We start from the raw sequence: 115,343 nt of genomic DNA, 5'->3' as shown, positions 1-115,343 counted from the left end.
ATTTCCCCGAACTGCTGACTTTCCCATTCCTCTGGCAACAGACAGAATATGTGATGGGAGGAGGTTCCTCGCACTATATGTTCCTGGTACTTGCCGTCCGTCAATTATTGGAAAGCAAATAAAGGCTTACAAACAGATACCAACATATAAAAGAATACATATCATGAAGAACATATTGACAAGCATCGGCTTATTGGCTTTGATACAATTCCAGCCTCTTCAGGCGCAGGAATTCAAACTCGATCCTGCCGGTTATCTTCGTAATGAAGGTGTAGATATAATGGCTTTCAGCGATGTCTATCCGGAGGGCAAACAAACCGGCGTAACTATTATTATGAACAACAATCGTGTGGCTGCCAGTGGCGATATCCGTCTGGAGACCTCTCAGGGGCAATGGCAACCGCTTCCCGTTCTGCGGAGCCGCCAGGTGAATGAGGCGGATAACAGTATAACTGTTACGTTAAGTTATCCCGATTCGTCCAGGCACATGACAGGTTTTAACCCGACCCTTTATCCGGATTTTGTATTCCGGTACACGATCCGTGTAGCAGGAGAGGGTGACGATGTCATCGTAACAGTCGATCTGGATACCCCCGTCCCTCAGAAATATGAAGGAAAAATAGGTTTTAACCTCGAGCTTTACCCGGGTTCCCTTCTGGGAAAACCCTGGATCATGGATCATAAGGCCGGTATTTTTCCTGCACAGGCGAATGGTCCGACAATCTCCTGCGAATCGAATACCCAATGGCTCGGTAACTTTAATCCGGAAGGAAAGGTCGACCTGAAACATCTTTTGGGTGACGGCACCTACAACCCGATGATTGCCGACGATATCATAGCCGCCCCTTATGCCCGCGGTAAGAAATTCACCATGAATCCGGCTGATCCTTACAACAAAGTGACGGTCCGTTCAGAAATCGGAGACCTGATCCTCTATGACGGACGTATGAATCATAACAACGGCTGGTTCGTTCTGCGGACAGAGATACCGGCGGGCGTTTCCAAGAATGCGATCAAGTGGGTGATCACTCCGAATGTAGTAAAAGACTGGATGTATACGCCGGTAGTACAGACCTCGCAGGTCGGTTACCATCCGGATCAGCCGAAGATGGCTGTGATCGAACTGGATAGCCGTGATAAGCAGATCGGTGAACCGGCTCTTTATAAAATTACGGATGCAGGTGAAGAGCTTATCCTGGACGGACCGGTACAGGAATGGGGTAAATTCTTGCGGTACAACTATCTCCGTTTCGACTTTTCGTCTATCCGGGAAGAAGGCTTGTATCAGGTTCGTTACGGTGAATCCGTTTCTCCTGTATTCCGTATTGCCGAAGACATTTATGAACGCGGCGTCTGGCAGCCGGAACTGGAGTACTTCCTGCCGATCCAGATGTGTCATATGCGGGTAAACGAAAAATACCGTGTCTGGCATGACCTTTGTCATATGGATGATGCCCGTATGGCTCCTGTGAATCTGAGCCATATCGACGGATATTCTTCAGGGCCGTCTACACTGACACAATACCAGCCGGGTGATATTGTACCCGGTCTGACCATCGGCGGCTGGCATGATGCCGGTGACTATGACCTCCGCGTGGAATCGCAGGCAGGAGAGGCTTATATCCTGGCATTGGCGTATGAACATTTCGGTATCGATTACGACGCGACAACGATCGACCATCATAAAAGGGTTACCGAGATTCATCAGCCGGACGGCAAACCGGACTTGTTGCAGCAGGTGGAGAACGGTGCATTGACCGTTGTGGCAGGTTATCGTGCTCTCGGACGTCTTTACCGCGGGATTATCTGTAACAGTGTCCGCCAGTATGTCCATCTGGGAGATGCCAGTGCCCACACCGACAATGTGACTGGAAATGAAGACGATCGTTGGGTATTCACAGAGGATAACCCGTATCGAGAACTGACGACTGCTGCCCAGTTGTCAGCAATCTCCCGGGTTTTGAAAAACTTTAACGATACATTGAGTACACAGGCATTGGATGCAGCGAAAGAACTGTACCGGATCACCCGGACTGATGAGCGGACTAAAGGAGCTAAAATACATGCGGCAGTCGAACTGTATCTGACAACCGGCGATAATTCCTATAAGGAATATGTGCTGGCCGAACAGGATTATATCGTTCAGCACATCGATCGTCTCGGCTGGTTTATCGGTCGTTTCGATAAAGCGGTGAATGATAAGAAATTCTCGCAGTCTATCCGTAAAGCATTGGTTACCGTTCGTGATCAGTATGAGAAAATGAAGTTGCAAACTCCATACGGCGTACCCGAAGATCGTGGAAACCTGAGTTCTGGTTCCTGGGATGTGCAGACGTTAGGCTATTATTACTGCTTCCTGCAGGATGCTTATCCTGATCTGTTCACACCAGACTATATTTTCAATGCAATTAACTTTATCCTGGGCTGCCATCCGGGAAGTAACACGGTCTCTTTTGCTTCCGGTATCGGAGCGAATTCGGCAACAGTGGCTTATGGAGTGAATCGCGCCGATGGTTCTTATATACCGGGTGGAGTTACTCCGGGAACAGTCCTGATTCGTCCCGACTTGCCGGAACTGGTGCCGTATCCGTTCATCTGGCAGGAAGGTGAGTATTGTATGGGGGGCGAGGCTTCTTACTTTATGTATATGGTGTTGGCTGCCCGGAAGATACTAAATGAAAAATAGGATTGTAAAACGCATTTATTTCAATGAATATGAAACGAATATATTATCTTCTGTCAGCATTGCTGATCTCCTCTTCCATTTTTGCCGGTAATTACCGGAGCTTCAAAGTCTCGGTTTATACCCGCGCATATGAGGTAGAGAAGATGAAAGATCTTGCGTGGCTGGATTCCACCTGGAATATAATCTCTCAACAGGTAAAGGTCGATAAAATCTATTTGGAGACGCACCGTGACCTGTTGATCGTTCCCGATGAAACCCTGGAACAGGCAAAGAAGTACTTCCTCGACCGAGGAATCGAAGTGGGTGGCGGCATCACCTATACGATCAATGAAGCGAATAACTTTGAAACCTTCTGTTATTCCGATCCCGAACATCGGAAGATGGTACAGGAGATAGCTGAACATACAGCCAGACATTTCGATGACTTTATCCTGGATGATTTCTTCTTCACCAGCTGTAAATCGGATATAGAAATAAAGGCCAAAGGCAGTCAGAGCTGGAGCGATTACCGCACTAAACTGATGACTGAAGCCGGTCAGACGTTGGTTCTGCAACCGGCAAAGAAAGTTAATCCGAATGTAAAGGTGATTATCAAATATCCGAACTGGTACGATCATTTCCAGGGATTGGGATTCGATCTGAAGAACGGTCCCCGGTTGTTTGACGGTGTATGGACCGGAACGGAAACCCGTGATCCGGGTAATGCCCAGCATTTGCAAAATTACCTGAGCTATAACGTGGTTCGGTATTATGAGAATCTGCGCCCCGGTCATAACGGAGGTGGTTGGGTGGATGCCGGTGGTTCCGAACTGGGAATGGACCGTTATGCTGAACAACTTTGGCTAACCATGTTCGCCAAAGCCCCTGAAATGATCCTTTTTGCCTATAACCAACTGTTGGATGTAAAGATCAGACCGGAGCACCGTACTCCCTGGCAGGGACAAGGAACCAGTTTCAGTTACGATGACATGATGAAGCCGGTCAGATCAGCCGACGGACAACAGGTGCAGCCAACTACGATTGCCCGTCCAGCCGGTGTGACTTTCGAACAAATAGATAAGTTTGTCCATAAGCTCGGGAAGCCGGTCGGGATTAAGTCTTACAAACCTTATCATTCGCTGGGGGATGACTTTCTTCCGAATTATCTGGGAATGATCGGTCTGCCGATGGATATGTATCCCGAATTTCCGACAGATCAGCAAGTCGTTTTGCTGACTGAACAGGCTAAATATGATCCGGTACTGCTTCCAAAGATGAAGGCCCAGTTACAGAAAGGCGGAGATATAGTGATTACCAGTAACCTGTTGAAAGCTATACCGGAACAAATTGCCGAGATTGCTGAATTGCGTTGTTCAGATCTGAAAGCATTGGTGAATGATTTCGGGTCTTTGGGTAAATCCGGTCGTGACCTGTTGATTCCTCAGGTTCGTTACCAGACAAACGACGCCTGGGAGCTGGCAAGTGCCGGGCGTCCTCTCAAAGGAGGTGTCAGTGGATATCCGATGTTGCTTCGGGCTCTTTATTCGAAAGGTAGTTTGTACGTGATCACTATTCCGGATGATATGGGAAGTCTATACGATCTTCCCGAAGGCGTACTGAATATATTCCGCCGGGTGATGAGCCAGGATCTGCCTGTGCGTATCGAGGCTCCGTCCAAAGTGAGCCTGTTTCTTTATGATAACGGGACATTCATTGTGGAATCATTCAATGATGAGCCTGTCACGATCCGGGTGATCACAGATGAGGGAGTAAAGCAACTGACTGATATTGTCGACGATTCCGTTGTGGTTCCGGTGAGTGAAGAAACTTCGTTCAAAGGATTCCGCTTGACACTTATGCCTCATTCGTACCGTGTATTCAAATATTAAAACAGATAGATCATGAAAAATAAGAAATTATTTCTGTCATTAACTTTGGCTGCTTTGGGTGGATTACCTTTGCAGTCACAGGCACAGCTTCAGATTAATTCGGGTTCACAGTATCTGATGAACCAGGCGAAAGATATGAGCACCGATTTCGGTGATTTCACCAACATCTTTTTCTTTGCAGATGAATTGTCATCATTTGATGTAGCAAAAGCCAGCGGTACCGTTCGATGGAAACGGTACACGCAGGAAAGCCGCCAGGCGTTCAATACAAATACAGTATTGCCTGTACCCCTGAAAATGCAGGATTTCCCCTTTACAGCTTATGTAAATGATCCCGAATTAAGATTCTCTATCGACTTTGTCTCTCCCCGTACGGTCCGTGTTCGGATGTTAACGACACCGGTGGAACCGAAGGATGAAACCTCCCTGATGCTTGCCAAAGAACCAGGCAAAGACAGCTCCTGGAAGGGAACAGAAACGGGGAATGCCGTGACATATGCAAATGCCAACGGCAGTATAACCATTGAAAAGAACCCCTGGCGTATCGTTTTGCGTGATGCGAATGGCAAGATCATGACGCAGACCCGTACATTGCATGATAACGACTCGACCCAGGCTAAGATTGTCCCGTTCAATTTTATCAAACGCGGATCGGATAACAGCCGGAGCATTAATCCGGTATTCTCTCTGGCTCCGAACGAAAAGATTTTCGGTTGCGGTGAGTCTTTCGGTCCTCTGAATAAAGTGGGACAGAGAGTACACCTGTTTGTAACCGACCCCCAAGGACCTGAAACCGACCAGCAATATAAACCTATTCCCTTCTTTATGAGTAACCGCGGCTATGGTATGTTCATGCATACCTCCGCCCCGGTGACTTGCGACTTTGGTGCGACCAATATCAATGTCAATAAGCTATTCATGGGTGATGAGACAATGGACTTTTTCGTTTTCTTCGGAGAACCGAAAGATATTCTGAATGAATATACGGAGATTGTGGGTAAGCCGGGAATGCCGCCTCTGTGGTCGTTCGGAACCTGGATGAGCCGCATCACTTATTTCTCACAAAAAGACGGATACGACGTAGCAGAAAACCTGCGTAAACATAAGATCCCCTCTGATGTGATTCACTTTGATACCGGCTGGTTTGAAACCGACTGGCAGTGCGATTACCAGTTTGCTCCGAACCGCTTCTCCGATCCGCAACTGATGTTGGATGATCTGAAAAAGAAAGGCTTCCATACTTGTTTGTGGCAGTTGCCTTATTTCACGCCGAAGAACCGTTTCTTTAGCGAGCTGATTGAAAAGGACCTGTATGTGAAGAATGGTAAAGGAGAACTTCCTTATGAAGATGTTGTATTGGATTTCTCCAATCCGAATACGGTTAAGTGGTACCAGGACAAATTGGCCAACCTGATCAAGATGGGGGTAGGCGCTATCAAGGTCGATTTCGGTGAAGCCGCTCCGTTCAATGGCATCTATGCTTCCGGTAAAAGCGGGTTTTATGAGCATAATCTTTATCCGTTGAGATATAATAAGGCTGTTGCCGATATTATCAAGGAAGTACATGGCGAAAATATTATCTGGGCGCGTAGTGCCTGGGCAGGCTCACAGCGTTACCCGTTACATTGGGGTGGTGATGCCGAGAATACAGATATGGGTATGTTGGGAACATTGCGTGGCGGTCTGTCCTTCGGTTTGAGCGGATTCTCTTTCTGGAGCCATGATATCGGAGGCTTTGTAACATCTACTCCGGAGGAACTCTATCGCCGCTGGTTGCCGATGGGATTCCTATGCTCTCACACCCGTGCACACGGTGCACCTCCTACAGAACCCTGGTTGTATAATGAAGGATTCCTGAAAGCTTTCCGTCAGAATGCGGAATTGAAATATAAACTGATGCCGTATGTCTATGCACAGGCAAAGGAATGTACGGAGAAAGGTCTTCCGATGATGCGTGCTCTCTTTGTGGAATACCCGCATGATGCCGGTGCATGGCTGGTTGAAGATGAATACTTGTTCGGTAGCCAGATGTTGGTCGCCCCGATGATGGAAAGCGGTTCCGAACGCGATGTCTATCTGCCGGAAGGTAAATGGATCGATTACCAGACCGGAAAAACGTATGCCGGAGGTTGGCATACTATTCAGACAGGAACAATACCTGCTGTGATCCTGGTTCGTGACGGTTCCGTATTGCCACATATCAAACTGGCACAAAATACAGATGAGATGGATTGGAGCCAGCTCGAACTGAAAGTCTATGCTTCCGATGCAACCGAAGCAACCGGACTGGTTTGCCTGCCGTCAGACAATCAGCTTCATCCGTTGACAGTCTCTGTAAAAGGGCATCAGGTGAAAGCCGACGGCCTGGAAGGAAAAGTGAAATTTAAAGTGACAGACTAATAAGATAGAATATGAAACAAGCGATTGTATGTCTTACCTTCGGAACGCTGTTGTTCTCTGCCTGCCATTCGGATGCTGTCCGGCAGACAGAGAATGGAATAATCGTCCCTATTACTTCCGGCGAGACAAAAGCCGTTAAACTGGAAGTGATTACCGACGATGTAATCCGGGTGATGGCATCGCCAACAGGCATATTTGAAGAAAGTGTAAATCTGATCAAAGACACGCACCAGTTACCTGTCCCTGCTTTTGAGATCACCCGGAACGGGGATACCATCACGCTTGGAACAGCTACCTTACAGGCTCGTCTATTACAGAGAACAGGCGAAGTTTGGTTCACGGATAAGGCAGGGAACCTGATCCTCCGTGAACAGAATGGAGGTGGGAAAGAATTCACCCCGGTACGGGTGGAAGGAACCAATGGTTATTCGTTCCGTCAGGTTTTTGAAAATGACGAAGAGGAAGGATTGTATGGTCTGGGACAACATCAGAGCGATGAGTTCAATTATAAAGGAAAAAACGAAGAACTGTTCCAGTACAATACGAAAGTAAGCGTTCCTTTTATCGTTTCCACCAAAGGGTATGGAATACTCTGGCATAACTATTCCCTGAGCCGTTTCGGGGATAAACGCCCCTATGCAGAACTGGGCGATGTCTTTAAACTGTATGATAAGGAAGGGCAGGCCGGTGCATTGACCGCTACTTATTATAAGGATCGGACCTCTTCGGTACAACCTTTGATCCGAAAAGAGGACAAAATCAATTATGAAGATCTGGTAACGATCAAGAATTTCCCGGAGAAATTTCCTTCCAATGAGGCTTATGCCACCTGGGAAGGAGAGATAGAACCAACAGAAAGTGGTGTACATCATTTCAAACTACATTATGCCGGATATACGAAAGTCTTTATCGATGGGAAAGAAGTGGTCGCCGAACGCTGGCGTACTGCCTGGAACCCGAACGATTATAAAACCAAAGTTCGTCTGGAAAAAGGAAAGCGTTATCCGATCCGGGTCGAATGGCTTCCGGATGGTGGTGTCTCTTATTTGGGATTGAAGGTGCTGAGTCCGTTACCCGAGGCCGAACAGAACCGTTTGGCATTCTGGAGCGAGATGGGTGATCAGATCGACTATTACTTTATCAACGGTAAAAATATGGATGAGGTGATCAGTGGATATCGTTCCGTAACCGGAAAAAGCCAGGTGATGCCTAAATGGGCCATGGGGTATTGGTTAAGCCGTGAGCGTTATAAAACACAGGATGAATTGCTGACCGCATTGAATGAATACCGGAAACGCCAGGTCCCATTGGATGTGATCGTTCAGGACTGGAGTTATTGGCCGGTAGATGCCTGGGGAAGCCATGAATTCGACAAGGAACGTTTCCCGGACCCTGCCGGAATGATCAGGGAGATACACGAGAAGGATACCCGTTTCATGATCTCCGTATGGCCTAAATTTTATATGACGACAGAGCATTACAAGGAACTGGACCAACTGGGAGCTATGTATCAGCAAGCGATTAAAGACAGCATCCGCGACTGGATCTATCCGGGATATATCGGCTCATTCTATGACGCCTACAATCCGGAAGCACGTAAATTGTTCTGGAATCAGATGAATGAACATCTCTACAGCCTGGGTGTCGATGCCTGGTGGATGGATGCCTCCGAACCGAATGTACAGGACAATACGGATATGAATTACCGGAAGAAGTTGTGCGGACCGACTTATCTGGGCCCTTCTACCAAATATTTCAATGCCTATGCCCTGATGAATGCGGAGGCAATCTATGACGGACAGCGTGGCGTAAACCCGGATAACCGTGTTTTCCTGTTAACCCGTTCCGGTTTTGCCGGACAGCAGCGGTATTCGACAGCTACCTGGAGCGGTGATATCGGTACCCGTTGGGAAGATATGAAAGCTCAGATAAGTGCCGGTTTGAACTTTGCGATGTCGGGTGTCCCTTACTGGACGATGGATATCGGCGGATTCTGTGTGGAGAAACGTTATGAGCACGCGGAAGAAGGAAGCGAAGACCTGAACGAATGGCGCGAATTGAATACCCGTTGGTATCAGTTCGGTGCATTCTGCCCGTTGTTCCGTAGCCATGGTCAGTATCCGTGCCGGGAAATCTATAATATCGCACCGGAAGGAACGCCTACCTACAAGTCAATGAAATATTATACCGAATTACGATATCGCCTGATGCCTTATATCTATAGTCTGGCAGGTATGACCTATTTCAATGACTATACGATCATGCGTGCCCTGGTGATGGATTATGCGGAAGATAAGAAGACCTATACTATTGATGACCAGTTTATGTTCGGTCCGGCCTTTATGGCTTGTCCGGTTCATCAGTACAAGAAACGGGACCGGGAGGTCTATTTCCCTGCCGGAGTCTGGTACGATTACTATACCGGTAAAAGTATGACCGGAGGAACTTCCCGCACTGTTGCTGCTCCGTATGAACAAATGCCATTATTTGTACGCGGCGGCTCCATTATCCCTGCAGGTAAACTGATCCAGTCGACTGCCGAAGAACAAAAAGACCTGACGGTCTACGTGTATACCGGTGCCGATGCCTCTTTCTCCTTGTATGAGGATAATGGGGTGACTTATGCCTATGAAAAAGGTGAATACAGTACGATTCCGCTTTCTTATAAAGAATCAGGAAAGGAACTGACTATCGGAACCCGTTCCGGTTCTTTCCCTGAAATGGCTATGGAACGGAATATAAAAGTTATCTTTGTTACACCTGAATATCCGGCGGGAAAGGAAGTCTCTGCTGTATATAAAGGCGAACAGTTAACCATTTCGTTACCCTGATAAACTAACATGTATGAAACAATTAGCAATTGTATTCTTTAGTCTCTTGTTGGCGGCCTGTTCGGCCGACCAGCAGGGACGTGAGAGAACCTCCTTTAACAACGACTGGCTATTCTCGCTGACAGACAACCAGGCGGATCTTTCCGCTCCGGATGCCGACGATACCGGCTGGAGGCAACTGAACCTTCCGCATGATTGGAGCATCGAAGCAGATTTCTCCAAAGAGAATCCGGCGACACCCGGGGGCGGAGCCTTGCCCGGTGGTATGGGCTGGTACAGGAAGCATTTCAAGATACCGGAAAGTGACCGGGGAAAGCAGGTCTATATCGACTTCGACGGTGTTTACCGTTGCAGTAAGGTATGGCTGAACGGTCATCTGCTGGGATTCCGTCCGAACGGATATATCTCGTTCCGTTATGATATGACTCCTTATCTGAAATACGGTCAGGAGGAGAATGTACTGGTTGTACAGGCTGACAACTCGCAGCAACCTAACTCACGCTGGTATTCGGGATCAGGTATCTACCGGAATGTCTGGTTGGTTAAAACCGGTCAGGTTCATGTGGATCAGTACGGAACGAATATTACAACTCCGGATGTCGCACAGGAGAGGGCGATGGTAGTGATTGAAACGACACTGAAGAATACTTATGCAGCTGCAGTTACTGCCGAGTTGACGACAATCATTAAAGCCCCTTCCGGAAAAGTTATTGCACATACCTCTCTTCCGGTCGAACTACCGGAGAACGGTAGTGATATTATTAAACAGACTCTTGAGGTAAAAGCCCCTGAATTGTGGGGAATAAAAAATCCCGCATTATATACTGCTGTAACTGAAGTAAGATCCGGAAATCAACTGACCGACCGATATGAAACAACCTTCGGTATCCGTACTTTCCGGTGGGATGAGGCAACCGGTTTTTATCTGAACGGAGAACCGACAAAGGTGTTGGGTGTTTGTCTGCATCATGACCTGGGATGCCTGGGTACGGCCGTTAATAAACGTGCGATCGAGCGTCAGTTGCAGATAATGAAAGATATGGGTGTCAATGCGATCCGTACCAGCCATAATCCACCGGCTCCCGAATTACTGGAACTATGCGACCGGATGGGACTGCTGGTACAGGATGAATCGTTCGATATGTGGAGAAAACGAAAATCGCCTTACGATTATGCACAATACTTTGACGAATGGCATGAACGGGACCTGACCGACCAGATCAAGCGTGACCGTAACCATGCCTCCGTTTTCATGTGGAGTATCGGAAATGAGGTACTTGAACAATGGTCGCATGCGGATGCCGATACACTGAGCCTGCAGGAAGCGAACCTGATCCTGAATGCCGGTCATAAGATAGATCCGGCTTTGCTGGAGGATAGCACAATGAGTGTCCAGTCGTTGATCACGATCGCTTTGGCTGATATTGTCAGAAAGTTGGATACTACCCGTCCGGTAACTGCCGGAAATAACGGTGTAGATCCGGCCAACCATCTGTTCCGTTCCGGTGCACTCGATGTGTATGGTTTCAACTACCATGAGAAAGACTATGCCCCTTTCCCACAGGTCTATCCGGGCAAGAAGCTGATCGTCAGTGAATCTACATCGGCTTTGATGACACGCGGTTATTACCAGATGCCATCCGACGAAATGTATATCTGGCCCGAATCATGGGACAAGCCTTTCGATCGTCCTGAACACCTTTGTTCTTCTTACGACAACTGCCATGTTCCCTGGGGATCGACCCATGAAGTAACCTGGCACGAGGTAAAACGTTTGCCGTATGCTTCCGGAATGTTTATCTGGACCGGTTTTGATTATCTGGGTGAGCCGACACCTTACTGGTGGCCGAGTCGCAGCAGTTTCTTTGGTGTCGTCGACCTGGCAGGATTCCCGAAAGACGTGTATTATATGTACCTGAGTGAATGGACCGACCAGCCGACCCTGCATCTATTCCCGCATTGGAACTGGAAAGAGGGTGAAGAAGTAGATGTCTGGGCCTATTACAACCAGGCGGATGAGGTGGAACTATTCTTGAATGGTAAGAGTCTCGGCACGAAAAGTAAGAATGACAGTACCTACCATGTATCCTGGCGTGTTCCATTTACACCGGGTACGTTGAAAGCCGTATCCCGTAAAGCCGGAAAAGAAGTGCTGGCGCAGGAAATCCATACTGCAGGCGAGGCTGCCGAGCTAGCATTACTCCCTGACCGTCGGGTTATTCAGGCAGATGGTACGGATCTCTCTTTTATAACCGTTGAGGTAAAAGACAAAGCCGGTAACCTGGTCCCCCGTGCCGATAACTTGATTCGTTTCTCGGTGGAAGGAGACGGCTTTATTGCCGGAACGGACAATGGCGATCAGAATGATCCCAACAGTCTGAAGAAACCGGAACGAAATGCATTTTACGGGAAAGCCCTTGTCGTTGTTCAAAATACCGGCAAGAAAGGGATTATCCGTGTAAGAGCAACAGCCGACGGTTTGCCGGATGCTGTAACTGAAATAGAAGTTCAATAAAGAAGTAAATATGAAGAAATTAATAACTATGATTGTGCTTTCCTTTTGTATGACCGTTGCGGTATCGGTAGCACAGCCCGTAAATAAAGAGGATCAGCAAATGGAAAAACGTATTGAGACACTGATCCGTCGGATGACACTGGAAGAAAAAGTAAGTTTGTTGCATGGAAATTCCAAGTTTTATGTGTCGGAAATCAAACGTTTGGGTATTCCGGAATGGAGCTTGAGCGACGGTCCTCACGGGGTTCGTGCGGAGATCAACCGGCATGACTGGGGATATGCCAACTGGACTACCGATTCATCGACCTATTTTCCGACAGGTACGGCTTTCGCTGCAGCCTGGAATCCGGAGCTTGCCTATTACCGTGGGGAAGTACTGGGTGAAGAAGCCCGCTGGCGTAAAAAAGACGTGTTGCTGGGCCCCGGTGTGAATATTATCCGTAGCCCGTTGTGCGGACGTAACTTCGAATATATGAGTGAGGACCCTTATCTGAACTCTGTATTGGCCGTCCGGTATATTCAGGGATTGCAAAGCCGTGATGTCGCATGCAGCGTGAAGCATTTTGCTCTGAACAACCAGGAAACGAACCGTACCACCGTCGAGGTGGAATGTAGCGAACGTGCCCTCCGCGAAATCTATCTGCCCGCATTCAAAGCCGCTGTACAGGAAGGCGGTGCCCTGACCGTGATGGCTGCCTATAACAAATACAAAGGCGATTGGTGTGCAGAAAACAAATACCTGGCACGCGATATCCTTCGTGACGAATGGGGTTTTAAAGGCGTATATGTGACCGACTGGGGGGCAGCCCATAGTACGGTAAAATCTGCTATTGCCGGTCTGGATCTGGAAATGGGGACCAATATAGAAAATTATGATGACTGGTATTTTGCCAACCCTCTGATAGAGGCGGTAAAAAAGGGTGAAATCCCCGAAAGCCTGGTAGACGAAAAAGTGGGTAACGTACTCCGCGTCATGATCAAAACGAAAGTACTAGATCCCAAGAAACGCTTTAACCAGAGTTCTATCAATACGCCGGAGCATCAGCAGGCAGCTTATCAGGCAGCAGCCGAAGCGATTGTGTTATTGAAAAATAAGGAAAACCTGTTGCCGTTGGATATCTCGTCGGTGAAAAGCATTGCAGTGATCGGCGACAATGCCACCCGCCGGCATTCGGATGGTGGACTGAGTTCCGAGATCAAGTCTTTGTATGAAGTCACTCCGCTGGAAGCAATCCGTATGAAACTGGGTGACCGTGTGAAAGTCAATTTTGCACAGGGATATGAAAAACTATCCACTTTTATCGAAGGAAGTAATAACGGGCAGAATGCTGGCAGTTTTACCGATGGAAATCAGGTAAACGAGAAGTTATTGAAGGAAGCAGTCGACGCAGCCCGCAACAGCGATGTGGCGATCGTTGTCGGAGGGTTAAATCATGATTATGATACGGAATCGGCAGATCGTCAATATATGGAATTGCCTTACGGTCAGGTGCAATTGATCCAGGAAGTGATCAAAGCCAATCCCAGAACGATCGTGGTGATCGTTGCCGGTTCGCCGGTGAATATGGTTGCTTTGGATATCTGTGCCCCGGCAATCCTTTGGGGATGGTATAACGGAATGGAAGGTGGAAATGCCTTGGTGGATGCCATTACCGGGAAGGTGAATCCCAGTGGCAAAATGCCTTTTACCACCCCTGTTACACTGGAACAATCTCCGGATATGGCTTTAGGTAATTTCCCCGGAAGAGATCTGAAAGTAAAATATGAAGAAGATATCCTGGTAGGTTATCGCTGGTATGACACGAAACGGTTACCGGTGGTCTATCCGTTCGGCTATGGTCTGTCTTATACTGACTTCTCTTTTGGAAATCTGGCTACCGACAAGAAAACGTATGGCCAGGGGGAAACGATCAAAGCCACTTTCACATTGACGAATACCGGAAAAAGAGATGGTGCCGAAGTTGCCCAACTCTACGTAAGCGATCCGGAATGTTCAGTCATGCGTCCGGTAAAAGAACTGAAAGGTTTCAGGAAAGTTTTTTTGAAAGCAGGTGAAAGTAAACAGGTAGAAATAGATATCCCAGTAAGTTCTTTGGCTTTTTACAGCGAAGCACAGAAGCAATTCGTTGTAGAACCGGGTACTTTTATCTTGTATCTGGCTACTTCCGCAGAAAATATAAAGTCTGATATGTCTATCGAAATTCAGTAGTAATTTTCCCTCTCCGGAGAGGAGGGGACAGGGGTGTGTTAAAGTCTCGCCGTACAGCAGTCTTTAACACACCTCTTTTCCTTTTTAATTCTTCTTCAGCGTATAATCCGTAATCCCCAGCGCTTCATAAGCCTGAAGCAGTGCCTCGTCATTATCGGAAATCATCAGTAACTTATCATTTTCCATCAGGACCGTATTTCCTTTAGGAATGAAATAACGTCCGTCACGCATGACCATTACCGCCAGCGTATGGTCGGGCAGCGTAAGCTCCATCAGCTTGTTCCCATGTGTAAGCACTTCGGGAGTAACATCGATCTCGCTCATCGCGCTCTTAATACCTTCCGGCAATTCGATACCGAATACATCCTTCCGTTCCGGTTCATCGATCATATCCAGCCATTTGGCAGCCTGCGTCACCGTCGTACCCTGTATCAGCAGAGACAGGATTGTGATAAAGAATACCACATTGAATATCAGTCCGGCATGCTCGACCCCCGCAATCAGCGGATAAGTGGCAAAGATAATTGGTACGGCTCCGCGAAGCCCTACCCACGAAATATACAGTTTCCCTTTGAAAGAGAAGTTCTTATAGGGGAGCAGGCAGAGAAAAACACTGATCGGACGGGCGAAAATGATCATAAAGATACCGACCGTCAGACCGATGGGAGCTACCGGCAACAGTTCGTGCGGATTGACAAGTAGTCCCAACGTAAGGAACATCACGATCTGCCACAACCAGGCAAAACCGTCGAAGAAAGTACCGATACTCTTCTTGTGGACGATCTTGGCATTCCCGACTACCAATCCGGCGATATATACGGCCAGGTAGCCGTTCCCTTTGCAGAGCGAGGTCGCAGCGAAGGTAAAGAATGCAGTAGCCAGTAGCAAGATCGGATACAGCGACTCATTATCGATATCGATCTTATTGATAATGAGTACCGCCAGTTTCCCGAACAGGTAACCGGCCAGGGCACCTACCGATAACTGGATCACCAGCGACAAGATTGCATCGCCAAGATTCATCCCGGCAGTTTGGATATAAGCGATCAGCAGCAAGGTAAGCATATACGCCATCGGGTCGTTACTACCACTTTCCAGCTCCAGGGTCGGTCGGAGCCGTTCTTTCAGATACACGCCTTTACTTCGAAGGATGGAAAATACAGAAGCCGAATCGGTTGACGACATAACGGCTGCCATCAGCAGGGATTCGGGGAGCGTGAGTGTTTCATAACCGGTCACGAGCTTGGACAGATAATAAATGAATCCACCCGTAATGAACGTAGTCGCCAGTACACCGACTGTCGCCAAAATGACCCCTTGCGACGCAATGGGTTTTACCTCGGATATCTTCGTGTCCATACCGCCTGAGAACAGGATGATACTCAACGCCAGCATACCGATGAACTGCGCAATATTCGGATTACTGAACTGGATTCCCAGTCCGTCACTACCGAATAACATACCGACTCCCAGGAAAAGCAACAGCGCGGGGAGTCCGAAACGATAACCTGCCTTACCGGCAAAAATACTGAAAAAAAGAATGACGGAAGCAATCAACAAGATTCCCTCCGCATTGTGTAAGAGTTCTAAATTATGGAACATAAGCGGAAACGGTTTACTCAATTATCCTTCAAAATAACAAAAAAAAGCTGAAACTACAATGGAATGAATGTCGAAATATATGGCTCATATACTGACTAATGAATATAATACGTATCTTTGTCGACATAAAATAAACACTATGCATAAAACACATTTATTCTCACTATTGTTCATCCTCCTGATAGGGGCAGCATGCAACAAACAGCAGCATTTTATCTCTGACGATGCATTCAGAGCCGAAGTAGAGAAAGATTTCCAGGCCAAACAGGCGGCTTTGCCTGACGGAGATCTGTTCACAGTTTTCAATCAGCAAATGACGCCGGAAGAAAGAGAGGCACTTACATTCCTGTATGCCTATATGCCGATCGGCGACATTACCGATTATGATGGAAAACTTTATCTGGATAATATCCGTAGTTCTTTCAAGGCAAAAGAAGAAATGCCCTGGGGCGACAGTATTCCTGAGGAGATCTTTCGCCATTTCGTTCTGCCTATCCGCGTGAACAACGAGAACCTGGATGAAAGTCGTATGGTCTTTTTCGACGAACTGAAAGATCGTGTGAAAGGCTTGTCATTATACGATGCCGTGCTGGAAGTGAACCACTGGTGTCATGAAAAAGTAATTTATACGCCGTCCGATGCCCGCACAAGTTCTCCGCTGGCTTCTGTAAAGACTGCTTACGGACGTTGCGGTGAGGAATCTACCTTTACGGTAGCAGCACTTCGCTCGGTAGGTATCCCTGCCCGTCAGGTATATACGCCGCGTTGGGCACATACCGACGACAACCATGCCTGGGTAGAAGCCTGGGTAAACGGCAAATGGTACTTCCTGGGTGCTTGCGAACCGGAACCGGTTCTGAACCTGGGATGGTTTAACGGTCCCGCTTACCGTGGTATGCTGATGCATACGAAGGTATTCGGTAAATATCATGGTCCGGAAGAAGTCATGCTCGAAACAGACGGTTATACGGAGATCAATGTGATCGACAACTATGCACCGACAGGAAAAGCAGTTGTCACTGTAGTCGATGCGGACGGTAAGCCGGTTTCCGGAGCAGACGTGGAATTTAAGATTTATAACTATGCCGAGTTCTATACCGTAGCCAACAAGAAAACGGATGCGGAAGGAAAGACATTCCTGACAGCCGGTAAAGGCGACATGTTCGTTTGGGCAACCAAAGACGGCAAGTTCGGTTTCGATAAGGTCTCTTTCGGTAAAGGCGACGCTACCATCAAGCTGGATAAGAAACCGGGTGATGCTATCGAAGCTGTAGCCCTCGACGTTATTCCGCCGGTAGAAGGTTCTATTGCCGTGGAAGTAACTCCCGAACAGAAGGAAGCAAACGCAGCCCGCCTGTTGGAAGAAGATGCGATCCGTAACAAATACGTCGCTACTTTCTATACGGAAGAAAAAGCGGAAGCACTGGCAAAAGAATTGGGTATCGACCCGTTGAAAACATCCGACTATCTGATCGGCAGCCGTGGTAACTGGATGGAGATCGAAAAGTTCCTGCGTGAGACTCCGGCTGACAAACGTCCGGTAGCAATGGCTTTACTGGATGTGATCTCTGCTAAAGACCTTCGTGACACGCCTGCATCTGTGTTGGCTGATCACTTGAACAACTCGGAAGTGGTTAAAGGCGACTTCTTCAATGATTATGTCCTGAATCCGCGTGTAGCGAACGAGTTCCTCACTCCGTACCGCAGTTATTTCCAAAAGAACGTGGATGCCGAACTGGCAAAACAAGCAAAAGAAGACCCGATGGCTTTGGTAGACTGGGTAAAGAAGAATATCACAATCAAGAATGAACTCAACTCACAGCGTATCCCGGTTATGCCGATGGGCGTATTCAAATCGCGCGTAGCCGATACCGGATCACGTAATATTTTCTTTGTGGCTGCCTGCCGTAGCCTGGGTATCCCGGCACGTATCGAGCCGGTAGCCCGCAAGGTACAATATATGAAAGACGGCAACTGGATGGACGTGGACTTTGAAGCTGCTGTTCAGACAACCGCTAAACAGGGTAAGGTCGTTGCTTCCTATGCTCCGATCAAGGCTTTGCAGGACCCGAAATATTACAGTCATTTCACGATCGCCAAGATATTGCCGAGTGCTAAGTTGCAGACACTGAACTTTGAACGTACCGGTAATGTGGATATGGGTGTAGGCGATACCTGGAGCAGTATGTTGAAGACTCCGCTGAGCATGGACGAAGGTAACTATATGATGGTAACCGGAACCCGTATGGCTAACGGCAGTGTATTGGCAGAAGTTTCTTTCTTCAATGTAGAGCCGGGCAAGACAACCCCGACAAAACTGGAAATGCGTGAAAACACGGACGAAGTTCAGGTGATTGGTAACTTCAACTCTGAAAACAAGTTCAAACGTGCCGACAACGGCGAAGAAACCAGCGTACTGGCAACAACGGGCCGCGGTTATTATGTGGTAGCTATCCTGGGTTCTCGCCAGGAACCGACTAACCACGCTATGCGCGACATCGCTGCCGTGAAGAAGGACCTGGAAGAATGGGGCCGTAGCATGGTGCTTCTGTTCCCGGATGAAAAGGGTTATCAGAATTTCGATCCGAAAGAGTTCGGCGACCTGCCTAACACAATCACTTACGGTATCGATGCCGACAACCATATCCAGAAAGAGATCGCATCAGCCATGAAACTGGCAAATGCCAGCCAGCTCCCGATCTTCATCATCGCCGATACCTTCAACCGTATCGTATTCGTATCCCAGGGATACACGATCGGTTTGGGTGAACAGTTGATGAAAGTGATACATAAGTTGTAATATACATTACCTATTATACATAGAAACCCTCATTGCCGGTTTTCGGTAGTGAGGGTTTCTTTTATCAATATAACAACCTTTAACATGAGAATGTTATAACTTGATATCTTGTTTGCTATATTTGTATAGTGTAAACGTTATAACATTGTGTGAGTATGGAAAGAAATATAGTGCAAATAGGAAATAGTATGGGGGTTATATTACCTGCCCGTCTTTTGAAGCGGTTGAATCTATCGGCTAAAGATCCGGTAATCATCTCGCAGAAAAATAACAGTATTGTGATTAAGCCTGTACCGCGTAGGAATTGGGAAGCTGCAGCTTCACAGATGCATGCAGCCGGGGATGATAATTTGATTATACCTGATGTCCTGGAGGATGAAAAGCTGGAGGGGCTGGAATGGTAGAAAGATATGGAATTTATTGGGTAGACCTTAATCCGACCAAGGGGAGTGAGATAAATAAGATAAGACCGGCGGTTGTTGTATCACCTGACGAGTTGAACCGCCATCTGAATACTGTTATAATTATTCCTTTGACATCGACACTTACTCCTTATCCCTGGCGAGTAAGCTGTACGCTAAATGGGAAAAGCGGGATGATAGCTACCGACCAGATTCGGACTGTTGACAAACAGCGGATAGGAAAACAGGCAGGAGCATTGAATGAGGATGAAATAGATCGTTTGGTCGAAGTGCTGGAAGAGATGTTTGTTTTGTAATACTTTGTAAATACCTCTTTATAGAAATAATGAATGAAGGCTGTCGTTTTGAGCGATGGCCTTTTTTTGTTTCTGAACTTCGGATATACGATCACGAAATGATTGACTAAAACTCCCCCTTTTGGACGGCTAAAATGATCCGAAATAGCCCTTTTAACAATAGAGATGTATTAGTATTTAAATATGGGAAACTCTTTTACTTATTTCTGTGCGAAGAGATTCGGGTTGACGTCGGCAATCCCATATTAGATGTATATAGATATAATCAGTATGGGCTGTGTAAATGATTTTTGTGTTTTCTACAACCAAGGAACGATATTCTAGTGTTCCGAAATCGATAAGAAATGGGTCTATAAAACCTAGTAAAGGATGATTTTTTAGAAGACTGACATCATTCTGATACCTGTCTTTAACCTTTTTGGCAATGTGGATACCAAAATTATGCCTACAATACTGAGTGATTTGTGATAAATCATCTAATGCCAATGGATGCCATATAAGTCTCATACCCATTTATCCATTATAGCATTGGCTTCTTCTTCTGAGATACCTTTTCCTGCGATAGCGTCGGCTTCTGTAATGGTTAGACGTTGTTTTACTTCTTCAAGTGTATAAGTACAAGGACTCTTTTCGTTAACGGATAACCATTTACGAAGCTCAGAACGAACTTTATCCAATATTTCGGAATTATTTATATTTAATATTTCCTGAATGAGTTCGGTTTTACGTGCTTCTAATTCAAAAGTCGTCATATTCAGCTCCTCTCTATTTTGATATAAGAACAAAGATAGTTATTTATGTGATAAATAACAATTTCTTATTGAACTTCGGATATACGAGCACGAAATAATTGACTAAAACTCCCCCTTTTGGACGGCTAAAATGGCCCAAAATAGCCCTTTTAACATTTGCATACTGAAATCATGGAAAAAGGTATACTGATACACAGCTTATTAAGAGATGTACATGCGTACATATTTATATGAATAGTTGCTAGTAGAAAAGATGGTATAATGACTAGATATATAGGGAAGTACGAACTGCTCGGAATGACTAATTTTAACGTTCCTTTTTTCTCGCCAGCAAAGTTACTTCATTTTTTCAAATCGACAATACTTTCCCTAATAATTTCACCTTTCCTATATCCTTTCTTATCAACCGAATAGCAAAGTTTGTACGAAATAGCCACTTCAACTCACGAACCCCTAAAAAATGGCGAGAAAAAAGGAACGTTTAAACTAGTCATTCACTCTTGGAAACGTTCCTAATCTAAGGTTAAAAGGCTTTTTAAGTAACACTATTATTAATATTAAATTAAAGATTATGAACAAAAGGTTTTACACACTTATGGCCGGTCTCATGCTGGCTGGAAGCGCGTTCAGTACCGCAAGTGCGACCAAGATCACTAAGGATCAGTTCTTAGGGGCTATTAATGAGTCGACAAAAGTATTGGATGTAAATAGTTTGAAATTATCAGACAATGCAATCGAGTTGTCAGAAGACATTGAGTTGAAAGTTACAGCTGATTCTAATACTCCAGGACAGTATGTTATCATCAACACTCCTAATATTACATTGACGAGTCTAGAAGCAGGAAAACCTGTGACATTGACTGGTCGTGTTATTGTTGCAGCCAATGGTGTGACAATCAGTGGTATGAAACTGAATAACACTGTTCAGCTTGGAACAGGTGGCGGCGTACAGGGTGGTTTTTGGAATAATACTGCTCTTACTATTTTTGCTGATGATGCAACTGTTACAAATAATGAGATTACCGGTTCGATAGCAGAAGGTAATACAAACAATTGCATAAATGGTATTAAGATCTATCCTCAAACTGAAAATACATCTTATACTATCAAAGGTAATACATTGAAAGGTTTTGCTACTTTGATTGGTAACCAATGGTATTCTTCTGCTTTCCAAGTTTATGAGGGTGCTGCTGTTATTTCAGATGAATCGGGAGAATCAATTCCTGCCGCATTGGCTAATTTAAAAGGTATTGGCGACAATGTTTCTGCAACAATCAAAGGAGGATTCAATGCGGCTGCCATTCAAGGTGATAATACGTTTGTAGGTAATGACGCTGACATCGTAGTTCGTAGCGGACGTGAAACTGATACACAAAACTATAAGACTACTGCTGCTGTCATTACTATGCCGAAAGATGCAACAAAAGCCGAAGCTCAGAAAGTTGCCTTGACGGAAGCTATTACAAAAGCTACTGAAGACGCAAGTATCAGTTTTGGTGGAAGTGCGGAAGAATTGGCAAAATTGTTGGAAGGTGTGACATTGACTGGTGCCAACGTAGCCGTAGCATGTTCTGATGTAAACATTCTTTATGGTGACGCTGAAAATCCGAATAATGGCAAGGATGCTGTTATTAACGGTATTGCTCCGGCTGTTAAGGAAGTATACGGATATAATTTGATCGAAAATCCGGGTAATCCAAGTGAGTATGCTATGTTGATTTTGACTGCAGGTGAAAATCAATTTGTTGTATACCAAGAAGGTGCAGATTCTAAAATTAAACAAGTAACGAGTGCCTCTGTACTTGAGGAATATGAAACGAATCCCGCTTCTTTGTGGAAGATGACTTCTGGTAAGAATGCTGATGGTTCTCTGTGGTACAAGTTTGAAAACCAAGAAGGTAAGCTGTTGAAAGCTACAGGAGGTAATAATGCTACAGATGGTATTTTCTTTGCAAAGAATAAGGTTGCTTATAGTGAAAATGGAGTTGTATTGTCCAATATTGCAGATGATAACGAATACAGCTACGGTCTTTACAATGCTGGTTACAACAAATTATCTGTTGAAGATCTGAAATGGTTTGAAAAAGATGGTTTCTCAGTTACTATCAAATACAAGAATGACAAGGGTGAATTCAAGAAAGAAGATATCGCAGGTAATCCGTTCGCAGGTCACTTGGCGCTGATGAATTGGAACGGTAGTAAGTTTGTTGAAGCTGAATCTGAAAGTACAGATAATCTTGATTATGACTTCTATTTGATGAATGCCGATGGCAACTTTATCGTAGCTGAAAAGTATATATTTAATGGTGCAAGTAAAGATCAGGAAGCATATACATTCACTACTGTAACAGCTAAAGCATTGGCACATGATATCATTGCCAATAAAGATAAACGTGAATACTACGGAGAGTTCCAGGCTGAAGTTTCTGCTAAGTACAAACAAGATACTTACCACGGCTTGAAGGTTATCGATTTATTGAGCGTTAAAATTGGTAATGGCTGGGCACCTGTAGGTCGTCTGGATTTGGGTACAAAAGAAGTGCCTACTTTGGCTGCTTCTATCGATACAAAGTTGTTTGATATTCAGGTGAATTTGGGTAGCAACAAGGTCGTTGATCCTCAGAAATTCGTACAAGCTAAGTTCTTTACTGTAACTAAATTAGGTAAAGATGGCGGTATGCTGGCTGTTGCTGGTGACAAATATGAAGGTGCAGATTACTATGATTGTGAATTCGTTTCTGCTTGTGGTAACGACTTGGAAAAACAGTTTGCCTTGACTTACAGAAGCGGTGATGGTAAATTCGTATTTACAAACCGTGAAACCCTCAACTACCGCTGGACAATCGATGCAAACCGTTTGTATTATGGTGAAAAGGATAACGAGTATGTATACGGTGGTGATACTTACCTGATTGAAACAGTTGAAAACCATGAAGCAAAAGACGGTTATAGCCAGTTGTCTGATGTGAAGAATACGAAATTCCATATCGCTTACTCTTCAGGTATCTTTGGTAACGCTTGGTTTACAGAAAACCATCAGGGTGTAGACAATCATACTATCGGTTTGAGTACAGATAAGGAAACAGCTTTGGTATTTACTGCTACAGAATATGCAAAAGAACGTGCCATCAAACATGATGAAGATGCTCATACAAATAAGTATGTGCCGACAGACTCTATCTATGTAATTAGTAAGTTAGGTTTCTACGATAAAGATGCAAAGAAGTTTGATTCTAAAGATGATACTTTGAAAGTGGTATCTTATTCATTCGTCAACCAGTATGGTGAACCGCTGATTTGGAATGGAAACCGTTATGTTTCTTCTACAGAGAAGAGCGTTGCTGCTGACAAATTCGCTTTGCGTAAGGATAACGGCAAGTTGAATCTGCGTCCGGTAGTGGGTGAATGGGATTCTCAAGGAAAGCATTATACTAGTTGGATTTCAGCAGGTGATAATGAGTCATACTTGACACATCAGTATTTCGGTACTACGAATAAAGCTTATGCTGGTGATGCAGACGAAGAAGGCATCTTATCTCAGACATGGATGTACAACCGTACTGAAAATGATCTGTTTACAGTAGAACCTACAGAAAAACCGATGTATCGTACAGTAATCAATCCGTTGGATACAATCTCTATCTTCCGCAACGATAATCCGAAATCTATCCTGTTCGAAGACAAAGGTTTCTTAGGAATGGAAAATCTGGCTCAATATCCTTCAATTGCTCCGGCAATGGTTGCTGATACTGCTTATGTACGTGATAATACTTATCGTCCTCAGTATATGTTGGTTGTTAACCCGGATATCACTCCGGCTGGCATGTGGTGTGAAGAACATCAGTCTGCAACTTGTGAGCATGCTGTTCCGACTAAGGGTTGGGTAGAAGGTCGTTACCTGGTTAACCTGGTAGATACAGCTATCGTTTGGGATATTGCTAACAAGCATAAAGACAATAACCCGTATATCAACACTGAAAAGTTCTATCGTTTAGGTTTCGTTCAGGCTAAACATATCGAAGATTCTTTGATTATCGCTAGCACAAACGATACATTGATGGTAGGTACTGAAGATTATAACCAGGCTAAGTTTGCATTCCGTTATGTAGATACAGATGCTAAGTCATTCCGTATTGAAACAGCAAACTATAAGAGATTGCCGGGTGTAAAAGAAGCTGAAGTCAATGAAGAAAATGAGTTAGGCTATGTTAAATGGATGAATGGTGTTGTAGTTGTTGTAGATAAGATCGAAGACGGTGATGTTTTCAACATGAACGAAGACGAACAGGGTGATCCTACAGCCAACGACGCTATCGCAACTGAAGGCGTATCAGTAATAGCTACTGAAGGTGCTGTAATCGTTAAGGGTGCTGCAGGTAAGAATGTAGTAATCACTAACGTTCTTGGTCAGACAATTGCCAACACAGTAATCACTTCTTCTGAAGCTCAGATTTCTGCTCCTGCAGGTATCGTTGTAGTAGCTGTTGAAGGCGAAGCTGCTGTTAAAGCAATCGTAAAATAAGAAACTATTTATAATCAATAAATTTAAATTGACTGCGCGGTTCCGTCATGAACCAAGTATCCCGTGAGGGCGAACAAGCGGTCAGTATTAATACTAAAGTAATGAAATAAAGTTCTTCTGTTCAAGCTCTGTGAAGAGCAAAAACAGGCAAAAACAAGCCCCGGGGGATTCATCTTCCGGGGCTTCGCCGTTAGAAAAAGGTGAAACCTTTTTCAGTTGACAGTTGACAAATGACAGCGCTCGAAGATGGAAAGATTTGAATCTGTTTGTATTGATTCCAATATGGATTTAGCGACTAATAGCCCTGTAAGGGCGTGCCAGGCTAGCCCAAGGTTTTAACCTTGGGTCTAAGTAAGTTAAGTTTGTCTTTTTAAGTCCTGTAGGGACGCCACAAGAACACGTATATCCTTGTAACGCCCTTACAGGGCTAGAGAGGGGGGAGTGTGATTATCACTACCCAGGATTAAAACCCTGGGCTGATTTTGGGGTCAGGCTTACAGCCTTCAAGACAACGACACTGACAACTTCAAGACAACGATACTAATTGGCTCAATCCAGATGAAGGGATAGCTCAAATTTGACAAATACTGCACCTGTTGCTACCTCCATTGGCATATTGGTATATTATTATTAATAAACATCAAATGAAAAAAAACAACAACCCCCTGCATTCCTTTCATTGGATGCATTGCATGGCGAGATCGAACGGTTGCGCCATAAGAAAGAAAGCGACGGAAAACTGTCGCTCCGTGACGAACGAAAGCTGAAAGGCTATAAGAAACTTTTGGGTGAACGGCTCGGTGCCGCGGTGATCTATCCCGAAGACCGCCAGCCGGTACCCGTGCGCCGGCATCAGCTGGTAGCTTTCGGCATGAAGCATATCGACCGGATGCTGAAAGGAAATGACGCGGTTCATCCTGATGGCCGCCTCTATCACCTGATGCATGCCATCTTCGATTTTAAGGTCGATGCCGCTACCGTGAAGCGTTACTACTACATGTCGGAAGATGCAGAAGAATTAGGAAAATAAAATTCCCCCCTGCTCGCCTACTAATCGATCGCTTTCGGCAACCGTTTACCACCGTAAAGTCCCCTACAGGTTTTGTGGTGCAGGCAGGGTTGCCGGAAGCGATCCTTTTTGTATGCTGGTATTTGTTGAAGACTTTGATTATCTTGCGTCTAATAACCGGCTGAATAGCCATAACACAAATTATTATGAATGCAACACCCACTGTTTCCTATTTTCACAAACTGTATCTGTCCACGTCAGAGGCACGTTCACTCGAAGAAATCATTATCCTGATCCGTACCCGCCGCTGGATACATGAAATAACCGCTTATCGCCAGATACTCGTTTCCGGAGAGAAAGAAGAGGCACGTGCCCTGAAAGGCAAGCTCCCCGGATTTACTCCGTCGGGGGTATTCAAGGGAGGGCATAAGGCAAGCCAGCTGGAGACCTATTCGAAGGTAGTGGGGCTCGACTTCGATCATGTAGCCGATCTCCCTGCGCTGGTGGCTCTTTTCCGGCAGCAGGTTTTTACGCTCGCTCTCTTTGTCAGTCCCGGCGGCGAAGGACTGAAGGTCTTTGTCGCCGTCGATACCGGCCGTGAGGAGCATGCCACCGCTTTTGCAGCGGTGGCAGCCTGGTATGAACAGCTTGCCCATGTGTTTTGCGACCGTGCCTGTAAAGACATCAGCCGCTGTTGTTACGTCAGCGACGATCCCGCTGCCTGGTACAATTCCGAAGCCGAAGTCTTTTCTCCCGCCTCCGTTCCTCCCGTCCAAGTGTTTATCCATGATTGGCTCCGTGCCCATCCGCCGGTCGAGGGAAGCCGTAACCAGACCGTCTACCGCCTCGGCTGCGAGGCAAATCGGATGGGTTTCGGACGTGATGAAACCGCCTCTTTTTGCCTACCCCTGTTGCACGTCGCCGACTTTACGGATGAAGAGATTTTGCAGGCGTTATCCTCTGCCTATCAGGGAAATAAGGACGAGCATGCAGCCCGTCCAAACGGACGAAGGACACAAAAGGACAAAAAGGACACCGTCACAATTTCAGGAGAGGAACTGCGCGAACGGACTCCTTTTCTGCCTTCCGACATCACATCCGGCCTGCCTCCTTTGCTGGGGAAAGCACTCCGTTTTTATACCGATCCCCGCGAGCGCGACATGGCTTTTCTAGCTGCCTGTACAGTGCTGAGTGCCTGTCTGCCCCGAGTATGGGGTATATATAACCGGAAACGGGTATATCCCCATCTGTTCACCGTCGAAGTGGCTCCGGCAGGCAACGGGAAAAGCTGTATCAACGACATGCGCCGGCTGGCGGATCGTTATGCTTCGCTGATAGAGATAGAGACGAAGCGCAAGGAGGATGATTATCACCAGGCGCTTGAAGAATGGGAATTGAAGAAAACGGTCGCCCATCAGAAGAAGCAGGCTGTACGCGTTACCGATGCACCGGTGAAGGCATCGACCTGTTATTTCTTCATCCCGACGCAGATCACCAAGGCAAAGCTCCTGGTTCATCTGGCAGAGAACGGTGAGATAGGCGGTCTGATGGCAGACAGCGAGATAGATACGCTGATTAGTTCCGGCAGGCAGGATTACGGACAGTTCGACGACCTGCTGCGCAAGGCTTTCCATCATGAGCCGGTCGCTTCGTCGCGCAAGACCGACAACGAGATGATCCGAATCGAACGTCCGCGGCTGGCGGTGTTGCTGGCGGGTACGCCGGGACAGTTTTCGAGGCTGGTTCCGGATGCCGAGAACGGGCTTGCCAGCCGTTTGCTGTTGTATACCTGCCGCAGCGAGGCGGTATGGCAGGATGTCTCGTCAGCAGGCGAAGCCGGACAGTTTGAAAAGTATCTCGATACCCTGTCGGAGCAGGTGATGGAGGTGGCTCTGCTGTTGCGTAAGCGCCGTTTGCAGGTGCGGCTGACGACAGGGCAGTGGAGGGAGTTGAACGACCATTTCAGCGCTCTGCTGCGCGAAACGGACCTGTTCGGCAGCGAGTCGTTCCTGGGCGCTGTCAAGCGGCATGGACTGATGGCATACCGCCTGTGCATGATCTTTACCGCGCTGGAGGCGGCTTCTCTCGATTACGGGGTGGACGAGCTGTTTTGCAGTGACCTGCATTTTCATGCCGCCTTATCCGTCATCGATGTATGTCTGGCTCACAGCCGCCTGTTGATGACGCAGTTGTCTGCATCGGCGGATATCCCGGAGTTGACTTGCCCCGATTATTTCCGTAGTATTTTCGACCGGCTCCCCGAGGAGTTCACGCTGGCGGAGCTTTACGAACTCGGCGAGGCTGTCCACATAAGCGACCGCACCATCCGTCGCCATTTGTCCCGTCTCGAACCGCTGCATATCACCCGTCTTTCTCCCGGCCTTTATCGTAAAAACACGCCTCCTGCCGCCTGAGAATTTCATTCCCGTTTTGAAATTGTGACGGTGTCCTTTTTGTCCTTTTGTGTCCTTTCGATTTTTAATTTCCTGATAAACAGTCTTTTCCCTATATCCTGTCGTGCAACAGGGTATAGGGAAAAACGGGCCGGAATATAGGGCAGAAAGGTGTACGTTATAGGGTATTTTTCCATACCCCCAAGTAACTCCAGTTGTCGGTTTCAGGAATTGTATTTATGCTGTTTATTTCCTTTTCTTTCAACTCTTTCACCCTCCTTCCTCGACTTTCCGTTCGTCCGGACATGGTGGTTGTATCTTTGTTATGTGATTAATAAACAAGGTGTTTAACAAAAAAGTAAAAAATTATGCCAGCAAAGTACACATTAGTATTACGTAAGGATCTGCGCAAAGGTGCCGTGGAGGGGAGTAAATTGTATTATGCCAACGCGAAGGCGGCGGGTGAGTGTGGAATGTATGAGTTGTGCGACCTGATCTCGCTCTCGTCTACTGCTTCACCGGGGGATGTGCGGCTGATCCTCGACGAATTGATTGAGGTGATGAAACGCAGCCTGGGAAAAGGGGAAGTGGTGAAGGTGGGTGAACTGGGAAATTTCCAGTTGCAGTTCGGAAGTAGCGGGACGGCAACGAAAAAGGAATTTAACCAGTCGCTGATCAAGAGCAGACGCATTGTGTTTCGTCCCGGCAAGATGCTGCGCGAGGCGGTCAACAACTACTCCTTCGAGAAGATACCGGATCCCTCGGATAAGGAAGAAGGATCCGGAGGCGACGGAGAAGACGACCGTCCGGTGATCGAGTAGGCATCGTTGTCCTGCCGTTTCAAGGCTCGCCGAGGTGCTGTACGATATAATCCTTCTGCCTGGGTGTGAGGTATTTCTTTCCGGGGTGCCAGCCTGACTGTTCCAGCTGGTCGACGAGCTTGTCGCTGACGCGGACCCATTTTAATAGTTGCATCGTGGCACTTTTCTGTGAAATGGCAGGGAAGTATTGCAGGGCAAGCTCGCCCCAACCCCATACTCTGTTCTGATTGAGTGAATTTTCCATACGGCATGTTATTGAAGGTTTATATGCAATAAATATACGAATTATTATCCTGATTATCAAGTAAAAAAACAATTTAATATCATTGAAAATGAACAAGGAGATACAGTTTTTAAAGACCTGTCGTCCGGCAGCCGAAAAGGCGGGGCAGGTGTTTCATATGAATCCGGTGATGATCCTGGCGCAAGCGGCTCTTGAGAGCGGGTGGGGGACTTCCAATCTGGCGGTTAATCATCGGAATTACTTCGGTATCATGGGGTATGGCGTTTCCAATGCCTATTGGCATGGTGCCAGGGTGGAGATAGAAGGGGTACATCGGAAGCATGTCTTCCGGCATTATGGATCCGTGGAGCTTTCCTTCCTCGATTTTGCCCGTTTGATCTATACCGGCTACCATCGTGCCTGGAGTTTCAGCTGTAGCCCGGAGGCTTATGCCAAAGAGATTGCCTACAGTCCCTATATCAGTGAACAGAATGGGGATAATCGTGAACAGTATCGCCGCAACCTGATCTCCATAGAAGAGAAGATCGTTAGGCTGATGGATATGTATGATTGGGTAGGCGGGGAAGCGGCGTGAATATAGAACTCATATAAATCAACAAGATCATGAACAAACTAAGACAAATCCTGCAATTTATTAAAGTCCTGCTGGGCTTTTTGTTGAACTTCAAAAAGAAGCATGAAAAGAATGAGAAACAAGAGGAAGTGGCTACACCGGGCAATCAGCCCGAGGTGGCTCGTGTGTTACCTGGTGATACTGGGGATGACGGCTTTGTGGGCGGACCGTACAGAAATCGTCCTGGCCTGTATCGGGGCCCTGTTGACACTCTCGGGGTACGGAAACGGTTCCAAGGAGAGCTGGCGCAACGATTCCGGGAAGAATCCGGATTGTCATTGACTGTCCTTACCGGATATGCGTTGATGGTGTATGCGGCAGGGAGAATAATATGCCAATTATAGAAAGATATGAGCTATCTATCCAGTTTGTATTAAGGAACGCAGATGACGCAGACGAGCGCAGATAAACGCAGATAATATATTGTTTTAAAGAAAATAAAAAGTCTGCGAGCATCTGCGTATTCTGTGTCATCTGCGTCCCCTAATACGATCTGAATAGGTTCAAATTTGAAAAATACTGAACCTGTCGCCGTCTCCATTGGCACATTGGCACATTATTTACCGTCTGCGGCGTACGCTTCGAACAGGAGATGATTTCTGGGCTTTCGGAGCTTTTGTCTTGACGGTCTTTTCTTTGGTTTCTTTGACAGCCTTTTCGGTGGTTGCACCCTCGCCACGTGCGGAGGCTTTCTTCGCTTTTTTAGCCTCTTTCGGGTCTACCGCCTGGGTAGTGTCGGGCTGGAACCAAAGAGCTTTCTCAAAGGCTGCCAACTGGCCTTCGATGCGATTTTGCTCGTTCTTCAATGAGTCCGGAGTCGGGCAGTAAGCGACCAACGGCTGGTTCATCAAGTTCTGTGTTTTGTATATCTCGCCTTCAAACATACGGCGGCGGAAATAGTCGTCGATGGTGAACGTCATGGCGTTGTTGACGTTAGACGTCATGATGAAGGCGGTATTGATGTACGGACGTATATTTTCGTAGGGGATCCAAAACATCGGCATGGTCAGTTCGCCGACATCACCGGAAGTGGTCATGATCGGACAGATAGCCAGTGTCTTTACATCGAATACGGAGTTGTTTTGGTCGAAATACCATGCTTCTTTCACGTAATAGGAACGGACGCTTTCGGAAGGGATGTCGCTTTCGTTGATAACGAACGTGCTGCCTTCGTTTCCTCTTCCGGCTACTTCTTCGTAATAGATACCGAAGCTGTCGAGCATCTTCTTCAACTCGATCTTGTTGCCTTCGCTGAAGTCTTCATAACCGTCTTCGTACTGGTACGCATCTATTTTACCTTCACTGATCAGACTGAAGATGATGGAGAAAAGGTTCATCTGTCCGTTCATCGGAGTGACCGGGTAATAAAGGGGAGCGTTCTTCTCTTTCATCAGGTCGATCTGACGATACATGACACGCATCCAGCGGGCGTTACCCACTTCCTGTGTCATACGCTCGTTCATATCCTGTGCCCGTACGGTCAGTTCGGGTATACCGGTATCTTTTTTATCATTTGCCCGTTCTCCGCGGGAGGCTTGCGGGGCTCTTCTTGCCCGTTGCTGGGTGTTACCTGTTTCTTCCTGTGCCTGCAGAGAGGTAGCTGTGAAGAAGAGGGCGCTTGCAATTGCCAGTATGTAATAAAAGCATTTCATATTTTATATCCTTATTGGGGACGGTTCGCGAACCGCCCCTACGTTAATTTACAATGACTTCGATCGGTGTAAGGGTACGTTCCATGCCGTCAGGACCTTTGGCTACCACGCCGCGGATGTAGAAGCGTTTGCCTCTTGTCAGGCGGCGGATACGGTCTTTCTGTCCGTCAGAGAAACGGGGACCCTGTGATACTTCAGGTATTGCATTTCCCATGGAATCGAAGAAGATCAGTTCGAAACGCAATACGTCGAATTTGATATTCAATATATCGTCGTCGATGGCAGCCTGCAGGACTTCAGTCTCAATCAGGTTCCGCTTGGTCATGTTTCCGCCACGGAATTTACGCACATTGCCATTTTGGTCTTTATATTCGATATACGGCATCGGATCGGGGAGGGCACGTACGCGGAACGTATTCTTTGCCATTTCCACGTTGCGGCCGTCTGCCATGCGGGCACTTACCGATATGACGGCATCGGTTCCCACTTTCGACGGGCGGGCTTCCCATATGTCGCCTTTGCGGGTCAGGGTTCCGTTGGTCATGCTGGCGGTGATGTTTCCGCTCGGTACGCCCGGTACGGCGATACGCATGTCGTTGGCAATACCGGCATATAATACATTCATCAGAAGCGGGGCTACGGTAGCACTCGGTTCCGTGACGAAGTATTCGCTTTCGAAGTTCTGACGCATGATGCTTCCGTCGTTGTTCGGCATCTCGATATACCCCTTGATCGGGTAGGTACCCGGGGCACCGGCAATGGCGGTGAACTGTCCGCGGCTGTCTTCCGGTAATTCTTTACCGTTGACAAATACGGTCGGACGCTTCGTTGAATCGACGGCAGACAGGACGATGTTCGCCTTGTACTGTCCTCCGCGCATAACGATCTGGCTTTCGGGGATCACCTGAGCCGTCATCTGGTTCACGCGGTAGTCGCCTATATCGACGCTGTTCAGCAGGTTGTTCAACACTTCGCCTTCTGCATAGCGGATGTCGCTCTGCAATTTGGTAAGCAGGGTCACAGCAGCTGCGACCGGCATATTTTCAAACAACGCCTCTTCCCAGGTACGGGTATTGATACCTGCCTTGTGAGGGGGAGTCGTGCTCAGGCTGGCTTCCAGGATGCGGGTCTTGGCACTGTCCTGTACCATTTCGCCCATCATCGTACGGTAAGCGTCGATGGCTTCGCGCAGCTTTTTGCCTTCACCGGTAACCGGACCGAGCATGATGCGTGAAGCGGCTTCGAGGTCGTCTTTATGTTCGATCTTATTTACGTCGGCATCTTTCCCGTCGGCAATCTCTGCGATACGTTCTTTCAGGTTCTGCACGTAGTTGTACAGGCTGTCGGAGGCATGCTTCACCTGTTTACCTTTGTCGTACCATTCCTTCACCTTTTCAGGGTTGGACTGGTAGTAGGTATCCAGTTCGCCGGCCACGATATCGTTACGATGCGTAGAGTTGTCGATAGAAGTGCGCAAACTGTCTTCCACGAGCTCGAAACCGTCGAGTACCTCCGACGACACATTCAGTGCCATCATCGCGATGAACACCAGATACATCAGGTTGATCATCTTCTGACGGGGCGAGTTGGGATTATTAGCTATTCCAGACATCTTTCTTTTGTTTCGTTTGTTTGTTATCTACCGGCTTGTTGCTGGCCTGGGTTATTTGTATACGGAGCCTGCTGCTGATATCCGTACGGTTGTTGGTACGGCTGCTGATAGGCTGTCTGCTGCTGGTAATTAGGCTGCGGTTGCTGGGGTTGTGGAGCCGGTTGCTGGTAAGCAGGGGCTGCACCCATATTGACCGTCATTGCCTGCAGTAAACGGCTGTATACCTGGTTGAGTTCGGCAAGCTGGCGGGTCATCTTTTCCGTTTCGTTGCGGAAGACCGAGCTGTCGGTAACCGAGCCGTCGTACATCTCGCGGATGCGGTTCAGGCCGCCGTTGATGTGTTCGATCGATTCGATTTGTGAGCTGATGCTCTTCAACTGTATTTCGTAGATCGTATTCAAGCCGGAGATGTTGCGGTTCAGCATTTCCATCTGCTGCACGTAGCCACGTGAGTTTTGGTTGATGCCGTCTGAATTGTCTGTAATGCTCTTATAAGAGTTAAGCAGCGTGTCGGATACGTTGGTCAGCGAGTTGGTGACATGGCTGAAACGTTCCATGTTTTCGGACATGCCTGACAGCTGTTCCAGATACTTTTGGGTTGCTTCGGTCAGCTCTGCCATCTTGGAGATCTGTTCGGCGGCACCGCTCAGTTTCTTGATGCTTTCGCTCAGGTTCTTTGTATCTTCTTCGCTGACATCGAGGTTGCCCAGTACGGACGCTCCGCCCAGGTCGCCTGTGATACCCGCTTTCTTGGCCGCACCGACATTTATCTTAATGCCTCCGCCCGCATTGTCGTCTTCGATGTTCTCGGGCGAGTTGATCAGGTTAGACATGCCTGTTCCGGCAAAGTCCGGACGGTCCATCGGGTTCTTCGATTTCAGGACGGGGAATACTTCTTCCCAATGATATTCGTTTGAAGGATGTTCGAATGCAGAGATAAAGAACACCAGCGCTTCCACCGTCATGGCGATGAACAGGATCTGATTACCATACGGCAGGTGCAGCAACTTGAACATGGCACCTATGATTACGATAGATGCTCCCCAGCTGTAACAGAAGTTCAGTACTCTCTTTCCCATGTCGCTGGAAAGGAACATTTCGATTCTGTTTTTATATCTTCTATATTTTCCCATAATGTTGTATGTTTCTTAATTTATTTTTTTCCTTTTGAGCGGGAGAAACCGATCTGTGTACGTGCGCAACGGAAGCCGATGTATGAACGGGTCTCGTTTTGGTATTCGAATGTGCGCATATCCGAACGGATGAATTGTGCCACGTCTTTCCATGAACCGCCGCGTACGACTTTCTTCTTCATCGCATACGGGTCTTCTTTCGCTGCGTTGTAGCGGAGATCCGGGTTCATGTCGCTCATCTGGCTCGGTCCTGATTCGGAGTACATGGTAGAAGTCCATTCTGCCACGTTACCTGCCATGTCATATAAACCGAACTGGTTCGGGGCAAAAGAGCCTACGCGCGACGGGATCAGATGGCCGTCTTCCGTATAATTCCCTTTTCCGGGCTTGAAGTTTGCCATGAAGCAACCTTTGGCATTCTGCAGTTCGTCGGTCGACCACGGGTATTTGTTCTCGTTTTTTCCGGCACGGGCTGCATATTCCCATTCGCCTTCCGTCGGCAGGCGGAACGGCTCGATCGCCTGTCCGGCAGGGAAGTTCAGCGATTGCTTGAACATATCGGTACGCCATACGCAGAAGGCGGTAGCCTGTTCCCAGGAGACACCTACGACTGGATAATCGTCATATCCCGGGTGCTGGAAGTACATACGCATGTATGGCTCGTTGTAAGCGTTATTGAAGTCGTTCACCCAGCAGGTTTCATCCGGGTAAATGTTTACGATACGGGTGTGAAGGAAATCCCACGGACCGCTCAGCGGGCGGGTCAGGGTTTCGTTGATGATATTGCCGTCATCGTCGATATAGGCAGTATCCTTCGAGATCGTAATCACCTCGTTCGGATTTACCTGGATATCTGTGTTGCGGACGCGTTCGCTCGGGTCCAGGCGGTTCTTGCGGAGAGCGGCACCGGTGTAGTCATACCATTCGTATTTATAGACCATCTGCTTTTCGTCCAAGCGCTTTTCGCCGGTGATCGGGTGTACGTAGTAAACGCTCTCGATGGCACGCAGCTCATCCTCGTTCGCCCGTTTCCAGGGGATCGGACGGCTCCAGTCCAAATGCGGAGTGACAGGTTCGCCATACCGGTCTTCGGTGATTTTGAACAGGTCGTTGCCACCATAAGCCGGGTCAGCCAGGCGTTCGCGGATGATAGAGTCGCGCACCCAGTAGACAAACTGACGGTATTTGGCATTGGTTATTTCCGTTTCGTCCATCCAGAAAGCGTCAAACGAAACACCTTTTGTTTCAGGATTGATTCCCCACAAGGAGTCTTTGTCTGCCGGTCCCATTTCGAACGAACCTCTTTTGATCAGAACCATGCCATAAGGCGAGGGTTCATTAAAAGCCACTGACCGTACCCCGGTAACTTCTCCTCCCGCTCCGGAAAGGGATTTACCACATGAGGTAAGCAAGGCTACTGCCATAAGTACTAATAATACTTTTTTCATATACTATAATATACGTACACTTTTATGTCTGTTCTTTCCTGTTTTCGTCTTCTTCAACTTTAACTGGTAGCGCACCAACACCTCGTGGCTACCGGAACTCCCTTTCAGCATGGCGGTGGTAGGGAAATCGTAAGCATATCCAACCTGAAATCGACCGAATGTGGCTCCCAATAATACTACTACCGACTCGTTTATACGCCAGGAAAGACCTCCGTTAAACATTTTATTATATACCATCCGTGCGGTGATATCCGCCTGGAAGCTTTGCATGTCTGTCTTCAAGAAAACAGAAGGCTGTAATTCATACAACGGGTTCCTGAGCTGAATATTGTATCCGCCTGTCAAATTTAATCCTGTAGAAAGAAAAGTATAGGCATTTTCTTCGAATTGCATTTCCGGGGCGGTGATATGGGTTGCTGCAAACCCGAGGTAGAAATGCTTGTGGGTATAGTAAATGCCGGCATTCACATCGAGAGCCATTGCCTGTACGGAGGTGCGCGGAATGGAGGGGTCCTCTTGCTGGTGGTAGTCGCTTTCGGGAATATATACTTTTGTCCCGTCGAAGCTCTTATTGAAAATACCTCCCTGCAGACCGACACTTAGCGTACCGCCGAATAATTTCTGTTTATAGGCATACTGGAAGGCTACTTTGGTGTTCTGGAACAATCCGATACTTTCCGAGTTGACCACCAGTCCGATACCGTGGTTGGTGCTGCCCAGTTTCAGGGGCATATCGGCGATCACAAAGAAAGACGTACCCGCATGGGGCATGCCGATCCATTGCTGGCGGAAGAGGCCGAGCATGTTCAGGTCTCCCGTCGTTCCTGCATAGGCGGGGTTGTAATATCCCAACCCCAGGAAGTACTGGCTTAACTGCACATCGTCCTGGGCCCGCACGTTCATCGTGCAGGTAATCAATGCGATAATAAACAGGAAGACTCTCTTCATCTAAACTATAACTAACAAGGTGAAAGAAGTTTCACCCCTACAATAACGCGGCAAAAGTACATAAATTGTATTTCCCGCAAAAAAACAAACGAGGCAGGGGACTTCGCAAGCCCACTACCTCGCCTATATTTCAATACTTTGTGTTAAAGCACATCAATATTCCTCTTCGTTGAAGAAGAAGTCTTCTTTACTTGGATAGTCAGGCCAGATATCTTCCATGCATTCGTAAATCTCACCTTCATCTTCCATTTCCTGCAAATTCTCAATTACTTCTAACGGCGCACCAGAACGTTGTGCATAGTCAATCAATTCATCCTTGGTTGCAGGCCAGGGCGCGTCTTCCAGCTTCGAAGCTAACTCTAATGTCCAATACATAGTCATCTAGTATTAACAACCACCCGAGGGCAGTCAGGTTCTCAAATTTTCCGCAAAAATAAAACAATATTTCTTAGTTGCAAGTATAATCCCAAATAATTTCTTTGCCATTATTCTTTATACATTCCTTGCGGGCCAAAACAAACAGATAATCAGAGAGTCTGTTTACAAAAATAAGTACAGGCTCTTCCACCGGATTTGTTTCGGCGAGGCGGTATATCTGACGTTCTGCGCGGCGGCAGACGGTACGGCAGACATGTGCCAGCGAAGCGGAACGGGTACCGCCGGGCAGGATGAAATTTTTCATCGGGGGCAGTTCGCTGTCCAGCCGGTCGATCTCACGTTCGATGTGTGCAATGCTTTCGGGAGTGACCTTGCTTTCTATTTTCAGTTCGGTTGTCTCCTGGTCGGTAGCCAGGTAAGAGCCGATGGTGAACAGTTTATGCTGTATAAAAGAGAGGAAATCGATGTCCGCCTGGTCATCCAGTGACGTGACAAGCAGGCCGATGAATGAATTCAGTTCGTCGATCGTTCCGTAACTCTCGATGCGCTGGTGCGCTTTCGATACCCGCTGGCCTCCCACGAGGGATGTTTTTCCCTTGTCGCCGCCACCGGTATAAATAAGGCTTTTTTTCATATACTTCTTTTTTTAATTATCAACACTCATCTATCTGTTCTCTACCGTCAGAAGTAGACTATATAGTCACGCTTGTGCAGCTTTCTGTTAAAGAAGACGATCCCCATCGAGTAGAGGTCGACCGTAACCGTCACCTCGGGATGGGCGCATACCTCTTTCCAAAACTCCCTCATCTTACGGCTTGTCTTGATTCCTTCAAAAACAAAGATCGTATCGTTATGGATATGCTTTGTACATTCATTAAACAACCAAACGTTGTTCTGTTGTTCATAGATTGTATTAAAAAATACAAAATCGACTTTCCCCATGTCTTCGAGCGCGCGGGGAAGCAGCTCTTTATAGTTTCCCGTGCGCAGGTCGATCGGGTTATGTGCCGCCTTCTCGAAGGCGATCCGGGCGATGGACGCGAACTCCGGGATGTTTTCAAGGGCGATGCATTTCAATCCGGGGGCATAGGAGGTCAGATAGAGGGTGGATAACCCCATCGACGGCCCCAGCTGAAGGATGTTTTGCGACTTGAAATAGTTCGTCAGGCGGAAAAGCAAGGCACCGTGCTTGGGCTTGATTGCCTCGCGTTCCACAATCTCTCCGATCGTACGGCGGCGGAGCTTCCCTTTCTGTTGTCTGTCCGGATAGGTTATGCTATCGTCGCGGAAAAGCAGCTGCTTCCGGATCAGTTCTATATCGTAAAAGCTATAATAGGAGCAACGTTCTTCTATCACCTTTGTTATCAGGTTGAAGACGAAAGGCGAGTGCACTCCGTAACCGCGGCGGTAACGTATGCCCCGGTATAAAAGTACACTTTTTCGTAAGGTATTAGCTTTGGGTATGATCTGCATTTCTCTTTTTGTATTTGTCACACAAAAGTAAGATATTCTTATTTATTGGCAATAATTAGCATCTACAGATTCATGCCGGAAGCAAAAATCATTTCATGGTGTATTGTACGGATGCGGCGGGAAACGAATCGTATGTAGCAAGGAATATCGTGCTGAGTAAAGACGGGGAGACTGGGGTACACTAATTGTTTGCTTGTTTTTTAAGGCAAGTAATCTGTTGCCGACAGTGTCGGCAACAACTTTCACCGGCAACCAGACAACAGGATGTCCGGTATTCCATACCGTGATACCCTGTTAGTCATCCGCAATAAAGGCAGTACCGGGGAGAACTACGCCGAATTGCTTCAAGTCTACATTGATCAATGCCATTTGTTCCGGTAACATGTTCAGAGGAGACGATGAGATTTGCTGCCATGTGTATCTTTTTCCCGTATAGGCCGATTCCCGTGCCATGACGGCGGTTAAGGCAGATGTGGCAGCCGTTTCGGCTATATTCAGTACTGTCCCTTTCCGGATATGATCGACCAGCATGATGTGTTCAAGCGTATACATGTCGTGTACTTTGAATTTCGACTTGGCTGCTTCCGCATCGTATTGCCAGATTGTTTCCCCTTTCCTGTTACGGATGGAGAAGTCGCTGCTGTGCCACGAGCCTTTTTCCCCTTGAATGACGATTCCGGCACCATTGTCACAGCCGTCTATCCTCCGGACCATTCCTTCCAGCATTACTCCGTTCTCATATTCGAAGTGCATGCTGAAATTGTCGTATACATTGCCTATATTCTTACGAATCCTGGAACCATAGGCAATGACATTAACCGGTTTGAGTTGCGTGAACCAGTTGAAAACATCTATCCAGTGGACCAGCATATTGCTGATTTGGTCGCCGTTCACCCAGTTCCAGTTGAAATGTCCGCGGATCATATATTCCATATCGGTCCATTCCGGACGGCGAACGATATATTGGTCACGTCCTGTATGATAATAGGCGTATCCCGATATAATAGAACCGATAAGTCCTTCCTGTACCTTTTGGTAAGAGGCGACAAACGGCCGGTCGAAATGGTATTGCGTACCGGGCAGGATGTTGATACCTGTATTCACCGCTTGTCTTGCCGCGGCTACGAACGTACGGTAACCTGCCGGATCGATGGCTGCCGGTTTTTCAACGAATACGTGTTTTCCCTTTTCAATCGCATATTTCATGTGCCCGGGATGGAAGCAGTTGGGGGATGCGATCAGCACAAGGTCTATCGGTAGTTCACACACTTTTCGATAGGCATCGAAACCGGTAAAGCACATCTCATCCGGGATACGGACGTTTTTCCCATCCTTCAGCCGTTGTCTCCCGGCTTCCAGTTTATCCGGAAAGAGATCGGCCAGTGCAACGATAGACAGGTCGTTTCCTGCATCGAGAAAGTTGAAAGCTGCTCCTATGCCTCTTCCGCCGCATCCGATCAAAGCTGCCTTGATTGGTTTCCCGTCGATCGCTTTGTCCGGTAGTTCGGGTATATAGAGTTCTTCGACAGGGTGTAACGGCACCTGCTTCCCCTTTTCTGAGCAAGAGGTAAATAGCAGACCGGAACCGAGCGTACTACTTAAACCGATAGTGGCTACGCCGGATAAAAAGTTGCGTCTGGTCAGTTTCTCTTCTAGTTCCATAAGAAAGGATTTAATGGGTCATTTTAATCAGCGTCTCGTACATCGTGTTCAGTTTATCGTTGCGTGTACGGTTTATCTCGGCAATTTCTTCATCATGGAGAAAGCCTTTGTTCAGGGTAAGGAAACGTTTATCCAGTTTTCGGGCCTCGATGATAAGAGGTTCGAGCTCTTTGATAAATGTTTCCGCCTGGTTCCGTTCAAACCGGCTGGATTCGTATCTGTTTTCTATCTCTTTGAATGTCAGGTATTGTACGCGCAGGTCGAACATTAAGCGCAGATGTTCAAACTCTGGTATGTTATTCTTCGGTTTTAGGGAAGCCAGTTGTTTTTGTAGGGCGATGGCTTCTGCTTTTACCTCTTTCACGGATGTACCTTTCGGGTCTTTTCCTCTGACGATCGTTTCCTGCGGACTTTTTAATATCTGCCACATTCGTTTACTTTCTTCCGGAGTGAAGCCAAAACGTTCCTGTCCATATTTCACGACGAAGGCTTGCGGGTCGATCGGTTCTTCATTTTTGAGGGACTCTCCATAGGCGGCAACTAATATGCGGAAGCCCGAAAGCGGATATACATATCTGACAGGAAACATCCCGATGACTTCCCAATTGGTGTCGTAGCTGAATCCGTAAGTGCCCGATGTGGACCAGGATGTCATAACCACTCCCTGATAACCGGCTTTACGGGCGTAAGGAATGAATGTCTTTTGGTTATTGAAATGCTTTTCCCATTGGGTCAGATAGATGTTGTCGGGGTGGCTGCGTATGGAAGGTGCTCCCCAAAAGGTGACTCCGGCATTGAACAGGTTATCCATATTTCCGAAATGGTCGCGATCCCATCCATAATTCCAGTCCACATAGATGATGTCTTTAGGCAATTCATGCAATGCTTCCGGATATTTCAGGATAATATCCGCCCATAAGACGGGTTGCTTACCCATCGATTCAACGATCTCGCACATGGCTTTCACGTAATCGACGAATAATTTCGATTTACCTTCTTTCCGGACTTTCTCTGCACAGGCTTTACAACTGCCCAGTAGATAAGTCTCATCTCCTCCGATATGGAAATAACGGGAGGGGTGCAGCTCTGCCATTTCTTTGAAGACTTCCGTGAATACTTCTTTGCATTCGTCTATCTTCATGGGACAAACCTGGGAAACTTCTTTCCTGTCCTCTTTCAAATGAGCATACCGGTCGTGGCGGAGAATGTATTCGGCATGCCCGAAGCAATTCTGCAGGGGAATGACATCGATGCCGAGCGTTGAACAATAAGAGACGAATGACCGGACCTCTTCGCGGGAATAGGCATATTTGTTGGAGATGGTGGCATGCTTATCATAAGGATAAGAACCTTCCCATTCCATAATGATCGTATTGATTCCGAATTCAGCCAGTTCCTTCGCGAAGTTCTTGAGGGCGGGCATTGTCATTACCTCGCAACGGAGGTCGATGTGAAATCCTTTGATGGCAAAATCATGTTTATTCATCGCCAAAGGCGATGAATAAACAGACGGACATAGCAGGAAGAATGCCAGGAAGAGTATACCTATGGTCTTCAAGCTGCGTATAGACTTAATGAATGTATTTTTCATATTTATATTTATTTGTTAGTCATGTGTTTACATGGTAGATAAACCGGATTCGGGAACTTCTGCCAATGGAGTTATGTTTAGTTCGGCACCTGTATATCCGGGATTCTGGTTGATACGTCCGGATGAGTTTCCGTCGATATCATTCTGTGGTACCGGCCACCAGATATGATAAGGGCTCATTTTAAATTCAGCGCCGTTCAGTGCCTTCACTCCTTTATTGTAGAAATTACCTCTGTCCATGATCCGGTCGTAAAAATAGTTATTTTGTGACAATGTAGACATACTATAGCTCCGACCTTTGTAATCTGATTTGCCGGTTCTTGCATACAACAGTGCAATACGGGTCAGTTCTATTTTCCTGTTTTCCTCATATAAAAGTTCACGTGTGCGTTCGTCCAGTAAGGTTTCCATATTTACTTCTCCCGGATTTAGCGGTGCTGCACCGGCACGGGCACGAACGATATTGATGTCACGCGCTGCTGAAGCCGGATCGTCTTTCCAAAGGTAGGCTTCGGCACGCAATAAATAAGTCTCTGCCAGGCGCATGACATACATATCCGAATAGCCGCCGTTGTACTGGGCTGCTGTGGCGGCATCGGGTTCTTCGATGTAGAGTTTATAATGTGCCCATTCTCCCCAGTTCCTCAAGGTGTCGATACATAATAATTGTCCGTCGTCGCTCCACAAGCGTATTGGCTGATGGTAGTACGGTGTACCTTTCAGGTCCGGATTGTTATAGACAAGATCTGTCATTTTCATCCAGTTTCCGGGGGTATGGCGCAGGTCGTTGCTGTCGTCCCAGACGGCATTGGAGCTGTACCATGTCAGGCGGCAACGTCCGATGCCTCGTCCGTAAATACCATTATAATCCAGTTCCGGCTCTTTCAGGCGTTTGTCGGACATACCCGGTTTGCCGTCGGGAGTTTGGATACGATTGGTCGTGTTGGCCCAGAACGGGAGAAAGTTACGCATAGCCAGTGTCTTTTGGGATGATTTTGCTGTCTGGTATTCATACCGGTCCAGTGTTGCCAGTAGGACTTCTTTGTTTTCCGTGCTGTTTTTATTCAGCGGGCGGTGCAAATCCCAAAGTACATTTTTGGTGTTGTCAGTAACGTCAACGCCGAAACGATTAGTCATTAAACTGTAACGTCCTCCGTCGATAACGGCATTGGTTGCTTTTATGGCTTCATCAAAATCTCCGAGGGTCAGGCAGATTTTGGCTAGCAGATGATAGCAGGCTCCTTTGGAGATGCGTCCTCTGCTATTATCTTCCGCAACCCATTGAACTGCAAATTCCATATCCGATTTGATCTTCTTCAGGATACCATCGCGTTCCACCGAGCATAAGTTGGTAACGGGAGTTTCCACCTCCGTGAAGATGGCGGGAATATCATTGAATAACATACAAAGCCGGTAGTAACGGAAGGCTCTGTGCCATAATGCCATACCCAGGATATTGTTTCGTTCGCTTTCGGATTCGTATGTCGCATCGTCTATTCGGGTTATTACGGTATTGGCGTAACGTATGCCGAGATAATCGTTGGTCCAGTACCAGTACATACGGTTTGTCTGGTCCCAGTTATTATTTGCTGTCGGCAGGATCTTTTCATTCAGGTTCTGGGCGGGACCGGAGATATCGGTCGTTCCCAAAACGCATTGCTCTGAAAAGATCATAGCGGTCAGTATGGGAGAATGTTGTCCTACGAACTCTTCCCGCAGTAAACGGTCGCATGCCGTAACGGAACTCAACATTCCTTCTTTATCGATCAAGGTATTTCCCGGAGAGTAGAAAGACAATGGATCCGGATCTAACCAGGATTCGCTACAACCTGTTGCCAGGAACATTGTTGTCAGGATAGCATATATTATTTTTTTCATGACTGAATAGTATTATTTAGTTAGACATTAGAATGTTACATTGACACCCAGTGTATAGGTGCGATTGGTACTGCTTACGGTATTGGGGCTGTCGGCGTTGTATGCTTCCGGGTCATAATATTCCCAGTCCGGAGCCCAGCAACCTACATTCTTGATCGTTCCGTAGATGTTCATTCCCTCTATTTTGAATTTGTTCAGGAATGATTTAGGTACGGTATAGCCTATGGATATATTATCCAGCCGGATGAATGACAGGGAACGATAGAAGTTCGCTCCGATATTCTTGTCATCCGAATATAAGCGGGCATACTCGTTGGTCGGATTTTCCGCAGTCCAGTAAGGGATCTTGAAATAGTTGGTCTTTGTCAGTGTACCGGCTTCGAAATGCTTTGCACGCTGGTAAGGCGCTTTATGTCCCCAATAAGAATAAAGCATAAAGGACAGGTTCCAGTTTTTAAACAAGGTGAATTCGTTGCGAAGGGTCCAGCGGAAACGCGGTGTTTTGTATCCGATAAACTCCTTATCGTTGTTATCATAGATTTTATTGCCGTCCACATCCTTGATCTTCATATCTCCTGGGCGAAGACCATATTCAGCAGCCTGTTCGGCTTCATTTTCCTGCCATACACCGATAACGTTGTATGTCCAGATGGAACTGATATCCTTTCCGATGAACCATTCGTTCTTGATATCGTCCATCTCTTTCCGTCCGATGACATTTCCGTTGTCGTCAAGTACATTTTCATAATCGCCGTACAGATGGTTTACTTTGTTACGGTTTAAAGAGAAATTAAATGTGGTATTCCACTGGAAGTTCTTTGCATCGATATTCAAGGTCCTCAGGGAAAGTTCAAAACCTGTATTCTGAACTTCGCCCAGGTTGGCCATAACTTCACCGAAACCGATTGTTTCCGTGAGGCTGCGGTTGATCAACAGGTCGGAAGTAACCATTTTGTACACGTCGATATTACCGGAAATGCGGCTGTCGAGGAATCCGAAATCAAGACCGAAGTTAAAGGAACTGGTTGTTTCCCATTTCAGGTCTTTGTTTGCCATTGTGCTTACGTATACGGAGTTGGAGAGGTCTATATTACCATTCAGGGTCTGATAAATGTACTGGTCCGTTTTCATTTCAGCTAAAGCTGCGTACATACCGATATCCCTGTTTCCGTTTTGTCCCCAGGATACACGCAGTTTACCGAAGTCCATTGCGGGGAATTTGAAGAACGGTTCTTCTGAAAATACCCATCCGAGAGCAACAGAAGGAAAAGTCGCATGCGGATTGGATACGCCGAATGCCGAATAACCGTCCCGTCTGACGGATGCTGTAAGCATATATTTTTTGTCGAACGAGTAGAACAAGCGTCCCATCAGGGCATCGCCGGTATTTCTGGTGTCGTTGCTGGAGATTGCCGGTACCGTACCTGCCTGCATTCTGTGATAACCCAGTATGTCGCTGGGGGCAAATTGCTGAGTAGTCTGTATTTCCTGCCAGGATTGGTTTTCTTCAGCATTCTGTAACAAGGTCACTTCTACCTGGTGTTTTTGGGCAAATGTATGTTCCCAACGGATCAGGTTATCCACCTGCCAGTTGTAGGACATTTCACTTCTTCGCTCCGCATCTCCGCCGAATGATTTCCATACAGGATGTTGTGAAGAGCGGTGGTTCCTGTAGTTGTACAGCAACAGGCGGGGAGAGAAATTTACCTGATAAGAAATACCGAACGGCAGTTTTATTTTGGCATACATGCTTCCGGTGAAGGAATTGCGTATCGCCGAACGGTCTATGAATGAATCGTTATAAGCCGAGTTAATGGAACTGGCATTGTCTATACCTGTCGGATACAGCATCGGGTTACCGTCCAGATCTGTTGGAGTGGAATAGGGAGTATTTGCCCATATCTGGTTCACACTGCGTGGGATAGCTCCCTGGTCGCGATAAGAATATTGTACATTGACACCGGCTGACAGCCAAGAGGTTACATCGAAGTCCAGTTTCAGCCGGCTTCTATAAGATTTGTATTTATCGCCGATAACAATACCTTCATTGTTCAGGTAACCCAATGACCAGTAATAACTGACTTTATCTTTCTTTCCTGAAATGTTGACATTATAATCTTGTCGGAATGCTTTCTGATATGTTTCATCATACCAGTCGAATGTTCTTCCGGCAAAATAGTTGTCAAGCTCCGGTTCGAACAGTCCCAGGCGGACGAGCCAGTCATAGGTGTAGTTGCCGGTAGTGGGACGATAGGAGATCCAGTCTTCCAGGGTTACACCTGCCGGAAGGTTGTTGGGGTCTGAAAATTCTCCCGGTTTATGATCTTCGAAGATACTTTCCTGCACATCTTCACGCCATGCAAGGTATTCCTGTGGGTTGTAAACATCCATCTTCTTCGCGAGGGTGGAGATGCCGACGCTGGCATTGAATTGGACGGTAGGTTTTTCAGCCGATCCTTTTTTCGTTGTGATCAGCACGACTCCGGCTGCAGATTTGGCACCATAAACGGCTGCCGAGCTGGCATCTTTCAATACGTCGATTTGGGCGATATCGTTCGGATTGATTTCATCGAGGCTTCCGTAGTAAATAATACCGTCTACCACCAATAAGGGTTCGTTGCTGGCTTTGATCGAACGTTTTCCGCGAATCTCCATGCTACCGCCGCCTTTCGCTGAGTTATCGAGTCCGATATTCAAGCCGGCAACGTTTGCCCTAAGGATATCCTGAACGGTAGCGGGACGTTCTTTTTCCAGTGAAGTCGCTTTTACCTGGGTCACGGCACCTGTCAGGTCTCTTTTCTTTTGTACACCGTATCCAACCACGACAACCTCTTCCAGATTCAGGATCTCTTCTGCCAGGCTGATGTTGAGTGTCTTTTGCCTTTTTACAGGGACTTCCTTCGTTACGTACCCGATAAAGGAGAATGCCAATACTGCATTTTCATTTGTAACGGTTATGGTGTAATGACCGTTAACGTCCGTTATAACTCCGTTGGTAGTCCCTTTTTCCATTACATTTACACCGGGTATCACTTCTCCTTTGTTGTCGGTGACGATACCTGTGACTGCTTGTTTTTGTTGAGTGGCAGAAGGAATGTTATTTGTCTCTGCTGCAAAAACTGGTACTATGGTCATAAGCAGGAAGGCCATAAGTAATAGATCGAATGCCAGTCTTTTTCCATTGTTGATTTTTTTCATACCATCGTACTTTTAAGATTAATAAACTTCCTAATTTTTCACCAGGGATAATGCTTTATTATAAATATCTTTTGTATTTACCGGTTTGCCGCCTTGCCGTATACTTTCATTGGCTGTTTCCATGAATGTGTATATCTCTATCGTTTCTGACGGGCTGACGGGGGCTTTGCCTGTCCGGAAAAATGTGAGGATCGATTTTAATAGTCCTTCATACCCTTCGTATCCTCCGGCAGGAACAACTTTCTTTTCACAAATGACCGTACCGCCATAGGAATGAGAACTGTTCCTTAGTCCTCGAAAAGTCCCTATGCGACCATCTTCCCAAACACCTACAGCGACATCGGAACCTTCATTGGAAGTACATGTGACGGATTGGCATCCTGCTCCCATCAGGGTGTATAATATTTCTACTCCATGGATCCCGTACCAAAAGAATCCCGCATGTGAAGGTTCGTTTGTACAGGGTGAATAGCAGTCTGCTCCGACAACCTTTCCTTCCGGGCCGTTTCCGTTTCTCAGTTCTGAATTTCGTGGAGAGAAACGTAGTGCCGAAGAGGAGAATATGGGCACTTGTTTTTCTTCCGCCAGTTTGTAGATTGCCAGAACATCGGAAAGACGGGCGGCTACAGGCTTGTCTATGAACAACGATTTACCGCTTTTTATGACTTCTGTTGCCTGTTCGGGATGTAAGGTCCCGTCGTTTGTTTCCAGTAAGACACAGTCTACCTGTTTTAGTAGTTCTGCTATGGATGAGGTTATTTGTATTCCATGACTTTTAGCTGTCTCCGTATATTTAGGTATGCGGTTGTAGCTGGATTCGATCGTTTGCGATCCGTAGGGATAAGCGGCTACTATCTTAAAACCGACGTAATCGGGTGCCTGGTTCTCTCCGTTGATCAACTTAATAAAAGCCTCGGAGTGGGAGGTGTCTAACCCGATAATGCCCAGCCTGATAGTCTCCTGTGCCTGGAGTCCGAAAGCTGTGAGCAATTGGAAAACAAGTAGTAATAGTACATTTCGTTTCATAGGATTATCTTTTAGGAGTTATTATTTATTATCCTGTATTTCTTTGGTAAAAGGGATGCGCTGTCCATATCCAGATATAGCCGGGCATTTTCTTTATTGCGTAAAATCGTAGATGGATATTTTTCACTTACCGGAGCGTACAGTGTGTTGTAGATAGCCTGTGCCTTTGTTGTAGCCGGGACTATGCAAAAAGTATATGTAGCCGACATCAGGACAGGGATGGTGAGCGTGAATGCCTGATGAGGAACTTCGTTAAGTGATGGAAAACAGCCGTCGTGCACTTGTTGTAGCCTGCATTGAGGAGCAAGGTCGACCACTTTCATCCAGGCTTTGTCGTTGAAATCGGCTACATGGGGATCGTTGAAAGCGATATGTCCGTTCTCGCCTATTCCCATGCAGATAATATCGATTGTTCTTTCGGAAAGTAACCGGGTATAGCGCTCGCATTCCTGTTCGAAATGGTCTTTTGTCATTTGTATGTAGTAGACCTGTTTGAAGTCAACTTTTCTGAATATATGTTCTCCCAGGAAATTTCCGAATCCTTGCGGGGCATCCGGCTCTAAGCCGATATATTCATCCATATGAAAGGCATTGATCCGGTTCCATTCGATCGTGCTGTCGGCAATAAGTTCTGCCAGGAAATCATTTTGGGAAGGAGCGGCTGCAAAGATCATATTGATTTCGTCTTTGTTTCGTAATAACTCACGGATCGTTTGTGCGACATCCGATGCAGCGTTCGTTCCCATAGATTGCCTGTCAGTGAATACCTGTACAGTAAGCTTGTTGTTTTTAAAGTGTATCATTTTACTTTTGTTTTTATTTATTTCTTTAATGACCAGTTCATAATGCGGTATCCGAAGACGGCGTACCAGATCAGATATATATAGCAAGGTATTAATACCCAGTAGCCGGTTTGCAGGGATGTTGTATCTGCCAGTTTGCCATAGACAAGCGGAAGGATCGCATTCCCGCAGAGGGCCATGACCAACATGGATGAACCTATTTTGGTGAAACGTCCCAGATTACGTATAGCATGAGGCCATATACCTGCATAAATCAGTGAGTTGGGGAGTCCCAGGGAAGCCAGGAACCAAATGGATAAACCAGCATTATGACCTAACAAGGAAATGTTCGTATGAGCGAAAATAACTCCAAAAGAGAGGAGCAATCCTAATACTGTACAGACTATCAATGCATTTTTTTGTGAAATATATCTGGGGATCAAAACTATTCCCAACAGGTAACCCAATATAGTTGCTCCGAGTGTGTAGGATGGGAAGAACTTGGCATCCAGCAGGCCGACTCCCATGGAACCTGCATAGCTGATGATCGTATCTATGGCTACGACTTGTGTTCCGACATGTAGGAATAATGCCAATACTCCAAGTATCAGATAAGGAAACTGGAAAACAGAGGTCTTATTGCAGTTGGCGGTCGCCAACTCTTCATTCTCTTCTTCCGGGTTGATATCGGGTAGTTTCGATTTATAGATGAATAGACCGATAAACAGGAGTAAGAGACTGAGTATGCTGTAGGGAAGTATGACTCCACGTATCAGTTCATTGAGGGCTGCCTCCTTGGCTATCCCGCTCAACAGTCCTGATTCTACGGATTCCAGGATATCCTGGCTTTTGCCTAGTACGACTGCTGCAAATATGATAGGAGAGACTATACCGGCGAATTTGTTACATACCCCCATTATGCTGATACGACGGGCAGCTGTTTCAATGGGACCTATAATAGTGATATAAGGATTGGCTGCCGCCTGAAGGACCGACAATCCGGTTCCCATAGTAAACAGACCGGTTAGAAAAATCCAGTAAGTCCTGTTCAATGCTGCCGGAATAAAAAGCAATGCGCCTGCTGCCAGGCAGAAGAATCCGTACATCATTCCTTTTTTATAACCGGTTTTTTTCAGTAAATAGGCTACTGGGACCGACATGACCAGATAGGCTATATAGAAGGCGAACGTAACAAAATACGATTGGTAGTTCGTTAATTCACAAGCTATCCTGAAATAAGGAATCAATATAGAATTGACCCATGATACAAAGCCGATAATAAAGAATACGACACCGATGATGGCGATTCCGATTATGACATTTTGCTTTTCTGTTGTGTGATTGTTCTCTGACATATAAACTGTATTTATAATTTCATTTCCCAGCCTTCCTGATAGTTTCTCGACCAGTATTTATCTGCTATCAGCTTGTTTTTGATATGCCCGTTTTCAGGATCGGTTTCCAGTCTTTCTCCTGAACGTTGGGCGATGTTTCCCAGTTGTACGAGAAGCGTGCTTATATGTCCGGATTCTATCCCGGCATTAAGTTGCTCTCCTTTTTTGATCGCATTAAAAAAGTTCTGGATATGGATGGCATCCAGTTGCTGTGCCGGATCCATTCGGTTACGTGGGTCAGTCTGTATTTTACTTTCTACTTCGCGGAGAACCTGGTTTTTATGATCCATGATTTTATAATGGTTTCCGCCTCCTATCAATAGATTGGCTTTTTCCCCGTAGAAAAGTGCACCGACTGAGTTCCCCTCTATTTTGAAAGAATTACAGGAATGCCCCTCCCATATCATTGATTTCTTTCCGCCAAAGTCCAGGTTGATAACCTGTGTATCGGGTGCTTCCCAGTCATCCTGGTAATAGTAACGTCCTCCGGTCGATTGTACGTTAGTCGGATAATCGAGTTCCATGCCCCACCGTAACAGATCGATCATGTGTGTGCCGTTATTCAGAGCTTCTCCGGTACCCCATTGCCAGAACCAGTGCCAGTTATAATGGATGACATTATCTTTGTAAGCGGTACGTGGAGCAGGTCCTTGCCATAGCTCCCAGTCAAGCCAGTCAGGGACGGAGGCTTTTTTCCCGGTTCCGATGGGTGCCCGGTTGTTCGTGTACCATGATTTTCCGAAAAAGACATTTCCTATGGTTCCTGCTTTAATCTCGTTGATAGCTTCCACAACATTAGGCCATGAACGGCGCTGGTTTCCCATTTGGACTACCTTATTGTATTTTTGTGCTGCACGAACCAGTATTTCGCCTTCTTCCGGTGAATGGCTACATGGTTTTTCAAGATAAACGTGCTTGTCTGCCTTCATCGCCAGTAAGGCTGCCGGAGCATGCCAGTGGTCGGGAGTGGCTATCACTACTGCATCCAGATCTTTCTTTTCAAGCAACAGACGTAAATCCTTATATCCTTTCGGAGTTGTATTGCTGATTTTGGAAACTTCTGCAATACATTTGTTTAAAGCTCTGGAGTCGACATCGCAAATGTGTTTTATGATGCAGTTCTCCTGTTTTGCAAAATTCCTTGCCAAAGCGGCTCCACGGGAATTCACTCCTATACATCCTATCTGAATCCGGTCGTTCGCTCCTACTATGTTCGCATAGCTTTTCGCACTGAATTTCGGCAACACGCCACCGAATGATAGCATAGCTGTTCCGGCTACTGCTCTTTTTATGAAATTGCGTCTTGTTGTCATATTGCTTAATTTTAGTAAATCTCAATATGACAAATTTAGGGAGATGAATTATTCATTTTTACCCACTTGCCGAAACAGAATCCTCAAAATACGTCAAATTTGATAAACTGTATTTCCGTTTATGAGAGTGCGTGTTATCTTTATCTGATCGTCGAACAACAGGATATCTGCCTCTTTTCCTGTCTCAAGGGAACCCATTCTGTCATCCATATGCAGGATACGGGCGGGCGTGGCTGTCATCATTTTTACAGCATCCGTTAAGGGGATTCCGGCAAGCTGCACCATCGTCCGGATAAGGCGGTCGGCTGTTGCTACACTGCCTGCGAAAGCACTCCTGTCAGGAAGTTTGGCAACGCCGTCTTCTACTATTACGGTTTGTCCTTCTTTCAGGCTTCCCAGCTTGTATTGACCTTCAGGCATTCCTGCTCCGCGCATGGAATCAGTTATCAGGGCGATCCTGTCGGTTCCTTTGAATTTGTGAATGAGTTGAAGCAGGCTTTTAGGAAGGTGGATACCGTCTGCAATGATCTCGACATCCATGTCGTCTATCAGGAATGCGGCTTCTACGGCTCCTGCATAGCGGAGGGTGTTACGACGGGTAACGGTTTGCATTCCTGAATAAAGATGGGTCATCAGGGAATACCCGGATTTATGAGCTTCCATCACTTCCTCACAGATTGCGTCTGTATGCCCGACGGAAGGAATTATTTGTTTTTCACAGAGTAATTGACCTAATTCCATAGCACCGTCCAGTTCCGGAGCTATGCTCCAGCGTACAATGTCGTCTGTGGCATTCAATATCTTGGTATAATGTTCCGGTGTTGGAGTTTTTAGGTTTGCCGGATCTTGTGCTCCCCGCTGGTTATAAGAAAAATAAGGTCCTTCCAGATGGAGACCCAGGAACTTTGCTCCGGTTTTATTCTGTTTCCGTGCTTCACGGAAGACTTCAAACGTATGAAAAAGCTCTTCATCGGGGCAAGTCAGTGTAGTGGGTAATAAAGCGGTTGTACCGTAACGTGCATGTGTGTTAGCCACAGTCAGATAAGCTTCTACTGTTCCGTCCATAAAGTCAGCGCCTCCGGCTCCGTGGGTGTGCAGATCGATAAAACCGGGGGAAACATACTGTTGTTTGGCATCGATGACTTCACTAGCCTCGTTATATGGAGGTTGACCTTGCCCTATATCGGTTATTTTACCGTTTTCGATAATGATATAACCATTATCGAGGATTCCGCTCGAAAGGATCAATTTCCCGTTAGTGATGATTGTCTTAACCTCTTTTCTACTGTTTGATGATGATATTGCATTCATAATAGTGCTGTTTTAATGTTCAAACAACACAAAGTAAGCATAAAAAATAAGCTCACATGGTACCGATTGCGAAATAAAAACCTCAAAAAACGAACGCCTCTTCATAAAGGGTCGACTTTGTTTTATTTGTTTTTAGGGGTGAATCGTTTCCGATATTGGAGAGGAGTCATTTCTTTTGCTTTGGTAAAGATACGGGAAATATTTTTGTAGTCAGTGAAGCCTGACCGGGTTGCAGCCTCGATCAGCGGCAGGTCGGTAGTGATCAGCAGGTCGGCGAATTTCTCTATGCGGAGATCCAGAAGGTATTGGTATACGGACGTTCCGGTTTCTCGTTTAAATTTCTTTTCCAACACTCGTCTTGAGAAAGGTATTATTTGAGTCAGTTCATCGACTGATAAAGGATTCTGATAATTATTGTCGATGTATTGCAGTAGTTGTTCTATATGTCTGTCGGATACGGCAAAACGTTCCGTAGAGGCACGGGGGACGATCCGTACAGGTTTTATTATAATATCGACCGGTGCAATGATCTTCTTTTCTATAAACTGATGAAGTAGTTTTCCTGCTTCATAACCGCCATTTTCTATATCCAGTTCAATGGACGATAGTTGAGGATCGGAGATATTACATAATAATTTATCATTGTCTACACCCAACACTGCGATTTCTTCGGGAATGCTGATATCATACATCTTGCAGACTTCGGTGATTTGTAAGGCATAATAGTCGTCACAGGCAAAAAGGGCTATCGGCTTAGGTAGGCTTAGTAACCATCTGCTTACTTGTTCGACATCAAAGCTCCATTTTTCACTGGGTACCCGTTTCCGGTTATTAAATTCATAAACCTCATACCCCTTGTTGTTGACGATCTTTTTGAAGCCTTCGCCACGTTCACGTCCCCACACTGTATCTGTCAGACCATAGTAAGCAAATGACTTATAGCCTTTATGCAGGAAAAAATTAGCAGCGATGACACCTGTCCCGAAATAGTCACCCGTCAGATTGGAAATACCGGAGCTTCGTTCTTTGTAATTTTGAACGATGATCGGTATATTTAACTGGTTTAAAACAGATAGGTCTATATCCGAGAACTGGGCGATGATTGCGTCCGCTCCCCATTTTTTCGCCCATTCCACAACTCCTTCGTCGCCATAAAGTTCCCGGAAATACAAGGGCATTCGATAAAAGGCCCATGGACCGACTTCCCTTGCATATCTAACGACATTTTCCAGAAGCGACCGGCTGTAGCCACTGGAAAAATCGGTTAACAGAAGTATTTTTATCATATTGTGGTGTTTTTAAAAACTAGCTTTCTCCGGTTCCGGAGCTACATAGGTCAAAATCTGGCCGCTTAGTTGCAGGAGGGATATTTCGCATAGCTTTGTCGAATATTCTGATATGGACTGCCGCTCTTCGGCTTCCAGCAGGCTTATCTGGGCTTCACGAAGCTCGATGCCGGATAACTCACCCAGTTTATAGCGGTCGATTGCGATGCGATGGTTTTCCAAAGCCACAACGACATTCTCTTTCTCTAGATTCCACAGACCCAGATTATTTTGGTAAGCCATCCACAGATTACTCATGTCGGCACGCAGGCCCAATTCCAGCTCCTGTTTCTTCAGCTGGCTGTTTTCTATCTGGATACGTGCATTACGACGTTCGCGGCGACGGTTCAGACCGTCGAACAGGTTCAGACCTACCGTCAGGCCGTAGTTCAGCCCCAGGCGTTGCTGCAAGTCGGTGGCACCCACCTCGTACCAGTTTGCGGTATAACCGTAGCCCGCATTCAGCTTGACATACGGGTAGTCGCGGCTCTTCACCTTTTTATATTCCAATTCGGTTAGCGTCTGGTTCTTTTGGGCGATCAGCAGGGAGGCATTCGAAGCCAGCGTGCTTTGCCACAGGTCCACTTCGTCGAGGAAGATGTTCGGGCGTATCACCGAATCTTTCAGGGCGATCTGCTCGTCTATATTATCGAGTGCCATCAGCTCGTTCAAGCGGATGCGGGAAGTATGTACCACCTCCAGCTGGTTCAGCACATTGGAACTGTCGGCGTTGAAGTCCACCTGTGCCTGCTGCAGGTCCATGCGCGAGCCCGAACCGATGTGATAACGCTCTTCCGCAATACGGACACGCTCGCGGGAAAGGTCGAGGGATGAACGCAAGTTCCGTAAACGGATATGCTGGCGGATCAGGTTGTAATATTCGCCCGAGAGCGTGGCTACGAAATCCTCTATCGTCAGGCGCGTGTTCAGTTCGCCCATTCGTTGAAGTTCTTTCAGCCGTGCATATTCCGCCTGGATACCGAAACCGTCGAATACCGTCCAGTTCACGTTCAGCCCGATGTCGCCGGTTTCGTTATTGACACCGTTCTGCTTCTCGGTCGTACCGTCGGCTAATTTGTTGCGGTTGTTATTGATCGAGCCGCTGAACCCGCCGCTCATATCCACTGTCGGCAGGTAACCGGCATTGCCCGGTGTCGCGTTATTGTCACTGATCAGTTGCTCGTTGCGTACGATGCGGATGGAATAGTTACGCTCCAGTCCGGTTTCGATGCATTGTTTCAGGCTGTATATCTCCTGTGCCTTTACGCCCAGGGAAGCAGAAACAGCCAGTATCATGAATAAGACCTTTTTCATATCTTTTTTGCTCTGTCTGTTGAAATAAAACTATACATGGCAGGAACGATGAACAGGGTAAGGAATGTCGATACCAACATACCGCCCACTACGGCAATACCCATGGCAACACGTCCCTGTGCTCCTTCGCCTGTCGCATATACCAGCGGCACCAGTCCGAGGATAGTAGACACACTGGTCATCAGGATCGGACGCAGGCGCTGTGTGGAGGCCGAACGGATCGCTTCCGCCATACTCAGCCCCGCCTCCTGGCGCTGGTTGGCAAACTCCACGATCAGGATACCGTTCTTTGCTACCAGACCGATCAGCATGATAATACCGATCTGACTGAATATATTCATCGTGATACCCGAATAACTCATAAAGATTAAAGCTCCCGCGATAGCCAGCGGCACGGTGAACATCACCACCAACGGGTCCTTGAAGCTCTCGAACTGGGCGGCAAGGACCAGGTAGATCATCAGCAATGCCAGGATCATGGCAAACATCAGACTGGAAGAACTTTCGCGGAACTCTTTCGATTCACCGGAAAGGGCTGTCCGGAAACTGCCGTCCAGTGTCTCTGCCGCGATACGGTCCATTTCGTCCAAACCGTCACCGATGGTATATCCTTTGTTCAGGCCGCTGGAAACCGTAGCCGAAACGAAACGGTTGTAGCGGTATAACTGAGGCGGTGCCACGTCTTCATGCAGTGTCACCAGGTTATCCAGCTGGATCATCGAACCGTTGTCGCTGCGCACATAGATCGACTTCAGGTCGAGCGGCGTGTTACGCTGCTGGCGGTTGATTTCGCCTAGTATCTGATATTGTTTACCATTCATATAGAAATAACCCATACGCTGCCCGCTCAATGCATATTGCAATGTCTGTGCGATGTTGCGCGTGCTGACCCCCAGCGAAGAAGCCTTGTCGCGATCGATCTCGATACGTGTCTCCGGCTTGGTGAACTTCAGGTTCACATCCGCCATCTGGAAGACAGGGCTTTCGTTTACTTTCAGCATGAATTCAGGCAGCTTTTCCGCCAGCTTTTCCAAACTGGGTGCCTGCAATACATACTGTACAGGCATACCGCCGCGTCGTCCGCCAAAAGTAGACTGCTGCTGAACGAAGGCGCGTGCCTGCGTTTCCTTACGTACGGCTGCCGACAGCTTCTCGGCTATCTCCATCTGCGAACGTTCACGCTCTTTAATATCCGGCAGGATCACGCTGATATTGGCGTTGCTGCTGGAAGAACGGTTTGTCAGGAACTTACGCTCCGGTGCGATGGAGTCGGCGAGTGTAGCGATCCGGTCGGAGAAATCGCGGATGAACTCGAAAGTGGCACCTTCCTGGGCACGCATATTGATGGATATGGAAGAGCGGTCCTCCAGCGGCGACAGCTCGGAACGGATCGTTTTCCAAAAGTAGCCGATCGAACCGAACATGATGACTACTATAGGAATAGCCCACCATTTATGGCTCAGGAAATAGTTGAGTGACCGGGCATAGATATTGTTCAACCCTTCGAAGAAAGGTTCGGTTTTTACATACAGCCAGTTCTTCTTTTCCCGTCTGCGAAGCAATTTGGTTGCAAGCATCGGCGTGAAGGTCAGGGCGACAAACGAAGAGATCGTCACCGAACCGGCAATCACGATACTGAACTCCTTGAACAAACGTCCCGTCATCCCCTCCATAAACACAATCGGAAGGAACACCGAAACGAGGGTTACCGTCGTCGAGATGACTGCGAAGAAGATTTCTTTCGACCCTTCTATACCAGCCTCCTTCGGATTCATGCCTTGTTCGATGCGGACATAGATATTTTCCGCCACCACGATCGCGTCGTCCACCACCAGTCCGACTGAAAGAACGACTGCCAGCATGGTCAATACGTTGATGGAGAAACCGGAGATATACATCACGAAGAAAGCACCCACCAGCGACACTGGAATTACCACGCAGGGAACCAGCGTCACGCGCCAGTCACGAAGGAACAGGAAGATGATCAATACTACCAGTGCCAATGCCACATAGATCGTCTCTTCCACTTCGGCGATAGAGGCGCGGATGAAACGGGTATTGTCGTAGATCATTTCGATCGAAACATCTTCCGGCAGGTCTTTCTTCAACTGCTCGATACGTTTGTAAGCCTCGTCGGCAATCTCGATATGGTTGGCACCCGGCTGAGGAACGATCACGCAAATCACCATCGGTTCACCGTTCTTACGCAGGATACTGCGCAGGTCTTCCGGTGCCAGTTCTGCCCGTCCGACGTCTTTGAAACGGACGATATTGTTGGCATCTTTCTTGACGATCAGGTCGTCGAACTCTTTTGCCGTATGCATCAGCCCCAGGGTACGGATAGACAGATCGATCGTATTCCCTTCGATGCTACCGGAAGGCAATTCCACGTTTTCCGCATCCACGGCATTCTTTACGTCCAGTGGGGTGACGCCATAGCCTGCCATCTTGATCGGGTCGAGCCACAGTCGCATGGAGTAACGTTTCTGTCCCCATATATCCACACCGCTCACATTCGAGATCGTCTGCAGGCGTTCTTTTACAGTCAGTTCAGCTATTTCACTCAGTTCCATCAGCGAGCGTCGGTTGCTTTGCACGCCGATCTGCATGATGGGAGTCGCATCGGCATCTGCCTTGGCTACGGTCGGAGGGTCACAGTCGCGCGGCAGATAACGCTGGGCACGCGATACCTTGTCACGCACGTCGTTGGCTGCCGTTTCCATATCCACCGACAGTTCGAACTCGACGGTGATACGGCTGCTACCCTGGCTGCTGACACTGCTCAGGGAGCGGATACCCGGGATACCGTTGATGTTCTGCTCCAGCGGCTCCGTGATCTGGTTCATGATAACCTCGGCGTTCGCTCCCGGATAGGACACGTTTACCGAGATAATAGGCTGGTCCACACTGGGGAACTCGCGAACCCCCAGGAACTTGTAGCCGATCATACCGAACAGCAGGATGATAAGCATCATTACCGTCGAAAGTACCGGCCTGTTTATACTGGTTTCCGATATATTTGCCATAGGGAAATTTAATACAGATTATCAATAGTAACATTCATGCCGGTCCGGAGCTGCATCACACCCGAAGTGATCAGCGTGTCGCCGGGTTGTAAACCTTTGAGTACCTGTACGTGACTTTCGGTACGCAGGCCGATCTCTATTTCCGTCGGGTCGGCTACTCCGTTTTTGTAGAGATAAACGACGTTCTTGCCCATTTCCGGGATCAGCGCCTCGCTCGGAATGGCAAGTGCGTTCATGATCTCGCGTTTGGTGATCTCGACGGAGGTATAGCGTCCGGGGAAAATCGTTTCGTTCGTATTCGGATAAGTGGCGCGTACCTTCAGGGTACGGGTTGTCATATCCATTTTACTTTCGACGGCATATACTTTGGCATTGTAATCGCGCATGATACCGTCCGAATCTTCCAGGCGGAAGACGATCGTCGTCCCGTTGCTCACGTCGTTTGCATATCTTTCAGGGATGGAGAACTCGATCTTCAACGGCGATATCTTAGTCAGCTTGGTAATGACGGTAGTAGGAGACACATACGCCCCTTCACTGACGGAACGCAGACCGATGATGCCATCGAAAGGCGCGCGCAGTTCGGTTTGCAGGATGTTGGCCTTTACGAGATCGATATCTGCCATCAGTTTCTCATATTCGGTAGTCACCTGCTCGTAGGCTTCCTGGCTGACCGCGTCTTTTTCCAGCAAGGTGCGCTGGCGGTATACCCGGTCTTTTGCCAACGGAATCTGGGCTTCCAGTTTCCGGAGCTGTGCTTGCAGGGGTTTGTCATTGATCTTGGCAAGCAGGTCGCCGGCTTTTACATGCGTACCTTCGGTGAAATAGATATTCACCACTTTTCCGGACGATTCGAAGGATAAGTCTACTTCTTCGTCGGGAATAATACTGCCTGTACTGATTACTTTGTCGGTCAGCGATTGAAATTTCAATACTTCGGCGTTAATGTTCAGCACCTGTTTACGTGCACTTGTTCCCGGTGCGGGTGGTACAACGGAATCCTTGCCGGATGCTGTCAACTGGTTTTTAATCTGTGGATAAGCAATCATCCCTGCAATCATCAGGAAGATCGCAGCGGTAACGCCCCACTTCACTCTCTTCGTCATATTTTCAATGGTATCTACTTTAAAACTTATCAATAGGCGTGTAAAGATACACAACAGAATCAAAATATAGACAAGAGGGAAGGAAAAAGGTTTAATGCGAAGTGATAGAAATATGCAACCAACAACGATACTTTTGCCTTAGCGAGAATAGTTTCTTCCGGGGGAAACAAAAGTTTCTCTCGAAGGAAACTATATTTTCTCTCGGAAGAAACAGTATTTTCTCTTATGGGGACGGATATGATGTAAAAGGCATATGTTTTACCAATACAGTATCACTCCGGCGATTCCTGCCAATGCGATCATCAGGATCGGGTGGATCTTGAACTTCCAGGTGAGGATAAAGGCGGCACCGAAGATCAGGAAACTTTTGTAGTCGATGAAGTTCTCCTTGTTCATCAACAGTAAGGCGGCGGCAGCTATCAGTCCGACTGTGGCAGGGCGCAGGCCGGTGAAAGCGGCTACGACGTATTTGTTGTTCTTGAATTTGGCAAAGAAGTAGGAAATGACCAATACCAGGATGAACGAAGGCAGACACACGGCAAATGTAGTCAGGCACGAACCGAGAACAGCCATGAACGGCGAGTATCCGGCATTGTGAATGGCTGTGTAACCGATATAAGTCGCACTGTTGATCCCGATCGGTCCGGGTGTCATCTGCGAGATCGCCACAATATCCGTAAACTCCTGCAGGGAAATCCATCCATAGCGGTCCACTACATCCGCCTGTATCAGCGAGAGCATGGCATATCCGCCACCAAAACCGAAGATTCCGATCTTCAGATAGACATAAAGTAACTGTAACCAGATCATATCAATTCTTCTTTATCTTTAAACCATACACCAATCCTCCGGCAATAGCGGCCAGAATGATCCATACCGGCGAAACGCCTCCTATCCAGATAAGCAACGCTGCTGCGATGGGGATCAGCATCGAAACATAATTCAGCTTGATGGAACGTGCCGTAGTAATACAGGGAACAGCGATCAACGCCACAACAGCGGGACGCAACCCCTTGAATATTTTTTCCACCCATTCATTGTCCTGCACCTGGGTAAAGAACGTAGCGATCAGCAGGATGATCACGAAAGACGGCAGAATCGTACCCAGGGCGCAGACTACACTTCCCATACTTTTTTTCAGTTTATAGCCGACAAAGATGGAGATATTTACTGCGAAGATACCCGGTAATGACTGTGCGACGGAGAAGAGGTCGATGAAATCTTCTTTGGATAACCAACCGCGGTCTACGACTTCCCGCTGAATTAGCGGCAACATGGCGTATCCGCCACCTATCGTCCCCACGCCTATTTTGAGGAACGTAAGAAAGAGCGTCCAATACATAATCTTCTTTTTAATCGGGGACAAAGATAGGAAACTTTTTTCAGTTGACAGTTGACAAGTGACAGTTGACAGTTATTATCCGCAATGAATGTAGGGGCGGTTATTTAGGTTCAATATTTTTTTTGTTCCGAATGCGAAGCCTAACTGTCAACTGTCCTCTGTCAACAGTCAACTGCTTAGTCGAGCCAGGGCGAAGGATTCAGTTTCGTTTTTTCTTTCCAAAGCTGGAAGTGGAGGATTGTGGCATTGCCGTTTTCCGTGTCGGTGAATATCTTGCCGATTGCCTGGCGGGTGCTGACCTTGTCGCCTGCCTTTACATATACCTGGCTTAGGTTACTGTAGACCGTCAGGTAGTTACCGTGGCGTATGATGACAGAGTTGTTGTAACCCGGAACCACGAATACACGGGTCACTTCGCCATTGAATACGGCGCGGGCATCTGCTCCCGGAGTAGTCTGGATGTCGATACCGCTATTGTTGGTACGTACATATTTCAATTCCTGGTGCTGTTGCTCTCCGAAAGTGCCGACGATGGTATAACGTCCGGCGACAGGGAACGGCAAACGTCCGCGATTGCCGGCAAAGTCGTCGGAAAGTTTCTTTTCCGCCCGGGTCATGGCATAACCGCCTTTTGTATCGGCTACACGCTCTTCCTGTATAGGCTCTTTGGCTGGTGCTTTGCCTTCGGCTTTCGCCTTTTCACGGGCACGGCGTTCACGCTCGCGGGCAGCCTTTGCTTCGGCTTCGGCACGGGCTATCTCTTCGGCGATCTGCTTTTCGATCTGACGGTTCAAGGCATTCGCCTGCTGTTGTTTCTTACGGAGTTGTTCTTTCAGTTCCTTTTGTTTCTTACTGAGTTGCTGTACTTCGACCTTCTGGTTGTTCTCTTCGGTCTGGAGCTTTTTACTTTCCTGTTCGCGGGTGCTCAGCAACGCATTCTTTTCGGAACGTGTTTTTTCAAGCTCTTTCTGCTTGAGTGCTATCTCGGTTTGCTTGTCGATGATCTCGGTAGCCTGCTGTTTTTGCCAGTCGGCATATTCGCGCAGGTAACGCATGCGGCGCATGGATTGTGCGAAGTTGTCGGCAGAGAGGATGAAAAGCAGTTTGTCCTGTGAGCTGCGGCGTTTAAACATACTTTGCATGGACTTGCCGTAGTTGTCACGTTTGCCGCCCAATTCTTTTTCCAGCCTGGTGATTTCCCGGCGGGAAGCAACGATCTGGTCATCCAGTTCGCCTACCTCCTGATTGAGCAGGCTGATCACTTTCTTTCGGGAAAGGATCTGCTGCGAAAGCAGGTTCAAGCGGTTGAGCGAGTTTTGTGCCGTTTGGGTAGTTTCTTTCAGCAACTGGTTTGTCATTTCGATCTCCGCCAACGCCTTTTTACGCTGTTCTTCGAGCTGTCTCACCCGGGCTGACTTCTGACCGAAGGCGGTCAGGGCAGTTAACGTGAATATGACAAACCAAGTGTATTTCATTTCTATTTCTGACTGTTACTGATTGACTTCAGGATCTGTGCAAAGGTAATACGTTTATATTTAGCCGGAATGGAAAACTCCAAATTAACCGGCACATTTGTCTGTATGCGGGAAAAACGGAAAGCGATTCCACCCTGAGAGGAGCCGTTAGCCAGCACATTTACGTCCATCAACTGCGGGAACGGTTGTCCGTCCGTTATGCGGAAGTCGGCATAATCCCATTGCAAGGCATACTGTTCGGACGGATCGGTGATGTAGGTTGAGAGCAACTTCTCTTCGCCGTCGGCAAAGAAAGTATAAAGCAGTCCGAGTGAATCCTTGATCCGGATCTCAGCCGTCGATCCTTCCTGGTTCAGCTTGAAACGTTTGAACTGTTTCGGTTCGATAAACTGCTGTCCCGGCAGGAAAATATGGTTGGTGAACAACGCCTGCAGGTTGTAGAAGTTGAACTCGATCGGAGTCTGTCCTTTCAGGTCGGCATAGCGTTCGGCTACATAGCGTTTGTTCATACGGTCTACCACCTTTATGCTGTCGACCGTAAACTCGGCACGGAACACTTCGATACCCAGGAACGGCTGGACGGATAACTGGAATGCACTGTCTTTGACCATCTTCAGGTCCACACGTGAACTCATGTTATTTTTAGTGCCTTTCAGCTCCGCATTCAGGCGGGCAGTCATCGTATTGAACTGGAACGAGTGCTCTTCCATCGCTTCAAAAAATTCATTGTGCGCCTTGGCACCGCCGGAAACAACCGTTCCGACCTTTTTCGACGATTTACAGCCCGACAGGACCAGTAAGAAGCATACGACTATCAGTGCCGGCAGTTGTACTCGCGTTAGGAACGGGATTCTCATTTGGCTTCCTCCTCTTCGATATATTTGCCTTCAATGATCTTGCGGTCGAGTGTCTCGCTCTCTTTTCCCATCTCACGGGCTTTCTTCCATTGGGCGACGGCACCGTCCTTATCTCCTGTCATGAACAGGATGTCTCCGTAATGGTCGACCAGCTCTGCGCTTTTGGTCGTGTCTTTTTCCAATGCACTTTCGATGTATATCTTGGCAAGGGTATAGTTGCCCTGTACGAAGAATATCCAGGCGTAGGTATCCAGATACGTCGCATTGTCCGGTTCGAGCTTGATGCACTGGGCACTCATGCGTTCTGCCTTTTTCAGGTCCTTTTTATCCAGCGAAAGGAAGTAGGCATAGTTATTGAGGACAACGATATTATTGTCGTTATATTTCAGTGCCTCGTCGTATGCCTTGTAGGTCTGGTCCATCTGTTTCATCTGATAGTAGATATCGCCGATCTGACCGTAGAAGTCGGACTTTAACCGGGGATTCTCTGCCGGGATGATATTGATGCCCGCATAATAGGTATTCAGGGCTTCCTGGTATTTCTCCTGCTGATAATAGGCGATACCCAGGTAGAAGTAATATTCGGGAGCGTCCGGAAAGAGTTCCTGACATTTGGTGCAGATGCGGATCACCTCCGGAATATCTTCGGCTTTCAGCGACATGTTCAGCAGTTGCTGCCAGGCTGCGGCGTTTTCCGGCTCCATCTCAGTGACAAGCTGAAACTGGAAACGGGCTTCGTCCGTCTTTCCCTGTGCGATCAGCAGACTGCCGTACATCTGTTTCAGGTCGGTATCTTCGGGATGCTGCTCCAGTAATGTCTGGAACAGGGCATTCGCACTGTCTGTCCCTTTCTGTGTCTGCTGCAGTTTCAGGATGTAACGGGAGAGGATGGCTACTTTGGTATCTACATCCAGTTTCTCGTTGATCAGGGCGTTGCGTATCTGTGTTTCGGCAGCGTCTTTGTTGCCGGTTGCTTCGTAGTAGTTCGCCATGGATACGATGTAATAGGGATTGCCCGAATCGATCTCATACGCTTTGTCGTAATACGAACGCGCTTTTACCGTATCGTTCTTCTCCAGATGCAGGTCACCGAGAATGATCTGGTAGCGCGCCTCCATCGGATATTTGGCTGCCAGTTTCTCTATTTCTTTGAAAGCGGCGTCCGACTGTTCCAACTGGTTGTAGAGCTTGTATTTCTGCATGGAAAGGGCTTCGTTCATGCCGATGGACGATTCGAGGGCATTATACGCATCGATGGCTTTGCCGATCTCGCCTTCCTGTGTCAGTGCTTCTGCCAGGTAGTAATTCAGTTCAGTCTTTCCGGGAAAGGCTTTCACCAGTTTCTCATACTCATCGGCAGCTTCTCCGTACATACCCAGGTTGCGGCTGATCGTAGCCAGTGCCATCCGGTAGGTGAAGTTGTCCGTGCTGTTGGCAACGGCACGCTGCAACATATCGACTGCCTTTTCCGGCCGGTTCATCTGCACATAAAACGAGGATAGTTCGTAGAGTACAGGCGATGCCGTCGAGTCGATGGCGAGACAATAGTTGAATGCATCGAAAGCAGCGTCGAATTTTCCGGATGTCTTCAGATTCAGCCCTTCAAGGAAGAAATAATCGAATTTTCTCCGTTCAGCCTCACTCAATCCGTTTGCCTTGGTGGGAGTTTCTTTCCGGGTTTCTTCCGCATGTAGCGGGTGGATTCCGGCGAGCAGGAAGAGTGAAAAGAGTATCCCGTATATTACTTGTTTCAGCATATGTTCGTTTTCTATATTATTCTTTACCGGTATGTCCGAAACCTCCGGCACCGCGCTGCGTATCGTCGAGCACTTCCACCGGCTTCCAGCTTACCTGGTTGTAGGTGGCGATCACCATCTGGCAGATACGTTCTCCGTCGTTTACGGTAAAGGGTTCGGATGAGAGGTTCACCAGGATGACGCCGATCTCGCCGCGGTAATCCGCATCGATCGTTCCCGGAGTGTTCAGCAGGGTAATGCCGTGTTTCAGTGCCAATCCGCTGCGAGGGCGCATCTGTGCTTCGTAACCTTCCGGGAGGGCAATGTATAATCCTGTCGGGATCAGTTTGCGTTCCAACGGTTTCAGCACTACGGGCTCTGTCAGGTTTGCACGAATGTCCATGCCGGCAGACAATGCTGTCGCATAGGCAGGGAGAGGGTGATGGGACTTGTTTATTATTTTTACTTCCATTTGTTCTTATTTGTTTGACGGACAAAGATATGGAAAAGTTGATAGTTGACAAGTGACAGTTGACAGTTGTTTTAGCTTGCTATATATTGTTAACTACTCCTTTTCTTATCTGTCATCTGTCAACTGTCAATTAATCCAGTCTCCGTTCTCTTTTATTAACTGAACTAAACGTTCTACAGCATCTTCTTCGGGTATGTTTTTCAATACGCACTCCTTGCCTTTATACAGGCTGATCTGTCCGCGTCCGGCACCGACATACCCGTAATCGGCATCTGCCATTTCGCCCGGGCCGTTTACAATACAGCCCATGATGCCGATCTTCAGCCCTTTCAAATGCGAGGTCGCTTCCTTGATGCGGGCAATGGTCGTCTGCAGGTCGTAGAGTGTACGTCCGCAACTCGGGCAGGAGATATATTCCGTCTTGCTGATGCGTGAACGGGTTGCCTGCAGGATACCGAACATATAGTTGTCGATAACAGGGGCTTCAAGCTCATGATTATGAATCATGATACCGTCGCCGAAGCCGTCGAGCAACAAGGTGCCGAAGTCTGCCCCCGCTTTAAGCTGTAAAGACTCCTTGTCTGTTTCGTGATAGTCGCGGTGCAGGATGACGGGGATATCGCAACCGGCAGCCAGCAGCTTGTGCATGGCGGCACGCTGTGAACCGACACCGTTCCGATGGTGGGTGCTCAGGACTACTACGGCAGTTTTATCTTGTTTCAGTATCTCCAGTGTCTGGTCCGTCAGGTCGTTGTAGGTCAAGCGGATGAATTTCAGCGGAGCGTTGAGTTCTTTCATCTCTTCTATCTCGGAAGCGATGAAGTAAGGATAGACGTTCGGACGTTCTTTCCAGAAATGAGCGTCTACCAGCAGACGGAATGTCTCGGGCAGATTGTCCGGATCTTCCTTTCCGATGTAGATATAATCGGGCAGGGATGAATAGTCGATTTCAAAGTCGCCGTTACTGCGGTCCGAGATAACGACGGGAGGGAAATTACCTCCGATGCCTTCCGTCACACGGCTGATGCGGCGTGAGGCTGTCACCGGATCGTATCCGGGAGCGGGCGAGGCAATGATCGGTCTGTGCTCCCGGCGTTCCTGTATATAGTCCGCCAGTTTACGGGCGACAGGTATTTCCGCTTCGGGATCTTCGCTGAGGGATACGCGGATCGTATCGCCTATCCCGTCGGTCAGCAGGGTACCAATGCCGACGGCACTTTTGATGCGCCCGTCTTCGCCGTCACCGGCTTCGGTCACACCCAGGTGGAGCGGGTAGTGCATATCTTCTGCGTCCATCGTGCGGACAAGCAGACGTACGGTGCGTACCATGACGACCGTGTTGGAGGCTTTGATGGAGATCACTACATCCGGGAAATTCTCATCCCGGCAGATGCGCAGAAACTCCATGCAGGAAGCAACCATTCCTTCCGGAGTATCACCGTACCGGCTCATGATGCGGTCGGACAGTGAACCATGATTTACGCCAATGCGGATGGCGGTGCCGTGTTTTTTACAAATATCAAGGAAAGGGACAAAACGGTCGCGTATCTTCTGCAATTCGGCGGCATATTCTTCGTCGGTATATTCCAGAAGGTCAAATGTCTTTACTTTGTCAACATAGTTACCGGGGTTGATGCGCACTTTCTCCACCTCTTCGGCGGCTGCGTCGGCGGCCCTGGGGTTGAAATGAATATCGGCGACAAGCGGAGTCGTGTATCCCTGGCTGTTCAGTTCTTTCCGGATCTCGCCCAGGTTACGGGCTTCACGTTCACCCTGTGCGGTGAAACGTACATATTCGCAGCCGGCTTCGATCATACGGATAGCCTGGCGGACAGCTGCTTCGGTATCCATCGTGGATACATTGGCCATGGATTGGATACGTATCGGATTTTCGCCTCCCAGTGGCGTGTTTCCTATATTGACAACAGATGATTTACGACGACTGTAGTTAAAAAGATGTTCCATTTCTTTCAGTTGACAGTTGACAGTTGACAGTTGACAGTTGACAGTTGACAGTTGACATATTTGCCGAGCGTGAAGCCCATCTGTCAACTGTCACTTGTCAACTGTCAACTAGTTTGTTTTGTATTTAAAAGATACCTGAGCCAGCTCTTCGTTGGCTTTTACGATCTTTTTCTTCAGATTTTCCTTGTAGTCGGCCAGCTTACCCTGGAGTTGTTCGTCTCCGACAGCAAGCATCTGAACGGCCAGGATTCCGGCATTTAATGCTCCGTTGATACCGACAGTGGCAACAGGGATTCCCGGAGGCATCTGTACGATAGCCAACAGGGCATCCATACCGTCGAGTGTGGAGTTGATGGGCACACCGATTACCGGAAGGGTAGTCATGGAGGCGATCACTCCGCACAAATGTGCTGCCATACCGGCTGCAGCAATAATAACTTTGATACCGCGGTCTTTGGCTCCTTTGGCAAAAGCTTCCACTTCAGCCGGAGTGCGGTGTGCAGACAACGCATGCATTTCGAACGGAATCTCCATCTCGTCCAGCAGTTTGGCTGCTTTTTCCATTACGGGCAGATCGGAAGTACTGCCCATGATAATGCTTACTACAGGTGTCATTTATTTAGCAATCAATTGTTCGTATTCGGCAGCCGACAACAGGTCGTCCAGTTCTGAAGGATCAGAGATGGAGATCTTGATCAACCAGCCGTTTCCGTAAACATCTTCGTTTACCAGTTCAGGTTTGTCATCCAGTTCAGAGTTACCCTGGATCACTTCACCGCTTACCGGCATGAACAGGTCGGAAACAGTCTTTACAGCTTCGATAGTTCCGAAAACTTCTTCTTTGGCAATTGTTTCACCTTCTGTCGTGATGTCTACATAAACGATTTCGCCCAATTCGCTCTGAGCGTAGTCAGTGATACCAACATAGGCAACAGCGCCGTCTACACGAATCCATTCGTGATCTTTTGTGTACTTTAAATCAGCAGGAAAGTTCATAACTTTAGTGTTTTTATTAGATGAATAAATAGATATAACTCAATAATGAGGCTACAAAGGTACATATAAAACCGAGACAAAAGCCGGCATAAACCTGCATGGGCGTATGCCTTTTCAGGAAGATACGCGAAGTACCGACCAGCCCGGCTGCCAGGAGGATGATAATGAACCCCCAGTAAGGATTGATCAGGTGGATGCGTGCCACCCCCATGATACCCCCTAAAAGTCCTCCGATGCCCAGGGTGTGGGCGCTGATCTTCCAGTAAAAGTTAATGCACAACGAGATGATCAGTGCGACGCAGGCACCCATCATCAGCGACAGGAACCAGAATGGGATCATCATTTTGTACATATAGAAGATACAGACCATGATGGAGGTGATAATAATCAGATACGGGACGACCCGTTCCTTGCGGTCCGTCAGTTCCAGGTCGCCGGCAGCCCCGTTCTTGACCATCAGGAAGATGAAAATACCCGGTACGACCGCAGTCGAAAGGAATGCTCCTCCGACCAGGAACATCTTCATGGTGGGCGGGTAGATCGCCAGGTAAGTGAACGACAATGCCAGTATGACTCCATACGTCACCATCAGCAACGGGTGGAACATTCCGGATATTATATTTGAAAACAATCTCATAACGCTTCAAATTTAGATTTCTTTTCTGAGCCTTGCAACCGGTATATCGAGTTGTTCCCGGTATTTGGCGACTGTACGGCGGGCGATTACGTACCCTTTCTCCTTCAGGATCGTGGTGAGCTCCTCGTCGGTAAGCGGTTTACGTTTATCCTCACTGTCTATATGTTCTTTCATGATCTTCTTCACCTCACGGGTGGATATTTCCTCGCCGCTGTCGGTCTGCATCGATTCGGAGAAGAAGAATTTCAGAGGGTAGATGCCGAAATTGGTCTGCACATACTTGCTGTTGCTAACCCTCGAAATGGTCGAAATGTCGTATCCGGCACGTTCGGCCACGTCTTTCAGTATCATCGGTCGCAGCGTTGCATCGTCGCCTGTCAGGAAAAAGTCCCGCTGCAGGAGGATGATCGCTTCCATGGTGCGCTGCAGGGTTTCCTGGCGTTGCCGGATGGCATCGATAAACCATTGGGCGGAGTCCAGCTTCTGCTTGACAAACTGTACCGCTTCGCGCATCTTGGATGTCTGGTTGGCCTTGTTGCCTGCGTAGTCCTGGAACATTTCCGCATACTCGCGGCTGATCCGCAGATCGGGAATGTCGCGGTTGTTCATGCTCAGGATCAGCTCACCGTTTACAGCTTCGACCAGGAAGTCCGGAATGACCTGGCTCATGGCTACTTCCATAGAACCGCCCCAGCTGCTGCAAGGTTTAGGATCGAGGGCGATTATTTCGTGAATCGCCTTTTTCAGGGTCGCTTCGCTGATGTTGAGCCCCCGCAGGATCTTATCGTAATGCTTGCGGGTGAACTCCTCGAAATAGTCGGTGAGGATATGGATCGCCAACCGGGTCCCTTCGGTCGGTTCCTTGCGACCCAGTTGCAGTAACAGGCATTCCTGCAGGTTACGGGCACCGACACCGGCGGGGTCGAAGTCCTGTATGATGGCAAGGACTTCTTCTATCTCTTTTTCGTCGACATCCTGTCCCGCCTGAAACACCAGGTCGTCGGCAATGGCGGACAGTTCACGGCGCAGATAACCGTCGTCGTCTATATTTCCGATAATGTATTCGGCTATTTTTACTTCTTTTTCCGGCAGGTCGCGCAGTCCGAGCTGCTGGAGCAGATATTCGTTCAGCGACTGGCTTACGGAAAAGGGAATATCCTCTTTGCGTTCTGTCTTTTCACTGATCTCCCGGAGCTTATAGTCCGGTATATCATCTTCGCTCATATAGTCTCCGAGCGAGAGGTCTGTCTCTGTTTCGTTTGTAGATATATCATCAACTCCCTCGTCGTCAGTCCGTTCAAAGTCGTCCGCAATGTCTTTTCCCTCCTCCAGTGCAGGGTTATCCTCCAGTTCGTGCTTGATGCGTTCTTCCAGCTCGATGGCGGGAAGTTCCAGAAGCCGGATTAACTGGATCTGCTGTGGAGAGAGCTTTTGCTGTAACTTTTGTTGTAACTGTTGCTTCAACATATTTAAAATCGTCTACATTAGAACATGCAAATATAACTTTTTACGGTGAACCCGCTTATGATTAAAAGCATAATTGTTCTAAAGAATCCGTTTACCGGGCAAATCCGGATCACTTTTAACATGTCGGCAGAAGAAATACTTTCTTGAAATGCTTTAAAAATCAAAACTATTCAATATTTTTGCGTTTATAAAGTTTCACTAGTATGATATCAACGCTAACAAAAAACAAATATAGCGAGTTATCCCGAGAAGAACTAATACGATTATTGGAAGCACAAGACGAGAGGCAGCGTGTGAATGCCGGAAATCCGGTTACGGAAGCTTCGAATATCAAGCGTATTATATCCGAGGTGCTTGTATTGTTGTTCAATGAAGAACAGCAGCCGATAGAGAAAGCCATGAGTTTGTTGCTGAACTTTTTCGATGCGGATTGGGGCTATGTCGCCATCTTCGAGAAAGACGGGCGGACCGCTTATTTTCCCTGCGAGGTGATGAGCGAATGGGTAGAAGCTCCCAAAGAAAATCATTCGGAACTGACGGACGAGACGATTCCCTGGATCATGAAGACCGTGAAGAGCGGGCGCGATATCGTCATGTGCGACCTGTGCGACCTGCCGGCGGAAGCAGAAACGGATAAACGGTTATTTGAATTGCAGAGATTGAAATCCATGCTTATAATACCGCTTTCTTTCCATAACAGGATACAAGGATTTATCGGATTTGATTCGGTGCGTGTACAGCGCTCTTGGACGGCCACGGAAATAGAAGACCTGCATATAATAGCCAATATGTTTTCCCTTATCATAGAACGCTGGGAGACGCAGGCAAGCCTGGAAGAGTCGCGGAAACATCTGGCGGAACTCAGTACCAAGTTTAAACAGTTCTTCAATAATCTGCCTATCGGTGTGGAACTGTATGACTCGGAAGGATATTTGGTGGATATTAACGAAGCCGATGCGCATATTTTCGGTTCCACGCGTAAAGACCTTTTGGGGGTCAACCTGTTTGAGAATCCGGCTGTTCCCGCCAAGATGCTGAAAGGCATCCAAAGCGGGAGGGCTTTCAGTTTTCCTCTTGTGTATGATTTCAGTATCATACAGAGTTCCAGCTATTATCCGTCTGCTTTTGTCGACCAGATCAAATATCTGCAGGTAAAAGGGATCAGCCTGAACGATCCGGAGTTCGGACGGGTGGGATATTTGCTGATCATCTCTGATAATACGGACGTGCAGCGCAAGGCGGAGCAGACCAGGAACAACCTGGCTATTCTGAAAGCCGTGCTCTTGTCCGGTCGTTCGATTGTCGGAGAGTATAATGTGGAAGAGGATGAATTGTATATCGATCCTGTGCTGAACGATCATTCCAGCTCCAATCATCTGTTCAATTACCTGAAGACGCATAATTATCTGTCTATCCAGGAATTGTGGAATTTGGGGCGCTTCGGAGATGTTCCGACCAATAATATGGAGCCGCTCTTGCAGGTCGTCCGCGGAGATATCAATAACTGTAGTTTCGTCTGTAAAATGTTTGTTCGTGAAGAACCAGCCTGGGTACGCATCAATGCACAGGCCCATAAGATCAATAAAGACGGGCATCCCAGCAAGGTCGTTTGCTACATCACGGATATAACGGCTGAAAAGCAGCTGGAAGAGAAATTACAGCAGGCACGCGACGAGTCGCGAAAGAATGAACTGGAAATGCAGAAAGCACGTGAAGCGGATATGTTGAAATCGACTTTCCTGGCGAATATGAGTCATGAGATACGTACGCCGCTGAATGCCATAGTCGGTTTTTCCGGCATCCTGGCCGAAATGGATGAGGAAGAGGAGAAAGATGAATATGTGAAGATCATCAACCAGAACTGCGACTTGCTTCTTCGCCTGATAACCGATATCCTGGATTTCTCGAAGATAGAGTCCGGCGTGATGGACTATTCGCTGACCGATGTCAATATAAAGGAAATATGCCGTGAACAATATAAGGTGCATTCGCTGAAAGTACAGGAGGGTGTCACCATGATCTGCGACCTGGATGCGTTGCCGGATAAAATACTTTATACGGACCCGAAACGAGTGACGCAGGTGATGTCCAATTTGCTCTCGAATGCCATTAAGTTTACTGAACAAGGTCATATAAGCCTTTCCTATAGCGTGAAAGAGGATCATGTGCTGTTTGAGGTTAGCGATACCGGCATCGGTGTTTCTGCGGCGCATATCGATACGATTTTCGAGCGGTTTACCAAAGTGGACTCTTTCAGGCAGGGCACAGGTCTTGGCCTGTCTATTTGTAAAACGATCGTCAAAGCCTTACAAGGCGAGATCGGTGTGGATTCAACGCCTGGGAAGGGTTCAAGGTTTTGGTTTACATTGCCTTGTGATTAAAAAATAAAGGTAATAAGCGGATATAATCAGAGACATAATCAAAAGTTTGCCTATATTTGTAGAGGACAGAAATGTCGTTTTTTTAGAATAAACGCCGGGAACTGAAGACCAAATTTGAAAAAATGATTATGTTATGAAGAATGACCTGTTGTATGAAAATCTTGTAGCGGCCATTAAAGAGAAGATCCCGGGTAGAGGAAAACTGACAAACCAATTGGCCGATCTTTTGATGCTGGAAAAAGAAGCCGTCTATCGCAGGTTGCGAGGCGATGTCCCTTTTACTATCTTCGAAATAGCGATTATTGCCGATAAGCTGGATATTTCGCTGGATCATATCATTGGGTGTGCCTCGGGTAAAAGCAGGCCGTTCCAGTTGAAGATGGTGAATTTCCTGAATCCGAGTGAAGAGGATTGCGATATGCTTGAGCATTTCGTAAACGAACTGAGATATCTCAAGGATGATCCGGATTCGGAAGTCGGCGGAGCTTTGAATATTCTTCCCCAGTCGCTGGTCTTGGACTACAGGCATATTTACCAGTTCTATCTTTTCAAATGGATGTATCAGTGCAGTAATGCGATGCCTGTTAAATTCAGCGAGATTGTCCTGCCGGACCGTTTGTTGCTGATCAACAGCGAGATCGTTATGGAGACGCGTGAGGCTGCCAACGCCTATCATATTATGGATAGCATGACTTTCCGATATCTGGTAAATGACATTAAATATTTTGCCAGTATTTACCTGATAACCCGCCAGGAGATAGAAGTGCTGAAAAAGGAGCTGCTGACATTTATAGATGATATGGAAGCGCTTGCAGCCAGGGGATTTTGGAGAGAAGGAAAGAATGTCCATTTCTTTGTCAGCAGTGTGAATTTTGAAACCAGTTACAGTTATGTGGAAACGCATCATTGCCATCTGACAATGATCAAATCTTTTACGTTGAATGATGCCACCTCTCCGGACGAGGCTATCTTCCAACGGATGAAGAAATGGATGCAGTCGCTGATCCGGACTTCCACGCTGATTTCGAGGAGCGGAGAGAAAGACCGCATTGTCTTTTTTGAAGAACAGCGCAGGATTGTGGAGTCGCTCTAGTTTCCTCACGCTGCCGTCTTTCCGAACAATTCCTTTTCTTCCTTGATCAGCCGGTCGAAAAAGCGTTTTAAAAGAATCGCCATCGCCTGCTGTTTCACCAACACCTGCCGGACGTCATCGCTGACGATCATATTTCCGGCAGGCTGGTATCCGGCTGCTTGCCGTACGGCTGCCCACTTTTCTTCCGGTGTGTTGCGGATAATGCCGCGTTCCTGCAGGGAACGATAGACACGTGCCGGATAAAGGCGGTCAAGCGGATAGCCGGCACGGTATTGCTCGAACACACGGAGCAGGTATGTCCGTTCGTGTTCTTCCTTATAGGCTTCGGAGACCGGCGGAAGAGCCGCCTGCGCCTGCCTGTCACGTTCCACAACCGCACGGTAACGCAATTCGCTTGTTTGATACGTTTTCAGCCAGCGGGTAAACGTGCGCAGGTTCAACCCCATAAAGTCGCCATATTCGCCTTTGGCACCCAGTTCGAAACAGAGCGACAGTTCCCGCAAGGTCAGAAAAGGATACGATTCCTGCAAGTCGGCAGCCAGTTTGCTGGTCAGCAGTGCCACATCCGCACTTTTGGGTGGAGTGAAACCGACAAGCACATACGCCTGAAGCAGGACCGTGTTGACCGCCGGAAGCAGTTCTTCCACGCTATAGGCTGCAATCCGGCGGTCACCGAGAGCTTGGCGTAAACGGATTTCCAGGCTCATACGGCATTTTTATAAAATTGGAGAGCCAGTTCGGTCGAACTTTTCCCCAGGTCGATGATTTCTTCTATCCGTGATTTCTGCTTCTCCTTTCCACGAACGAGCAACCCCGGCTGATTGCCGCCGGAATATTTTTTCAGCCCGTGATAAAGCCACCAAAAATAGAAACGGCGAGCATAGTCTTGTTTCGAGCAGATGGATTCTTTCTCGTTGTTGGCAATGATGAAATCCTGAAACTCCTGCATCTTGGCGGGAAGCATGGCATGGAAGTCTGTTCCCAGTCCGGATTGCCTTACGGACGAAGCGCACCATTCTTCGTCTTCGAGTAGCTCCTTCTGCCACGCAGCGCACTTTTCGTCGAAACTTTTTTCCGGAATTTCAATCGGCTCCTCGCGCGCACTCTCACTCTCTATATTTAGTTTAATATTATCTAATATAATATGTGCACTTTTTGTCGTATTTTCGATAGTTTCTGCAACAATAACCGGGGTTTCTGCTACATGAATGCAGTCCAACTCTTCGCGAACGGTATTTTTGCTCCGCTTCTGTGCTTGAATGTACCTTACTTGAATACTTTTAGACGTTATTACTTTATAGAGTTCGTATATCCGACGATTAAACAAATCGGTCTGCAAACAGAATGAGATGACCTCCTGCACTCTTTCTTCCGTTTCGCCGATACGGTCGGAAAGGTCATACACATAATCGTCCGAGAGTTGAAGGAAATAGCCTTCTTTCTTGTAAACATCGCATAGAATAGTGAAGTAAATCAAGAAGCCGGATGCTTTGTACCGGCTTTTCAGTTTACGCACTTGTATATTATCGAATATATCGGTATCGACCGGAAAATAATCCAGTCCTTTCTTTATGGGTCTTGCCATGATTGTAATAAATTAATTTTGTATCGCCCGAATAATGAGCCGCACCGTCTTAAACGTCAGCAGTTCCGACGGCAGCACGCGTATCACGCACCAGCCGGAGACTGCCGCCTCATTATATTTCTCCATGTCGCGCAGGTAACCGTCGGGGCGGATATGGCGGCCACCGTTAAAGGCGCCGCCTTCCACCTCGATAGCCACGCGGCGGGAAGGGATGGCGAAGTCGAACCGCCAGTCCCGCGAAGGATGAAAACGGTATTCCGCCACCACTTCCTCGCCCGTATGCTTACGGATCAGCTCGCTAAGCGGCGAATAAGGCTCCGTCGTCATAGAGAAAGTTTTCGGCCTCTTTCGAGGTGTTGCACTGTTCGACCAGGCAGGTGTTGTGCCGGTTGTCGAATGCCATCCATTTTTTCAGGAACGGATCGTAGAAATATCCGTATTCCTCTCCGCACGAATAACTGTAATTGCGCGAACCTTTTTCGCCTGTAATCAGTCGCATCAGGCAAGCTGCCGCCTGGTCTCCCAGGAGGCAGCCGATGGTGAGTGTACATCTTTTCATCAGGCAGCAGAATGAAGGATGGATAAATCGGTTTCGTCCAAACGGATAAACGTGTCGTGCTCCAGACGCTTGCCGGTTTCGATATACGCCAGTGCCTCGCGTTCGCAGGCAGAAAGGTCTTCCAGCAGCAAGTCGATCGAAGGGTATTCGTCACGGCCGATGTAAAAACGGCTGACGATATTGCCACAGGAGTCGTGCCGGTGGTTTTCCATGCGGGCATAGATGGTCAGCAATTGCGCGTTGCCGCAGTTCTGACGTTGGAAACCGGTGATGAGCAGGCTGTCGCTGTTTGCCGCCACTTCTACAAAATTAACCATATGATACGCCAGTCGTTGCATTGCTTCGATCTGATCATTGTGCACAGGATCCGTATTTTCATACGTGATCACGCGGTTGTCACCCGTACTTTCCGTAAAGACTTCATAGCGGGCTTTGAATTTCCCGTCCTTGACGGAAATCAGAGAAAAGGTTGTTGAAATTTTATTCATCTTATTTTTTAATGTGCTAATAAAGAACCAAATCCACGTCATCCGTGTACCTGGTTCTTGAATACCGTGAAATCTGTGCCTGAATCATGCCGCCTGGATCCCTTTCGGAACCGGGCGGTATTCTACGTAAACACTGTCGATAAGGATGTTTTTGCGGGCTTGCTTGCGGGCATACGACAACATCGGGCGGAAGATGCGCTGTAAATTGCTGTCGGGCAGATTTTTACCGATTTCCTGCCACCATAGGCGCAGCAGGTCGATATAACCTTCGGGTTCAGTCGCAACAGGCATGAGTTCGGTGGCTATGGCATTCATTTTCAGGATAGCACATCCGGATTGCAGGCGATTTTCTGCACGGCTGAGGGCTGTGGCTTTCTGAGCGTCGTTCAGGTCTTCGCGTCCGGCAAGACGCTTTTCGGTGCGTTGAAAATTAGCCATCAGACGCTGTTCCTCCTTTTCGGCTTCGCGTATCCGGGCGAGTTCCCACGCGCTGAGACGGTCTGCCAGTTCATTTGCCGGACTGTCCTTTTTCGTGGGATCGATCTCATTTTCAAGTGAAACGAATAGTTTTTGTACCTCCGTCAGTTGTTTGGTAAATGGTTTTCGGGTGTTGCCCATAGTCGATAGTATGCTACGACAATGTGAGAGATAGCTTTCGATTTCGAGAGCTAAGGTTTCGTTCACGCCTCCTTCGTGGTTGATCCGGTCGATTAATCGATGGCCTTCCGACTTACAAGCAAGGCTTTGTTTGGCATTTTCACTGAGTATGCCTACTCCTTTTTGAACAGCGACGGTCAACGTCTCCTGTTTCTTTGCTAACGCCTCTTCCTTTTTCAAAGAAATAATGTTTATGGTTATTAAATAATATGGATAAGGTAATCGATCACATAGTTGCGGATTGGTTATCTTTCCATTGCAAAGATAATTATATGTTTTGTATATACCTTATATTTCAATGGATTAAAATAGGTGTTTAACATTTGTTGGCTATCCCCTTTTTAATATAGTACCCATACGAATTTTTATATATATACGACCGATTGTTAACGAATGTGATTTTTCTTATTGTTATTTTCTATGTTTATTCCGAACCGGTCTTCCGGAGCGTGAAAAAAGGGGTTGCGGGAGAAAATAAAATTTCTTCCGAGAGAAAATGAAATTTCATTCGGAAGAAATTTAAAATGCGTTCGGATTGGGTATGGAGGTGAATGGGGGTTATTGTAAATTTTTTATGAATGCGACTGGGCGCTCCGGTTTGAAAAGAAGAACCAGGCCGAATGTTTTCCGTGTTCCGGTGTATGAGTCGGAAATCAAGAGGTCTTGGCAGCGGGGTGTCGGGGTGAAGAGAGGTTTTGAAATATAAACGATTGTCGTATAGGTGTTTACATTGAAAAAAGAAAAAACGGATGAAAGAATGGGTAATAGGCAGTATATCAAATCTTTATCCGAATATGCTGTAAATGTTAAATTTAGGGTGAAATAGGCGGCTTTATTGTGGTACAAATCTTGTTTTACAAGTGTTTGAAATGTTAAAACGGAATGACTAATTTAAACGACCCTTTTTTCTCGTCACAAAGGTACGACTAGTTTTTTAACTTGCAATTCTTTTCAAATTTATTTTTCCAAATATATAGCCTTTCTTATCAATCACATAGCATTGTTTGTATAAAAACTTCGCTTTTCTGTATAAAACTTGAATTTGACCTAAAAATGACGAGAAAAAAGGGTCGTTTAAACTAGTCATTTCACTAAACACCTTTTAACAAATACGTATTACGATACTATTTTAACACTATTATTAATATTAAATTTAAAGGTTTATGAACAAAAAGTTTTCTACGCTTATGGCCGGCTTCCTGCTGGCTGGTGGATTGTTCAGCACGGCAGATGCAGCGAAGATTGCAGAAGCAATTCAAGGTAAAACTGCAGGGCAATATTATTACATTCAGGTAAATGCTGGTTCTGCAGTAGTAGAAGGTAATTCCTTCTTGGATTTGAATGCAGACGGTTGCTCATTGGCAAAAGGAGAAGATGCCCAGTGGACAATTAAAGTTTACAAAACAGTAGTGAATGGAACTGAAACTCCGGTTGGTTATCAATTGATTAATAGAGTTAGCGGTGAACCATTGGCTATTACTGCTGATGGAAAAACTTATAATGTATTCAACGGAAATAGCGATCAGTTGATATTTCAGGATACAGAAGTAGGTTATGCTGGACCTAATGGAGGCTTAAGTTCTTCTGCTTGGTATTGTGATGTTACTGCTGTTCCTGATGTCGTATTCCCCGGAGACAACGAGAACAACCCTGCTATAGATTACGGCAACAAAAAGACATTCGAAATGTCTATCGGCGCCCAGGTTTGGAATAAGAACAAAGGTCAGTGGGAAGGCTTCAAAGCTTACAATCCTTTGAAAGGTAATGAATTTGCAGGTCAACTGAAAGCTGAATTTACAGATGGTGGCATGATGTTGAAGAATGCAGCCGGTAAATACATCGTATTGACCAAAGAAACTTGGGGTACTTTGTCTGGTGAATTGGAAACTGGCGCAAAAACTTTAGGTTACAAGTTTGCCGCTTTGACAAAGAAAGATTATGATAAAGCAAAAGCAGATGGTAAAATCTTAGCTGCTACTTATCGAATTACTCAACCTTCTACTGTAGATGGCGAACCATTGGAAGTTGTAGCATTGGGTGAAGACAAAAACTACGAATTGGAAGTAGCTGTTATTGATGGAACTGCTTATTTGACAGTCGCAGTAGAAGGAACTGAAGGTACTGCTGATTATATAGCTACGGCAGGCGATAAAGACTCAAAAGACAACACTTGGGTTCGTTTCGGTTCAAGCAACAAGATTGATTATGCTATCTTCCGCGACAAACTGTTGAACATTACATGTGTAGCAGAAGGTGCTAAGAAAGTTGCCAATCCTGCTTGTGAAGGTGAAGACTTCATCCCTGTTGCTCAGGTTGCTTTGAATCAGCCGGAAGGACAGTGGTTGTATCAGGGTGGTGCTACATTCATGAACCGTGAATCTGGTAATACTGTTGAAATTGCAGCTCTTCGCAAGACAGATAAAGCTGATGTGTATACAGACGGTTCTATTAACTATACAATCGTAGCTGTAGGTACTCCGGGTGATAACAAATTCAATGGTTACTTCGGTGGCGAATACACTGCAGACCAGTTGATCACTAAGACATTCAATATCGGTACTCCGCTGGTTGCATTGGATGATACTGCTTATATGACTTTAGGCAAAGACAACAAGATTACTTGGACTAAAGATGCTGCAGAGGCTATCGAATTCCGTTTCACTCAGGTGAAAGAAAGTGACCTGGCTGTAATAAAGCATTTCACTCCGTATGTTGGTGTAGACAAAGACGGCGAAGAAGTGACAAAAGAAGATACATTGAATATGTACCGTTACAACATCACCGATTTGGCTGGTAACGCATTGTCTTATGACGCTGTAAACAAACGTTATGAGTTGAAGGCGTTAGCAACAGGTGATGCTAAGATCAACATCGTCTTGAAAGGCAAGAACGACGAAAGCTTTAACATCTTGAGAGAAGGCGATGATTTCGCATCTAAAGAAGATGATGATAAATATCTGACAACTACTGATGGTGCATTCTGTGGTTTGGATAAATTGTACGGCGCACACAATGCTAACGAATTGACTGGTGATGTAGATGCTTATGAAAACGTTCAGAATGACCTGTTCGTAATCACTGACGCAATCTCTGACTTGTATCGTTCAGTCGGTACAACAGAAGCTTTGGATACAATCAAGATTTTCCGTAACATCGATAACAACTACGTTTTGTATGAAACAGGTTGTCTGTTGGAAGATGCTAAGGGCGATGCAATCGAAGGTTTCTTAGGTATCCAGAACTTCTTAGATCCGCAGTATGCAGAAAAGAATCCTGCTATGTATGCTGACACAGCTGCCGGATTCGGTACTTGGAGACCTCAGTTCATGTTGGCTGTAGATGCTGAAAAAGTTCCTGCCGGTAAGTATTGCCCGATCTGTGGTGAAGAAGATTGCTTACATGCAATTCCGACAGAAGGATTCATCGACGGTCGTTATTTGGTTAACTTGGTGGATTCTGTAAATGCAGGTCGTAAAGATTGCGCTTTCCAGAACTATAGTGGTGATACATACTATCGTTTAGGATTCGTTCAGGCTAAACATGTGATAGACTCTTTGTTCATCACAAGCACTGGCGATAAGATTGAATTGAACAATACTGCTGACAAAGTTTGCTCTTTCGCATTCCGTTATGTAGATACTAAGAGTGATGCATTCACTATCGAAACTCTTTATACTCCGGCTACTTATTATACAGAAGATGATGAAATACCAGCTGGTAAATACGAAGGTGAAGTAAAAGATGAAGCAGTACGTGGTTATGTTAAGTTCCACAACGGTATTCCTGTTGTAACAAAAGAAGAAGCTGAAGCAGAAATCTTCGATTTGGAAGTATTGGAAAATGTAATTCCGACAGCTAACGAAGGTATCGCAACAGAAGGTGTATCAGTTGTTGCAACTAACGGTGCCGTAATCGTTAAGGGTGCTGAAGGCAAGAACGTAGTAATCACTAACGTACTTGGCCAGCAGGTTGCTAACACAGTCGTTTCTTCTTCTGAAGCTACAATCGCTGCTCCTGCAGGTGTAGTTGTAGTAGCCGTTGAAGGCGAAGCTGCAGTAAAAGCAATCGTAAAATAACGACACAATAGAAAACATTTATAATCAATAAATTAATTGTTAATGACCGCGTATCGTAGGGGCGGTTCTCGAACCGCCCCCATGATAATTACCCTGCGACAGGCGAACAAGCGATCAGTATTAATACTAAAGTAATGAAATAAAGTTCTTCTGTTCTGACCCCTGTGAAGGGTGACGACAGGCAAAAACAAGCCCGGCGGATTATTCCGTCGGGCTTTCGTTATTTAATACACAGAAATGACATATATTTTTCCTGAAAACAACTATCAGATAAATAATAATCTTAACTTTGCCACAAACAAAATCGTATAGCTATGAAAAATAAAGGAGAGATCATTTTTTACTATCCGGAAGCTACTTTAAAGATGGAAGTCAGAGTAGAAAACGAAACTGTTTGGTTAACCCAAGTACAAATAGCCGAGCTGTTCGGTGTGAAGCAACCTGCTATATCCAAGCACTTAAAGAATATATATGATTCAGGTGAACTGAATGAAGAAAGCACATATTCCATTTTGGAATATATGGGTAATGATGGTAAACAAAAATACCAAACCGGATTTTATAATCTGGATGCCATATTGTCTGTAGGCTACCGTGTCAACTCCAAGAATGCAACTCGATTCCGTGTTTGGGAAATTCTCATGTGACCGCAACAATCTATACTGCGCAAATATCAAAGCAGCTGCTTTTAGACCTGCAGCACCATAATGCCCAATATGAGCCGATCACGATCAATCAGTTTAAACAATCGCACGATCGATTCCTGTTGATTGATGACAAAGATATTTATCATATCGGTGCTTCGCTGAAAGACCTCGGTAAAAAGTGGTTCGCCTTTTCTAAATTAAACCTGGAGATAAAGGATATTATGCAAAAGATCATTTAATGCGATCCATCTGCACACAACTCAACTCCGCCTTTCCTGCCCGTTGTACCTTTGTATTGTCAATCAGACAAAACAACAAATTATTTATAATCAATAAATTTAATTGGCTGAGCGGTTTGACATGACCCTAGAAGTATGCCTGCCAAGTACCCCGCGATGGGCGAACAAGCAGTCAGTATTAATACTAAAGTAATGAAATAAAGTTCTTCTGTTCGATCTCTGTGAAGAGATAAAGCAGACAAAAACAAAGCCCCGAAAGAGTTTTCTTCCGGGGCTTCGTTGTTTTTATTATAGAGGTAGAAGGATCATTCATCCAAAAACCTTTTCAGGTCATAATACATAGAGCGGGTCACATCTCCTTCGTCTTTTTCTGATATGAAATCGAATCCGCATTTTTGATAAAAGCTCACCGCATTTTGATAGGCATCCACAGTGATGAAACGACATCCGGTCCTATTTCCGTGAGTAAACATAAACTTGACTAAACGTATAATATCTCGTCCGAGCCCTTGTCCTGCATGCGCTTCAGAAATGGCTAATCTACCTACTTTCACTGCCGGGTAATGTTTCCTTCGTTTGGGATTGGCGATACGACGACTCAGTCTGTTCCAAATGGAGCGCTGTTCCGGATCAAAGGTTATTTTGTCGTTTAGCAGGCTGAAATAAGCGACAGTTACTCCTGTTACCCTGTCTTCAAGTAAATAAGTTACAGCCATAAGTTCTGTCAGATACCTTTTGGCATCATCCAATAAAAAACCGTTTAAGTCGCTGTCCTTGCTCTTAAACGGTTTTATATCAGTTTCTACTTTTAATGGTAGAAAGTCGTAATCATCAATTGCCATTGTTACAAAACGAATGAAGCAATGGCTTTGAACTTCTCGTAAACTTTCTTTGCAGCCTCTTTCTCTTCCTTACTTTCAGGTTCAAGATTTGCCATTTTCTCTGCAAAGCGTTTAGCGTCTTTGCCGGTTAATACCGGAGTTTCTTTAATCGGTCGAGCCATAGCATATTAATTATTAATACTTTGTAATGCAAAGATAGGAATTAATTCTTGAATATAGAAGAATACCTGTCCATATTATCACCCATCTGCACACAACTCAACTCCGCCCCGGCGCCCCGTCGTACCTTTGCATTGTCAATCAGACAAAACAACAAATTATCAACCTTAAAAACAATTTATTAAACAATGGCCCAGGGCTACAAATTAGTAACAAGAAAAGTGACCGACCTGAAAGGCGGCGCAGCACAGGAAAAAATTTACGCGATACCGGATTACAACGGTTACACCGACATGGATACACTGTGTATTATGATTGGAGCGCGATCTACCGTTTCCAGTGCGGATGTAAAAGCGGTGTTGGACAACCTTAACTTTATCCTCGACATGGAACTTCGTGCAGGGCGTATCGTGCAGTTGGGCGAGTTCGGTAATTTCCGCCTCTCACTCTCCAGCAAGGGAGCTGCCGACAAGAAGTCGTTCACCCAGGCAGATGTAAAAGGGGCGCGCGTGATCTTTACGCCCGGTGCATCCTTACGCAACACGAAGAAGCTGGTCGCCTTCACTTCGACCGAAAAGAAAGAAGAGGGCGGCGGAAGCGGAGAGGACGACAGACCGGTAATTGAATAATTGACAATTGATAATTGACAATTGACAATGAAAGAGTGAAGAAACACAGCGTACAACTTTGGATTGCCGTGCTGCTGACTGCAGCCGGCATCCTGCTTCTATTTTTCGGCTTTTGGACGGCACCGCAGGGGGAAATCCACAACAGCGTACTGGTGGCTTTCGGCGAGACAAGCACCTTTGCCGGGGCATTGTTCGGGGTCGATTATAACTATAAATCAAAAAAATAATGTGCTAATATGCCAATTTAGAAAATATGCATCTCCAACTATCAAGAAATTTCACCTTAGAAGAATTTACTTACAGTCGGATCGCCATCGAACAGGGGCTTGAAAACATCCCTAACCCGCAAGCGCTTTTGGCATTGAAAAACCTTACGGGCTATCTGTTGCAACCGCTCCGGGAGCGTTATGGCAAAACCATCGCCATCACCAGCGGCTACCGCAACGAGGCTGTCAATCTACTTGCAGGAGGCGTGAAAAATTCGCAGCATACGAAAGGCGAAGCTGCCGATTGCTATATCACCGAAGGACCGGAGGTTTTATTGGGAATCTTGCAAGCTTCCGGACTGGCTTTCGACCAGGCAATCGTTTATCGGCGGAAAAAGTTCCTGCATCTTTCCTATCGCGAAGGTTTCAACCGGCAACAGGTACTTTACAAGTGAGGCAATATGTCAAAAGTCGATATTAAGGAACGCAGATTACGCAGACAGAGCACAGAGTTTCGCAGACAATATGATTTTATCTAATGAAACACAGTTTATTTCCATTTGTAATATTACTTCTTACAAGCTGTTCGGTCGGTAAACAAACCGGCTCATACCGGCAACAGACTGATAGCTTGCGGCAAATCAGCCGCTTATCCATCCAGACAGGTAAAGTTCCCGAAAGTCGTGCAGCCCTGGCTGTCCCGGTCGGCACGCTGGAAGAACTGCCTGCCGGTTCTGCTTTTATACAAAAAAGCGGACAGGCGACAGCCGAAATCCACTTTCGGCACGACACCTTGTTTGTCACAGCTACCTGCGACAGCTTGCAGACACTTGTTTATCAATATGAAGAGCAACTCGAACGGTTATCCGCACAAACGCAGGAAAAAAAGAAAGAGACAACCTGGCAGCTCCCAACCTTATTGCTCCTCCTGATTCTTTCCGGATTGGTCCTATTAAAGATAGTACGATAAACATTCCGATTTTCAATTCTTTTAGCTATCTTTGTTGTCAAGATGAAACCAACAACATTATCTATCAAAGAGCTGAGTGCGATGTATTTTCCGCACAGCAGCATCCGCAGCGCAGGCGTACAGCTAAAACGCTGGTTCGTGTATAACAAACCGCTCATGCAGGCCCTTGTCGATGCCGGCTACTATAACGGGCAGAAGATTTTAACTCCCAAACAAGTAACGCTCGTTTTTGAATATCTTGGTGAGCCCTGAGAGTTATATCCATAAGCCTAAAAAAGCTCTTCCCGAATCCGGAAAGAGCTTTTTTAGTTATTATTATTTTACAGGCGATTATATCTTCTTCTCGATAACGGCCTGTACTACATTTAATACATAGTCACCCAATTTTTCCGATTCGCCGACAAGGTCCATATAGTATACACCGTCCTGATAGTGATACTTCTTGTTGTTGACATCTTCCATATTATGGATCTTCAACTGATTACGATAGTTGTTGATCTCGTTTTCAATGTTGTAAGACTGGTTGATATCGTCGTGTACGACTTCCGGCATGTGAAGGATTTCATTCATTCGGGTCAACGCCTTTTCCAACAGGGCGAACATCTGGTCGATGTTGTGGTTCTGTTCGTCGGTGAACTCAGATTTGCCTTCGTTGCGGCGTCTGATACCACGTGCCAGGTTGTTACAGGAGTCGGCAATACTTTCTATTTCCGTAACGGTACGGAGCATGATGCGGATCTCTTCTTTACCTTCCGAGCTCAGGCGGCCTTCAGCAACGAATGTCAGGTAATTGGCGATCTCGATTTCCATGCGGTCGCTGATGTTCTCGTATTTCTCGATACGGCTGTATACTTTCAGGAAGTTATCCTCGTTCTTTTCATAGAACAGGTCCTTGACCATGCCGAACATGCGCTGCGTACGTTCTCCGAATACGGCAATTTCCTTTTTAGCCTGCATCAATGACAACTCGGAAGTTGAAAGCATACCCGACGGAATGTATTTCAGCTGGAACTCTTCTTCGTCGCTTACATTCTTTGGCTTGATAAGGGCTGAACAAACATATACGTAGAATTTCACGAACCAGACCATGATACATACGTTTGCTATGTTGAATATGGTATGGAACAGAGACAGGCCGTATGATACGGAAACCTGCAGTGTCATTAATTGTTTTTGAAGCGCCAGCAGGTGCGGGTCTGTGATCTGTGCACTGGAAGTGATCAGTGAGATCGTCTTCGGATCGAGCGTGCTCAGAAATTGGGTCATTTCATTCGGATCACCCGGACCGTAGTTGGTTACGATCCATGAAACCATATTGGTGAACGGATAGAACAATACCATTACCCAGCATACGCCGAACACGTTGAACATTAAGTGGGCAATAGCTGCACGACGGGCGGATACGTTCGCTGAAATGGCAGCAATATTGGCTGTAATGGTTGTTCCTATATTTTCGCCCAATACCATGGCTGCAGCCATTTCGAAAGGAATCCATCCCTGTGTACACATGATCAGCGTGATGGCTACAGTGGCACTGGATGATTGGACGATGATGGTAAGAATTGTGCCTAAAAGCAGGAAAATAAGAAGGGACGGATATCCCAGTGAGGTATAATCTTGAAGGAAAGAGAGAATTTCAGGATTGCTCTGCAGGTCGGGTACCGATGATTTCAGGTAAGACAGCCCCATAAACAGAAAGGCGAAACCCATTAAAAACTCACCCCACGATTTTCGCTTACTTTTACCGGAGAATATCAACGGGATGCATAAAGCGATAAGCGGCAGGGAAAAAACACTGATATCGACCTTGAATCCGAAAAGGGAGATGATCCATGCCGTGACCGTTGTACCGACGTTGGCTCCCATGATAACACTGATGGATTGGGTTAGTGTCAGAAGGCCTGCGTTGACAAAGCTCACGACCATCACCGTTGTGGCACTGGAAGACTGGATGAGTGCTGTTATTAAAATACCGGTCAGAACACCGGTGAAACGGTTTGTCGTCATTACCGAGAGGATACTTCGAAGTTTGTCCCCCGCGACTTTCTGTAACCCTTCACTCATCACTTTCATTCCGTATAGGAACATACCTAATGCTCCTACAAGCGTAAGAAAATCAAAAAAAGAATAGTCCATTAATGTAAATTTAAGTGGATAAATATCCGATTATAATGAATGTATGCATAATTATATCTTTTTCTCTATAACGGCCTGGACAACATTTAGTACGTAATCTCCTAACTTTTCAGCTTCACTGACGATATCCATATAATATACCCCGTCCTGATACTGGTATTGCTTATTATTGATATCTTCCACATTATGTTGTTTCAGCAGGTTGCGATAATTATTTATTTCGTTCTCGATATTGTAAGACGGATTGATGTCATCGTGTGTCAATTCCGGCTTTTTCAATATAGAGTTCATTTGATGCAGTGCCATAGTGACCAGTTCGAACATCTTGTCGATGCAGTGGTTCTGCTTCTCGGTAAAGTCTGACTTCCCTTCGTTCCGATGCTTAATGGTGCGTGCCAGGTTGTTACATGAATCGGCAATACTTTCTATCTCCGATACGGCACGGAGCATGATACGGATCTCTTCCTTACTTTCCGAACTCAGGCGGCCTTCTGCCACGAGCGTCAGGTAGTTGGCTATCTCGATCTCCATATGGTCGCTGATGTTCTCGTATTTCTCGATCCGGTTATACGTTTTCATAAAGGCGTCTTCGTCCTTTTCATAAAACGCATCCTTCACCATGTTGAACATGCGTGTGGTCCGTTCTGCAAAAAGAGATATCTCTTTATTGGCTTGCAGGATCGATAATTCAGCCGTCGAAAGCAAACCTCCGGTGATGTAATGCAGGCGATATTCTTCGTCCTCCGGCTTTGATTTGATGACAAAACAAACCAGGCGTTCGATAGGTTTTATGAACCATATCAATATCAGTACATTGCAAATGTTAAATGCGGTATGGAATGCTGACAGCGTGTAAGTGATGGCAATTTCTTTCGGTGTATTGGGTGCTACGTAATTAACCAGGTCTTTTACCATATCGATAAACGGATGGAAGATACAGAGTACCCAAATGATTCCGAAGAAGTTGAATATGAAGTGGGCAAATGCCGCCCTTCGTGCCTGCGCATTACCGGTGAGTGCAGCGATATTGGAGGTCACCGTCGTTCCGATATTTTCGCCCATCACCAGTGCGATACCCAGGTACAGGTCGAGGACTCCGCTGGAACACAGGATTAACGTAATAGCCATGACAGCCGCGGACGACTGGACCGCCATTGTAATCACACTTCCGATCAGCAGGAACAGCAATACGGAGAACATGCCCCATTCCTTGCAGGAGGTAATGAATGAAATGATAGCCTGGTTGTGTTCCAGGTCCATATGCATGGCGTTCTCCCGCAAAGTCGTTAACCCTAAAAACATAAAGGCAAATCCGAAAACGAATTCACCGAATGACTTGCGTCCGCTTTTTTTAGAGAATATCAGAGGGAGAGATAATGCGAAGAGGGGATAAATGACATTTGTCATATTGAACTGGAAACCGAAGATTGACATGACCCAGGCGGTGACTGTCGTTCCTATGTTGGCTCCCATGATGACGGAGATGGCTTGTGTTAGAGTCAGGAGACCGGCGTTGACAAAACTTACGGTCATAACGGTGGTAGCGGTGGATGACTGTACGGCGGCTGTGACGAAAGCTCCTGTGAGCAGTCCGGTGAACCTATTCGTAGTCATGGCGCCTAGGATATTACGTAGTCGGTCTCCCGTAAGCTTTTGGAGGCCTTCGCTCATCACTTTCATTCCGTACATTAATAAAGCAAGCGAGCCTAGCAGTTTAAGTACGGTAAAAATTGTATTATCCATCAAAAAATAGTTATACCTGGAAGTATATCCGATTAATATTCCTAACTTTAGGCAGCAAAACTACAAATAATAACTGATATAATATGTCTGAAACAATCACAATTTATTGCAAAAATAACAATACCTATAAAGAGGTTCCCATCGGTTCTTCTTTATTGGATATTTATACGATGATCGGTGCGCCTCTGCGTTACCGTCCGATGAATGCAAAAGTGAACAATAAGGTCGAGAGCTTGAATTATCGTTGCTGGCATCCGAAAGATATTGAGTTCGTGGATTATACGCAGCTTTCCGGACTTCGTACGTATGTCCGTTCGCTGTGCCATATTTTCTCGAAAGCGGTTAACGATGTGTTGCCCTCCGCTACATTAAATTTAGAACATCCGATCTCAAAAGGTTACTACTGTGTGATCCATAACGGAAAGAAGATAGACGGGGAGACGATCGACAAGATAAAGAAGCGAATGCGTGAAATTATCGATGCCGACCTGCCTTTTCTGCATAAAACGGTCCGGACTGTGGATGCAACCGTTCTTTTCCGTGAACGGGGCATGAACGATAAGGCACGTCTGATCGAAACGGCGGGTATGCCGTATACTTCTTATTACGAATTGGATGGTTATGTGAATTTCTTTTACGGCTGTCTGACGCCTTCCACCGGTTATATCCAATTGTTCGATATCGTTCCTTATTTTGACGGTGTGCTGCTCCAGATTCCGAAAAGAAGGAATCCGCTGGAGTTGGAACCGGCCATTAAACAGGACAAGATGTTTGAAGCTTATAAACAACATCTGACTTTGCAGCGGACACTGGACCTGAATAATGTGGGCGATCTGAACCGTGCCATCGAAAACGGTCATACATCGGAACTGATCATGGTATCCGAGGCGATGCAGGAAAAGCAGGTGGCAAAAATTGCGGAAGAGATAGCGGGGCGTTACCAGGACGGGGTTCGTATTGTGCTGATCTCCGGTCCGTCTTCTTCCGGGAAAACGACTTTCTGTAAACGTCTGGAAGTACAGTTGATAACGAATCTGATTCATCCTGTCAGTATCTCGCTCGACGATTATTTCCTGAATAGGGAAGATACGCCGAAAGATGAATCCGGCGATTATGACTTTGAGTCGCTTTATGCGCTCGATCTGCCTTATTTTAACAGCGAGATGAAGAAGCTGCTGTCGGGCGAGGAGATCGAAGTGCCTAGTTTCAATTTCGAAACGGGCCTGCGGGTTTATAAAGGTAAGAAGCTGAAGATGCGTGAAAATTCGGTGTTGGTGATAGAAGGTATTCATGCACTGAATCCGGAGCTGACCTCCATGATAGATGATAAGTATAAGTACCGGGTGTATGTCTCCGTACTTACTTCCATATCATTGGATAATCACAACTGGATACCGACTACGGATAACCGTTTGCTGCGCCGTATCATCCGCGACTACCGTTTCCGGGGGTATTCTGCCAAAGATACGATTGCCCGCTGGCCGAGCGTGCGAAGGGGAGAAGATAAATGGATTTTCCCTTACCAGGAAAATGCGGATGCGATGTTTAACAGTGCCATGCTCTATGAACTGGCGGCTTTGCGTAAGTTTGCCGAGCCGATCCTGGCAGAGGTGCGTGAAGACGAGGAAGAGAATGCGGAGGCTTATCGCCTGTTGCGCTTCCTGCGTTACTTTAATTATATTCCGGATGTCGGTCTGCCCGGTACTTCACTACTGCGTGAGTTCCTGGGAGGCGGAAGTTTCCGTTATTGAGAAAATTAACGGGAGAGCTTTTGGCGTATCCGCCTGGCGAGTTCATCGACATCTTCCTTGTCGGGAATGAACTCGCTTATTCGTGTTTGGTTCTGCCGGCAGAATACTGTCATCGAAAATGCCAGCATGGCGCAGAATGCTATGCTGGAGCTGATGGCTGCCCCGACAACTCCGTGCAAAGGTATCAGTATATAGCCCGCTATCGACAGGGTGAGAAGTCCGATGCAGGAACTGACCGCGCTGTAACGTATTTTTCCGCTTCCGATAAAATAATGGCTGAGTATGCTGTTGCATCCTAAAGCTACAATCCCAACGGATAAGCCGAATATGACTTTTCGCATGCCTGTAAATTCGGGACTGAACAGATAATCCGTATAAATCCATTCCGGAATGAACAGGATGCAGATGGTGGCTGATGCGATTGCGCTGAAAGTGAGTTTGAACAGCTTCAGGGTCGTTCTCTTTTGTATTTCGGGATCCGTCGTTTGCGCCACACTGCTGTATTCGATAAAACTGACACTTCGGCTGATATGCCAGACGCTTTCCGATATTTTTGTCCCTGCATCCAGGAGACCGACACTGCCCAGACCGGCAAAGCGTTGGATAAGGAAATAGTTCAGGCGGGTGGTCAACACTTCGGCTATATTGTCGGCACTTCCCCAAAGACCATAGGAAAACATCTCTTTCAAGATGGAAAGGAATGGCTTGTTTGTCGGTTTATTCTCTTTCCGGATCAGATGGGGGAAAAGGAGAAGCAGACTGCCGGCAAAGGCAATCCCGTACGTGATGTACAATCCGTAAATATAAGATGAAACTTCCTGTTTCCCTGTTATATAATAAAAATATAGAAGGATGAAGAACAACAGTCCGCTTTGCAGCATATAAGTGATATTGAATCCGGTAATTTTATCCTTGCCCAGCAGGAAACGGGCGTTGGTCGTAATGAAAGAAGAGATCAGTGACAGTATATAGATATCCGTCAGATATGCTGGAGGAAACAGTCCGAAAAGTAGCATGAACGTACACGCCAGCGCTGATCCGATAAAGGGCCATACATAAGCCGGGAATAAAATGGTGTGCAGGGAATACCGGTTCATGAAATAGACAATCGTGTTGCCGGAAAGCACTCCGTTGAACACGACGGCTATATTGATAGATGCCAGGAGAATACCCACCAGTCCGACCCCTTCCACACCCAATGCCTTGGCATTCATGAAAATAAGCATCAGGTTCAGAAAGGCAATCAGATAGCGTGTTCCGATTGTTCCCAGTATCTTTTTCAGCATACGATTAGAGTTTCAGTCCGTCCAGTAACCGTACATAGGTGTCGATCGCTTCTCTTATTTCCAACAGCCCGATGTACTCGTCTGCCGCATGTGAGCGGGCAGAGTTGCCCGGACCGATCTTGACGGACGGAAACGGCATAAGTGCCTGGTCGCTGAGCGTAGGCGAGCCGAACGGTTCTTTTCCCATCAGGATCGCCCGCTGTACGAACGGGTGGCTGAGGTCGGTTCGCGTCGAGTTCAGGCGGAAACTACGCGCTTTTACTTCACAGCCGACCTGCTCTTTTATCAGTTCAAACAGTTTCTCGTTGGGATAGAACTCGTTGGTACGGATATCGACCGTAAATTCACAGCGGTCGGGAACGACATTATGCTGCGTTCCGGCATGAATGATCGTGACGCTCATCTTTACCGGTCCGAGGAAATCGCTTTTTTCCGGAAACTGATGGTTGTTAAACCATTCAATGTCTTTTATCGCCAGCGTGATCGCGTTGATCCCTTCATTCCGGGCGGCATGTCCAGCTTTCCCGATGGAAACACAGTCGAGGACCATCAGCCCTTTTTCGGCTACAGCCGGTTGCATTCCGGTAGGTTCGCCGACAATAGCAAAGGCAATCGGAGGCAAGTCGGGAAGAACGCTCTCCAGACCGTTTTTGCCGGATACTTCTTCTTCGCAGGAAGCCAGGAATATCAGATTGTATGCCTGTTCCTTGCCGGTCAGCAGGGAGAAAGCTGCATATAATGAGACAACGCTTGCTCCGGCATCATTACTTCCCAGGCCATATAGCTTTTCGTCTTCGCTTTCTTCCGGGTGGAAAGGATCTTTTGTCCAGCCGGAGGCCGGTTTGACGGTATCGATATGTGAGTTCAGCAACAGGGTCGGCTTATTCAGATCGAAACCGGGGGAAACAATCCACAGGTTATTTCCTTTACGGTGTACTGTGTGTCCGGCTGCCTGCCAGCTCTGTTGCAGGAAATCGGCTACAGCTGCTTCATCCCGGCTGAAAGAAGGACGACTGATCATCCCTTTTAAAGTATCTATTGCTTCGTAGTACATTTTTTATAGTCAACTAATTAATATCTTGTCCACTGTCTCCCGATCACGGCCGAGCTGCTCAATCAGTTCTTCCAGCGAGTTAAACTTGACATCGCCTCGTACATAATATATAAACGCAACGGTTATATCATTATTATAGATGTCTCCTGAGAAGTCCAGTATATTCACTTCCAATGTGATATTATCGCCGTTATCGAGCGTGGGGCGGTTGCCGATATACAACATTCCTTTATATCTTTTCCCTTTCAGATACACCCAGACGGCATATACTCCGATTCCCGGAACAATTTTAAAAGGTTCGTCCACCTGTATGTTGGCGGTCGGAAATCCCAGTTTGCGCCCGACTTTATATCCGTTTACGATCGTTCCCTGCAGCCTGTAGGGATAAGTCAGCAACCGGGCGGCTTCTTCCACATGGCAGTCGGTCAATAATTTCCGGATCTCCGAAGAACTGACTGCTGTACGCCCTTCGTCATAGGGAGAGGCTTTCAGCACTTCCATTCCGCAGGCGGCACCATAAACAACGTATTGCTCGAAACCGTCTTTGCGGTCGTGTCCGAACCGATGGTCGTAACCGATCAGTAACGCATCTGTGTGGAGTTTCTCTGCCAATATGGAAGTGATAAACTCTTGCGCCGTCAGTCGCGACAGCTCTATCGTGAAATCGAGGACGATGCAATAATCGACTCCTGTAGTTGCCAGTTGCTCTAGTTTTTCCTCGAATGAATTTAGTAATTTCGGTTGATAATCCGAATGTAATACGGCGCGTGGGTGTTCCGGGAAGGTGATAACTGCCGAGGGTTGATTTTTAGCCCTGGCAATACCTTTCAGTTCATCGATCAGGAACCGGTGGCCCAAATGGACTCCATCGAAGAACCCGATGGTGGCGACCAGTCTTTTCCCTTTTAATAAATCCGTATCTCTGATAACGATCATTTTCTTTCTATTCGTTCAATGGAATGGCAAAAGTACATAAATTAATTGTACTTTTGAGCTGATTTATTAACAGACATCTCTGAATATTAGTTATGAAAAAAGTCTTTTATCTTCTGATCTGTCAATTGTTAGCCGTATCCTCCGTGTTTGCCGATGATGTGCAGACAGAGAAAAGAACGGTACTGTTCACTCCTTCCGCGGGCGGGAAGGTCCATGTATTGATGCCGGGTAGCAGTGTTACCGAAAGCGTTTCATTTGAAAAGCAAGCGTGGCCTGTCCGGAAATTCCTTCGTGTAGTCGGCGGTGTGCAAATGCCGGCACCTTTTGAGAAAAGAGGCGAAGAAATGTTCAGACGGTCGGAGTTCTATATCGATGATAATCTGGATTCCGTTCATGTGAAGAAGGATAAGTATTCTCTTTATTTCAAAGGAGAAGATAATAACTTCGAGCGGCATGCTTATTACCGCCTGTCGGGTGACTTGCTGAAACCCGGTGAATTGACGGTGACATTGCCGGTCGTAAAGCGTCAGAATCTGTCCGTGTCATCTGGCGGAGACTTCGGGGTGGAGATCGAGCTATTCTATAAAAAGCCGGGACGCTACAAAGACGATATTTATGATCGCCCGGATTCCCTGCTTTATTTTCCGGTGCCCGAAGGTTCCGGCAAGTTTCAGTCTGTGACGCAGAAATTTATCCTGCCGGAAAATGTAGCCTGTGCCTTCCTGCGCATCGGTGGCACGCATTTTAGTGGCGAGTGCTGGGTGGAAGCTCCGAGGTTGACGCAGAACAAGAAACAGGTATGCTCCATTCCTTTTGCAAAGTTTGCCGATAAAACAGACGATTATAATTACTGGACAGGCTGTAACCTGTCTACCCGGAGCTGGCCGCGTTGGAGGCTGGATTTTAACGGCACGACCGTTTACGAAGGAAATATTTTCGACAGGGCTTCCGATATTGCCGACTTCTATATCCTTCTGCCGGATGCCGTACAGGGGAAAGGGGATTTGAAACTGACTTTATTGAAAGAAGATAACCGGGCTGCTTATCCGTATGAACTCCGTTCCCTGGAGATTATCGAGGAGAGTGCCCGCGATTTCGAAGTGGTCTCCGTTCCGGAATATGTAACGGCAGGAGCTGCTTTCGGTGTTCTGGTGGAAACCAATAAGCCGGATGTTCGTTTGAAGGTACAGGCTCCGGCTGCAGTCATTCCCTCATTTCAGGAAATAGAACTGAAAGAGACCGGTTTGCATGTAGTGGAATTTCGTGCCGGCGATTATGCGTCTGCTGTTCCGATGACCTTCGACGACGGCAGCCGGAAAGCGGAAGTCATGATTCGCCAGATCATAGAAAAAGAACCGGATGAGGTGTATATCTCTTCGGGCGATGAAATTTATATCGATAAGGAATATACGCCGTATGATTATTTCTTCAAATGGTATATTTCCAAACGTGTCGGAAACTGGTATCAGTTCCGTCCGTCTTACCAGTGGAGCGGTTTCCGTGTGGCCCGTCCGGAAGTGATTCGTCACTATACCGGTTTGCTGAATAAGTTACAGGTCCCTTATGCCTGGCAGGTGGAAGGACGTACGCTGGCAGGAAAACGTATCAACCCGGATCTGGAAACACTGGCTTCTCCCATGTTCCGCGGAAAGCAGGCGCATGAAAATGACGGCGGTTATTATTACTGGCAACATTTCCTCTATCAGGGAGTCTTTTCGGATATGGCTGCCCGCAACCGTCCTTATGGCGGTATCTTTGCCAAACATCGTCCTATCTATACCGATCATGGCGTATTTATTCACTATGACCCGCAGGGTGTGAAAGATATGGCTGACGGTGCTCGTAAACTGGTTGAGAATTTCCGTTACTCCAAGGGAGAGAGCAGTCGTCATACGGGACCGTCTACTATGTTCCGCTATTTGTATCAGGCGGGTTATAACTGGTTGGGAGCCGAACAGATGTACGGTCCGGAAGAAATTATCCTCTCTTCGCTGCGTGGTGCTTCACGTGCCTATAGCAAACAGGACTATGGAACTTTGCATGCCATGCAGTGGGGATCAGGACCTTTCACCGATCCGAAGCATTCCCTGCGTTTATATATGTCGCTGGCTGTTGCCTATATGCACGGCTCTTCCCATATGAACACCGAAGAGGCATTGTGGCTGGATGAATATGCCAACGACCGTTATTCCCAGTCCGGTAAGGAACATCTGTACGCGCAGCACCGTGTACTGGACTTTATAGAAACGCATACCCGCCGTGGCGAACTGAAAAGTAATATCGCTGTTGTTCAGGGAAGAAACGATGCCTGGAAATCATTCGGTCGCGGCAGTCTGTGGTCGCAGAAAGGAGATAAATGGGCGTTTAATAAGGCGACGGAAAGTTTTGATTTGTTGAATGTCTTTTATCCGGATAATATCGTCGACGGTTGCGGTCCGAAAGGTTGGTTTACTTCTACGCCTTATGGAACAGTAGATATCTTGCCTATTGAAGCTCCGCAGGATGTGATGAATAAATATAAGGCAATGGTTTTCCTGGGTTGGAACAGTTTTGAGGAGGGCGATTTCCTCCGTATCCGTAACTATGTATTTGGAGGTGGCACGCTTGTTTTGACTGCTGCTCATCTGAATGCAGAACTTCAACCGGACCAGCCGGTGAAATTCCCGGTAAATGATGTTGTTATTCGTGAGATGCTGGGTGATAACTATAAATCGTTGTCTGCAAAAACTGTAGTCCCGTTCGGATCGGGTAAGATCATCTATTTCCCGCAAACGGTCTATCCGGCGGAGGCTTCCCTGAGAAGCCAGTATGAAGCTACGATGCGTGAGTTGGCATCGGCAACGACCGATGAAGAGTTCTCGAAAGGTTGGATCGAGTCTGCACCGTCTGTTGGTTTTACGGTTTGGGACAGTAAGGATCGTCGTACAATTTATCTGTTGAACACGGACTGGCAAAGTAATGAGCAGAAACATGAAGCTACATTTATCTGCAACGGTAAGAAATTCCCGGTCGATGTAAGGCGCTATCATATCGAAACCGTTCATTGTGCCGATGGCCTGGCCGTATCTCCCGGCAGCAACACGACGGATATCCTGTCGATCGACCGGGAAGGCGACGGCTGGAAGGTAACCGTCCAGAATACAGAGAAGGACACGATCCGCTATTTCAATACCGAAACGGGTGCGATCGACTCCGTCACTTTCGATGAACCGTCCGTACATAGTTTTATTGTAAAGTAATGAGATGGAAAAAGGGCACAGGTCGTAATCGGCTTGTGCCCTTTTTCTGTTTTGCGACTTCGGGTGTCTTCCTGTTGCCTCTTGCCGGGATGTATTTACCATTCTGCCGGGGAAAAGATTTCCGGATGCCGTTGTATTTTCTCTTAAGTGCCGATATAATCTTTGTTTGACACAAGTCAGACAGCTGTTCGACCTGTGTGGGATAGCTGTCTGAGCCTAGTCGAACAGCTGTTCGACTCCTGTCGGACGAAAAATAAATCGGCAGGTATTCGAAAATAGATGCCGGTGTAATGAAAATATCTGCCTTACTCTCCTGAAATATCTGCCGGACTGCAGAGGTTGCCTTCGGGGAGGGCGCTCTTCCGCTTCTGAACTTTTTTGAGCGGGTAATATGCGTTAAAAGCGGGCGAAGTTGCGGAATAATACCTGATATTTTATATGTTTGCAAGATGGAAGTGAAAGATCAGACGACAAACTGCTATCAGCGCATATATCTTGAATATGCTCCGATGTTGCTTCGCTTTGCGGGGAAGTTCGTCTCGGGTTTCTTTGCGGAAGATATTGTGCACGACGTTTTTCTCAAGCTTTGGGACAAACAAGTCTTTCTCCTTCCGGATGCCGATCTGAAACGTATTCTTTACGTTGCTGTCCGCAACGCCTGTATCGATCACCTGCGCCGTTCGAATATGGAGCAGGAAATTCTGGATCACCGGGCCGTCCAGCTCAAACTGGAGGAGCTGGACTATTTTGAGTCGTCCGACGAACTGTTCATGCGGAAAGACCTATTGGATCTTTTGATGAAGAAAGTGGCGGAGCTACCCGAAAGGAACCAGGAGATTTTCCGTCTTTCCTATCTGAAAGGGATGAAAGCGGCCGAGATTGCGGATCAGTTGGGTCTCTCTGTCCGCACAGTCGAAAACCAGTTGTACAGGTCTTTGCTTTATCTCCGTAAGCATTGTTCGCATCTTTTCTTTTATCTTTTTACCTTGATTTGAGCCTAGGGCTTTACTTAAATCCTATTATATATGGAAAAAACGAAGATATTCGAAGTGAAAGAATTCGATCCGGCATATGTCGGTATCATTAATGAGCTTCTTTCTCAGCTGATTTCCTCCCCGGTCCCGTTTACCGATACCGACTTGCAAACGATGATCGTCTCCGGTAGCAGCCACCTTTTCTTGATCTCCTATGAAGATGAAATAGCTGGTATGCTGACGGTCGGTTCCTATAAAACTCCTACCGGGCAGAAGCACTGGATAGAAGATGTGGTTGTCGACCAGCGTTTTCGTGGCAAGGCGTTAGGTTATAAGTTGGTAGAACATGCCATCCGTTATGTGGAGTCGCTCGGTAATTCCATCCTGATGCTGACCTCTAGTCCCGCACGCGTTGCGGCAAACCAACTGTACCGATCCGTCGGCTTTGAACCTAAAGAGACCAACGTTTATAAAATGACGTTTAAAAAATAGCTGGAGGATGGACTTCGAACACTTTCCGAAGATAGACGCTCACTTCCATGCGACTATGCCTGGCTGCATCCGGAAATCCCTTCCTGGCAGCAGCAGATCGAAACCCGGGACCGTATCTTGCAACGTTATCCCGGCCTGACTTTCGTCGGTGCCGACCTGGGCAGCTTGGAATGGGACTACCGGGAGATAGCCCGGCGTTTGGACGCTTATCCTCAGTTTGCCGGAAGATGTGTTATTTCAGATTTATTTCGGGAATGCGGAGAGGTATTACCGGTTGTAGTATGCTCCTTTCCGTATTCACCCTCATTTTCAACCGTTCGTATTTAATTTTAAAAAAAGTTTGTTTTTGTGTGAGTACTTTTTTGCTGCCATTCGTTATAAGTTCATAAAGGACTAAGTCACCGAAAGGTAGCAATTCAAAGAAGATATCATGGAAAACGAACATACAGAGTTAATTATAGGTTATTTGCAGAATAATCTTACCCAGGAAGAAACAGACTGTTTTTACAATTGGGTGAACGAGAGTGCTTCTAATAAGGAGTTATTTTTCGAAATTAAGGCAATGTATGATGCAGGTCTGCCTTTAAGTACCCCTTTGGAAACAAGCGAAAGCTGGGGGCGTTTACTAAATAAAAAGAAAAATTCACAATCCCGCCGCTTCAATCTTTGGTATCAAATCAGTACTTATGCTGCCGTAGCCCTTCTGGCTGTGGCGATCAGTTCTATGTATTTCTTGTTCTTTCATGAAGAAGATAATAGCTTATATTCCAAATATATCGGAGGAGACGGACTGGAAGCCGATGTTGTTGAACTGCCGGACGGAACACATATCAGTTTGGGCTCTAAAACAACTTTCCATTATGACAAAGATTATGGCAAAGACAAACGTATCGTATATCTGGAAGGAGAGGCCTATTTTGATGTTGCCAAACAAAAAGACAAGCCTTTCATCGTAAAGACCAAAGAACAAGATATAGAAGCATTGGGAACAAAATTCAATGTGATGGCTTACCCGTTGGATTCATTGGTGATAACCACATTGTTGGAAGGTTCAGTACAGTTGAAAACAATGAATTTTCCGGAACGGACAATTATGCGTCCTAACCAGCAGCTCATATATAATCGAAATACGAAACAAGCTTCACTTTTTCATGTAGATGCCAGACAATTTACCTCTTGGACCACAGGGTATTATTATTTTCATGAACAAAGCCTGAAGGCAATTCTTGATCGGTTAAGTCACGTTTATGGCATGCAATTTACCGTAAACTCCGAGATTTTAAATCAACGTACATTTACAGGTACTTTTTATCGGGGACAAAGTATAAAAGATATTATGGAAATTGTAAACCTGTCTATTCCGATTAAATACAAGATAGATGATCGGCATGTAACAATTTCTGAGAAGTAAGAAGTAAAGGAATAATGTTAATCTAAAATCAAATGAAATGAGTGGATAATGTAAGAATTTAGAAAAAGGTGTAAATCTTGCCGGATTCTCCTTTTGTGTGTGATTCAATTAAATTTCCATTGCCGTGGAAAATGTGTTTAATCTTAAAACAATTAAAGTATGGATAATCAACGTATAGTTGTTTTTGTAACCTTCAAAAAGACTATAAAAATCATGAAATTAACCGTGTTAATGCTAGCCATTTGCTTGTCGCAGGTGGTAGCCGCAACTTATGCACAGACTGCGAAACTGAATGTTTCTGCAAAGAATGAAACATTGGAAAATGTGTTGAAACAAATAGAAAAACAGTCTGAATTTCTGTTTTTCTATAATCTGGAAGAGATTAACAAAAATGAAAAAATCTCTATTACGAAAAAGGATGCCAATATCCAGGATATACTGGACACTATCGCAGATAAGACCGGTTTGAGATACACTATTAAAGACCGTCACATTGTCCTGACTAACGAAAAGTCATTGCCTATCACTGCTTCAACACTGCAGACTAGGAAGGTGACCGGTACAGTCAGCGATGCCTTCGGTCCAATCACCGGAGCCAATATCATCGAAAAAGGGACAACCAATGGTACAACAACCGACATGGATGGTAATTACTCCATCGAAGTGTCGGACGGCGCTACGTTACAGGTGTCTTTTATAGGGTATATTCAGCAGGAGATTGTTGTTAAAGGCAAAAATGTGATTAATGTTTTGCTGAAGGAAGATACACAGGCACTGGAGGAAGTAGTTGTTGTAGGGTATGGTGTGCAGAAAAAGAGAGATTTGACAGGAGCTATTTCTTCTGTTAGTATGGATGACACTCCGATTAATACTTATTCGACAGTTAGTCATGCTCTAGCAGGTAAAGCCTCAGGACTGCAAGTAACTCAAAATAGTGCGCAAGTTGGTGGTGGTTCAACGTTTCGTATTCGTGGAGCCGCGTCAACAGGAGCAGGTAATGACCCACTGATTATTATTGATGGTTTTCCTGTCTCATCAGGAAGTTCTTTGGGATCTGGAACTCGTTATGACGCAGGCTCTACAGATAATGTATTGGCTTCATTGAATCCTAATGATATAGAATCTATAGAGATATTAAAAGATGCAAGTTCAACAGCTATCTATGGTTCTCGCGCTGGTCATGGAGTCATTATTGTAACAACTAAACGTGGTAAGGCTCAAAAGGCTCAGGTCAGATATTCAGGTAATGTTTCTATTCAAAATATGAAAAATGGATATAAATCATTGAGTGGAGCTGAATATATGCAACAATATAACCGTTACACTTATGAGGATTATTTAAAATCGAATGGGCTAGATGTTTATAAGGGCTATGTATCTGTAGCAGATGGTCATATAGCTCCGGAGTATGTTCCTACTTATAGCGAAGCTGATATTGCAAATGCTGGAAATACAGATTGGTTTGATGCTGTGACTCGTACTGGAATGATGCATTCTCATAATGTATCTGTAAACGGAGGTACTGAAAGTACACAATATATGGCATCATTAAGTTATATGAATCAAGCTGGTATAGTAAAAAATAATGATTTGGAACGTTTCACTGGTAAAATCAACCTGGATCAACAGATTTCAAAATATGTAAAGGCTGGAATCTCTTTGAATATCAATCGTAATACACTAGATAATGTACCCTTGGGAAAAGGAGAGTTTGAAAATGCAGGTATTCTGTCTGCTGCTGCAATGTTTAATCCTAATTTACCAATTTATGATGAAGAAGGAAATTATTCAGTGAATCCTTATTTTACACAAACTCCAAATCCAGTCTCGTTGTTAGAGATTACAGATAAAAGTGTTAAAGATCGTCTCTTAGCATCTGGATATGTACAGGTTGAACCAATAAAAGGATTATTGTTGCGGGCCAATGTGGGTATAGACCGTCAGTATGAAAAAAGAAAAGTTTATTTGCCTAAAACAACCATGTATGGTCTACAAGCCAATGGACAGGCAAATATTAATCAATCCGATCGTAATGATTATTTGATGGATTTAACTGCTACTTACTCCAAAGATTTTGGTAACCATAGTTTGACGGCTTTACTGGGATATTCTTATCAACAGTTTAATTATGAATCTGTTTCTGCCGGAAATCAGGATTTTCTGATTGATTCGTTTTTGTATAATAATTTGGGAGCCGGTAATTATGCCAAGCCTTCTGTTGGTTCAAGTGCTGAAAAATCTGCTTTAGGTTCTTATTTCGGACGTATCAATTATTCTTATTTGGGACGATATTTGCTAACTGCAACATTACGTGCAGATGGTGCTTCTAACTTCGATCCGGATCATCGTTGGGGTTATTTCCCCTCTGTTTCTGCAGGATGGCGTTTTAGCGATGAGGCATTTATGCAAAGCATGAATACTGTTTTGTCGAATGGTAAACTGAGAGTTAGTTATGGCCAGACAGGTAATTCAAATGTGGGAAACCGCACGATGGACTTGTTTTATACTGGTTTTAATAATGTATTTGGCAATGCATCCTATACCGGAGTTTATGCATCCCAGTTAGGTAATCCGTTACTGACTTGGGAAACAACAAAAGAATTTAACGTTGGTTTGGATTTAGGCTTCTTCGATAATCGTTTATCAACTACCGTTGAATATTTTAATAGAACAATTTCAGACTTATTGGTAAAAGAGAAATCGTTGCCATCTTATAATGAAGTCACAACGATTGCCTCTAATATTGGTGAAACAAAAAGTCAAGGTTTTGAATTTACTTTAAATTCTGTGAATATTTCAACACGTGATTGGAGTTGGGCAACAGATGTAACTTTATCTTTTTATCGCGATCGTTGGAAAGAACGTGATCCAAATTGGAAACCTGCCGCTTATGAAAGTGTAAACGATTGGATTCGTCCAATATTTGCGTATGAATCAAATGGATTATTGCAACCGGGGGAAAAGGCTCCAGCTCATCAGGCAGCATTGCTACCTGGACAGGTTAAATTAATTGACCGAAATAATGATGGTATCCTGAATGATGAGGACAAAATTTTATTAGGTTCTGAAGATCCTGCGCTTATTTTTGGTTTCAATAATACATTGCGTTATAAAAACTTTGATTTTAATATTTATTTCTATGGTGAAGCTAACAGAATAAAAGGAGCCAGTTATTATGATTCATGGGCAACTATGGGATATGGTTTGACACAGGGGCGTAACGCTTCTAAAGGATATATGGATACATGGACACATGATAATCAAAGAGCTATCTATCCTAATATTTTCAATGTCGGTGACAATGGTACAGGAGACTATTTCTATAAGAAGATCTCTTATATTCGTTGTCGTAATATTACTTTAGGATATACAATTCCTGTGTCCAAAAATATATTGAATAGTATTCGAGTGTATGCAGATGTAAATAATCCGTTTGTAATAACAAACTGGAATGGATTGGATCCTGAAACAGAAGGAAATCAATATTCATATCCGAATGTGACAAGTTTTAGTTTTGGAGTTGATGTAACGTTTTAATAAGAAAGTAAGATGAAGAATATAAAATATTATTTGCTTGGTGGAGTAATTACTGCTTTCTCACTTGGACTTACCAGTTGCGAGTTGGAGTCAGAAATATATGATTCTATTAATGGAGGAATATTCCCAACAACAGAAAGTGATGCAGAAGCTTTGGTGACAGGAAATGCATATAGTGTATTTATGAACAATGGCTATGATGGCATGTTTAACATAGCGACAGGAGTATTGCTAGTTTCAGATCTAATGTCAGATTATGGAGAATGTACTTGGCGCGGTTGGGAACCGATTCTTTATAATCGATGGAGTGTGGGAAACAGTTATAATGATAACCATTGGCGATGGGCAAAATATATGGGAAAAATTACCATGACTATCGATCGTATTGAAAAGATGGATTTATCGGATGATGTAAAAAATAAATATCTGGCAGAATTACACTGTGCTCGTGGTTGGCTGGCTTTTTCGATGTGGGACTTATATGGACCAATACCTATTGCTGATATTGAAACCTTGAAAAAGCCGTTGGAAGAGCAGATTATTCCACGTTTGTCTGAAGAAGAAATGCAGAATTTCATTGTAACAGAACTTACTGCTGCAGCATCAGTTCTACCTTATAGTTATGCAAAAGAAAGTTCAGAGTATGGACGTTTTACAAAAGGATTGTGTAACATGGTTTTATTAAAATTCTATATGCAAACCCAACAGTGGGCAAAGGCAGAGGAACTAGGACGTGAACTGACAAAAGCTGAATATGGGTATAAATTGGAACCTAATTATGCAAGTATTTTTAAATTGGCAAATGAGAAAAATGCGGAGACAATTTGGGCGGTTAATTGTTTGCGTGGAACGCAAGAGCATAAATGGCATCCTCATGTATTACCAAATGATTTTCCTGGGTCTGAAACTTTGACAAAGTGGAATGGATACAAAATATCTTGGGATTTCTTCGATACTTTTGAACCGGGTGACAAACGTTTGGAAACTATTATTTATGCATATACAGGAACAGATGGAACTACTCATAGCGAAGTAAATGATAAAGTTTCAAGCGATAAATTATTGTATTATGGTGCAATTCCCTGTAAATATGACTGCTATGACTTTGTAGGTACTCAAGGGGAAAATAGTGAAACTGATTATATCATATATCGTTATGCAGATGCTGTTACATTGTATGCTGAGGCAATGGTTCGTAATCAAAATATGATAACAGATGAAGCCCTTTATTGGTTGAATGAAATCAGAAAAAGAGCAGGTTTGTCTGAATATCAAAGATCAGATTTTTCGAATACACGTGACTTTTTGGATAAATTGTTATTAGAGAGAGGCCATGAATTATTCTTTGAGGGTTGCCGCCGTCAAGATTTAATTCGTGATGGATCATATGTTGATGCAATTAAACACAAGTGTCAGGTAGTAGGACAAACGACTTTAGTAAATAAAAATTATGAGCGTATACCGTTACCTCAAAGTGTAATTAATGAAGGTAAAGGACAGATAGAACAAAATCCTGGTTATTAATTCTAAACAAAAATCCGATAATTATTATTTTAATGATTATCGGATTTTACTAAAATAAAAAAACATGAAATACACAAAAACATTCCTTTTACTAGTCATCATAACGATATTATCAGCATGTAAGACAAATACAAGACGGACTGTTTATTATCAAGGTATTTATGCTGATGATTCTACCGGTCTAGAAGGGCTATACAATCCTGAACGTGGTTTCCGGTTAGAAGTTGCAGTGGATATTGCTGACAAAAATTATGTTTGGGAACCGGAGAAATATCCTGATATTACTTCCTATCTAGAAGAACAGTCTGAAATGTATGCTTCAGATAGTGTTTCTTTGGTACAAACTTATTTTTATCTGACCGGAATGGTGGGTAAAGAACTTACAGACGAAAATTTCCAGGTAATGGATACATTTTTTTATAAGCTGCGTAAATTGGGGAAAAAATCTGTTTTACGCTTTGCTTATGAAACAGATTTTATGGGACGTGTGAAAACTGGTCCAACACTAGAAGATATCATTTGTCACACAGAACAATTAAAACCATTTCTTGAAAAAAATAAAGATGTTATTCAGGTCGTACAAGCAGGAATGATTGGAGCCTGGGGAGAATGGCATAGTTCTTTTCATGGTTTGGAACAATCTGAAGAGACAAAACGGATCATACTTGAAAATATATTGTGTATGACACCTGAAAATAGAAAGCTACAAGTGAGAGTCCCCTCTTACAAAAATCTTCTGAAAAAGAATGAGAAGGCATATAGCAGGATCTCTTTTCATGATGATTTCATTATTGTCGATCCGCATAAGTGGGATGGAGGTATGCACGAAGGAACAGAATTTTTTAATCAAATTGTGAGGGAATCTCCTTATCTTCCTGTAGATGGGGAGTTACCTTGGGGAAATTGGAGTGTAAATAAAGGACCTGATAATCCGGAACCCGGTTGGATTATAGATGGAATGAAAACAGCAAGACAACTATTTTTGCAACATTACACTTCCTTGAGTGCAATACATAATTATAAAGAAAGAGGAGCTCCTGATAAATATTCAATGATGTATTGGAAAGAGACTCCTGTAGATAGGACTTTCCTTAAAGAGAATAAGATGCCAGTTTCGGATGCGTATTTTAAGAAAAAAGACGGATCCCCAGCGGAACGAAATGTATTTGACTATATCCGTGATCATTTAGGATATAGGATAGAATTACAGGAAATGACAGCTCCTTCCATTCTGTCATTTACAGATTTGAATTCTGTTGAAATATCTTTGATTAATCGGGGTTTTTCTACATTGTTTAATGAACACCCAGTTTATCTGGTTCTGATTGATGAAGCCGAAAATGTTTGTTATACAAGTCTGACTAATGCGGATGTAAATACCTGGCAACCCTATCAACCGGGGGATAGTCTGTGTAGCCCTCTTGTACATAAAGTGAAGAGCGACCTGAAAATTCCGGCTGATTTAAGTAAAGGTACGTATCGCCTTGGACTTTGGATTCCGGACGGTTCCGAGCGCTTAAAATATGATAATCGTTTTGCAATCCGTTGTGCAAACGGTAACGTCGGCTGGTGGATTTCAAAAGATAAAAAATATGGGATTAATATATTATCGGAAATTGTATTATGAAATTTTATTATATACTAATTCTCTCATCCATATTGTTTTCTTTTTCCGGTTGCAACAACCATAAGACTGTATCTATATCTTTCAAACCTGATACAGTTAGCGTATTAAGGAATCCGGCAATGGGGTGGGTTATGTATGAGGAAGGATGGTCTTTTAATGGAGGAAAGAATAATCCCTATACACCTGAAATATTTTGGGAAGAGATGGATGCTGTAAATGCTTCAGCATATTCAAATATTTTGTACATCCGCGTTTTATGGAATGTCATGGAACCAGAGGAAGGCCGGTATGCTTGGATTCACAATGAAGCTTATAAAAATTATATCAGGAAAGCTAAAGATCGTGGATTAAAACTAGCATTTCGGATTTTCTTTGATAATGGAGTTCCTGATTTTGTGTATAAAGCAGGATGTAAGTCAACGCTGGATCCCCCCATGTCTTTAGAGAATGACAAACAACCTTATTATGATGATCCGGTTTTTCTTGAAAAATTGACAAACTTTATCCGGGCATTTGCAAAAGAGTATGATAATCCGGATATTGTTGATTTTGTTGATGCTTATGGTTTAGGACGATGGGGAGAAGGGCATGGTGTGACCCTTAAAGATGAGAGGAACAGAGAATATGTTATGAGAAGAGTGACAGAAGAATATGCAAATAACTTTAAAAGGATTTTAACTGTCATGAATTTGTCTTTTGCCGATTATAAATACAGTAAACCTTTAGTATATGATAAATTGGGATTTCTTCCACGACGTGATGGCATTGGCAGTTTTTGGTTTGATGACGAAGAAAGAAAAATGCTGAATGAACTGTTCCCTGATAAAGCATTCATTGGTGAAGGATGTTATTGGTTTAACTCTCCAACTGATACAACCAATTATCATGATTATTTTAAAGAAGAAAAACGTTTTAATATAAATAATTTTAGCGAAGCGTTGACTGTCGGTGTGGAAGATGCTTTGGTATCTCACTCTAATACATATGATTTAAGAGTACCAGCTCAATGTAAGTTTTGGATTGAGAAGTTGCCTGACCCGGTTCAAAAGTTTATTACGTTGGGAGGATACAGACTTTATCCGTTAACTATAAAGATTCAGCAAGATAAAAACTCTTTAAAAATTGAACATGTATGGACTAATTTCGGTGTAGGAGTTTTGCCTAATCGTCATCCGAACTGGAATCATAAATATCAGGTAAGTTTTAGTTTGCTTGATCCTTTGACTAAAGAAGTTAAATTTGTTTATACTGATGTGAATGTTGAACCTTCTGATTGGTTGAAAGGAAAAAATTATTCTTATACTTCATCTTTTAGAGTCCCGGATGAGCTATCTTCGGGGAATTATTATTTATGTGTTGGAATAACAGATAGCACAAAAAAGAACCAACCAGGAATAATTTTGTCTTTACCGTCTGATAATATTTTGAACGGATGGGCTTCTATTACTTCTGTACAATTATAAATATTTGTTTTGTATATTATAGATAAAAAGGGACTGTCTAAAAAGTATTTCGGCTCTATTTATTTAAGATTGATTTCAAATCTCAAGAACGAAGAGTTACTTTTCGGGCAGTCCCTTTTATTTTATTTGATCTTCTCAAACCAAGGCAATCTCTCCAGCGGGGCCTCCACCTCTATTGTTTTCGGTCCACGAAATTTCTTACCTGTATCGTCTCTCCATTGCCCTTTGGGTAACATTACTTTACGAGTATGTTCTTTGGTCAGGATTGGAGCTACCAAATATTTATCTCCCAGCATAAACTGGTCTTTACAATCCACGAATCCCTGATGGGGGAACGCATATTCCATATGGCGGAGAATAGGCTCACCTGTTTGTGCGGACCTGCGGGCTTGTTCCAGGATATAACTACCCATTTTCTCATGTAAGTGGGCATATTCACGGCAAATAGCCAGATGTTTTTCATCGAGAATACGCCAGGGAGCTACAGAAAACTGCATCATAGGCATTAATGTGTGAACCTGGCAGGAACGAACGATCAAATCCTGATCCAGTTTGGTCTGATCTACCCCCAGGAAAGAACCGAACTGGCCTCCGCCAATCATATCGGGACAAGCGTATGCGTATCCTAATAATCCGGCAGCGATCATATCAGGTATAAGAAGTCCTACGGCATTCCAGGAATAATCTTTATCACCCAAGCGTTGAACCAAAGCCTGTCCACCCATTTTCCAACCGGCACGGTATTCATTGAACGGAAAATCTAACCCTATCTTTGCCCAATATTCGCACATGTCGACTGATGTTGCCTTTTTATCATAAAACTCTAGTTCCGGATCATTATAATGACCGATATCACCTGCATCGAATTTAAAACCATCGACACCGTATTGCGTCTGCATATTGCGTAACTGCTGTTTCAAATGTTCTGCTGCAGCCGGATTACTCAAGTCATAACAAGCACTGTATCCATTCCACCAGGGAATTATAGCGGCTTGCTTAGTTCCCTTCTTCTTGATCAGGTATCCTTTTTGCTGTAACTCGCGAAATTCAGGGCTATCCGGACTTACAAACGGGCAGATCCATAACATAATACGGAATCCGTCTTTGTGCAACTGGTCGATCATTCCTTTCGGATCCGGGAAACGTTCTGGCTTGAATTCAAAATTACCGTAATGTTTCTGCCAATTATCGTCTACCATGAAAACTCCTACCGGAAATTTATTCTTTAATATATTGTCTGCATATTTTAAAATATCTTTTTGATTCTGATTATACATCAGTTCAATCCATGTATTATATTGCGGCATAGAGAAAAATAGAGAGTCGGGTAACTCTCCCGAAGCGGGAAAATATTTACTTGATGCTGCCAAATAGGCATCTTTCAATGTATTACCGGCTAATACGGGTTCCAGATTTTCATAATCTGAAAATATTTGCAGGTTACCGTTCTCTACCTTGAAAGAAAATGGTTTGTCACTCCAGATATATCTTCCTTCAGAAGATAAAAGAAGAGGTACATTCTGATTGTTCAGGTTTTCAGAGGCTAGATCAAATAGACGGACGTTGTCTTTAAAAGGCATTTGAGAGCCTAAGCCAACCATACCTCCCCACCATTTTTCACCTTCCAAAGAAGTGATTTTCGATTCATATTTACTTCCGGCCCAACATGACAATGTAAAACATACAGCCAGGAAGGCTAGAAGAAGTGTCTTTCTTAAATGCATAGTGTTATTATTTAAAGTTTTTATTCGAATACTTTTGCAAAGATACGTTTTACAGTTGAAATACAGTCTCCTTCCGACTTTGCAGGATAAAAACTAGTATCTTTAGTCCAAGGTTCCTCCAATACGTAGAAATCCGGCTCTTCGGGATTATTTCCTTCCAGTTTTTGGTATTGATAATCGAACCAGTATTTCCAGCGCATGTAATAAAAATCTTTTAAGATACCATTCCATTCTTTGTGGGCATAATCTCTTAGACCTCCGTCGTCTGCGGCATTCCGGTTTCCCCATGTTGTGATCTGTACCCGCGCATTCCACTCATAGAGGTCTTTCTCTTCAGGTGTATGACCGATAGAACGTGCTTGTTGGATCCAGTTACCCACCTTGAACTCCGGACGCGTTCCTAACAATTCGTCTTGTAACAGGAGCAATGTCAGAAAGCGATCTGTGGACACTTTATAAAGAGACTTGTCTCCGGAGATATAGGCTGCTTCAACTACTTTTTCAATCCTTCGCCCTTTTTCAGCGATAGCTTGACGAACAATATCTACCAGATCATATTCAAAGTTATTATTCCCCTTAAACAGGTCAGCTACAGAAACCATCATAGCTGCAGCATGAATTACATCTTCGGGATCATAATAATCTTTCATTTCAGACCAGCTGGATACCTGATAAGGATGTTCAGAAGGACGGGCGCAGAAAATAGATTCGTGCGTTCCTTGCTGCACATTCTCGGGCGGGCAATTATAGATCGAATTACTTAGTAATATCCAAGCGTCTTCTATTGTCTTGTTTGTCTTTCCGTAGCGGGCAAATACATAATTCTTTACCCATTGATCTTTATCAAATTTCTCAGCACGCCAGGGAAGCTCTGTAAGCAATTCGAACATGACAGGATTATTCTCGCTACCTTCCATGGTCATACCCACGCCTTTCAGTGTTTTTCCGAAAGGACTTCCCTTGGCTTTATAAAATTCATCGATCACGTGGCTCATCTTTCCATGTAGTCCGACGTTACCCCCATAATTCAACAACATACAATAAATCCAGTCGTGTTGTCCGAACCCGTCTTTTCGATACCAGGTGGATTGAGGATCTCCCCATTGAGGACGGCTTTCTGCAAACAGGTCCAAAACGATCATATCACCGGCTTTCAGGTTTTCTATCATTTGAGAGCGAGGATTAGCTTGCCATGCCTGAGCTACCCAAACAGCTTTCGGATTATTCTTTTTCATGGCTTGCATGATTGCTTTCCCGGCAGCATCCAGATTTACTCCGGCAACACTACCCCCTTCATGAAACGGGTCCATGCTGTAGAAATTAGACTTACCATAGAGTTTGTTCATCTCTTTATAATAGAGTGATGCTATTTCGTGAAAACGGGGATCGGTCGGCAACAGAAAAGCCGGTCGGCGATAATCACACCATAAGCCCGGATCAGATACATTTAATCCTAGTTTTTCCTTTGCATTATGAGGAACCATACCAGAGTAACCCGGAAGTACAGGTTCAATACCATATTCACGCATTCGTTTTAAAATACGCTGTTGAAGAGCTATTTGTTGTTTATACCAACTATCCGGATTAGGACCTCCCCATCCTTCCAGGTTATTCATCAGCCACCAGGCTTGAAAGCCAGGACCGGCAACAAATTCGTTAATCTCGTCTTTACTGTATCCTAATTTACTCAGCACGTTATACCATACACCATCCGTACCTACCATTGCCAGTGGCAAATTAATGCCGTGCAATGCCATCCAGTCAATTTCTTTTTCCCAGCGTTCCCAGTCCCAAAAGGCCATGGTGTACGAATAAGTACAGTAGTTGAAATCATAGCGATATTTCATTTCTGTCTCATGGCGTTCTTTTTTAGAGACTGCCGGTAAAACTTCCGGTAGTTTAGCCTGCATGCCATTCCATGAGAGATGAATCCCTACATAATATTTCAGATACCAGTTTATACCGGTTGCAATACTGACATAATTGTTTCCTCGTATAACAATTTTATTGTCTTTTTGATCGAGTTCAAAAAAATCGACAGGCGATTTTATCTGCTCAATGATGAATTTGCGTGAAGCCCCTTTATCAATGCGTTCCAGTAGTCCATCGATAGGGGAAACTGCCTTCATAATGAAAGAAAGAAATAACAAACAAAAAATATATATACCTTTCATAGATGGAAAATTATATGTTAGATTTTAGGAAAATTAAAAAATCCAGTCACAGAAGTCTGCCTGTATCGTTTTTTCCAGGTTCTTCCCTTTAAATGGCTTAAACTTTACCTGACAGGCTTGTTTTAAATTGCAGTGTAAATGTACGATTTGTTTTTCAAAGGAAGATACCTCTAAAGCGTTTCCTTTTCGTTTTACATCGCAATTGTATCCTTTTACAGAACCGTCCGGACGTTCTATGATAAAGGCGTTGGTAAGGACTGTCTCTCCTATGCACTTAAATAACTCATGCACATCATTATCCTGTGTGTTGACCGTTTGCCAATCGCTAATCATATTCACGTACTGTTCTCCTATCACAAATTGACGGGTTTCATATAAACGCGGATGCGGATTACCGAAGCTCAGGGAATCTGCCGTATAATGCGTATCTGCGCTACAAGCCTGTTCTACCTTAAGATGTGGATCGACAACAAAAGCCCAGCGTAAATCTCCGGTTTTGTAATCAAGCAAATTGGAAAAGGCTCCCATTGCATTAAATGTCTGCATCAACCATTTCTCTTCACCGGTTAGGAGATATGCATAGTAAGTTGCATAAGCACGCCATGCGCTCCAGCCATGAGGGGAATTAAACATATTCGGTAACATTTGTACATCGTACTGGGCTTCCCAATAACGCATGGTTCCCTGTCTTCTCCGGGCATCCGGAACCCGTAGTTGCGTCAGGCAATCATGACTGTTCAGAATTTTCAGCATGGCATCCGTATAGTGTTTATGTAGTCCGCCATCTTTTTCGAGAACGGCAAGCATCCCTATTTGAAGGGCTGAACAAGATATCATGCCATCTTCAAAAGTCAACTCTCCTTCTGTCTGGAAATCTCCCTGGGAAGCGACTAGCTGATCAATTGCCCGCTTGGCTGAAGTATAATGACGGTTGTACGCATCTTTCCACACTGGGTCCTTTTCAGCTAACTCTTTTTCTGCCAAAGCCAGTTCCAGGATACTTTTTGCCACATAAATAACACTGGTATAGATAGTCCCATGATTATAATAAGCTCCGTCCTCGCGTTGAGAAAAGCGGATCATCCAATCTGCCAGTAAGGCTGCTTTATTCAGGTCATTAATATCTTTTTGAGCCTCATATTTATCTACCAGCATTCCGATTGTCGTGGATGTATTCTGAATCCGGGATGCATAATGTTTAGGTTCCATTTTTACAGAATCGTGTAATAGGTCAAACAGGTAGTTGAAACGTAGAGAGACTTGTTTATCCAACTTTTGATCGGGAAAATAACGTGCTGCAAGAAATGCCGAATAGAAACCATACCAGCTTTCTGCATGCGTTGTGGCTTTCTGATGATATTTAAGAGTGGCTAAACGCGCCTGTTCCATAACCCATTGCCAGGAATGACGTGCAAAGAGAATGGCTTCGGATTGTTTCTCGCCATCTGTAACAGTAACAGTGTATAATCCCGTTTCCGGCAATATGGAAGTAACCTCAGATTTCCCTTTACCTGATTGTCTTACTGAAACCGGCAATATTTTACCTTTATCGTCGATGATTTGAATCTCAGGAGATGTTGCGTAGACCTCGAAACTGGCTTTATCACCGGGTTGATAGGTGGTTTGTTCTATTTTCAGAAGAGGAAGAGCATATGTACGTGTGATTTCAGACTCCAGGTTATCCAAAGTACCGATATTTATGAATGAAATCAACCATGTTTTTGTTTCACCTTGTTTCAGTTCATATAAGTTTTGGGGATTTCGGTCTGGTAGCGGAAGTTCGTTCATTAAATCCAGGTTTAAGGATTCAATACGGTGTCCCATAAACCAATGGGGAGGCGGATCCATATAGCCAAGATTGTAATCGACACTCCAGGAAGCTATCGGTTGTTCCGAGACAATTCCGAGCGTATGTTCGGAGGGAGTTTGTAAATAACCATAAAAATGCGTTTTCTCACAACGCATTAGCGTCGGAAAATATTTGCCGAACCAATCCGGGTATTTATCCATATAGGTATCGACACCCAGTTTTAGTCCGGCTTTTTCAGGTTGAAAAGGAACGGCAGAGGAATTATGAAGCTTCACTTCTATCGTGGGAACCGACTTATATTCCCGATAGGTTAATTCACATTTTACACCAAAAAGTGAAGTCCGGAAAGAAGCATATCCGTTAGGTATCCATTCCGCTTTATATTCTTTTCCATCCATCCGGACATAAAAAGAAGGACCATCATTCTTTTTACCTGAAAAAAATGGTATTGTGTCGTTACTTTGTTTTCCTTTAAAAATCAATTGTCGGGACAATCCATCCTGGGAAATATTCCATTCCCAATTCGCTTTTTTCAGATTCGTCTGGGCTGATAGAACAGTCGACAAAATAAAAAAACAAATAAATAACAGTTGTGTTTTTCGCATGTGAACAATGTTTATCATAGTAAAATAAAAAGATCTTTATGCAGCATTATTATTTCTGACAATACTGCACAAAGATCTTACAAAATTAATTAGTTATCGATAATACTACTATCAATAACCCGGATTTTGAATCACAGTACCCTTACTTTCATTAATAACGGACTGAGGCAGCGGCATCAGGTTCATATAATCCTGAGCTGTCACAGATCCTCTGTATTTGCGGGCGTATTCGATATATTTACCGTAACGGATCAAATCTGTGCGACGTGCCCCTTCAAACCAAAGTTCATGACCACGTTCTTCCAGAACTTTTTCCAGAAAATCGTCGACACCTTTGATATCGGAAAGAGTATAAGTAGAAATGCCAGCACGTGAACGAACCATATTCAATAAGTCGACAGCCTCTTGTGTGACAGCATTACCTTTGCGGACAATTGCTTCAGATAATAAAGTAATGACATCCGCATAACGATATACAATCCAGTCAATCTGACTCTCCTCACCTGTTGCTGCAGGATCTTCCCCGTATTTAACCGGCATAGCGCCTGTTTGTAATACTGTACCCGGATTTTCTTTGTTATAAAGCTTTCCGTCTGTTCCTACAAATTCACCGACCAGAACTTCCAATCGTTTATCATTCTTATCGAAGGTGTCATAGAAATCCCATAAAACACGGTAACCACCCCATTTTTGAATACTTTCATTTTTTGTCGGATACTGACTGGAGAGAACATGGGCTTGCCAGAGTTGCTGGTTTACACTACTACTGCAAATGGCAGCCCAGATCGTTTCTACATTACCTTCATTTTCCAGTGTAAAAATATCC

At 45.7% G+C, this 115,343-nt stretch carries 86 protein-coding genes and 2 pseudogenes (2 of these 88 cut by a window edge); 35 read left to right on the top strand and 53 right to left on the bottom strand.

Going from position 1 to position 115,343, the window contains the following annotated elements; translation table 11 throughout:
- The 7 genes in view from P3L47_RS04795 to P3L47_RS04765 are tightly spaced (at most 41 nt apart) and all read left to right on the top strand, a layout consistent with a single transcriptional unit that may run on beyond the window.
- Nucleotides 1-122, top strand: partial view of a glycoside hydrolase family 9 protein gene (locus P3L47_RS04795; protein ID WP_122362233.1) — the 3' portion only. The gene continues 2,407 nt to the left of window position 1, outside the view; only the last 122 of its 2,529 coding nucleotides appear in the window; its start codon lies beyond the left edge, outside the window; the stop codon is at nucleotides 120-122.
- Nucleotides 123-163: 41 nt separating this feature from the next.
- Nucleotides 164-2,686: a glycoside hydrolase family 9 protein gene (locus P3L47_RS04790; RefSeq protein WP_122362234.1), complete on the top strand. Its 2,523-nt coding sequence runs from the start codon at nucleotides 164-166 to the stop codon at nucleotides 2,684-2,686.
- Between the two features lie 29 nt (nucleotides 2,687-2,715).
- Nucleotides 2,716-4,554: a hypothetical protein gene (locus P3L47_RS04785; RefSeq protein ID WP_233577158.1), complete on the top strand. Its 1,839-nt coding sequence runs from the start codon at nucleotides 2,716-2,718 to the stop codon at nucleotides 4,552-4,554.
- 12 nt (nucleotides 4,555-4,566) lie between these two features.
- Nucleotides 4,567-6,954 carry a glycoside hydrolase family 31 protein gene (locus tag P3L47_RS04780; protein ID WP_277782850.1) on the top strand — a complete coding sequence of 796 codons (2,388 nt, stop codon included), beginning with the start codon at nucleotides 4,567-4,569 and terminating at the stop codon, nucleotides 6,952-6,954.
- 11 nt (nucleotides 6,955-6,965) lie between these two features.
- Nucleotides 6,966-9,785, top strand: a complete 2,820-nt coding sequence (locus P3L47_RS04775) for a TIM-barrel domain-containing protein (protein ID WP_277782849.1) — start codon at nucleotides 6,966-6,968, stop codon at nucleotides 9,783-9,785.
- Between the two features lie 13 nt (nucleotides 9,786-9,798).
- On the top strand, nucleotides 9,799-12,300 hold the full coding sequence (locus P3L47_RS04770; protein ID WP_277782848.1) for a glycoside hydrolase family 2 TIM barrel-domain containing protein: 2,502 nt from the start codon (nucleotides 9,799-9,801) through the stop codon (nucleotides 12,298-12,300).
- A gap of 10 nt (nucleotides 12,301-12,310) precedes the next feature.
- Nucleotides 12,311-14,509, top strand: a complete 2,199-nt coding sequence (locus P3L47_RS04765) for a glycoside hydrolase family 3 C-terminal domain-containing protein (RefSeq protein WP_277782847.1) — start codon at nucleotides 12,311-12,313, stop codon at nucleotides 14,507-14,509.
- A gap of 84 nt (nucleotides 14,510-14,593) precedes the next feature.
- Here the strand turns inward: P3L47_RS04765 and P3L47_RS04760 are convergent, their stop codons facing one another.
- Nucleotides 14,594-16,111, bottom strand: a complete 1,518-nt coding sequence (locus tag P3L47_RS04760) for a potassium/proton antiporter (protein WP_122362239.1) — start codon at nucleotides 16,109-16,111, stop codon at nucleotides 14,594-14,596.
- Between the two features lie 139 nt (nucleotides 16,112-16,250).
- Between P3L47_RS04760 and P3L47_RS04755 the strand changes: the two genes are divergently transcribed.
- The 3 genes from P3L47_RS04755 (at nucleotide 16,251) to P3L47_RS04745 (ending at nucleotide 19,629) form a co-directional block, all read left to right on the top strand.
- Nucleotides 16,251-18,911 carry a transglutaminase-like domain-containing protein gene (locus P3L47_RS04755; protein WP_199715680.1) on the top strand — a complete coding sequence of 887 codons (2,661 nt, stop codon included), beginning with the start codon at nucleotides 16,251-16,253 and terminating at the stop codon, nucleotides 18,909-18,911.
- Between the two features lie 155 nt (nucleotides 18,912-19,066).
- Nucleotides 19,067-19,315, top strand: coding sequence for an AbrB/MazE/SpoVT family DNA-binding domain-containing protein (locus P3L47_RS04750; RefSeq protein ID WP_122362240.1), 249 nt, complete (start codon nucleotides 19,067-19,069; stop codon nucleotides 19,313-19,315).
- A complete protein-coding gene (locus tag P3L47_RS04745; protein WP_122362241.1) occupies nucleotides 19,309-19,629 on the top strand; it encodes a type II toxin-antitoxin system PemK/MazF family toxin in 321 nt (106 codons plus the stop codon). The genes P3L47_RS04750 and P3L47_RS04745 overlap by 7 nt, the downstream gene beginning before the upstream one ends.
- A 177-nt stretch (nucleotides 19,630-19,806) precedes the next feature.
- Here P3L47_RS04745 and P3L47_RS23755 read toward each other — a convergent pair whose 3' ends face one another.
- Both P3L47_RS23755 and P3L47_RS04740 read right to left on the bottom strand, forming a co-directional pair.
- Nucleotides 19,807-20,136, bottom strand: a complete 330-nt coding sequence (locus P3L47_RS23755; protein ID WP_158585889.1) for a type II toxin-antitoxin system RelE/ParE family toxin — start codon at nucleotides 20,134-20,136, stop codon at nucleotides 19,807-19,809.
- Nucleotides 20,133-20,381 carry a hypothetical protein gene (locus tag P3L47_RS04740; protein WP_122362243.1) on the bottom strand — a complete coding sequence of 83 codons (249 nt, stop codon included), beginning with the start codon at nucleotides 20,379-20,381 and terminating at the stop codon, nucleotides 20,133-20,135. Before P3L47_RS04740 ends, P3L47_RS23755 begins: the two co-directional genes overlap by 4 nt.
- A 571-nt stretch (nucleotides 20,382-20,952) precedes the next feature.
- Between P3L47_RS04740 and P3L47_RS04735 the strand changes: the two genes are divergently transcribed.
- The 4 genes from P3L47_RS04735 (at nucleotide 20,953) to P3L47_RS04720 (ending at nucleotide 29,126) form a co-directional block, all read left to right on the top strand.
- A complete protein-coding gene (locus tag P3L47_RS04735; protein ID WP_277782846.1) occupies nucleotides 20,953-24,903 on the top strand; it encodes a DUF6383 domain-containing protein in 3,951 nt (1,316 codons plus the stop codon).
- Between the two features lie 679 nt (nucleotides 24,904-25,582).
- Nucleotides 25,583-25,933 carry a hypothetical protein gene (locus tag P3L47_RS04730; protein ID WP_122361442.1) on the top strand — a complete coding sequence of 117 codons (351 nt, stop codon included), beginning with the start codon at nucleotides 25,583-25,585 and terminating at the stop codon, nucleotides 25,931-25,933.
- Nucleotides 25,934-26,118: 185 nt separating this feature from the next.
- Nucleotides 26,119-28,326 (top strand): DUF3987 domain-containing protein, encoded by a 2,208-nt coding sequence (locus tag P3L47_RS04725; protein ID WP_122361441.1) that lies wholly within the window; start codon nucleotides 26,119-26,121, stop codon nucleotides 28,324-28,326.
- A gap of 347 nt (nucleotides 28,327-28,673) precedes the next feature.
- Entirely contained in the window at nucleotides 28,674-29,126 is a 453-nt protein-coding gene (locus tag P3L47_RS04720) for an HU family DNA-binding protein (RefSeq protein ID WP_122361440.1), read from the top strand.
- Nucleotides 29,127-29,145: 19 nt separating this feature from the next.
- On the opposite strand, the gene P3L47_RS04715 is transcribed toward P3L47_RS04720, so the two are convergent.
- Nucleotides 29,146-29,370, bottom strand: coding sequence for a DUF4248 domain-containing protein (locus tag P3L47_RS04715; RefSeq protein ID WP_277782845.1), 225 nt, complete (start codon nucleotides 29,368-29,370; stop codon nucleotides 29,146-29,148).
- Nucleotides 29,371-29,458: 88 nt separating this feature from the next.
- On the opposite strand from P3L47_RS04715, the gene P3L47_RS04710 reads away from it, so the two are divergent.
- Nucleotides 29,459-29,944 (top strand): glucosaminidase domain-containing protein, encoded by a 486-nt coding sequence (locus tag P3L47_RS04710; RefSeq protein ID WP_277782844.1) that lies wholly within the window; start codon nucleotides 29,459-29,461, stop codon nucleotides 29,942-29,944.
- A gap of 29 nt (nucleotides 29,945-29,973) precedes the next feature.
- Complete coding sequence (locus P3L47_RS04705; RefSeq protein WP_122361437.1) at nucleotides 29,974-30,327, top strand: hypothetical protein; 354 nt, start codon at nucleotides 29,974-29,976, stop codon at nucleotides 30,325-30,327.
- Between the two features lie 216 nt (nucleotides 30,328-30,543).
- Here the strand turns inward: P3L47_RS04705 and porN are convergent, their stop codons facing one another.
- From porN to P3L47_RS04665, 8 genes are all read right to left on the bottom strand, one after another.
- Nucleotides 30,544-31,635, bottom strand: a complete 1,092-nt coding sequence (gene porN, locus P3L47_RS04700; RefSeq protein WP_277782843.1) for a type IX secretion system ring subunit PorN/GldN — start codon at nucleotides 31,633-31,635, stop codon at nucleotides 30,544-30,546.
- 43 nt (nucleotides 31,636-31,678) lie between these two features.
- A complete protein-coding gene (gene porM / locus P3L47_RS04695; protein ID WP_122361435.1) occupies nucleotides 31,679-33,247 on the bottom strand; it encodes a type IX secretion system motor protein PorM/GldM in 1,569 nt (522 codons plus the stop codon).
- Between the two features lie 23 nt (nucleotides 33,248-33,270).
- Nucleotides 33,271-34,380, bottom strand: coding sequence for a type IX secretion system motor protein PorL/GldL (porL, locus tag P3L47_RS04690; protein ID WP_233577076.1), 1,110 nt, complete (start codon nucleotides 34,378-34,380; stop codon nucleotides 33,271-33,273).
- 20 nt (nucleotides 34,381-34,400) lie between these two features.
- A complete protein-coding gene (porK, locus tag P3L47_RS04685) occupies nucleotides 34,401-35,828 on the bottom strand; it encodes a T9SS ring complex lipoprotein PorK/GldK (RefSeq protein WP_122361433.1) in 1,428 nt (475 codons plus the stop codon).
- A gap of 3 nt (nucleotides 35,829-35,831) precedes the next feature.
- Complete coding sequence (locus P3L47_RS04680) at nucleotides 35,832-36,776, bottom strand: PorP/SprF family type IX secretion system membrane protein (RefSeq protein WP_122361432.1); 945 nt, start codon at nucleotides 36,774-36,776, stop codon at nucleotides 35,832-35,834.
- Nucleotides 36,777-36,929: 153 nt separating this feature from the next.
- Nucleotides 36,930-37,151, bottom strand: coding sequence for a DUF2795 domain-containing protein (locus P3L47_RS04675; protein WP_005633363.1), 222 nt, complete (start codon nucleotides 37,149-37,151; stop codon nucleotides 36,930-36,932).
- 73 nt (nucleotides 37,152-37,224) lie between these two features.
- The gene (locus P3L47_RS04670; RefSeq protein ID WP_122361431.1) at nucleotides 37,225-37,788 is read right to left on the bottom strand and encodes a cob(I)yrinic acid a,c-diamide adenosyltransferase; all 564 of its coding nucleotides are present in this window, start codon (nucleotides 37,786-37,788) and stop codon (nucleotides 37,225-37,227) included.
- A gap of 47 nt (nucleotides 37,789-37,835) precedes the next feature.
- Entirely contained in the window at nucleotides 37,836-38,627 is a 792-nt protein-coding gene (locus P3L47_RS04665; RefSeq protein ID WP_122361430.1) for an O-methyltransferase, read from the bottom strand.
- Between the two features lie 89 nt (nucleotides 38,628-38,716).
- On the opposite strand from P3L47_RS04665, the pseudogene P3L47_RS23750 reads away from it, so the two are divergent.
- Nucleotides 38,717-38,812 (top strand): annotated as a pseudogene (locus tag P3L47_RS23750) (DUF4625 domain-containing protein); the annotation flags it as partial.
- Between the two features lie 109 nt (nucleotides 38,813-38,921).
- Here P3L47_RS23750 and P3L47_RS04660 read toward each other — a convergent pair.
- The 24 genes from P3L47_RS04660 to rpoN all read right to left on the bottom strand — a co-directional run bounded on the left by P3L47_RS04660 (nucleotide 38,922) and on the right by rpoN (nucleotide 70,500).
- The gene (locus P3L47_RS04660) at nucleotides 38,922-40,289 is read right to left on the bottom strand and encodes a Gfo/Idh/MocA family protein (RefSeq protein ID WP_277782842.1); all 1,368 of its coding nucleotides are present in this window, start codon (nucleotides 40,287-40,289) and stop codon (nucleotides 38,922-38,924) included.
- 10 nt (nucleotides 40,290-40,299) lie between these two features.
- Nucleotides 40,300-41,880: a family 20 glycosylhydrolase gene (locus P3L47_RS04655; protein ID WP_233577074.1), complete on the bottom strand. Its 1,581-nt coding sequence runs from the start codon at nucleotides 41,878-41,880 to the stop codon at nucleotides 40,300-40,302.
- A gap of 27 nt (nucleotides 41,881-41,907) precedes the next feature.
- Nucleotides 41,908-43,758 (bottom strand): RagB/SusD family nutrient uptake outer membrane protein, encoded by a 1,851-nt coding sequence (locus P3L47_RS04650; protein ID WP_277782841.1) that lies wholly within the window; start codon nucleotides 43,756-43,758, stop codon nucleotides 41,908-41,910.
- A gap of 27 nt (nucleotides 43,759-43,785) precedes the next feature.
- Nucleotides 43,786-46,956 carry a SusC/RagA family TonB-linked outer membrane protein gene (locus P3L47_RS04645; RefSeq protein ID WP_233577072.1) on the bottom strand — a complete coding sequence of 1,057 codons (3,171 nt, stop codon included), beginning with the start codon at nucleotides 46,954-46,956 and terminating at the stop codon, nucleotides 43,786-43,788.
- A gap of 30 nt (nucleotides 46,957-46,986) precedes the next feature.
- A complete protein-coding gene (locus P3L47_RS04640; RefSeq protein WP_046145994.1) occupies nucleotides 46,987-47,982 on the bottom strand; it encodes a Gfo/Idh/MocA family protein in 996 nt (331 codons plus the stop codon).
- Nucleotides 47,983-47,993: 11 nt separating this feature from the next.
- The gene (locus tag P3L47_RS04635) at nucleotides 47,994-48,785 is read right to left on the bottom strand and encodes a 6-phosphogluconolactonase (protein WP_277782840.1); all 792 of its coding nucleotides are present in this window, start codon (nucleotides 48,783-48,785) and stop codon (nucleotides 47,994-47,996) included.
- 17 nt (nucleotides 48,786-48,802) lie between these two features.
- Nucleotides 48,803-50,119, bottom strand: coding sequence for a sugar MFS transporter (locus tag P3L47_RS04630; protein ID WP_122361427.1), 1,317 nt, complete (start codon nucleotides 50,117-50,119; stop codon nucleotides 48,803-48,805).
- Nucleotides 50,120-50,130: 11 nt separating this feature from the next.
- Nucleotides 50,131-51,471, bottom strand: coding sequence for a Gfo/Idh/MocA family protein (locus P3L47_RS04625; protein WP_277782839.1), 1,341 nt, complete (start codon nucleotides 51,469-51,471; stop codon nucleotides 50,131-50,133).
- A gap of 93 nt (nucleotides 51,472-51,564) precedes the next feature.
- Complete coding sequence (gene nagA, locus P3L47_RS04620; RefSeq protein ID WP_277782838.1) at nucleotides 51,565-52,782, bottom strand: N-acetylglucosamine-6-phosphate deacetylase; 1,218 nt, start codon at nucleotides 52,780-52,782, stop codon at nucleotides 51,565-51,567.
- 122 nt (nucleotides 52,783-52,904) lie between these two features.
- Nucleotides 52,905-54,068: an AraC family transcriptional regulator gene (locus P3L47_RS04615; protein WP_277782837.1), complete on the bottom strand. Its 1,164-nt coding sequence runs from the start codon at nucleotides 54,066-54,068 to the stop codon at nucleotides 52,905-52,907.
- Between the two features lie 12 nt (nucleotides 54,069-54,080).
- The gene (locus P3L47_RS04610; protein ID WP_277782836.1) at nucleotides 54,081-55,421 is read right to left on the bottom strand and encodes a TolC family protein; all 1,341 of its coding nucleotides are present in this window, start codon (nucleotides 55,419-55,421) and stop codon (nucleotides 54,081-54,083) included.
- Nucleotides 55,418-58,447, bottom strand: coding sequence for an efflux RND transporter permease subunit (locus P3L47_RS04605; protein WP_277782835.1), 3,030 nt, complete (start codon nucleotides 58,445-58,447; stop codon nucleotides 55,418-55,420). Before P3L47_RS04605 ends, P3L47_RS04610 begins: the two co-directional genes overlap by 4 nt.
- Nucleotides 58,448-58,455: 8 nt before the next feature.
- Nucleotides 58,456-59,553 (bottom strand): efflux RND transporter periplasmic adaptor subunit, encoded by a 1,098-nt coding sequence (locus tag P3L47_RS04600; RefSeq protein ID WP_277782834.1) that lies wholly within the window; start codon nucleotides 59,551-59,553, stop codon nucleotides 58,456-58,458.
- A 258-nt stretch (nucleotides 59,554-59,811) separates the two neighbouring features.
- On the bottom strand, nucleotides 59,812-60,363 hold the full coding sequence (locus P3L47_RS04595) for a chromate transporter (protein WP_277782833.1): 552 nt from the start codon (nucleotides 60,361-60,363) through the stop codon (nucleotides 59,812-59,814).
- Between the two features lies 1 nt (nucleotide 60,364).
- Nucleotides 60,365-60,895 (bottom strand): chromate transporter, encoded by a 531-nt coding sequence (locus P3L47_RS04590; RefSeq protein WP_277782832.1) that lies wholly within the window; start codon nucleotides 60,893-60,895, stop codon nucleotides 60,365-60,367.
- A gap of 176 nt (nucleotides 60,896-61,071) precedes the next feature.
- Nucleotides 61,072-62,370, bottom strand: coding sequence for a murein hydrolase activator EnvC family protein (locus tag P3L47_RS04585; RefSeq protein WP_277782831.1), 1,299 nt, complete (start codon nucleotides 62,368-62,370; stop codon nucleotides 61,072-61,074).
- A gap of 2 nt (nucleotides 62,371-62,372) precedes the next feature.
- Nucleotides 62,373-63,227 carry a lipoprotein insertase outer membrane protein LolB1 gene (gene lolB1, locus P3L47_RS04580; protein ID WP_277782830.1) on the bottom strand — a complete coding sequence of 285 codons (855 nt, stop codon included), beginning with the start codon at nucleotides 63,225-63,227 and terminating at the stop codon, nucleotides 62,373-62,375.
- Nucleotides 63,224-64,984 (bottom strand): tetratricopeptide repeat protein, encoded by a 1,761-nt coding sequence (locus tag P3L47_RS04575; RefSeq protein WP_277782829.1) that lies wholly within the window; start codon nucleotides 64,982-64,984, stop codon nucleotides 63,224-63,226. The genes lolB1 and P3L47_RS04575 overlap by 4 nt, the downstream gene beginning before the upstream one ends.
- A 16-nt stretch (nucleotides 64,985-65,000) precedes the next feature.
- Entirely contained in the window at nucleotides 65,001-65,435 is a 435-nt protein-coding gene (gene dut / locus P3L47_RS04570; RefSeq protein ID WP_277782828.1) for a dUTP diphosphatase, read from the bottom strand.
- 126 nt (nucleotides 65,436-65,561) lie between these two features.
- Entirely contained in the window at nucleotides 65,562-67,400 is a 1,839-nt protein-coding gene (locus P3L47_RS04565) for a 4-hydroxy-3-methylbut-2-en-1-yl diphosphate synthase (protein WP_277782827.1), read from the bottom strand.
- 108 nt (nucleotides 67,401-67,508) lie between these two features.
- On the bottom strand, nucleotides 67,509-68,015 hold the full coding sequence (gene purE / locus P3L47_RS04560; protein ID WP_028730303.1) for a 5-(carboxyamino)imidazole ribonucleotide mutase: 507 nt from the start codon (nucleotides 68,013-68,015) through the stop codon (nucleotides 67,509-67,511).
- A complete protein-coding gene (gene gcvH, locus P3L47_RS04555; protein ID WP_122361414.1) occupies nucleotides 68,016-68,396 on the bottom strand; it encodes a glycine cleavage system protein GcvH in 381 nt (126 codons plus the stop codon).
- Nucleotides 68,397-68,412: 16 nt separating this feature from the next.
- Nucleotides 68,413-69,033 carry a phosphatase PAP2 family protein gene (locus P3L47_RS04550; protein ID WP_122361413.1) on the bottom strand — a complete coding sequence of 207 codons (621 nt, stop codon included), beginning with the start codon at nucleotides 69,031-69,033 and terminating at the stop codon, nucleotides 68,413-68,415.
- 12 nt (nucleotides 69,034-69,045) lie between these two features.
- The gene (gene rpoN, locus P3L47_RS04545) at nucleotides 69,046-70,500 is read right to left on the bottom strand and encodes an RNA polymerase factor sigma-54 (RefSeq protein ID WP_277782826.1); all 1,455 of its coding nucleotides are present in this window, start codon (nucleotides 70,498-70,500) and stop codon (nucleotides 69,046-69,048) included.
- A gap of 203 nt (nucleotides 70,501-70,703) precedes the next feature.
- Between rpoN and P3L47_RS04540 the strand changes: the two genes are divergently transcribed.
- Nucleotides 70,704-72,881 carry a sensor histidine kinase gene (locus tag P3L47_RS04540; RefSeq protein WP_277782825.1) on the top strand — a complete coding sequence of 726 codons (2,178 nt, stop codon included), beginning with the start codon at nucleotides 70,704-70,706 and terminating at the stop codon, nucleotides 72,879-72,881.
- Between the two features lie 133 nt (nucleotides 72,882-73,014).
- The gene (locus P3L47_RS04535; protein WP_122361410.1) at nucleotides 73,015-73,974 is read left to right on the top strand and encodes a helix-turn-helix domain-containing protein; all 960 of its coding nucleotides are present in this window, start codon (nucleotides 73,015-73,017) and stop codon (nucleotides 73,972-73,974) included.
- 5 nt (nucleotides 73,975-73,979) lie between these two features.
- Here the strand turns inward: P3L47_RS04535 and P3L47_RS04530 are convergent, their stop codons facing one another.
- The 6 genes from P3L47_RS04530 to P3L47_RS04505 form a co-directional block, all read right to left on the bottom strand.
- Nucleotides 73,980-74,681, bottom strand: coding sequence for a hypothetical protein (locus P3L47_RS04530; RefSeq protein WP_122361409.1), 702 nt, complete (start codon nucleotides 74,679-74,681; stop codon nucleotides 73,980-73,982).
- The gene (locus tag P3L47_RS04525; protein WP_277782824.1) at nucleotides 74,678-75,559 is read right to left on the bottom strand and encodes a DUF4373 domain-containing protein; all 882 of its coding nucleotides are present in this window, start codon (nucleotides 75,557-75,559) and stop codon (nucleotides 74,678-74,680) included. Before P3L47_RS04525 ends, P3L47_RS04530 begins: the two co-directional genes overlap by 4 nt.
- Nucleotides 75,560-75,571: 12 nt before the next feature.
- Complete coding sequence (locus tag P3L47_RS04520) at nucleotides 75,572-75,886, bottom strand: PDDEXK family nuclease (protein ID WP_277782823.1); 315 nt, start codon at nucleotides 75,884-75,886, stop codon at nucleotides 75,572-75,574.
- Nucleotides 75,858-76,118 carry a hypothetical protein gene (locus tag P3L47_RS04515; protein ID WP_122361407.1) on the bottom strand — a complete coding sequence of 87 codons (261 nt, stop codon included), beginning with the start codon at nucleotides 76,116-76,118 and terminating at the stop codon, nucleotides 75,858-75,860. The genes P3L47_RS04520 and P3L47_RS04515 overlap by 29 nt, the downstream gene beginning before the upstream one ends.
- A complete protein-coding gene (locus tag P3L47_RS04510; protein ID WP_277782822.1) occupies nucleotides 76,118-76,606 on the bottom strand; it encodes a hypothetical protein in 489 nt (162 codons plus the stop codon). Before P3L47_RS04510 ends, P3L47_RS04515 begins: the two co-directional genes overlap by 1 nt.
- Before the next feature lie 84 nt (nucleotides 76,607-76,690).
- Entirely contained in the window at nucleotides 76,691-77,443 is a 753-nt protein-coding gene (locus P3L47_RS04505) for a hypothetical protein (protein WP_277782821.1), read from the bottom strand.
- Between the two features lie 983 nt (nucleotides 77,444-78,426).
- On the opposite strand from P3L47_RS04505, the gene P3L47_RS04500 reads away from it, so the two are divergent.
- Together P3L47_RS04500 and rhuM are read left to right on the top strand one after the other, a co-directional pair.
- Nucleotides 78,427-81,339, top strand: coding sequence for a DUF6383 domain-containing protein (locus tag P3L47_RS04500; RefSeq protein WP_277782820.1), 2,913 nt, complete (start codon nucleotides 78,427-78,429; stop codon nucleotides 81,337-81,339).
- A 314-nt stretch (nucleotides 81,340-81,653) separates the two neighbouring features.
- Nucleotides 81,654-82,225, top strand: a pseudogene (rhuM, locus tag P3L47_RS04495) (RhuM family protein).
- Between the two features lie 305 nt (nucleotides 82,226-82,530).
- On the opposite strand, the gene P3L47_RS04490 reads toward rhuM, so the two are convergent.
- Both P3L47_RS04490 and P3L47_RS04485 read right to left on the bottom strand, forming a co-directional pair.
- The gene (locus P3L47_RS04490; RefSeq protein ID WP_122361403.1) at nucleotides 82,531-83,067 is read right to left on the bottom strand and encodes a GNAT family N-acetyltransferase; all 537 of its coding nucleotides are present in this window, start codon (nucleotides 83,065-83,067) and stop codon (nucleotides 82,531-82,533) included.
- A gap of 2 nt (nucleotides 83,068-83,069) precedes the next feature.
- Nucleotides 83,070-83,228, bottom strand: coding sequence for a hypothetical protein (locus P3L47_RS04485; RefSeq protein WP_199715602.1), 159 nt, complete (start codon nucleotides 83,226-83,228; stop codon nucleotides 83,070-83,072).
- Nucleotides 83,229-83,414: 186 nt separating this feature from the next.
- Here P3L47_RS04485 and P3L47_RS04480 point away from each other — a divergent pair, with 186 nt between their 5' ends.
- The 5 genes from P3L47_RS04480 (at nucleotide 83,415) to P3L47_RS04460 (ending at nucleotide 85,283) form a co-directional block, all read left to right on the top strand.
- Nucleotides 83,415-83,855, top strand: coding sequence for an HU family DNA-binding protein (locus tag P3L47_RS04480; protein ID WP_277782819.1), 441 nt, complete (start codon nucleotides 83,415-83,417; stop codon nucleotides 83,853-83,855).
- Between the two features lie 35 nt (nucleotides 83,856-83,890).
- Nucleotides 83,891-84,082, top strand: a complete 192-nt coding sequence (locus P3L47_RS04475; RefSeq protein WP_277783667.1) for a hypothetical protein — start codon at nucleotides 83,891-83,893, stop codon at nucleotides 84,080-84,082.
- Between the two features lie 26 nt (nucleotides 84,083-84,108).
- Nucleotides 84,109-84,516, top strand: coding sequence for a D-Ala-D-Ala carboxypeptidase family metallohydrolase (locus P3L47_RS04470; RefSeq protein ID WP_277782818.1), 408 nt, complete (start codon nucleotides 84,109-84,111; stop codon nucleotides 84,514-84,516).
- 83 nt (nucleotides 84,517-84,599) lie between these two features.
- The gene (locus tag P3L47_RS04465; protein WP_277782817.1) at nucleotides 84,600-85,031 is read left to right on the top strand and encodes a hypothetical protein; all 432 of its coding nucleotides are present in this window, start codon (nucleotides 84,600-84,602) and stop codon (nucleotides 85,029-85,031) included.
- A 42-nt stretch (nucleotides 85,032-85,073) separates the two neighbouring features.
- A complete protein-coding gene (locus P3L47_RS04460) occupies nucleotides 85,074-85,283 on the top strand; it encodes a DUF4248 domain-containing protein (RefSeq protein WP_277782816.1) in 210 nt (69 codons plus the stop codon).
- A 78-nt stretch (nucleotides 85,284-85,361) separates the two neighbouring features.
- Here the strand turns inward: P3L47_RS04460 and P3L47_RS04455 are convergent, their stop codons facing one another.
- On the bottom strand, nucleotides 85,362-87,167 hold the full coding sequence (locus P3L47_RS04455) for a Na/Pi cotransporter family protein (protein ID WP_122361398.1): 1,806 nt from the start codon (nucleotides 87,165-87,167) through the stop codon (nucleotides 85,362-85,364).
- A 51-nt stretch (nucleotides 87,168-87,218) separates the two neighbouring features.
- Nucleotides 87,219-88,910, bottom strand: a complete 1,692-nt coding sequence (locus tag P3L47_RS04450) for a Na/Pi cotransporter family protein (RefSeq protein WP_122361397.1) — start codon at nucleotides 88,908-88,910, stop codon at nucleotides 87,219-87,221.
- A gap of 83 nt (nucleotides 88,911-88,993) precedes the next feature.
- On the opposite strand from P3L47_RS04450, the gene P3L47_RS04445 reads away from it, so the two are divergent.
- A complete protein-coding gene (locus P3L47_RS04445; protein ID WP_122361396.1) occupies nucleotides 88,994-90,661 on the top strand; it encodes a nucleoside kinase in 1,668 nt (555 codons plus the stop codon).
- A gap of 5 nt (nucleotides 90,662-90,666) precedes the next feature.
- Here the strand turns inward: P3L47_RS04445 and P3L47_RS04440 are convergent, their stop codons facing one another.
- From P3L47_RS04440 to ribF, 3 genes are read right to left on the bottom strand one after another with little or no spacing between them, the layout of a single operon-like run.
- Nucleotides 90,667-91,947 carry a lipopolysaccharide biosynthesis protein gene (locus P3L47_RS04440; RefSeq protein ID WP_277782815.1) on the bottom strand — a complete coding sequence of 427 codons (1,281 nt, stop codon included), beginning with the start codon at nucleotides 91,945-91,947 and terminating at the stop codon, nucleotides 90,667-90,669.
- Nucleotides 91,948-91,951: 4 nt separating this feature from the next.
- On the bottom strand, nucleotides 91,952-93,001 hold the full coding sequence (locus P3L47_RS04435) for a M20 family metallo-hydrolase (RefSeq protein ID WP_277782814.1): 1,050 nt from the start codon (nucleotides 92,999-93,001) through the stop codon (nucleotides 91,952-91,954).
- Between the two features lie 9 nt (nucleotides 93,002-93,010).
- On the bottom strand, nucleotides 93,011-93,937 hold the full coding sequence (gene ribF, locus P3L47_RS04430) for a riboflavin biosynthesis protein RibF (protein WP_277782813.1): 927 nt from the start codon (nucleotides 93,935-93,937) through the stop codon (nucleotides 93,011-93,013).
- A gap of 92 nt (nucleotides 93,938-94,029) precedes the next feature.
- On the opposite strand from ribF, the gene P3L47_RS04425 reads away from it, so the two are divergent.
- The 8 genes from P3L47_RS04425 to P3L47_RS04390 all read left to right on the top strand — a co-directional run bounded on the left by P3L47_RS04425 (nucleotide 94,030) and on the right by P3L47_RS04390 (nucleotide 108,204).
- Nucleotides 94,030-97,176 (top strand): copper chaperone PCu(A)C, encoded by a 3,147-nt coding sequence (locus tag P3L47_RS04425; protein WP_277782812.1) that lies wholly within the window; start codon nucleotides 94,030-94,032, stop codon nucleotides 97,174-97,176.
- Between the two features lie 449 nt (nucleotides 97,177-97,625).
- Nucleotides 97,626-98,171, top strand: a complete 546-nt coding sequence (locus tag P3L47_RS04420; RefSeq protein WP_122361391.1) for an RNA polymerase sigma-70 factor — start codon at nucleotides 97,626-97,628, stop codon at nucleotides 98,169-98,171.
- A gap of 30 nt (nucleotides 98,172-98,201) precedes the next feature.
- Nucleotides 98,202-98,642, top strand: a complete 441-nt coding sequence (locus P3L47_RS04415) for a GNAT family N-acetyltransferase (protein ID WP_277782811.1) — start codon at nucleotides 98,202-98,204, stop codon at nucleotides 98,640-98,642.
- A gap of 430 nt (nucleotides 98,643-99,072) precedes the next feature.
- On the top strand, nucleotides 99,073-100,053 hold the full coding sequence (locus P3L47_RS04410) for a FecR family protein (protein WP_122361388.1): 981 nt from the start codon (nucleotides 99,073-99,075) through the stop codon (nucleotides 100,051-100,053).
- A 159-nt stretch (nucleotides 100,054-100,212) separates the two neighbouring features.
- On the top strand, nucleotides 100,213-103,590 hold the full coding sequence (locus P3L47_RS04405) for a SusC/RagA family TonB-linked outer membrane protein (protein ID WP_277782810.1): 3,378 nt from the start codon (nucleotides 100,213-100,215) through the stop codon (nucleotides 103,588-103,590).
- 12 nt (nucleotides 103,591-103,602) lie between these two features.
- A complete protein-coding gene (locus P3L47_RS04400) occupies nucleotides 103,603-105,114 on the top strand; it encodes a RagB/SusD family nutrient uptake outer membrane protein (RefSeq protein WP_122361387.1) in 1,512 nt (503 codons plus the stop codon).
- Nucleotides 105,115-105,178: 64 nt separating this feature from the next.
- Nucleotides 105,179-106,741 carry a DUF4832 domain-containing protein gene (locus P3L47_RS04395; protein ID WP_277782809.1) on the top strand — a complete coding sequence of 521 codons (1,563 nt, stop codon included), beginning with the start codon at nucleotides 105,179-105,181 and terminating at the stop codon, nucleotides 106,739-106,741.
- Nucleotides 106,742-106,872: 131 nt separating this feature from the next.
- Entirely contained in the window at nucleotides 106,873-108,204 is a 1,332-nt protein-coding gene (locus P3L47_RS04390) for a hypothetical protein (protein WP_277782808.1), read from the top strand.
- Between the two features lie 122 nt (nucleotides 108,205-108,326).
- On the opposite strand, the gene P3L47_RS04385 is transcribed toward P3L47_RS04390, so the two are convergent.
- The 4 genes from P3L47_RS04385 to P3L47_RS04370 form a co-directional block, all read right to left on the bottom strand.
- Nucleotides 108,327-109,928, bottom strand: coding sequence for a glycoside hydrolase family 31 protein (locus P3L47_RS04385; RefSeq protein WP_122361385.1), 1,602 nt, complete (start codon nucleotides 109,926-109,928; stop codon nucleotides 108,327-108,329).
- A 20-nt stretch (nucleotides 109,929-109,948) separates the two neighbouring features.
- On the bottom strand, nucleotides 109,949-112,102 hold the full coding sequence (locus P3L47_RS04380; RefSeq protein WP_277782807.1) for an alpha-N-acetylglucosaminidase: 2,154 nt from the start codon (nucleotides 112,100-112,102) through the stop codon (nucleotides 109,949-109,951).
- Between the two features lie 33 nt (nucleotides 112,103-112,135).
- Entirely contained in the window at nucleotides 112,136-114,517 is a 2,382-nt protein-coding gene (locus tag P3L47_RS04375) for a hypothetical protein (protein WP_277782806.1), read from the bottom strand.
- 111 nt (nucleotides 114,518-114,628) lie between these two features.
- On the bottom strand, nucleotides 114,629-115,343 hold the final stretch of the coding sequence (locus tag P3L47_RS04370; protein ID WP_277782805.1) for a RagB/SusD family nutrient uptake outer membrane protein. 779 nt of this gene lie beyond the right edge of the window; only the last 715 of its 1,494 coding nucleotides appear in the window; the start codon falls outside the window, past its right edge; it ends in the stop codon at nucleotides 114,629-114,631.

The sequence above is a fragment of the Parabacteroides chongii genome (assembly GCF_029581355.1).
Taxonomy (GTDB): Bacteria; Bacteroidota; Bacteroidia; order Bacteroidales; family Tannerellaceae; genus Parabacteroides; species Parabacteroides chongii.
This window is presented reverse-complemented; position numbering and strand designations above follow the sequence as displayed.

Excerpts from the sequence above, each read along its gene's own strand:
- porL (WP_233577076.1), bottom strand. The coding sequence starts at position 34,380 with ATGGGAAAATATAGAAGATATAAAAACAGAATCGAAATGTTCCTTTCC.
- porN (WP_277782843.1), bottom strand. The coding sequence starts at position 31,635 with ATGAAATGCTTTTATTACATACTGGCAATTGCAAGCGCCCTCTTCTTC.
- P3L47_RS04735 (WP_277782846.1), top strand. The coding sequence starts at position 20,953 with ATGAACAAAAGGTTTTACACACTTATGGCCGGTCTCATGCTGGCTGGA.
- P3L47_RS04770 (WP_277782848.1), top strand. The coding sequence starts at position 9,799 with ATGAAACAATTAGCAATTGTATTCTTTAGTCTCTTGTTGGCGGCCTGT.
- P3L47_RS04660 (WP_277782842.1), bottom strand. The coding sequence starts at position 40,289 with ATGGAACTAGAAGAGAAACTGACCAGACGCAACTTTTTATCCGGCGTA.
- rpoN (WP_277782826.1), bottom strand. The coding sequence starts at position 70,500 with ATGTTGAAGCAACAGTTACAACAAAAGTTACAGCAAAAGCTCTCTCCA.
- P3L47_RS04765 (WP_277782847.1), top strand. The coding sequence starts at position 12,311 with ATGAAGAAATTAATAACTATGATTGTGCTTTCCTTTTGTATGACCGTT.
- P3L47_RS04705 (WP_122361437.1), top strand. The coding sequence starts at position 29,974 with ATGAACAAACTAAGACAAATCCTGCAATTTATTAAAGTCCTGCTGGGC.
- P3L47_RS04450 (WP_122361397.1), bottom strand. The coding sequence starts at position 88,910 with ATGGATAATACAATTTTTACCGTACTTAAACTGCTAGGCTCGCTTGCT.
- P3L47_RS04760 (WP_122362239.1), bottom strand. The coding sequence starts at position 16,111 with ATGTTCCATAATTTAGAACTCTTACACAATGCGGAGGGAATCTTGTTG.
- P3L47_RS04645 (WP_233577072.1), bottom strand. The coding sequence starts at position 46,956 with ATGAAAAAAATCAACAATGGAAAAAGACTGGCATTCGATCTATTACTT.
- P3L47_RS04380 (WP_277782807.1), bottom strand. The coding sequence starts at position 112,102 with ATGAAAGGTATATATATTTTTTGTTTGTTATTTCTTTCTTTCATTATG.
- P3L47_RS04740 (WP_122362243.1), bottom strand. The coding sequence starts at position 20,381 with ATGACGACTTTTGAATTAGAAGCACGTAAAACCGAACTCATTCAGGAA.
- P3L47_RS04420 (WP_122361391.1), top strand. The coding sequence starts at position 97,626 with ATGGAAGTGAAAGATCAGACGACAAACTGCTATCAGCGCATATATCTT.
- P3L47_RS04790 (WP_122362234.1), top strand. The coding sequence starts at position 164 with ATGAAGAACATATTGACAAGCATCGGCTTATTGGCTTTGATACAATTC.
- P3L47_RS04455 (WP_122361398.1), bottom strand. The coding sequence starts at position 87,167 with ATGGACTATTCTTTTTTTGATTTTCTTACGCTTGTAGGAGCATTAGGT.
- P3L47_RS04435 (WP_277782814.1), bottom strand. The coding sequence starts at position 93,001 with ATGTACTACGAAGCAATAGATACTTTAAAAGGGATGATCAGTCGTCCT.
- P3L47_RS04710 (WP_277782844.1), top strand. The coding sequence starts at position 29,459 with ATGAACAAGGAGATACAGTTTTTAAAGACCTGTCGTCCGGCAGCCGAA.
- P3L47_RS04605 (WP_277782835.1), bottom strand. The coding sequence starts at position 58,447 with ATGGCAAATATATCGGAAACCAGTATAAACAGGCCGGTACTTTCGACG.
- P3L47_RS04675 (WP_005633363.1), bottom strand. The coding sequence starts at position 37,151 with ATGTATTGGACATTAGAGTTAGCTTCGAAGCTGGAAGACGCGCCCTGG.
- P3L47_RS04395 (WP_277782809.1), top strand. The coding sequence starts at position 105,179 with ATGAAATACACAAAAACATTCCTTTTACTAGTCATCATAACGATATTA.
- porK (WP_122361433.1), bottom strand. The coding sequence starts at position 35,828 with ATGAAAAAAGTATTATTAGTACTTATGGCAGTAGCCTTGCTTACCTCA.
- P3L47_RS04785 (WP_233577158.1), top strand. The coding sequence starts at position 2,716 with ATGAAACGAATATATTATCTTCTGTCAGCATTGCTGATCTCCTCTTCC.
- nagA (WP_277782838.1), bottom strand. The coding sequence starts at position 52,782 with ATGAATGCAATATCATCATCAAACAGTAGAAAAGAGGTTAAGACAATC.
- P3L47_RS04590 (WP_277782832.1), bottom strand. The coding sequence starts at position 60,895 with ATGTATTGGACGCTCTTTCTTACGTTCCTCAAAATAGGCGTGGGGACG.
- P3L47_RS04565 (WP_277782827.1), bottom strand. The coding sequence starts at position 67,400 with ATGGAACATCTTTTTAACTACAGTCGTCGTAAATCATCTGTTGTCAAT.
- dut (WP_277782828.1), bottom strand. The coding sequence starts at position 65,435 with ATGGAAGTAAAAATAATAAACAAGTCCCATCACCCTCTCCCTGCCTAT.
- P3L47_RS04410 (WP_122361388.1), top strand. The coding sequence starts at position 99,073 with ATGGAAAACGAACATACAGAGTTAATTATAGGTTATTTGCAGAATAAT.
- P3L47_RS04745 (WP_122362241.1), top strand. The coding sequence starts at position 19,309 with ATGGTAGAAAGATATGGAATTTATTGGGTAGACCTTAATCCGACCAAG.
- P3L47_RS04775 (WP_277782849.1), top strand. The coding sequence starts at position 6,966 with ATGAAACAAGCGATTGTATGTCTTACCTTCGGAACGCTGTTGTTCTCT.
- P3L47_RS04415 (WP_277782811.1), top strand. The coding sequence starts at position 98,202 with ATGGAAAAAACGAAGATATTCGAAGTGAAAGAATTCGATCCGGCATAT.
- P3L47_RS04615 (WP_277782837.1), bottom strand. The coding sequence starts at position 54,068 with ATGATAAAAATACTTCTGTTAACCGATTTTTCCAGTGGCTACAGCCGG.
- P3L47_RS04440 (WP_277782815.1), bottom strand. The coding sequence starts at position 91,947 with ATGCTGAAAAAGATACTGGGAACAATCGGAACACGCTATCTGATTGCC.
- P3L47_RS04520 (WP_277782823.1), bottom strand. The coding sequence starts at position 75,886 with ATGACGACGGAGCCTTATTCGCCGCTTAGCGAGCTGATCCGTAAGCAT.
- P3L47_RS04525 (WP_277782824.1), bottom strand. The coding sequence starts at position 75,559 with ATGGCAAGACCCATAAAGAAAGGACTGGATTATTTTCCGGTCGATACC.
- P3L47_RS04640 (WP_046145994.1), bottom strand. The coding sequence starts at position 47,982 with ATGAAACGAAATGTACTATTACTACTTGTTTTCCAATTGCTCACAGCT.
- P3L47_RS04425 (WP_277782812.1), top strand. The coding sequence starts at position 94,030 with ATGAAAAAAGTCTTTTATCTTCTGATCTGTCAATTGTTAGCCGTATCC.
- P3L47_RS04530 (WP_122361409.1), bottom strand. The coding sequence starts at position 74,681 with ATGAGCCTGGAAATCCGTTTACGCCAAGCTCTCGGTGACCGCCGGATT.
- porM (WP_122361435.1), bottom strand. The coding sequence starts at position 33,247 with ATGTCTGGAATAGCTAATAATCCCAACTCGCCCCGTCAGAAGATGATC.
- P3L47_RS04515 (WP_122361407.1), bottom strand. The coding sequence starts at position 76,118 with ATGAAAAGATGTACACTCACCATCGGCTGCCTCCTGGGAGACCAGGCG.
- P3L47_RS04625 (WP_277782839.1), bottom strand. The coding sequence starts at position 51,471 with ATGACAACAAGACGCAATTTCATAAAAAGAGCAGTAGCCGGAACAGCT.
- ribF (WP_277782813.1), bottom strand. The coding sequence starts at position 93,937 with ATGATCGTTATCAGAGATACGGATTTATTAAAAGGGAAAAGACTGGTC.
- P3L47_RS04610 (WP_277782836.1), bottom strand. The coding sequence starts at position 55,421 with ATGAAAAAGGTCTTATTCATGATACTGGCTGTTTCTGCTTCCCTGGGC.
- P3L47_RS04405 (WP_277782810.1), top strand. The coding sequence starts at position 100,213 with ATGGATAATCAACGTATAGTTGTTTTTGTAACCTTCAAAAAGACTATA.
- P3L47_RS04540 (WP_277782825.1), top strand. The coding sequence starts at position 70,704 with ATGATATCAACGCTAACAAAAAACAAATATAGCGAGTTATCCCGAGAA.
- P3L47_RS04375 (WP_277782806.1), bottom strand. The coding sequence starts at position 114,517 with ATGCGAAAAACACAACTGTTATTTATTTGTTTTTTTATTTTGTCGACT.
- P3L47_RS04575 (WP_277782829.1), bottom strand. The coding sequence starts at position 64,984 with ATGCTGAAACAAGTAATATACGGGATACTCTTTTCACTCTTCCTGCTC.
- P3L47_RS04445 (WP_122361396.1), top strand. The coding sequence starts at position 88,994 with ATGTCTGAAACAATCACAATTTATTGCAAAAATAACAATACCTATAAA.
- P3L47_RS04755 (WP_199715680.1), top strand. The coding sequence starts at position 16,251 with ATGCATAAAACACATTTATTCTCACTATTGTTCATCCTCCTGATAGGG.
- P3L47_RS04500 (WP_277782820.1), top strand. The coding sequence starts at position 78,427 with ATGAACAAAAAGTTTTCTACGCTTATGGCCGGCTTCCTGCTGGCTGGT.
- P3L47_RS04510 (WP_277782822.1), bottom strand. The coding sequence starts at position 76,606 with ATGAATAAAATTTCAACAACCTTTTCTCTGATTTCCGTCAAGGACGGG.
- P3L47_RS04650 (WP_277782841.1), bottom strand. The coding sequence starts at position 43,758 with ATGAAAAAAATAATATATGCTATCCTGACAACAATGTTCCTGGCAACA.
- P3L47_RS04715 (WP_277782845.1), bottom strand. The coding sequence starts at position 29,370 with ATGGAAAATTCACTCAATCAGAACAGAGTATGGGGTTGGGGCGAGCTT.
- P3L47_RS04385 (WP_122361385.1), bottom strand. The coding sequence starts at position 109,928 with ATGCATTTAAGAAAGACACTTCTTCTAGCCTTCCTGGCTGTATGTTTT.
- P3L47_RS04600 (WP_277782834.1), bottom strand. The coding sequence starts at position 59,553 with ATGACGAAGAGAGTGAAGTGGGGCGTTACCGCTGCGATCTTCCTGATG.
- P3L47_RS04595 (WP_277782833.1), bottom strand. The coding sequence starts at position 60,363 with ATGATCTGGTTACAGTTACTTTATGTCTATCTGAAGATCGGAATCTTC.
- P3L47_RS04400 (WP_122361387.1), top strand. The coding sequence starts at position 103,603 with ATGAAGAATATAAAATATTATTTGCTTGGTGGAGTAATTACTGCTTTC.
- P3L47_RS04490 (WP_122361403.1), bottom strand. The coding sequence starts at position 83,067 with ATGGCAATTGATGATTACGACTTTCTACCATTAAAAGTAGAAACTGAT.
- gcvH (WP_122361414.1), bottom strand. The coding sequence starts at position 68,396 with ATGAACTTTCCTGCTGATTTAAAGTACACAAAAGATCACGAATGGATT.
- P3L47_RS23755 (WP_158585889.1), bottom strand. The coding sequence starts at position 20,136 with ATGAGACTTATATGGCATCCATTGGCATTAGATGATTTATCACAAATC.
- P3L47_RS04460 (WP_277782816.1), top strand. The coding sequence starts at position 85,074 with ATGAAACCAACAACATTATCTATCAAAGAGCTGAGTGCGATGTATTTT.
- P3L47_RS04665 (WP_122361430.1), bottom strand. The coding sequence starts at position 38,627 with ATGCAGATCATACCCAAAGCTAATACCTTACGAAAAAGTGTACTTTTA.
- P3L47_RS04485 (WP_199715602.1), bottom strand. The coding sequence starts at position 83,228 with ATGGCTCGACCGATTAAAGAAACTCCGGTATTAACCGGCAAAGACGCT.
- P3L47_RS04465 (WP_277782817.1), top strand. The coding sequence starts at position 84,600 with ATGAAACACAGTTTATTTCCATTTGTAATATTACTTCTTACAAGCTGT.
- P3L47_RS04780 (WP_277782850.1), top strand. The coding sequence starts at position 4,567 with ATGAAAAATAAGAAATTATTTCTGTCATTAACTTTGGCTGCTTTGGGT.
- P3L47_RS04725 (WP_122361441.1), top strand. The coding sequence starts at position 26,119 with ATGAATGCAACACCCACTGTTTCCTATTTTCACAAACTGTATCTGTCC.
- P3L47_RS04585 (WP_277782831.1), bottom strand. The coding sequence starts at position 62,370 with ATGAAATACACTTGGTTTGTCATATTCACGTTAACTGCCCTGACCGCC.
- purE (WP_028730303.1), bottom strand. The coding sequence starts at position 68,015 with ATGACACCTGTAGTAAGCATTATCATGGGCAGTACTTCCGATCTGCCC.
- P3L47_RS04720 (WP_122361440.1), top strand. The coding sequence starts at position 28,674 with ATGCCAGCAAAGTACACATTAGTATTACGTAAGGATCTGCGCAAAGGT.
- P3L47_RS04670 (WP_122361431.1), bottom strand. The coding sequence starts at position 37,788 with ATGAAAAAAAGCCTTATTTATACCGGTGGCGGCGACAAGGGAAAAACA.
- P3L47_RS04750 (WP_122362240.1), top strand. The coding sequence starts at position 19,067 with ATGGAAAGAAATATAGTGCAAATAGGAAATAGTATGGGGGTTATATTA.
- P3L47_RS04550 (WP_122361413.1), bottom strand. The coding sequence starts at position 69,033 with ATGAGATTGTTTTCAAATATAATATCCGGAATGTTCCACCCGTTGCTG.
- P3L47_RS04390 (WP_277782808.1), top strand. The coding sequence starts at position 106,873 with ATGTATGAGGAAGGATGGTCTTTTAATGGAGGAAAGAATAATCCCTAT.
- P3L47_RS04635 (WP_277782840.1), bottom strand. The coding sequence starts at position 48,785 with ATGATACACTTTAAAAACAACAAGCTTACTGTACAGGTATTCACTGAC.
- P3L47_RS04655 (WP_233577074.1), bottom strand. The coding sequence starts at position 41,880 with ATGAAAAATACATTCATTAAGTCTATACGCAGCTTGAAGACCATAGGT.
- P3L47_RS04630 (WP_122361427.1), bottom strand. The coding sequence starts at position 50,119 with ATGTCAGAGAACAATCACACAACAGAAAAGCAAAATGTCATAATCGGA.
- P3L47_RS04480 (WP_277782819.1), top strand. The coding sequence starts at position 83,415 with ATGGCCCAGGGCTACAAATTAGTAACAAGAAAAGTGACCGACCTGAAA.
- lolB1 (WP_277782830.1), bottom strand. The coding sequence starts at position 63,227 with ATGAGAATCCCGTTCCTAACGCGAGTACAACTGCCGGCACTGATAGTC.
- P3L47_RS04535 (WP_122361410.1), top strand. The coding sequence starts at position 73,015 with ATGAAGAATGACCTGTTGTATGAAAATCTTGTAGCGGCCATTAAAGAG.
- P3L47_RS04680 (WP_122361432.1), bottom strand. The coding sequence starts at position 36,776 with ATGAAGAGAGTCTTCCTGTTTATTATCGCATTGATTACCTGCACGATG.
- P3L47_RS04470 (WP_277782818.1), top strand. The coding sequence starts at position 84,109 with ATGCATCTCCAACTATCAAGAAATTTCACCTTAGAAGAATTTACTTAC.